This window comes from Methylomonas montana, from assembly GCF_030490285.1.
GTDB lineage: Bacteria > Pseudomonadota > Gammaproteobacteria > Methylococcales > Methylomonadaceae > Methylomonas > Methylomonas montana.
This window is the reverse complement of sequence record NZ_CP129884.1, coordinates 1,491,149-1,606,491: the sequence shown is the minus strand read 5'-3', so window position 1 is coordinate 1,606,491 and position 115,343 is coordinate 1,491,149. Positions and strand designations below refer to the sequence as shown.

Sequence of the window (115,343 nt, the reverse complement as noted above, 5' to 3'; positions counted from 1 at the left end):
ATAACGCGGATTAGGCGGCGCTTCCTGGCCGTCGCTGAAAAACACCAGGGTCTGGTCTTTGTCTCTCAACATTTCCAGCGTGCTCAACAAGCCGCTGGCGATGCGGCTGTCGGCGGCCCAAGCCATGCGCCAATCCAGCGCCGCAAGCGCCGCGTCTATCTCGGCAAAACCCGAGCAGACTTCGATTGGTTCGAACAATAACGTCGAGCGCCGCTCGGTGAACACGCCCAAGCCCACTTGCGAACCGCAAGGCAATTTCAGCAACGCCTGTCGCAACGCCTGTTTCACAAACTGCAAGCGGCCTATAGGCTGCTTATCCAGTTGATAATCCTCGGTATTCATGCTGCGGGTGATGTCGACAATGAACACTAGCCGGTACAGTGACACTTGCGCGCTGGTTTGCGGACGGAAAAATACCACCGACAAGGACAGCAGCGCCGCGGCCAGCAGCCAGAAACGGTAATCCCTGAGGTTGGGGATGATGGTCATTTAGGGAACTCGTAGGTCTGGGAGAATGGCGCTTGTAGGGCCGAATTGACTCGGCCTGTTGGCTGGTTCGAAGCCTGCGGTCGAATCAATTCGACCCTACCCGTTTTAGGGCAAACCACGCGGAAAGCCCGGCAAAGTGGTCCACAGCTGAGTCTTTTGGCTAAGATCGTCTTTATCGTCGCCGCTGCTAATTCTGTCCATCTCCGGCAACAAACGCATCGCCACTTCCAGATTATATTTGGCATCCCAAAAATCGCTATCCAACATCAAGGCTTCGCGATAGGCTTGCTTGGCCAGACCCAGCAAGGGCATCGCTTCGTTGATATTGCCGGCCTGGGCTTTTTCCATGGCTTGCCGCAGATACAAATTGCCCAGGTTATAGCGGGTTTGCGCTTGCGCCTCGGTGCCGGATTGCTGCAATAACAGGTTCAGCGTCGCCAAGGCTTCGTCGTAGCGCTTATGTTGGCTGAGATACACAGACCTGGCCATGCGCACTTCCGGCGCCGAGGTCGCCAATTCATCAGCGCCGACATCCTTATCGGCCAGCAACTGTCCGATCAACCGATTTTGGCCGGCAAGCCCGTATAGTTGCAGAAGTTGCGTCAGCGTCACCAATATGGCTATCGCTAGTGTGGCCCATAGCAGCCAATGTTTTAGTTTGCGGATCACGGTCTGGCCTCGCAGAGTTTCACGACCAGCAATAACAGCAACATGGCCGCAGCCCAGGCATAACAGCGCGTCGATAGATCCTGCTTGGGAATCCGCTCGAAATAACGCAAGGGCCGGTTTTCCAGGCGGTTGATGTCGTTCACCGCCTGTTGCAAGGCGCCGGGCGTTTCGGCTTCGTAAGCCTTGTACGGAATATGCAGACTGTTGAAAAACAGATGCAGATAGCGCTCCGGCATGGCCTGGGCATTGTCGTCGCGCGGATCGTCCGGGATTTCGAACAAGCCGGGGCTGTTGGCGGTGCGCAAAAACACCCAATACAAACTGACTTGCCGCTGTTTGAACAATTCCCGCAAGGCCGCTTCGCTGTCGGGATCGATCAGCGCCGCGCCGTCCGACACCAGCAACACAATCCGCGAGCCGGTGACCGGCTGGCTATCGAAAAACTCCAAAGCCATGCTCAAGCCCTTGCTGACGTTGGTATAGGCCAAGGCCGGCAAGGCGGTGGCGTCTATCGCGGCATGAATGGCGGCTTTATTTTCGGTTAGCGGCAGCACGAATAGCGGCGAGGTACTGTATTCGGCGATGCCGATCAAATCGTGCTCGCGGCGATCCACAAACTCATTCAATAAGTGCCGGGCGGCATTGGCTTTGGATTCCTCGCCCTGGGTTTCCGGCGCCTTGCCGGCGAAGGTGTTGTCCATGCTGTTACTGCGATCCAGCAGCATGACGATATGCGCGCCATGGCCAATACGCTCCAGTTGCTGTTCTTGCAAATACGCACCGGCCAAGCCTAAGGTTAAGCCGGCTATCGCCAGCACACCCAGCAAGCGGATCAAACCGCTGATGGCTAACGATAAAGGGTCTGGCGGCAGGATAGCCAGCCATGGATAAGGATTGGCAACCGCGCCGAGCCTGAATACAGGTAACAGGCATAGCAATAGACCAGCCAAAGCCCACGGATACTCCAAACCCAAATTCATCGGCTACCCCGCTCGATTTCCCGGCAATGCAGGCATAGAGTTTTGATTTTTTCCAGATCGGCTGTTTGCAAGGTAGCCGAAGCCTCGCCGAAGAAGTAACGGTTGGAATAGTCGAAAAACCAGGCCAATTCATCTGCAATGCTGCGATATTCCGGGTGGCTTTGATAAAACTCGGCCAGTTTATGCAAGAACACCGGCTTGCCGTGCAAACCGTTAAACGCCGTATGTACCGCAGCAAGCGCTTCCGGCAATTGTTGTAGGCCAAGATTTTGCAACTTACGCTGCGCACGCTTAAATACACTGCGTTGCGGTAGTCCGGGCAAATACCCGTAGAGCCAAACCAAGCGTAAAGCGATGCTTAGAGCCACCGCCAGCGCCACGCATAAGCGCCGGACAATTGCCGAGTCGTCCAACATCCGCGGCGCTTGGTCCGGGCGCATGTACTCGCCGTGTGGGTCCTGCCTAACCACCAACTCCCTCAATGGCGCCACGGTAAACGCCCAAGCCGCGACCGGCTGCTCCAGAGTTTGCCCATGCTGCTGAAAACGCAACATAAAACCGGGTATGCTCAATTCCTTGACTTCCAGCGGCGCATAAAATTGCTGATACAGCAGATCGATTTGATAGTGATTGCCGTCGCTGCCGCCCTGCTCTGTGACGCTGACGTCGTTCAGTTGTAACCAGCGATTGAGTCGGCCTTGCGCGGGCAGACTACTGCGTTGAAGTTCCATGCCCGAGCGGGTTTCGATCAAGATGCGGTGGCGTATGGTATCGCCGATCACATAACCAAACGGCCGCGGCGTTTGCAGTTGAAAATCGCGTAGCGCATGGTTGGACGTGCCGGAACAAGCAACCAACAGCATCGTTATTATCAACGACGCCAACCTGAAGCGAATCCGCTGCGGCGCCTGCATTACCCTGCCCTCTTTAAAAAATATCGTGCTAGCTGTTCGGAACGGTAGCCGTTTTCGATAAACAGCGGCTCGCAACCAAAGGCTCGAAATTGGTGTTGCAATTGGCCGCAACGCTGCGCAAAAGCCTGTTCTATCGTGCGCTTCAAACCGGGTCGCAACCACAAGGTGCGGCGTTTTCCGGTTTCCATATCCTGGAGTTGAAACAAGCCCCAATCCGGCAACCGGCTGTATTCGGCTTGATCCCACAACACCAGCGGGATCACATCGTGACGACTCAGGCTTTGCAAAATGGCCTGCAACTGCGGCAGCGGAAAATGAAAATCGGACGCTAAAAACACCAAGGCCCGGTGATTGGGTAAATAGCGCTGAGCTTGCAGTAAGCCGGCCGATCCTGGCTGCAATACCAACTTTTGCAGACGTTCGGCCAAGGCTTGAATTCGGCCCATGTGTTTACCAGCGGGCAAATAGCAATCGGTTAAAACCTGCTGGTTACACGCGATAAAGCCGAAACTATCGCCGTACTCCAAGGCCGAAGCGGCAATCGACAGCAGCATGTCGGCCAGCGCACGGCGTTTGTCGTTGCTGCCGGCGAATCCCATGGAAGCCGACAAATCGGCCAGCAAAAACACATCGACTGCGCTGTGTTGCTGTTGCACCCGCACTTGATAATTGCCGAACGGGTCAAGCAGGCTGGCGCGCAAATCGATGCGTCTGGGATCCGGTCGTGCGATCAAGGTGTCATGGCGCTTGAACAACTGGCCGTTGCCGACCATTTGTCCGGGATGCGCGCCGGGAAACACCCCAACTACCGGGCGCGGCAGGCGGTATTGGAAGGGTTGGATATTGGCAGACATCGGCTTAGCGTGCTTTTGTTATTGGCTAACGACCAAATTGGCCAGCACGGCCGTGACGGCAAGGTATCCCGGAATGGAAAACTTCAGCGGCACCTTCATCAGTAACGCTACCACGCCAGAGTAAGTTTGCCCATTGCGGCTATGGATGGCTTCGCCGAACAGCCACAGCAGGGAGTTCAACAGGCATAAAGCCAGGATCGTGAAAAAACCGACATCGCTAAACAAAAACGATTTGTTAGCCAACAGTGAAATGCGCTCGCTGGTATCGATAAAATTGGCGGTCAAAATGCCTATCATCAATCCGCCCTCGTCGAAGGCCACCAGAAAAAAGGTATAGGTAAACCGCCGCAAGCGCCGACTAAACTCCGTCATGGCCGGAAAATGAAGCGATAGATATAACACCGGCAGGCTCAGGCAAAACAGCAAGGTGCCGACCACCGCCAACAAAATCCAGAATTTAAAACCCACCGCATCGTTCAGAGCGCTGGTGTAATACGCGGCGTAGGGCACGTCGGCATGTTTATCCAGACTACTGGCAATAAACGAGCAGATAAAGCCAACGCCGGACCAGGTCAAATAGGTTTCCAATAAATGGCCAAGGCCGGCATGCGGCAGCATAGCGTGCAGAGTCGTTTTAATAGTCATGGGTGTTACGGTGCGGCGATTTGGTTGAGTATGCTGTCGACCAGGGTGGGAATCAGTTCGTCTTTGCGATAGCTGTACATCGGATTCAGAAATATCCGGTGCGACATGGTCACCGCGAACACCGCCTGCAAATCTTCCGGCAACAGGCTGTCACGATTTTCCAGCCAGGCCCGGACTTTGGCAGCGCGAATCAAATAGCTGATGCCGCGCGGACTGGCGCCGGCCTGCAGCAATTGATCCATTTCCACATCGTTTAACTTGATGCCGAAGGCGCGCGGATCGGCGCTGGCTTTCCATAAGTCCAGCGCATATTTGCGTAAGGCCGGTGTCGGCTGGATGCTTTGCTGAATCGCGGCGGCCCAGTCGTTGAGCTGATAATAAGGAATCCGACTGGCGACCATTTCGCCGATTAAGGCATCGACATCGTGGTAACGCGGATTGAACATCAAATCGTCCAGCACTGCGTCGTCGCTGGGCGTGTCGATATTGATTTCCATGAAAAACCGGTCGCGGGCGGCAGCCGGCAGTTCGAAGGTTTCTTCCTTTTCCACCCGATTGCGGTCGGCAAACACCTGGATATGCGGCATCCGATATTCGCGGTTGAACGCGCCTATGCTACGCTCGGCCATCACCCGCAATAACAGCGAATGTACTTGCGGCCGGGCCCGATTGATTTCGTTGAAGAAAAATACCGACAGCTGTTCGCCCTGCTTTAACAAGGGACCGGGATCGACGCAGGGCCGGCCCTCGCTGTTCAGATAGGTATAATAAATCAGATCGGCCGGCATCAGGTCGATGGTACCTTCGATGCGTTGGTATTGGCCGCCCAGCCCTTGGGCGATCGCTCTCAATAAGGTGGTTTTGCCGACTCCGACCTGGCCTTCCAATAACACATGGCCGCGGGCGAATACCGCTATCAAAAGATTGCGCACCGCCGCCTGTTGGCCGACGACGACATGGTTGATTTGTTGTTCCAACTGCAACGCACTGGCGCGCCAGTCGCTGAGAGTTTGCTTACTTGTCATGGCTAGTTAAGCGCCGTTGATTAATTGGAGCATGAGCTTGAATTGTTATCGAAAAGGTTGCCGCCATCCCTGGCGGCGTCCTAAGGGTTCGATTTGCTGGAAAATTGCCAGGGAACGCTACGCGCACCCTGAGCTACCAAAATCGCTATTGGCCTTCTACGTCGTAAACGAACTTGCCGGTTTTCGCCAGCACTTCAGTACGCTTGGCGTTACGCGCTTCCATTTCCTTGATCGACTGCGCCTGTTTGTTCAGCTCGTTCGGATCGTGTTTAGGATCGTATTTGCTGCCGGCCACTTGCGCCGGATAACCCGGTTTCGGCTCCCAGCAGTTGCCTGCTTCCTTACATTTGGTGCCGTCGTAGGCTTTTGCCGCACCGGACAGCCCTAAAGCCAGCAATACTGCGCCTAACATTACTAGTCTGTTCATGTTGATCTCCTGATATATCAGATTTAAATTTGCCCTCGCCCCACCCTCTCCCGGAAAAGGCAATCGTAAAAGGTAAATGTAGGTTGGGCAGAGCAGAGCGAAGCCCAACAAAATCAAAATGTTGGGCTTCATTGTATTCAGCCCAACCTACCTTTTACGACAGTCTCCGCAGGGAGAGGATTTGGGGTGAAGGTTTTATTTCAACCAATCGGCTTTCTTCGGATCGCCTTTGTAGATATGCCGAATAAAAGCCATGATGTGCAGCATGTCGTCAGTGCTGAAGTTGACGTATTGCGGGCCCATCATGCCGTTGGCGCCGCCGAACAACAGCTCGAACAAACCTTGGTCTGTGGAGTTTCTGGGATACGTCCAGTAATCGTCCGCCAAACCGGGCCCGAGCTTACCTTCCGCTTCGTGGCCGTGGCAGCCGGAACAGCCGGTCATATACAGGCTTTCGCCTTTCTTGATGGCTTCTCCGTCACTGTTGTAGGGGTTCTTCCCGGTTTGCATGAATTGCTTAAACTTATCGGTATGCCCGCCTTTCTTGGCAAAACTCAGGTCCAGCACTTCGCCGGTCAACGCATGACGCAAGGTAATATCGGCTTGCGCCGTCGGGATGGCCATCACTGTCAGAGTCAGCGCAGCGCCGCTCAAAAGTGTTTTAAATTTCATTATTGATTGCTTCCTGTTAGTTCATGGACAGAGCGGTATCGGGTTCATCCAGAAGCGGAATGCCATCCGCTTCCAGGAGTTCCGCGATCTCGCTCTGTTGGTCTTTAATGATTTTGTTTAACTGCGCCAGCAAAGCGGTATCGCCGTTACGCACCCCAATCGAAGTGCTGTAATGGAAGCCTACTTTCTCGCCGTCGGCGCGCTGGTTGTTGTCGGGTATCACGGTCATCGTCAACGGCGTAGCGGAGGCCTTGACATAACGCGCCGCCGCCGGTCCCCACAACACGGCTATCTCGGCCTTGCCGGTCGCCACTTCGTTAACCAGCTTGTCGTTCTCGTACTTGATGTACTGATTGCGTCTGGATTTGAAGTCGACCAACTCCTGCTGGTAATTGAACATGTCGTTATAACGGCCTATCGCTCGCAGCATGGTTTCCGCCGGCGTACCGGGTACGAAAGCAATCCGTTGCGCTTTGCGCAGCGCTTCGCTATCCCAGTTTTGCAAATCCAGATTGTCGTCGCTGCGGCTGATAAATACGTAGCCGGAACGATAGTAAGGCGCAGTCGTCGATAGCCGCGGATCGCCCTGATCGACGCCCATCACCACATCGCACAAGCCTTTATCGACATAATCGCGGATGAAATAACGCGGATCGGTCCAGGTCACGGTTTCCAACTTGCGGCCCAGTTGATCAGCCACATATCGCGCCAGCTTGTTTTCGAAACCTTCACCGTTTTTATTGGAATAAGGCATCTCGTTTTCGGCCGTGCAGACTTTAAGAGTCGGTTGCTCGGCTTGCGCCGTGGCGAAACCCAGGCCCAGCGCCAAAGCGGTAAAAATGCGTGTCGTTTCTTTCATAAGAATTCTTCAAATAACTTAGGATATGGTTCCCATGCTCTGCGTGGGAACCGAACCACAGACGCTCCAGCGTCCCGAACCGCAGAGCGGTTCAGGATGCATTCCCACGCTCTAGCGTGGGAATGCTGCGGCGAATTACAGCGAGAACACCATCACGCCGCCGCCCATTTGGGTGTAATGCGCCAGTTCCTTGAAGGCACCCACCGCGCCCAGACCGGCGGTCGGATCGGCCAGGTCGAACACCAGGCCGACACCGGGCCAGCCGCCGACACCGTAATAAATCGCCACATATTGCTTGTTGTCGTGTTTATAGGTAATCGGATGACCGATGACGCCGGAAGGCAGTTTGAACTTCCACAGCTCTTCGCCGGTTTTGGAATGACGAGCTTTGATGTAGCCGTCCAGCGTGCCGTAAAACACCAAGTCGCCGGCGGTGGCCATAGTGCCGCCCCAAACCGCGAATTTCTCCTGAACTTCCCATTCCATTTTGCCGGTGACGGAATTCATCGCTTTGACTTGACCCAAGGTGCCTTTAGGCCCTGGATACATGTTCAAAGTCGCACCCACGAAGAATTGACCCGCGCGGTAAGGCAACATGAAGGGCTCCCAGTCCATGCAGATATGATTGGTGCCCATGAAGAACAATTGCTTGTTGGGGTCGTAAGACTCGATACCCTGGTTGTGGTAACCCATCGCCGACGGACAGATGCCGGTGGCCTGGTGGTCCATGTGTGTGGAATATTCCGGATCGCGGATCGGCAGACCGGTTTTCAGATCGACTTTTTTCACCCAGTTGACGGTGTCGTCGATTTTGAACGCGTTGACCAGGCTACCGTTTTCACGATTCAGCGTGTAGACCAAACCGTTACGATCCGGATGCGTCAGCAGCTTGGTTTTTTTGCCGTCGACCATTTGCTCGGACAGACCCATGTAGTTCACGCCGGCATAGTCCCATTCGTCGTGCGGGGTTTTTTGGTAACCGAACTTGGCTTCGCCGGTGTTGACGTCGCGGCCCCAGATGGTCATGGTCCATTTATTGTCGCCAGGGCGCATGGTTTCGTTCCAGGGCGCCGGGTTGCCGGAACCGTAGTAGAGCATTTCCAGGTCGCTGTCGTAGGCATACCAACCCCAGTTGGTGCCGCCGCCGATTTTCCAGGCATCGCCTTCCCAGGTTTTAAGGCCCAGACCGAACTGGCCGTAATGCGGGTTGGCGCTATTAAAGTCCTTGGACAATTTGATGTCTTCGTCGGGGCCGGTGGCATAAACGCGCCAGGCTTGCTTACCGTCCTTGACGTTATAAGCAGTGGCGTAACCGCGCACCCCCAATTCGGCACCGGAGGTACCGACGATGACTTTATCTTTCACGACGAACGGCGCGACCGTCAGAGTCGAACCCATCGCGATGTCGGAGTTTTCCATTTTCCACAGCAGTTCGCCGGTCTTGGCGTTAATCGCCACTACGTGACCGTCCAGCTGATTCAGAAAAATGGTCGCCGGATAATCCTTGCCGGCCGGCGCGTAGGCCAAGCCACGGTTAACCACGTCGCAACAGGCCACCGCGCGGGCCGCCGGGTTTTGTTTGGGTTTGAATTGCCACAGGATTTTGTCCGGCTCGTCCAGGCTGATCGCGAACACATTGTTCGGATATGGGGTATGCACATACATGATGCCGTCGACCACCAGTGGCCCGCCTTCGTGACCGTTCAATACGCCGGTCGAAAACGACCAGGCCACTTTCAGGTTTTTGACGTTATTCGCATTGATGTCGATCATTTCGCTAAAGTGCGTCGAACCGTAATCCTTGGTCTGCATCACCCAGTTGGTGTTCTGCTTGGATAACTGTTCCAATTCTTTATTCGCTTGTGCCGATGGCGACACCGACAAGGCCGCAGCCGTCACTAATACCGTGGTCGGCATCTGCTTAGCAACCTGCTTGGCAAACCGTGAAATTTGCATGAATCCTCCTATGTTGTTTATTAGGTTGCATGGCCCGGCAAATCGGTTGGTTAGGGGAGCCTTCCGTTAAAAGCGGATACGCCATCGGCATTTCCGGGCAAAATCAATCACAAGTCGCTCTTGATTTTGGCGTTATTCCGTTAACGCGAGATTTTGCTTCGTTGAAGAAATCTCCTTCACTTTTCACATCAGCAATCTCGATCAAGTCGCACACAATATTGACTTAGACCTACCGGGCCATGCTGGCGCAAATGGTAAAGAAGGCGGCCCGTATGGCGTTACGGAATAATCCACCAATACCACGGGAAAACGGCAAAAAAATCAGTGGAAAGTTTCCCGGCCATCGAAAACCAACAGCACCAACATAATAGGAAAAGCTCCCATGGTTTCCCGACATAAAAAGCGGCATCATGCACCGGCAAGAAACGCCGTGCCACGGAACGCAACGGCTTTGCCGAAGGTGTTTCTTGCTCATCAACACAACAGATCGGGACACGTATTTAGTGGCGAGCAAAATCAGCGTTTTATTGGTGGACGATCACGCGGTAGTCAGAGCCGGTTATAAAACCTATCTATCGCTATCGGAACGAATCGGCGAGATATACGAAGCCGATAGAGGCGAAATCGCCTGTCAGGTCTATGACAAGCAAACCCCGGATGTGGTGGTGATGGATTTATCGATGCCCGGTCTGGGCGGCTTGGAGTCGGTCCGCCGGCTACTGGTCCGCTACCCCGGCTGCAAGATATTGGTATTCAGTATTCATAACGAACTGGTTTATGTAACCAGAGCGATCAAGGCCGGCGCGAAAGGTTACATCACCAAGAATAACGAACCCGACACGCTGGTAACGGCAGTCTGCACGCTCGCCGAGGGCGGCACGTATATCGAACCGGCTTTGGCGCAGCAATTGGCAGTAAATATGGCCATCGGCCAGGACGAGACTTATAAGGTTAAATCGCTTTCGCCGCGCGAATTCGACATTTTTTGCTTGCTGGCCAATGGCCTGAGCACCCGCGAGGCGGCGGAGAAATTGTGTTTGAGCTATAAAACCGTCTGCAATCACAGCACCTCGATCAAGGAAAAGCTGAATGTCAAAACCATGTCGGAATTGACCCTACTGGCCGGTCGCCAGGGTATCATCAAAACCGGCAGCGAACTGTATGAGCACGGATAGAGCTGAAAACACCCATCCGTAATTCTGTCAGAAGGCGCTTGCGACCGGCACACACCCAGCTGCATCGCTGCAAATTCTCCTCCCAACGCCAATGCCGTTAAGTTAAGCCGTTCGTGGTGAGCCTGTCGAACCATGATCGGCTTAACTTAACGATATTGTCCCAACCACCGCATATACACGCGTGATTCAAGCCTGCCTAGTCTTAAAGATGCGCCGATCTTAATCATTACTTCATTATATTTTCATCTTCAATTCATCTTGATTGGTTACTCTGAAAACTGAATAACCTTAAAAAAAAAGTGATAAAGCACCACCGAGGAGCGACGCGGTATCGGATGTTGACCGTTTGCTTCCCTTTATATGGGCAATTAATTAACGGTTACCCATCCGATCAAAACGTATTCATGGGAGATAGTATGAATGCACGTCTATTTATATTTCGGTTTTTGCTGATTTTTCTGGGCTTATCCGGGTTTGGCAACGCCCAGGCACTTGAACTCAAACCCGATTCTGTCGAAATCTTAGTCGGTGAAGTGGCCAAGGTTGCTGTAACGAAATCATCCGGAAGCGTAAGCGTAAAATCCAGTAATACTAGCGTGGCGACAGTCAGTTACGCTAGCGGCATCGCCAGTATCAAGGGCGCAAAAGCCGGTTCAGCCACTGTCACGGTGAAGGATCGTCGAAGCTCAAAACGCGTGGAAGTAAAAGTCATCAGCGCCCCATCTTCTGTCTTGACGATTTCGCCCGCCGTAGTAGCGGTTAACGTCGGCGGCAGTGCGACCGTAACGGTAACTAACGCCTCCGGGACAGTAAGCGTCCAATCCTCGGACAACTCGGTCGCCACCGTCGGCTATGCCAATAATCTCGCTACCGTAAAGGGTATTAAAGCCGGCTCGGCAACGGTGACCATCCGCGATAGCAATACTTCCAAAGCGGTAGCGGTGACGGTATTAAATACCACGGCCATCGGCGAATACACCTTGCTGGCCTGGAACGACCTAGGCATGCATTGCATGGATGGTCTGGATTTTTCCGTGTTCGCCATCTTGCCGCCCTACAACACTTTGCATGCGCAATTAAAAGATAAAAACGGCAAGTTAGTTAGTAACAACGTATTACTGACTTATGAAGCGGTCGCCGACAGCAGTGGCTCTATCAATACCAGCAGCGCCAACAAAACCAATTTCTGGTCTTGGGTGGGTGAACTGGTGGGCCTGAATCCGGCGCCGGATGTCGGCTTAAACCTGGACGGGCTTGCCACCGGCACCCCAATGCCCGGCAACAAGACGCCATCCCTAATACCCGCCCCCATGACCTATAACACTGCGTTCGGCTGGTTCGAGGCCGAGGGTATCCCGGTGACGCCCTTCGACGACAAAGGTAACAAGAACTTCTATCCGACCGTTAAGGTCGTCGCCAAGGACGCGCTGAGCGGTAAAGTGCTGGCTAGCGCTACCACCGTGTTGCCGGTCAGCGACGAAATGACTTGTAAAGGCTGCCACGCGTCCAGCGACGCCAATAACAATGCCGCGCAAACTGCCGCTAAACCTGTCGCCGGCTGGGTGTTCGATGCCGACCCTGACAAGGACTGGAAGCGCAACATTCTGCGTCTGCATGATGAAAAACAGGCTGCAAATAAAATATTTACCGATGCGCTCAGCACTCTAAATAGCAAAGGTTATAAGTCAGGCGGTTTACTGGCGACGGCGGATGCTGGGCAGCCGGTTCTATGCGTGGCTTGCCATGCCAGCAACGCCTATTTCGACAAAGACAACAAAACCACGGTGATGGGCGGCATGGCCGGCATTGCGCCGTTTACTCAGTCACTGCATTTAAAACATGCGGAGGTAAAAGATCCCGCCACCCAGTTGACGCTGGATAGTCTGGACAACCGTAGCGCCTGTTACCAATGCCATCCGGGTTCGGTTACGCAATGTCTGCGCGGTGCGATGGCAACAGCTACGGATGCAAGCGGCGACCCGTCGATCAGTTGCCAAAGCTGTCACGGCAATATGAAAGCGGTCGGCAGCCCGACTCGGCAAGGCTGGTTCAACGAGCCAACCTGCGAGTCTTGCCACAACAGCGCCGCGCCCGGCAAACGTGCGATCTCCGGCATCGACGCCAACGGCAAAGCCATTGTTCCAACAGATCATACCTTTGCCACCAACGCCAATACGCCGGTTCCCGGGCTGAACTTGTATCGTTTCAGTAAAGGCCACGGCGGCTTGCAATGCGAGGCTTGCCACGGTTCGACGCACGCGGAATATCCCTCCACACATGCCGACGAAAACCTGCAAAGCATCGCCGTGCAAGGACACGCCGGCACGGTAGCCGAATGTAAGGCTTGCCATGCTACAGTCCCGAACACGGTAAACGGTGGCCCGCACGGCATGCACACCACCGGCGATGCCTGGGTTAAGCAACACGAAGACGCCAATAAAAACGGCACAGCCACCGCGCCAAGCTGTAGTTATTGCCACGGCACAACCAGCGCGGGCACACCATTGAGTGCGGTAAAGGTTGCGAAAACCATTGATGCCGATGAGTTTGGTATTAAGAATTGGCCAGCTGGTTATCAGGTGAGTTGTTTTAGCTGCCACAACGGACCCAATCCGTAAAATCTCGGACAACAGATCGCCCCGAAAGGGGCGATTTTTTTGTTTTTTTGCTGATCGGTTTAAAGCTGCCAGAGACAATATAGCCTTGATTCTACTTTTATTTACCGGTTAACCCGGCCCTCAAATATCGTCGCTCCCACGTAAGTGGGAACCCAGCGGTCATAAAGACTGCCTTTAAATTTATTTCTCCAGCTTCGTTTTCAAACCGTTCAAACCGTTCTTGAAAAACTGAGTCATCGCTTTGACCGCTGCTTCGTCGTTCAAATTGTCCGGCGGAGTATTGCCGGTATCGCCGCGGTAGAAGCGGCTTTTCACGGTCACCTGGCTGCTGCCGGCGGTCTCGCCTGCCGCAACCTTGACATCGACGGTATGGGAACTGGTCGGGAAGGCTTTGCTGTTTTCGGTTTTCAAGCGGTAACTGTATTCGTGTTCCGGCTCGCTGTAATAATCCAGCTCTTCGGCGATGGTTTCATCGTTTTGAAAGGTCAAGGTGCGGACGCCGCCGGACTGATTCTTGCCGTCGCCCGCGCTTTTTTTCAGGTCTGGATGCCAGTTGGCAATATCGTCGAAATTTTTCAGCTCGGCCCAAACCTTGGCGACAGGCGCTTGAATAGTCAGCGATTCCTTGGCTTTTTGCGGCGTTGGACCGTGAGCTTGAACTTGCCAGGATATGAGCAACAGGCCGAATAAAAAAATGATGTGTCGCATGGTCTATACCGAAGGGTGATGAAAAGCTCGGTATTATCCTTGCCTTCCCGCTCCCTCCATTGGGAATAAGCCCCGAATTACGCCGGGTAAACTTCACCAAATCACGCCCTGCCCGACCGGATTATCAACCTGCGCTAAGGTTTAGCCGCCTCACATCCCTGTAAAAACAAGCTCACTGCCTGACGCACCCATTGATCGATCTCGGCTTCGTCCGGTGCCGGCTCCAAACCCAATTGCAATCTTTGTAATCGTTCGCTACGTAATGCGCTGACAAATTGGTCGGCCAGAAAATGCGGATCGATACCAACAATAGCACCTGCCTGCTGTTGGCGACTGAAATACTGCGCCAGATGATCCAAGGTACGTTGCGGGCCTTGTTCGTAAAACTGAGTGGCCAGATCGGGAAAACGCGGCGATTCACCGATCAAGATTGCCCGCATCCGCAACACATCGGGCCGGGTAATCCGGAACAGAAATTGCCGTCCAAAGATCAGCAAAGCCTGTTCCAAAGCACAATCGTCCGCCAGACTGGCGATGAATTGGTCGCTGCAACGTCTCATCAATGCGCCGAACAATCCGGCCTTGCCGCCGAACTGACTATAAATGGTCCGTAGCGATACCCGCGCGTCGCGAGCGATGGTTTCCATGCTGAGGTTGCCGTAGCCATGTTCGAGAAAAAGCTGCAAAGCGGCATCGAGTAAACGATCCCGGCTTTGTTGCTCATCTCCCTTACACGGGCGTCCGCATTTAATCATGATGCTGCACTCACAAAAACAATTGACTTGATTAAAGATGATACCCTAGACTAAACGGTAAGATACATTACCATTTTACTTTTACGACTCTTGAGGCAATACGGAAATGGCAAAAAACACGCGCATGATGATTGCGACTAAGCAGACAAACCCGCTGCCGGGCCAGCACCTGGCAAGCTCTCCTCGCCAATCGGCGGCGATACCGGCCCTGCGGTTTGCGTTTATCGGCACCGCCATGCAACTGGTTTTATTGGGCTGCGGCTCATCCGGGGATTCGGCAAGCGCGCCAGCCGCGCCACCACCGGCCAACGTTAAGATCGCCCAAGCCCTGAGCCGGGAAACCACGGAATGGGACGAATACACCGGCCGGGTCGAAGCCGTCAACGCCGTCGATATTCGCGCCCGGGTGGGCGGTTATCTGGATAAAGTCAATTTCACTGCCGGCGCAAAAATCAAAAAAGGCGATCTGCTGTTTCAGATCGATCCCAAACCGTTAAAAGCCCAGCTTAACTACGCCCTAGCCGAGCTGGAGCGCGCCAAAACCAAACGCGAACTGGCCAAAAACGACCTGAGCCGCGCCGAGAACTTGTTCAAAGCCAAGGCCATTTCCGCCGAAGAATACGACATGCGCAATAAAGGCTTGCGCGAAGCCGCCGCGGCCGTCGAATCTGCGGAAGCCAATGTCTACACCGCCAAGCTCAATCTGGAATACACCGAAATCCGCGCACCTATCAACGGCCGCGTCGGCCGCGAAATGATCACCGCCGGTAACTTGGTCAAGACCGACGACACGCTGCTGACCAATATCGTTTCCACCGATCCGGTTTATGTCTATGTCGATGCGGACGAACAATCGGTACTGCGCTATCGCCGCCACGCCCAGCAACACGGCAAAGGTTCGACCGACCTGAAAGGCACGCCGGTGGAACTGGCCGTCGCCGACGAAAGCGGCTTTCCGCATCGCGGCCAGCTGGATTACATCGCCCCGCGCGAGGATGCCGCCACCGGTACGCTAAGCTTGCGCGGCGTATTCGCCAATCCGGACGAGTTGCTCAGCCCAGGATTCTTCGCACGTTTGCGGGTGCAAGCCTCGGCGTCTTACCCAGCATTATTACTGCCCGACCGCGCCATCGCCACCGATCAGGCGCAGCGCTTTGTTTGGGTAATCAATCAGGACAATCAGGCGGAATATCGGCAAGTCACGCCGGGCTCGCGGATTGGCGATATGCGGGTAATCCGTAACGGCTTGCAAGCCGGCGATTGGGTGGTAGTGGAAGGTTTGCAAAAGCTCAAGCCGGGCGCCAAAGTCAATCCGGAACGCACCTCGCTTTCAACGCCAGGAGCGCAATAAACCATGGATAAATTCAGCCATTTTTTTATCGACCGGCCGATATTCGCGGCGGTATTGTCGATTGTGATCGTGCTGGTCGGCAGTCTGGCGCTGATTGGCCTGCCGATTGCCCAGTACCCGGAAATCGCTCCGCCCACCGTAGTCGTCAGCACCAACTACCCCGGCGCTAACGCCAAGGTGGTTGCAGAAACCGTGGCCACGCCGATCGAACAGGAAGTCAACGGCGTAGAAGACATGCTTTACATGTCCTCGCAGTCCACTAACAGCGGTGCAATGTCTTTGACCGTCACCTTCAAACCCGGTGCTAATCTGGACAAGGCTCAAGTGTTGGTGCAAAACCGGGTGGCGCTGGCAGAACCGAAACTGCCGGAAGAGGTACGCCGCCAAGGCATCAGTGTAAAAAAACGTAGCCCGGATTTAAGCCTGGTCGTTAACCTGGTCTCGCCGGACAAACGCTACGACAGCGTGTATATGAGCAACTACGCTCTGCTGCAAATCCGCGACACCTTGGCGCGTTTGCCCGGCGTCGGCGATATTCTGCTGTTCGGCGCCCGCGATTACAGTATGCGGCTATGGCTAAATCCGGAAGCCATCGCCGCCCGCAATCTGACCGCCGCCGAGGTAGTTAATGCGGTGCGCGAACAAAACGTGCAAGTCGCGGCCGGCGTGGTCGGCCAGCAACCCTCGCCGAATAACGCCGAGTACCAATACACCGTCAGCACGCTGGGCCGACTGACCGAACCCGAACAATTCGGCGAGATCGTCATTAAACAGGGCGAGAACGGTCAGGTCACCCGCCTGAAAGACGTGGCGCGTATCGAACTGGGCGCCAAGGATTACAACTCCGGCTTATATCTGGACGGCGATCAGACTGTCGGTCTGGCGATTTTCCAACTGCCCGGCTCCAATGCCATCGACACCAAAAAAGCCGTGGTCGATGCGATGGAAAAGCTGAAGACCCGCTTCCCGGAAGGTCTGGATTACGTGCTGGTTTACGACACCGTGGTGTTCGTACAACAATCCATCGACGCGGTGGTCAAAACCCTGTTCGAAGCACTGCTGCTGGTGGTGCTGGTGGTGATCATATTCCTGCAAAACTGGCGGGCCGCAGTGATTCCGCTGCTGGCGGTGCCCGTATCTCTGATCGGCACTTTCGCGGTGATGTCTGCACTGGGCATATCATTAAATACACTATCGCTGTTTGGACTGGTATTGGCGATTGGCATCGTGGTCGATGACGCCATCGTGGTAGTGGAAAACGTCGAGCGCCACATTGCTGACGGCATGCACGCCCGCGAAGCCACCCGACTGGCGATGTCCGAGGTGGTCGGGCCGGTGGTCGCCACCGCGCTGGTGTTGGTGGCGGTATTCGTACCAACCGCTTTCATTACCGGCGTGTCAGGCGCGTTTTACAAGCAATTTGCGTTGACCATTGCGGTATCCACCGTCATTTCGGCGTTTAACTCGTTGACGCTGAGTCCGGCTTTGTGCGCGTTACTGCTGGATCGCGCTCACGACAATAAAGACGCTTTCACCAAATTGTTCGACAAACTGTTCGGCTGGTTTTTCGGCGCGTTTAACCGCTTTTTCGAACGTTTCAGCACAGGCTACTCGCGCTTGGTCGGCCGCATGATCCGGATGACCGCGGTCGTACTGGTGCTGTATGTCGGCCTGAACGGCCTGAATTTCCTGGCATTTGAGAAAGTGCCGACCGGTTTCATTCCGCAACAGGATCAAGGCTATCTGGTGCTGTACGCGCAATTGCCCGATGCGGCCTCGCTGGCCCGCACTCAGGACGTGGTGCAGCAAGCCAGCAAGATCGTGCTCGAAACCAAAGGCGTACAACATATTAATGCCTACGCCGGCTGGTCGATTTTGAGCGGTGCCAATCAGTCCAACGTTGCCACCATGTTCGCCCGCTTGGGGGAATTTGAAGATAGAGCCGGCCATCCGGAACTGCACGCCGATCAGGTGATCAAGGACTTGAGCCAGCGCCTGGCGAGTATTCCCAATGCCCGCATCGCGGTATTCCCGCCGCCGCCGATTCGCGGCATGAGCTCGGTCGGCGGTTTTAAATTGCAGATCGAGGACCGAAACAACGCCGGCATCAACGAATTACAACGAGTCACCAACGAGATGCTGGGCAAAGCCAATCAACAGCCAGGCTTGGTGGGTTTATTCACCACCTTCGCTTCCGGCGTGCCGCAATTGTTCGTGGATGTGGATAGAACCCGCGTCAAGGCTATGGACGTACCGTTAAAAGACGTATTCGACACTTTGCAGATTTACCTGGGATCGCTGTACGTCAACGATTTCAACGCCTTCGGCCGTACCTATCAAGTCGTGGCGCAATCCGATGCCCAATTCAGGATGTTGCCGGGCGACATTAGCGAACTGAAAACCAAAAACCGCCAAGGCGGCATGGTGCCGCTGGGTGCAGTCAGCGATGTGAAAGAAATCTCCGGCGCGGATAAGATCACTCGCTACAACATGTACCCGGCCGCAGAAATCAACGGCAGCACCCTGCCCGGTGTCAGCTCCGGCCAAGCCATCGGCACGATGAACAAACTGCTGTCTGCCGAATTGCCGCCGGGTTTTGATTTCGAATGGACCGAACTGAGCTTGCAGCAAGTATTGGCCGGCAACGTGGCGATGCTGGTGTTTCCGCTCAGCGTGATCTTCGTATTCCTGGCCCTGGCCGCTCAATACGAGAGCTGGTCGCTGCCGTTCGCGGTGATCCTGATCGTGCCGATGTGTATCTTGTCGTCGATGACCGGGGTTTGGCTCAGCCATATGGATAACAATATATTCACCCAGATCGGCTTCATAGTTCTGGTAGGACTAGCCAGTAAAAACGCAATCTTGATCGTCGAATTTGCCAAGCAGCGCCAAGAAAGCGGCCTGAACCGCTTCGAAGCCGCCGTGGAAGCAGCGCGGATTCGCTTGCGGCCGATTCTGATGACCTCGTTTGCCTTCATCATGGGCGTATTCCCACTGGTCATCGCAGAAGGTGCCGGCGCCGAATCCAGGCGCCTGCTGGGTACGGCGGTATTCAGCGGCATGATAGGCGTGACGGTGTTCGGCTTGCTATTGACGCCGGTGTTTTATGTCGTAGTGCAAGCCATCGCCCAACGACTGCGGCCGACGCGCAAACCAAGCGACTTAGCCACTCATCAACCTTCAGCGGATGTATCGTCATGATCCAGCCAACACAAACACGCCGGCCTAGGCGCAGCACCACGACATTCTGCTTAAGTTTGCTGAGCGCCGGCCTGTTGGCCGGCTGCGCGGTCGGCCCGGATTATGAATTACCGGTTACCGCCGATTTACCGGCGAGTTTTGCCAACGCTAAACCCGCCGAATTTACCGAGCGCGATGTCGAAACTCATTGGTGGAAGCTTTTCGGCGATCAACAACTCAGCGCGTTGATCGATCAGACCATCGCCCATAATTACGAACTAAAAGCCGCGCGCGCCAATCTGGCCGAAGCCCGCGCTTTGTACTTGGAAACCGGTCTGAATCTATTGCCGACGGTCACTTCGCATGCCAATTACACCGAACAAAAACGCAGTACCGGCTCGTTAAATAACCGCGCCTTCGTGCCACGCGAATTGAAGTTGTACAACACCGGTTTCGACGCCTCCTGGGAAGTCGATTTCTTCGGCCGGGTACGCCGCAACGTCGAAGCCAGCAACGACGAAGTCGAAGCCCAGGAAGCCAGTCTGCGCGACATTGGCGTCAGCCTGATAGCCGAAGCGGCCAGGAATTATTTCGAGTTGCGCGGCCTGCAAAACCAATTGGCGGTCGCGCAAAAAAATGCCGATAACCAGGCGCAAACCCTGGACATGACCCGTGTCAAACTGGAAAACGGTCGGGGCACCGAGCTGGATACTTCCAGGGCGCTGGCGCAACTGGAAAGTACCAAGGCCAGCATCCCGCCCTTGGAAAGCGCAATTGCCCAAACGATACATCGGCTGAGCGTGCTGACGGGACAGATGCCTGATGCGTTGACAACAACCTTGACGCAGTCGGCACCGCTGCCGAAAGCGCCGGACAATATCCAGATCGGCAACCCGGAACAATTGTTACGCCGCCGCCCGGATATCCGCATCGCCGAACGCAGTCTGGCGGCGGCCACCGCGAGGATCGGCGTCGCCACCGCCGACCTGTTTCCCAGAGTCACTTTCGTCGGCAACATTTCCTTGGAAGCCAGCACCCTGTCCAATATGGTTGCGCCAGGTTCCGAGACCTACTCGGTAGGACCACGCATCAGTTGGGCGGCTTTCGATCTAGGCCGGGTATACGCCCGCATCAAGGCCGCCGACGCCCGCGCCGAAGCCAGTCTGGCTGGCTACGAACAAACCGTATTGAATGCCTTGGAAGAAACCGAAAACGCACTAGTCAATTACCGGCAGGAACGCACCCGGCGCGCCTCGCTGACGGCGGCGGCCGAAGCCAGCGAAAAAGCCAGCCAATTAGCGCATCTACGTTACCAAGAAGGAGTCTCCGACTTTCTGACCGTGCTGGACGCCGAACAACGCCTGTTGCAGGATCAAAGCCAACTAGCGCAAAGCCAAACCGCCACCGCCACCGCGTTGACAGCGGTTTACAAGGCTTTGGGCGGTGGCTGGCAAGATGTGCTGACTGAGGAGAAGGCAGCTAACTAGTGGTCAAAGTTAGCAAGCCGGCTGTTGCTGCGGTCGGCTTGCATGAGTTTAATTCGGTATGCATTCTAGCTTGAGGTTCAGCAAGCCATCCATTCTAAGCTGCGGCTTCTGTGGCATAGAATCAAATTTCAGGCTTTTCAAGTGACAGTCGTCTATCAAGCCATCTCCAACCGCCGACCAATGCGGCTATTGACTGGAAAAACCCGCCAATTTATATTTTTCGTAGACTGCTTTGCTAGTTGCCGATATTTTTTATCGTAGTAAATTTGCAATTCAAAAAACAGATTATTATATTTCTCTAAAATCGACCTTATATCTAATTGTCGATCGATCTCTTCAAATTTTTTAAGCATCTCTGTTTTTCTACTATCGGCAATTCTATCTTCCGCCATTGCATGCAATATATTATCTTCCTTAAACATATGCGTCATTGACAGAACGACATACCGCTCAACGGCGGCTATTAATTCTGCAACATTATTTGAATAAAATGCACCCTTAATATCGGCGAGTCGTTCACTTGCATTTGAATGATCCGAAAATACCATAGGCAACGGATTGCGATTAATCAGGACGCCTGGTTCTTCCATATACTTGTAAAATACTGATTCTTTAGCATGATGGTAGGTCACGGCAAATTCGTCAATGAATTGAAAAAACGAAGCCGCACCTGCCATTAACATCGAATCATCGGCTCCAGCACTGCATTTAATGTCGTATTCGGCATACTTTTCCATCAAATTAATATATTTTATAATCAAACGATGATCTGCTTTTAAGGTGTCTGTTATTAACATAGCCAATACCTCTGTAAATTATTATTTTTAGTATCATCTAATCAGCTCAAATAACGATATCTGACTTTGCTTTTTAGCCTGATCGACTTGCTGACAATTATGATCGATAACAGACCGCCCCCCGGCATTTCCCGACTCCAAGCAACTCTTCATAAACTGTTCCAATACGGCAACAGTATATTGCTTTGAATCAAAAGGCCCGAAGGTTCCCTCTCTTGCAAGGAAAAACCAGCTAATATTTCCTGACGACAGATTGGTGTATGAAATAATCCGATTTGAAGTTAACATATGCCATACTCCATAAAATGTGAAACTTTGTGGACTTTTATCATAAACCCATAAAACAAACTGTGATCAAGCACCATTAACAAAATATAATTAACTAAACTGTAATAGTTATCGCAAATATTTCATTGCTCCCGCTGAAATGAGAAAAATCAGTAATAATTCAAAAATTGACCTTTCTCGATGCTTTGAATTCTATGCGCGTCACCATAGCTTACAGAACGTTAATTTGCTCACCGGACCACCGATGGCAGAGATTGGCATCTGGAAGCGCCTGAACTTCCCGATAACTGTTGAAATAACAGCATCGTTGATGATGAGCTGTTGCAATAACAGCAGTCCAGCGTGCGTTCCGCAGCGACTTGTCAAACTCCCCCAATAACCAACAGGGCAAACCCTGCCCGGGAGCCCTTTACTCGCGCTGTCGGCGCGCACCAATCAAGCCAAACGCGATATCAGCATAATTTTGGCTCGCCAATTGCTTGCTAATAGCGCCGTACAGTCATTCCCAATACATCTATAAAAAACGCCGGGCCATCCAGAATAGGCTCTTAATTAAACCGGATCGCCCAAACCCGCCCTCATGTGGATCGTTCAAATTGCTCTGCGCCGCCCTTACACCTTCGTGGTAGCGGCTTTACTGATACTGTTGTCCACCCCTTACGTGCTGAGAAAAATGCCCACCGATATTTTTCCAACCATCGACATTCCGGTAGTGGCCATGTTGTGGGATTACAAAGGCATGACGCCCAGAGAAATCGCCGACCGGCTGACCGGCTCGGTGGAACGCTCGATGTCGTTGATCGACGGCATCGAACATAGCGAATCTTTGTCTTACGCCGGTGCGGCGGTGATCAAGGTATTCTTTCATCCGGGTACCGACATCCGTACCGCGATAGCTCAAGTCATGTCCAGCAGCAACTCGGTATACCGTTCGCTGCCGGCCGGCACCATGCCGCCGCAAGTGATTCAATATTCGGCGGCCGATCTGCCGCTGGTGCAGTTGGGCGTTTCCAGCAGTACGGTGCCGGAAACCGACGTCAACGACTTGGTGAATAACATCGCCAGAACCGCGTTGCAATCCAAACGCGGCGTGGCGATGACTAATCCGTTCGGCGCCAAGAACCGGCAAATCACGCTGGATGTCGATGCCCCTGCCCTATTGGCCCGTGGCCTATCGCCCGCCGATTTAAGCGATACGCTGGCCGCACAGAATTTGATACTGCCGACCGGCACCGTCAAGCTCGGCAGTAACGAATACGACGTCACCCTCAACGGCGCAATCGCTTCGATACCGCGTCTGGCCGATCTACCGGTTCGCACCGTGAACGGCGCCACGACTTTGGTCCGCGATGTCGCCACGGTACGCGACGGCCCCGGCCCCGTCACTACCATCGCCCGCCAGAACGGCGAGCGCGGCATTTTGACTTCGATCTTCAAGGTCGGCCACACTTCGACGCTGGAGGTGGTAGAGCACGTCAAGCAGACCATTCCGAAGATGCTGAACCTAATGCCGGAAGGCATCAATATGCGCTTGATGTTCGATCAATCGCTGTTCGTGAAGGCGGCAATCGGCAACGTGCTGCACGAAGCACTGATCGCCGCCGGCCTGACCGCCGCGATGATCTTGCTGTTTCTGGGCAACTGGCGCACTACCTGTATCATCGCGGTGTCGATTCCGCTGTCCATCATGTGTTCGTTGATAGCTTTATATTTAATCGGCGAGACCATCAATCTGATGACAATGGGCGGCCTGGCGCTGGCGGTGGGGATATTGGTGGACGATGCCACCGTCGAGATTGAAAACATCGAGCGGCAAATGCTGTTGGGCAAGAACCCGCATCAGGCCATCCTGGACGGCGCGGCAGAAATCGCGATGCCGGCCCTGGTCTCGACGCTGTGTATCTGTATCGTGTTCGTGCCAATGTTCTTCCTGGCCGGCGTGGCGCGCAGCCTGTTCGTGCCGATGGCCGAAGCGGTGGTATTCGCGATGCTCGCTTCATACGTGTTGTCGCGTACCTTGGTACCGACACTGGTGATGTATGTGATGTCCGGCCATCACGGCCATACCGATACACTACCGGGGAACGCGTTGTCGCGCGGCTTTCAGCGCCTGCATCGCGCTTTCGAACACGGATTTGAGCAATTCCGCGGTCATTACCTGGTATTGGCCAGCCATTTGCTCAAACATCGTTTGCGTTACAGCTCGGCGATTTTAGGCTTTTGCCTGGCATCGCTGGGCTTGGTGCCGTTATTGGGCCAGGATTTGTTTCCGGCGGTGGATGCCGGCCAAATCCGCTTGCATGTCCGCGCGCCGTCCGGCACCCGCATCGAGGAAATGCCGCAGCAAATCGATGCGGTGGAAAAATTCATTCGCGGCATTATTCCCGCCGAAGAAATCGACGATCTGCTGGACATTATCGGCGGGCCTTACAGTACTCGTAACACCTTGTTCGGCAACTCCGGCACCGTGGAAACCGCCGATACCGAGATCATGATCTCGCTACGTCCTGGCGACCACGCCCCCAGCGCCGATTACATCAAGCGCTTGCGTTCTGAGTTGCCCGGCCGCTTTCCCGGCCTGGAGTTTTTCTTCCAGCCCGCCGACCAGGTCAGCCAGACGTTGAATTTCGGCGTACCGGCGCCTATCGACATCCAGTTCATCGGCGGCAAGCCGGAAGAAGTGATGCCACAGGTCATCGCGTTGGAAAATCGCTTACGGCAAATCCCCGGCATCGTCGATGCTCATATTTATCAGCGCATAAATCGGCCGGCGCTGGATCTGGAAATGAATCGCCAGCAATTACAACAATTGGGTTTGTCGGCCCGCGATCTGGCGCAAAATCTGTTGCTGACCCTCAGCGGCAGCATGCAAACCGCACCGTCATTCTGGCTAAACCCAGCTAACGGCAACTCGGTGAATATCGGCGTGATGGGCAATCCGCTGAATTTGGACAACCTGGATGCCTTGATGCGCACGCCGGTTGGCGGCGGCAACGGTCAACCTCAATTGCTGGGCAATCTGGTCAAATTAAAACGCACGCTAATGCCGGCAGCGGTAACGCATTACAACGCCAATAATGTGTTCGATATTTACGCCAGCGTCGAAGGCCGCGACCTGGGTTCGGTGAGCCGGGAAATCGAAACGCTGATTGCCGATAGCCGTGGTCAATTGCCGCGTGGCGTCGAATTGAACGTGCGCGGCCAAATCGAAACCTTGAACAGTTCATTTACCGGTCTGGCGGCCGGCTTGGCGGTCGCGATTGTGTTGCTGTACCTGCTACTGGTCGTGAATTTTCAATCCTGGCTGGACCCATTGATTATCGTCAGCGCCTTGCCTGCTGCGTTGGCCGGCATTGCCTGGACATTATTTTTGACCGGCACCACGCTGAGCATCCCGGCCTTGACCGGCAGCATCATGGCGATGGGCGTGGTCACCGCCAACAGTATTTTGTTGGTGTCGTTCGCCCGCACCCGGCTGGCCGCCGGCGTACCGCCGGTGACGGCAGCCTTGGAAGCGGCGGCCACCAGGTTAAGACCGGTGCTGATGACCGCCTTTGCGATGATCGTCGGCATGTTGCCGATGGCCATCGGCTGGGGCGAAGGCGCTGAACAAAATGCGCCGCTGGGCCGCGCGGTGATCGGTGGCCTGGCGTTCGCCACGGTATCCACTTTACTGTTTGTGCCGTTGGTGTTTGCCGGCACTCATCGCTGGTTGGCTCGGCGTCATTCGAATCGTTCCACCCTTGTAACTCCCTAATACTCATATGAATAGCATCCCTTCATCTACCTTTGCGTTACCGTCCACCGATAATCCGCACCGTACTCTGCTGGTAGCAAAGCGGCTCGGACTGGGATTATTGCTATTGTTACTGCTGGCCGGCGCGTGGCGCTTGGCGCAGAATCTGCAGCAAACGGAAACTTTGCAGACCCAGACTGCGGCCAGCTTGCAGCGCAGCGTGATTGCATCGCACTCCCGTCCAGGCGAATCGACGCGCAAACTGGTATTGCCTGCCAGTTTGCGCGGCAATACCGAAACTCAAATCTTTGCCCGCAGCAACGGCTATTTAAGCGCCTGGCACAAGACCATCGGCGATCAAGTCAAGAAAGGCGACCTGTTGGCGGTTATCGATGTGCCCGAATTGGAGCAGGAATTGGCGCAAGCGCGCGCTGCACTGGCGCAAGTGAAAGCCCGGCTGGAACTGAGCCGCACCACCCTGCAGCGTTGGACGCAGTTGAACGGTACCGACAGCGGTACTCAACAGGAATTCGACGAAAAAAGCAGCGCTTTCCTGCAAGCCGAAGCCGATTTCGCGGCCGCGCAAGCCAATGTCAAACGTCTGGAAAATATCGAAGGCTATCGGCGTATCGTCGCCCCGTTTTCCGGGGTGATTACTCGCCGGGCGGTCGATGTCGGCAACCTAATCGTCGCCGGCAGTCAGGAATTGTTTGCGTTGACCCAAACCGACCCATTGCGGTTGACGGTTTGGGTGCCGCAAGTCTACGCCGATGACATCAAGGCCGGCCAGGAGGTTTCGGTCCGGGTGCTGGACTCGCAAGCCAAGCCGGTTAACGCGCATATCGACCATGTCGCCGGTGCGCTGGACCCGGTCAACCGTTCCCGGCAGGTGGATATTACACTGCCGAATAAAGACGGCAAGTTACTGCCCGGTTCTTACGTGGAAATATCCATCAACGTCGCCGGTAAATCCAGCCCTTTGGTGGTGCCGGCTAACGTATTGGTGATCGACCAGGCCGGCCCACATGTCGTAGTCGTCGATGCGGAACATCGTGTGGCGTTTCGTCCGGTGAAATTGGGCCGCGATTTCGGCCGCGAACTGGAAATATTGGAAGGCATCGCAGCTAGCGATACCTTGGTCGCCAGCCCTTCCGATTTACTAGTGGAAGGCGAAACGGTGAGCGTGGTGGAAACCCCGCAAAAAACGGCGGAGAAAACCAAGGAAAAAATCGCGGCGAAATCGTGATACATTCCAAATTCACGCGGCCTATTGAGCCTGGGTCGTCGCGAATGCTTTATATCCCGAACTAAAAGGATGGCGAGCAAAACACTGGCTCTAAAACTAAGCCCTGCCGAGCCATAAAACCTCCGCTCAGTGGCTGCCAATTTTTAACCCATCACAAGGAATTTTCATGGAACGTCGCGACTTTATTCGATTGAGTGCCGCCGGTGCAGCGGTAAGCATCATTGCCCCAAGCTTGGCTCAGGCCGAAGCGGGCAAACAACCCACCCCGCCGGGAGATGTGTTTTATACCAAGGACGCGCAAGGCCGCTGGGCCGGCAAATCCGCGACGCATCTGCCGGTGATTGAAGTCGTAAAAGCCGACGGCAAAATAACGGTCAAAATCACTACGCCGCACGAAGTGAAAGGCTACGAACATTACATCGTCAAACATGTGCTGCTGGATAAAGACTACAAATTCCTGAACGAGCGCCTGTTCGACCCCAGCAAAGACCCTGTGGCCATTTCCGAATTCAGTCTGGCGGGATACAGCGGCACGGTTTACGCCTTGAGCCTGTGCAACAAGCACGATCTTTGGCTGAGCAGCGCCGAGATTTAAAACCATCAGATGGGCGATAACAAGGATGTTGTCGCCGTTTGATCACCTATTTGCCGTCAGTACTTACCGGACATCGGTATTCATCCGCCCGATAACGCCAAATCAGGCTTCAAAATTCAAAACTCCTGAAAATCACACTCACGATAGCGGGAGGGAAGCTCAAAAACCATGAAATAACTAAGTGCCTGGTTGACGGTGTTATTTCTGTTTTTGTCGCTATAACGACCCATATGCGTCATTCGCCCCCTTATCCCTTGAATGACCGCGTTACCTCTCATAGCTGCCAATTCGGCGAGCTTTGGAATAAGCTTCTATCCAGAAAACCGGGCTTTCTGTAGAAAAGCATCGCCATGATTCCTAAGTATGAATTATACTGCCTGTACGATAAGGTGCTTTGGCGCGGGTTCTATGCGCTGAAGTTAAACGGGAAGCCCGGTGCGATGGTTGATATCATCAATTCCGGCGCAGCCCCCGCTGCTGTAAGCCTGATGAATAGTCCTGATACCACTGCACTCTTCGTGTGGGAAGGTGGACGAATTCAGATGAAGGCAAGCCAGAAGACCGGCCTGATCGCATGTATGGTTGCCGACTCTCGGAGGGAGAGCGCAGGCCGGAGACCTTGTCCGACATTCGTCTCTGTACGCGTCATTTTCCTGTCCAGTCTGCTCCCGAAATCCGTTTTTACCCGAGAAGACTGTCATGTTTATTCAATCCACCCGTTCGACTTTGGCCGGAATGCTCGACACACATGTTATCGCCGCAGTGTCGATGATGATTTTGGGGGTTATTCTGGTGTTGACGATCGGTTTTGCACCTATCGCCGAAGTGCACAACGCTACCCATGACACCCGCCATTCTACCGGCTTTCCGTGCCATTGATGAGCATGCTTTCCCGCATGCTGATGTCCGCAGGACTTTCTGGAATAGTGGCGGCCCTTTTGCTATCGCTGGTGCAGTTCCAGTGGGTCACGCCATTGATACTCGCGGCCGAAACTTATGAAATCGCCGCAGAATCGACGGAACATGTTCATGCGGCTGAAACAGCTTTCGGGCATGAACACGCAGAAGATGCCTGGCAGCCGGAAGAAGGCTGGCAGCGAACACTGGCGACCATCAGCAGCAATATCTTGATGGCCATCGGTTTTGCATCGATGCTGGTCGGCGCGTATCAGTTGCGGCGACCCTCGCGCTGGACTAGCGGACTAAGCTGGGGCATTGCTGGATTTACGGTATTTTTCGTTATGCCCAGCCTTGGCCTGCCGCCTGAACTGCCTGGTACTGTGGCGGCAGATCTGTTGGCCAGGCAATATTGGTGGTTGGGGACAGTCTGCGCCACGTCGATTGGCCTGGGGTTGCTGTTTCTGCAAGGCCACAAGGTTTTGAAAATCGTGGGCGTCCTACTGTTACTGAGTCCTCACCTGATCGGCGCGCCGCAACCGGCCATGGCTGAAAGTCTGGCGCCGGAGGCATTGCAGGTTCGGTTCATCCAGGCCTCGGTGCTCAGCAATCTGCTGTTCTGGCTGGTATTGGGCGGCTTGTCGGCGGCTCTGGCTATTCGTTTCGACAGGACTGATCTGACACATACTCGTTCCTCGCCGGAGGATAGTCATGGCTAAAGTCTGGTTTGTCGGTGCCGGCCCCGGCGACCCCGAGCTGATTACCGTCAAGGGACAGCGCTTGCTGGCACGGGCCGGCGCGGTGTTGTATGCCGGCTCGCTGGTCAATCAGGCTGCCACCTTATACGCGCCGGCCGATTGCCTGGTCCGCGACTCCAAAGACATGACGCTGGACGAGATTACTGCTTGGCTGATCGACCAGGCCGGCCAACATGAAACCGTGGTGCGCCTGCAAACCGGCGATCCCGGCCTTTACGGCGCCTTGACCGAAATGGTGCGGCCGCTGGATCAGGCCGGCATAGATTGGGCCGTGGTGCCGGGCGTTTCTTCGGCATTCGCTTCCGCGGCGGCGGCTGGCGAAACGCTGACGCTGCCGGAAGTCACCCAAACCGTGATCCTGACCCGTGTCGCGGGCCGCACGCCAATGCCGACCGGGGAAGATCTGGAGGCTCTGGCCTCGCATCACGCCACTTTATGCATTTTCCTGTCGATAACCTTGCTGGGTGATGTGCAAAAAGCCCTGCTCGCTGCCGACTGGCCGGAACATGCGCCGATCCTGGTGGTGCAAAAAGCCAGCTGGTCCGGCGAGGAAAAAATCGTTCGCGGCACGCTGCAGGATATTCGAGAACGCTGCCGTGCCGAGAAAATCAACAGTCAGGCGATGATCATCGCCAGTCCGGCGCTAGGCAGCCGATATTGGCCCGAGATCCAGCATTCCAAACTCTACGATGCCGGGTTTTCGCATCGTTTTCGTAAAGCTACAAAAACATGAATTCAAACCTACAAGCACAAACCATCCTGCTGGTCGGCCACGGCTCGCGCGAGCCTTCCGGCAATCTGGAAATTCAGGCGTTTGCCGATCTGTGGCGCGGCCGCGAACCGCAGCGCCGCATCGAGGTCTGCTTCATCGAATTTGCCGACGTGTTGCTGGACGTGGGGCTGGACAACGCCGCCCAACATGGTGGGCAAGTGGTAGTGGTGCCGTTGATTCTCAACGCCGCCGGCCACGTCAAGATGGAAATCCCCGAGCACATCGAGCACGCGCGCTTGCGGCATCCGCAGATCGAGTTTGTCTATTGCCGTCATCTCGGCAGTTGCGAAGAAATCCTGGTCATATTGAAGCGCAACCTGCGTAAAGCACTGCATGAGCTGGACGTGCCCGACCCGCGCAATACCGGCGTCATCGTGCTGGGGCGAGGCTCTTCCGACCGCGTCGCCAACGGCGAATTGGCCAAAATGGCGCGCTGGCTGTATGAAGAAAGCGATCACGATCTGGTCGACATCGCCTTTACCGGCATTACCCACCCGCGCCTGGAATCGGTGGTGCAGCGCCAGATCAAGCAGGAGATGCGGCAAATCGTCGTGCTGCCGTTTTACCTGTTCACCGGCACCCTGATCGAACGCATCCGCCGCCAGATGTCGCGCCTGCAAAGCCAGTATCCGCAAGTACACTTCGCGCTCGGCAATTATCTGGGCTTCGAGGATGAAATTTATCGTTTGCTGCAGCAACGCATAGTGGAAGCCACCGCCGACCGCCAGCCGCAAATGATGGAATGCGACGGCTGCAAATACCGCGAATTCGCCGCCGACCATGGCCAGGGCCATCATCACCATCCCTAACCGCAACCCATGAACAATATCGTTACCGAACAGCTCACCGATGCCGGCCGCCGCATCGAACACGATTCCTTCGCCATCGTCGATGCCGAAGCCGGCCCGCATGCCTATCAGGCCGATGAATGGCAGGTGGTTCGGCGGATGATACACGCAACGGCGGATTTCGAATTCAACGGCCTGACCCGGTTCTCGCCCGATGCAGTTTCTGCCGGCGTGCAGGCCCTGCAGCGCGGTGCCGCTATCGTCGCCGACGTCGAAATGATCTGCGTCGGCCTGTCAAAACCAAGACTGGATCATTTTGGCGTTTCCACTCATCAATTCATCGCCGATGAAGACGTCATCGCCCAAGCCGAAGCCGAAAACAGCACCCGTGCGGTGCAGGCGATGCGCAAGGCCCAGCAATTGAATCTGCTCGACGGCGGCATCGTCGCCATCGGCAATGCGCCGACCGCGCTGCTGGAAGTGGTGCGCATGGTGCGCGAGGCGCATCTGAAGCCGGCTCTGGTGATCGGCATGCCGGTCGGTTTTGTTTCCGCCGCCGAATCCAAGGCGCTGCTCAGCGAAATGAATACCATCCCCTGGATCGTCATCGATGGCCGCAAGGGCGGTTCGACGCTGGTGGTGGCCGCCATCCATGCCTTGCTGGCCCTGGCCGAGGCTCAACAATCGGATAAGAACTGAGCCGCGGCGTGGAAAGAAAACCCAAAGGCACTCGCAAAGGCTATACCACCGGCGCCTGCTCGGCGGCGGCGGCGCGCGCGGCGGCATTGGGCTTGTTGACCGGCGCGGTGCCGGATGTGGTCGAATGCGAACTGCCGAACGGGCAACAGGTACGGTTCACGGTGACGGATGCGTATTGCGACAAGCTGTCGGCGCACGCGGTAGTGGTCAAGGACGCCGGCGACGACCCGGATGTCACAGACAAGGCGCCGTTGACCGCCGATGTGCGTCTGTTGCCGGATGCGCCCGGCTCGTTGATATTGAAGGGCGGCAATGGTGTCGGCACGGTCACCATGCCGGGCCTGGGATTGGAAGTCGGTGGGGCGGCGATCAATCCAGTGCCGCGCCGCAATATCGAAGCCAACGTTCGCGCCGCCGCCGAGCCGTTGCTGCAACAAAGCGGCCTGGAAGTGACGATTTCGGTGCCTGGCGGCGAAGACCTGGCAAAAAAAACCCTCAACTACCGGCTGGGCATCGTCGGCGGCATATCGATCCTGGGCACAACCGGCATCGTCCATCCTTATTCGACTGCGGCATTCCGTGCCAGCGTGATTCAGGGCATCGAAGTGGCCGCCAATCAGGGCCAGTCTGTCGTGGTGTTGACCACCGGCGGCCGCACCGAAAAATTTACCATGCGTGAATTGCCTGAACTGGCGCCGGCCTGCTTCGTGCAGATGGGCGATTTTCTGAAATATGCGCTGGACACCGTCGTCAAATGCGGCATCCGCCAGGTCGTGATTGGCGGCATGGTCGGCAAGCTGACCAAGATCGCCCAGGGCGAGACCATCACCCATGCCAACCGCAGCGCGGTCGATACCGATCTGCTGGCGGAAATTGCAGCCGAAATCGGCGCGCCGGACGAGGTTTGCAATGACATCCGCGCCTCGGAGATGGCGCGTTATGCCAGCGAACGCATGGAGGAACTGGGCCTGATCGACCCTTTTTATCGGGCCTTGGGCGAGCGCGTCATTCAGACGTTACGCGGCCGCTACGCCGGAAAATTTCATTTGACGGTACTCATGTGCGATTTCGATGGCAACAAGCTGGCCGAAGCGGCCGGAGAGGTATGAAGTGAAGGAACCCTGCCGGATCATCGGCGTACTGGATAGCGGCAGCGGCAGCCTGACGGCCGATGCCTTGGCGCATTTGAACGGCGCGGATGTCGTAATCGGCGGTTCGCGGCTATTGAGCCTGCTGGCCGATGCGATCAAGCCCGGCGCCGAATGTCACGATCTGACCGGCCAGTTGAGCCAGGTGCCAGAGTGGATTGGCGACGCGCAAAACGCCGGTAAAAAAGTCGTGGTGGTGGCGACGGGCGATCCGTTATGTCACGGCATCGGCGGTTTTCTGCTCGGCAAATTCGGTCGCGAACGTATCGAAATCATGCCCAACCTGTCGACGATGCAACTGGCTTGCTCCCGCTTGGGGCTGGTCTGGCAGGACGTGCGCATCGCTTCGGTGCATAGCCGCGATGCCGGCGAATGGACCTGCGGCGCCGATGCCCGGCATGGCTTGTATGCCTTGCTGCAATTGCTGCGGCAATCGCATTTGACGGCTGTATTGACCAGCCCGGACAACACGCCGGACCGCATCGCCCGCATGCTGCAACAGGAAGCGCTGGCCGACCGTTACGAGATCGCGGTGGCCGCCCGGTTGCAGCAAGCCGATGAACAAATCTCCGGCTGGCTGTCGGTCGATGAAGCCGCGGCCCGCCGCTTTGCCGACCCCAATATCGTCTTGATTCGGCAAAAGCCTGTCCTGCAGGAAGCTTTGTTTGGCCTGCCGGACGAGCGCTTTCAACAGCGTAAACCCGACAAAGGCCTGATCACCAAGCGCGAAGTGCGCGCCGTTTCGCTGGCACGCATGGCGCTAAAACCCGACAGCATCGTCTGGGACATCGGCGCCGGTTCCGGCTCGGTCGGCCTGGAAGCGGCGAGACTGTGTCCATTGGGCCACGTTTACGCCATCGAAAAAAATGCCGACGATGCGGCCATCGTGCTGGCAAACCGCGCGAGTTTGCATGTCAGCAATTACAGCCTGCGCCACGGCCGCGCGCCGGATGGCCTGGAAACCTGGGCCGACCCCGATGCGGTATTCATCGGCGGCTCCGGCGGCGAATTGCGAGAGCTGATCGCTCTGTGCCTGCAACGCTTGCGCGACGGCGGCCAGCTGGTCATGAATTTTGCAACCATCGAAAATCTCGCTACGGCGGTGGAGGCTTTAAAAGCGGCCGGCGCGGACTGGGATGTGCTGCAACTGCAAGCCGCGCGCAGCAAACCGATACTGGACATGCACCGAATGCAGGCTGAAAACTCGATCTGGATCGTTTGCGCGAAGCGCGGGGTTAATCAGGAAAATACCGATGAATGACATCAAAGCCGGCCGGCTGTTCGGCGTCTCGCTCGGCCCCGGCGATCCGGGCTTGATCACCCTCCGCGCCTGGGAGTTGCTGCAGCGTGGCAATTGCCACTGGACCTATCCGGTGCGGCGCAAGGACGCCGACAGCCATGCCTTGCAAATCGCCTTGCGCGGCGGTCTGCCGTTACCGGCAAAACACTCGGCGCTGATTTTTCCGATGACCCACGATGCCGAGATTCTGGCCGGCTACTGGCTGCGCGCGGCCGAAACCGTGCTGACGCAGCTGCGTAGCGGCCGGGATGTGCTGTTTCTGGTCGAAGGCGACGCGTCGACCTATTCAACCTTCGGCCATCTGGCGCGGACCGTGCAGGCCTTGGACGTCGGCATCGAAATCGAAACCGTCCCCGGCGTATCGTCGTTCAATGCCGCCGCCGCGCGGGTGGCGATGCCGCTGGCTGATACCGACGAGACTGTCGCGATCATTCCCGCGAGTTACGGCATCGGCATGATCGAGCGCCTGCTGGACGATTTTGACACCCTGGTGTTGCTGAAAGTCAAACCGCTGCTGGACGATATTATCGATCTGTTGCAGCGCCGCGACTTGTTGGAACAGGCCGCCTTTATCGAAAAGGCCGGCGCGCCGGAAGAACGGGTGGAACGCAATGTGGCGAGCTTGCGCGGCGAAAAGGTCAACTATCTTTCCTTGCTATTGATACGCAATCCGCACCGGCAACGCGGCGAAATCATTCGCGGCTGCCGCAAGAAAACCTCAAATCAAGAATAACCATGAATTCGATGCCTGAACCCCGTATCCTGCTGGTCGCGATCACCAAACATGGCCTGGCGCAGGCCTTGCAGTTGGCCGCTCAACTGCCCGATGCGCATCTGGCTGTTTCGGAGAAATTCGCCGCCGGTTTGCCGGCCATTCCCAATCCGGTCGAAGTATTGCCTGGCGCATTGAGCGCCAATATCGGCCGATTGTTCGAAAACTACGATCAGTTGGTAATGTTCATCTCGTTGGGTGCGGTGGTGCGGCTGATTGCGCCGCACCTCAAATCCAAGGACGAAGACCCCGGCGTGTTAGTCATCGACGATGCCGGGCGTTATGTGATTCCTGTGCTGTCCGGCCACGTCGGCGGCGCCAATGCCTTTGCCGAGCGTCTGGCGGCCTTGCTGGAGGCACAAGCGGTACTGACTACGGCATCCGATGTCGGCAAGACCATTCCGGTGGATATTCTGGGGCGGGAACTAGGCTGGCAGGTCGAGGCGCCGAAGATCAACATCACCCGCGTCTCGGCGCATGTGGTCAACGAAGAGCCGGTTGCCTTCGTACAGGAAGCCGGTGCCAAAAACTGGTGGACAAGGCCGACGCCGCTGCCGGCCAATATTCATCTGTACGAACGCTTCGAGGATGTCGATCTGGATCGCTATCGCGCCGTGTTATGGGTCACCCGCCGCGATATTGCTCAGGCCTGTTGGGACGATCTCGCCGAACGCTTGGTGGTATATCGCCCGCCGGCGGGGCAGGATTGATGGCGGTGATGCTGGGCGTGGGCTGCGATCGCGATACTTCGCTGGCCACATTGCAAACTGCAGTGGCGCAAGCTTTGGCGTTGGCCGGTCTTGACATCGCCAGCGTTGCAGGGATGGCGACCATCGACAAGAAAAACGACGAAGTCGCGATACTTCAGCTGGCGGAACGGCACGGCTGGCCCCTGCATTTTTATAGCGCCGCGCAACTCGCGCTAGTGTCAGTGCCGAATCCATCGGAAACGGTGCGCAAATACATGGGCACGCCGGCAGTCGCCGAGGCGGCCGCGCTATTGGCCGCCGATGCCACGATGCAGGCTTTGCTGCTGGAAAAACACAAATACCGTGGCGAGGACGGAAAAAACGCCACGGTTTCGATTGCAAGCATGAGAGACGAATGAAGAAAGGCAAAATTTTACTGGTGGGTTTCGGCCCCGGCGCGCCTGAGCATATGAGCCAGCGCGCCCGAGACGCCATCGCCGAGGCCGATGTGGTGATCGGCTACTCCACGTATATCAAACTGGTGCAGGACCTGCTGGATGGCAAGGAAGTGATCCGCAAGGGCATGACCGAAGAGCTGGATCGCAGCATCGAGGCCTACGAACAGGCGCGGCAAGGCAAAACCGTGGCGCTGGTGTCTTCGGGCGACATTGGCGTGTACGGCATGGCGGGGCCAACCTACGAAGTGCTGTTCCAGAGCGGTTGGACGAGGGACAGTGATATCACAGTCGAAGTGGTTCCCGGCGCCACGGCCTTGAACGCCTGCGCGGCACTGGTTGGCGCGCCGCTGACTCACGATTTTTGTTCGATTTCATTGTCGGACTTGCTGACACCTTGGCCAACCATCGCCCGCCGCTTGGAAGCGGCGGCGCGCGGCGATTTCGTCATTGCGTTATACAACCCCAAGAGCGGCCGCCGCACCGGGCAGATCGTCGAGGCGCAACGCATACTGTTACTGCATCGGAGGCCGGATACGCCGGTGGCGATCGTCAAATCCGGCTACCGCCGGCGCCAGGCCATTCAAATGACGACTCTGGCGCAAATGGCCGATTGCGAGATCGGCATGTTGTGTACGGTCTTGATAGGCAACAGCAGTACCTTCGTCCGCGAAGGCCTGATGGTCACGCCGCGGGGTTATGCCAATAAATACGATACGTTGACCGGCGAGGCCAAACATGGCGAGCAGGCCGGCCGGTCATTGACGATGGGCTTGACCGGCTGGCATGCCTGTGTGCGTCGCCATTTGCGGGAAACCCCCGAGGCCAATCTGCGCGACGCCGCGGCGCATTTCGACGCACCGCTCGGCGAAATACTGGCGGCCGTCGTCGAAGCCCAGCCCGGCGACGAAGCCGGGGCGATGCAGGCCCGGTTGGTAGCAACCGAGCATCTCGATACGCTATTCACGGCCGCCCAGAACTGGGGGCAAATCAGGGCGGTAGTTCGCAGCGAAGCGGCCATCGCCGAAATTCTGCTGCAAGCCAAAGACCTTACCCGCAAAGGCCAGTGGCTGAACCTGGTCAACGAGCATTGTCACCTGCATGTCGATACCGGCCGCATCGCCAGCGCCTGGTTTTTCAGCCATGACGGGCAGCAACACGGCGTGTACCTGATCGATGCAAACGGTGGCTTGATCGCTTCATTGCTGCTGGTCAAGGTGGGTGATCATTTCAATCAGCAAACGCTCGATAGTTTCCGCAAAGCCAGCGAGCAATTAGGCCAGCTGATCGACACTGGCGAAGACATTGAAGCAGAAGAGGAATGCAGTGATGAGTGACAGGCCCTTGCCAGCCAAACCCAAAATGGGCGATTACAAACACCATCTTTTGGTCTGTACCGGCCCGCGCTGCACGCAAAACGGCGAATCGCAAGCCCTGTTCGACAGCCTGGGGGCAAAATTCAAGGCCGCGGGATTGGATCAGGGTGCGTTGCGGGTCAAACGTACCCGCACCACCTGTTTCGCCACCTGCAAGGCAGGGCCCATCGTCTGCGTGCAACCGGACGGCGTCTGGTATTACAACGTGACCGCTGCCAATCTCGATCGGATCATAGAGCAGCATTTGCTTCGCGGCTCGCCGGTCGAGGACCTGATTTTCCATCAAGGCCCCGGTTGCGAACTTGGCTGAGGGCTGGCAAGGGAAGTACCCCGATAAGGACAAGAAATTGATTTTTCCATCAGTTAGTTTTGTAGTCGGTTTGAACTATCCATTGGCACAAGCATATGTTGTCGGTCAAATTAAAATCCGACGAACTTGAAACGGTAAATGTAGAGGCAGATGGATGCGGCAGAACTTGATCGATGTCGCCGAAACCGCGCTCGCAAAGTGTGGTTGACCAATAGCAATTGGTAAGCCCATTCTGACCGCCATTGTCCGGTTATTAACGTGAATCAGACTGTCGAAGCGTCGATTCTGCGGGTGGATGACTGTCTCAGAATGGCCGTTTTTGTCAGTACATATTTCACTAATTATGAGATTTTTATCGAAGCGGAAACACTCATAATCTTTGCAAGTGATTAAATTTTATGGACGCCAATTTTTCATTGATGTTGGGAATCGACATCGACCCTGCGTGCCGAAGCTTTTTGATCGGGGAGTCGCTATTTTTGCGAAAGCTTGTTTTGGGCATCCCAGCCCAATCAAGCGGCAAAAATTACGCGACCGCTTATGCCTCCGGCGGCCCCGATTCGTCCGCGTCACCTCGTTTCGACCCAACAAGGGGTCGAAACATTGGCTCTCGCATGACTTGACGCCGTTTCGCGATGCCTTGCAGGTTTTCTCCGCTTCACTACGAAAACCCGCCCGGCGCTACGGCTATCGCGGACTAAAAATCTTCACTTCGCTATCGCTCCGTTTCCAAGATTTTCAGCGTCGGAGTTGCCGAAAAGAGCTCCCTGCGGAGTATCTAACGGACTGCTCACTCGGTACATCCATGTACCTCGCCCTTCGGGTGCTACACATGCAAATCGGCTATCCTGCCGATTTGTCTGTTCAAAAGCTCCGGTGCGCGGCGGCATAAGGGGATAAAACCAATCCGGTCGGGCGGTCATCCAGAACAGCCGAGCTTTTTTCTCGGCCGTTCTCCAAAATAACTTGGGCATTGTCGATGCGAGCTCGAACGTTGGGGTAATTTTGTTAAATGGCTGAGCTCTGAACGAGAATGGCCGACAAATTTTGTAGAACGATGTGGTTCGCGGGTAAAACGGCTGAGCTTTTTTCTCGACCAGTCTCCAAAATAGCTCGGGCATTCTCACGGCGAGCTCGAGCATTGGCGTAATTTTGTTAAATGGTCGAGCTCCTAACGAGAACGGCCGACAAATTTTGTAGATCGATTTGGTTCGCGGATAAAACGGCCGAGCTTTTTTCTCGATCATTCTCCAAAATAGCTCGGGCATGTTTATGGCAGACTGTATTGTTGAAGTGATTTTGTGCGAATGTCGGTTTTTTATAAAAAATGACTGACAAATTGTGTAGCCCGCTTAGGGCTCAATAGCGTAATGCGTGGGTATTTTCGAACTGCTCACCCAGCTCCGGGCAATCGTCGCAGCCAATATCAATAGCACGACCGCTATGGTGTTCGCTGTAACCGGGCGGAGCCAGGACACGCAGAATCTCGTCGATAGCTTGCCCTTTCTCCAGCTTGCGCCGAATAATGTCGGCTTGATAATCCACGCTGCGCAAGGCTGAGACCATCAGCAACGAAACGTCCTCCACGGCGGCGGCCCGTTTCAATGCTTGCCAAGCGGCAGTTGCAGCCGCTGTGAAATAAAACTCTTTACCCTGCGGCGTGATTTCCGCGGCTACCAATTCGGTGGGCTCGCGGCATAACGCCAGGCTTCTGGTTGCCGGCAGGTCTTCCGGAATCCCCAACTCGAAAAATATCTCGCGAATCCTCGGCAAGTAATCGTCAAGTTGTTCCGCAATCATCGGCGGCATCAGATTTATGTGTATGCAAGCGCTGGTAATCGCCCTGCGTATCGATATCCAGTTCCGCTTCCGGTAACGGCACTTTTACCAGGGTTCCCTCGAATTGCATCAACAAGGGCTTGGCTCCGCGATCGCCAGTTAAACCGGCTAGCTGCGCAAAAAACGCGACCGGAAACACGGCCGGCACGCCGAACGACTCCGCGTACTGGCTCACCACAATGCGCTCCGGCGCCTGCTGCCAGGCCAACAGCAAGCTTTGCAGATGCGCGGCGTTAATCAGGGGTTGATCGCACAGCATCAATAACACCGCGCTGGCCGTTGCCGGCAAGGCCTGGATACCGACTTTAATCGAACCGGCCATGCCGTCCGCCCAGTCCGGATTCAGCGCCACGCTTACGCCGTTCAGATCGATAGCGGTATTTATTGCCTCGGCATTTGCGCCCAAAATCACCACGATCCGCTCCGCTAACACGGCCCGCGCACTGTCAATTGCATGCGTCAGTAATGGCCGGTCTTGCCAGACCAGCAATTGCTTGGGGCTGCCCATCCGGCTGGAGGCACCGGCCGCCAGGATGACGGCATGCACATTATCAATGGCTGCATTCATGCTTGATCGCAACTATTTCATTGCCTAGTTGCAGGCCGCTACGGCCGTTAAGCTGGGCATGAATGCCAGCCACGATAGACAATGCTATCTCTTCCGGGGTTTGCGCGCCAATGTCCAAGCCCACAGGGCCGAACACCCGCTCGTGGATTAGCGCGGCATCTTCGCCCAGGCTTTCCAGTAGCCGCTGCTTACGATGCGCCGGCCCCAGCAAACCGATAAACGGCACTCGGCAATGCACGATGGCTTGCAGGTAGCGTTGGTCGTATTCGACATTGTGGGTCATCAACATCAACGCGTTAAAGCGATTCAAATCCAGCTGCGTCGCTACCTGTTCCGGGATTAGATGCAATAACTGGTCGGCCTGCGGAAAGCGCTCGGGCTTGATGTGCGCGGGCCGGTGATCGACCAAACTCACACGCCAACCCAGGGACTTGGCGCAGTTCAGCAGCGGTACCGCGTCGGCACCGGCGCCGAATATCAGCAACTGCCAGGGCGGTTGCACCGGGTCGTAAAAGGCTTTGATTTCCTGGCGGTCAAGCAGATGGGTTTCGATGCGCGGTTTTTGTTGCAATGCCGTTTGCAGTGCCGCCGTGGCAAACGGAAATGGCGCGCTGGGCAATATCGGTTGCTCACCGACGATGGCTGCCGGCAAAAACTGACTGCGGCCGGTTGGAAAATCCGCGTGCACTGATTCGAACACCGTCACCAACACCCCGTGAGCCTGCGTTTCTGCGGCCCCGACCAACTGACTCAAAGGACTAAAATCCTGCTCGGCTGATAACAATTGCAGCAACACCCTAACCGCGCCGTTACAACCCAGCCCCAAACCCCAGATCGCATCTTCTCCGGAACGCATATCGTAAAACAGTGTTTTGGCATGGCCGGTTTCGAACACCGAACCGGCCTGCTCCAGCAAATCCCGTTCGAAGCAGCCGCCGCCCAGCAAACCGACCAACTCGCCGGTTTGAGTAATCAGCATCCGCGCGCCGGACTTTTGGTAAGTGGAGCCAAAGGTTTCGATAATAGTCGCCAGTACGCTATCCTGCCGGTCGCGTTGCAATTGCCGGTAGGCTTCGAGCAGATGATTGATGTTATTGGCCATGGTTTACTCGCTTGCGGGTATGCCGGCGATTGTACTAGCCATATCAACTCCAGCTCAAATCGGTGCGTAGCAATGGCAATTGCCGGACCCGCACGCCGGTAGCGGCGAATATTGCATTGCACACCGCCGGCGCCAACGGCGGCAGCGCCGGTTCGCCTAGGCCGGTGACCGGATAATCGGTTTTCAGAAAATGCACATCCACGCGGGTGGGCGCATCGGCGATACGGATCATCGGATAATCGCCAAAATTGCTCTGCACGATGCGGCCTTTTTCGATATTCAACTCCTGGAACATCAAGGCCCCCAGGCCATCGATCACCGAACCCTGCACCTGATTTTCCGCGCCGCTGAGATTGACGATTTGCGCGCCGATGTCGGTGGCGACGACGACTCTATCGACCTTGAGCTTGCCGTCCTTGGACACGGTGACTTCCGCCACCTGAGCGATGTATCCCAAATGACTGAAATGAAAGGCGATACCCTGCCCTTGGCCGCGTGGGAAAGTTTTTTTGCCCCATTCGGCTTTTTCCGCGACGTGTTGCAACACATGCTTCATCCGGTTGACGTCGTAGGGAATACCTTGCTGGCCGGTACCGGGAATAAAGCCCTTGTCGCCCAAGATTTCTAATCTAAACGCCAATGGATCGCGGCCGGCTGCATGCGCCAGTTCGTCGATGAAGCTATGAAACACCCACGCAAACACATTGCTGCGCGGCGCGCGCCAAGGCCCCATCGGAATATTGCACTCCAGCGGCGTTTGCTCCAACAGGCAGTTTTCCACCCAACGGCCGGGAAACTCGTCGCCGGACAAATTGGCGCCACTGCCGAGTTCCAGGATGTCCTTGCCATCTTTCACCACTTTATGCGCGAAGGTGACGAAATGGTTATGCCAAGCGATCAACTTACCTTTGTCGTCCAACCCACCTTTTAAGAAGTGAAAGCCGCCGGCGCGAAATTGATCGTGTTGCAAATCGTCTTCGCGGGTCCAGGTCAGTTTGACCGGTACGCCGATTTGCTTGGCAATTGCAGCCGATTCGATGATGTAATCCGGGATCAAGCGCCGGCCAAAGCCACCACCGCTGCGGGTGATATGCAGCGTGATTTTCTCTTTGGGAATACCCAACGTTTCCGTGACGATCTTCTGCCCGGCTTCCGGGTTTTGGGTCGGTGCCCAAATTTCGATGCCGCCGTCCTTGAACCAGGCCGTACAATTTTGCGGCTCGATGCTGGCGTGGGAGATAAACGGATAGCTATAAGCCGCCTTGACGATCTTATCCGCTTCTTCCAGGGCTTTTTTGGCATCGCCGTCGTTACGCAGCACTTCGCTGCCGGCCTGTTCGGATAATTCCTTGGCTTTGGCGCTAAAACCGGCCCAGCTTTGCGCGGCCGCAGGGCCTTCGTCCCAAACCACTTCCAGTTGCTTGCGGGCCGTGAACGCCGCCCAGGTGGAATCGGCGACTATCGCCACACCCGGCAACAAGCCCTTTAAGCTGCTTCCGCCCTCGACGATGAAGGCATGTTTTACACCGGGCAGCGCTTTGATTTTATCCAAATTGGCGCTGACCACTTTGCCGCCGAAAGCCGGACATTTTTGATAGGTCGCATACAACATACCCGGCAGTTGCACGTCGATGCCGAATAAAGGCTTGCCGGTGACGACGCCAGGGTTGTCGACGCCGCCGATCCGCGTACCCAACAACTTATAGTCTTTGGGGTCTTTCAGCTTCACCGATTCCGGTGCGGGCACCAGGATCGTCACCGCCTTTTCCACCAGCTGACCATAGCTCAGTTGTCTGCCGCTGGACAGGTGATGCACGGCGCTATCCTTGGCAACTAGTTCGGCGGCCGGGACTCGCAGGATTTCCGCGGCAGCCAGGATCAGCATGGTTCTGGCCGTCGCGCCGAGCTTATGAAATTCCTGATAATTGGTCGGCGTGGAGCGCGAACCGCCGGCGCTTTGGCTACCGTAAATCGGATCCAGATCGCCCTGCACGATTTGCACATCCAGCCAATTCACCTCCAGCTCCTCGGCGATCACCATCGGCAGCGAGGTCTTGATGCCCTGGCCTATCTCCGGCTGCTTGCTGATCAAGGTCACCTTGCCGGTCGGCGCAATGTGGATAAAGGCATTGGGTTTAAACGCGCTGCTTTCCGAAATAGCGGACGGCTTGGCAACCCGTTTTGCCGCGCTATCGGCCACACTCAGATAAAAACCCAGTACCAGCCCGCCGCCCGCCAGTGTGGACTTGCGCAAAAAATCGCGGCGGCTGGCATTTTCCAACGGATATTCGTTCATATCGACTCCTTGACAGCAAGTTCAGCAGCGCGGTGTATGCCCGCGCGTATCCTTAAATAAGTCCCACACCGGCAAAGATTGCCGGCTAGTTCGGCATCGATCTCGGCGTCTGTCGGGCGGGGATTTTTTTTTAACAGCGCCGCTGCGGTCATGATCTGCCCGGCCTGACAGTAACCGCATTGCGGCACATCCAGCTCCTGCCAGACTTTCTGCAAGGGGTGTTCGCCGCTGGGATGCAGGCCTTCTATCGTGGTGACCCGGCTTTGGCCGACTTTGACAATTGGCGTCAGACAGGACCGGGTAGGCTGACCATCAATATGCACGGTACAGGCGCCGCACTGGCCAATCCCGCAGCCAAATTTGGTGCCTACTAAATTGAAATGATCGCGCAGCACCCACAACAGGGGCGTGTCGGGATTAACATCCACGGTCTTCTGCACACCGTTGATGTTGACTGTGTATTGGCTCATAAGATTCGATTCATTAATGGTTTTGTTATGGGGAAGCCGTTGCTCGTTGCGGCTAGTCATGCGAAATTCGTACCGGGTATGGCTAGGGTTTAATTTATATTTTTATGCGTCGCAAGCAATTGAATATCAATCATTTTATCCGCGCCATAGCCAATCAGACAGAAACAGGTCTCTAAATAAAATTCTGTCTTGCTATCGCCAGTACTCAAGCTGCTGAAAAATCAGCAGCTCATCAGCAATAACTGGTGAAAAATCAACACCGAAATTACCGCTTAGTCTATATTTTTCTTTTCAAACAACGAGTTGAAAACTGGCATATAAATTGAGTACATAATATTTCGATACAGTCGATATTACGGAATATCTTGTATTGTTAAAACCGACTAAAACCTTGATTTATCAAGATTTATAAATATCATAAAACCTATTTAACAAAGGGTTTATATATTAACCGGTTTTAAATGAAGACTTTTTAAACAACTCAATTTTTTCCCGGGGGAATTCTATGAAAAATACTATAGCGATCATAGCTAGCGCGTTATTAATTGCCAGCAGCGGCGCATTTGCCGAAGAACACGCAGCCGAATCGTTAAAACACGCCGAACACGCGGTAACGCATGGCAAAGCCGGCCATGCACCGGAGTTGGTGGAGCATGCGGAAAAATCACTGGCTCACGTCGATAAAGCGGAAAGCGCGGCTAGCGGCGAGGCTAAAACCCACATCGCAGCGGGCAAAAAATCGCTGGAAGAATCGATAGCCCACGGCAAGCAAAATCATGCCGATGTGGCTACCAAGCATGCCGAGGAAGCCGTTGGCCATTTTAAAGCGGCTAATAATTAGAGTCTGCTCAGTAAATCAGCTGTGGCAATGACGAGCAAATCGGGTCGGCCAAGTTAGAATGGGTGCGCAGATTCCAAATCTTTTGTTTCCAGGCGCGCACGATCATTTGCAGTAACCCGACCAGGCGGCATTGACCGAGGGCAAAAAAGATCCCTTGCAGGACCAGCAGGTTCATCACCAAGAAGATGGTGTTGATCCAGGCGAACGAGGTGTTGGCGCGCTTGGCGCGGATGTCGGTGAGACGATAGCCGTTTTTACCTTGGCCGAATTTGCCTTCGATGGGGATGCGCTGCAGGTATTCCTGCCGGCGCTGTTCTTTGTCGTGTTTGAGTTGCTCCCGGTTGGCCTCGGTTTCGCGTTTGGGGCGGCCGAGCGGTTTGCCGGCAAAGCGGATACCGTGTTGCTTCAGGTAGTCGCGGTTGGCGCGCGTGCCGTAGATCGGATCGGCGAGCACCCGTTCCGGATAGTGGCCGTAGCGCGCCAAGTACGCTTCGACTTGCGAGACCAGATCCAGTCCTTCGTGAAAGGCATCCCATCGCAGGTGATCGACATGAGCTAGGCCTTCGCCGCTCAGGCTGACGCTGAGTTTGGCGCCGAATTCGACCGGCTTGTCCAACTTGCCGCGCACCATCGGCCGCACATAGGGTTGACTGATACTGACGATGCGGCGGTCGCAGCGGCGGGTCTGGTTTCGATACATGTCCCATTGTTGCTGGTACAGATGCTGAATCACCCAGTAGCGATGCAGCAGCCAACCCGGCAACGGCAGCGGCGAACCCTGAGGGATGGGCGCCAAGAGTTGTTCGATGTGGCTCAGGTTGCGGCGCAGATATTGCCACTGTTGCTTGATGCCTCGGCGTAGCACTTTCCGGCCGGGGCGCTTTTGTTTGGCGACGGCCAGATACGCACTGCGGGCTTTGTGGCGATAAGTCCTGGGTTTGTCCGTGACCTTCAGGCGCTTGCACAGGGTGTCGATGATCCGTTCCGTTAATTCCCGCGCTTCGTTCAACAGGCTCAAATCGGTGGGAAAGCGGATGGCTTGTTCGACCACGGTGGCATCCAGAATCAATTGGCCGCGCGGGGCGGCCGGTGCTTCCGGCTCCGGTGCCGATGGGACACCGTCTTTATCGGCAAAATCCAAGGCCGCTTCGGCCGCCTCGGGCTGAACCTCAGCTTCAGGCGCGGTCACGCTAGCCGCGGCCTTCGGCTCAGACGCAGCGGGCGTTGCCGCGGCCGGCGGCGTTTCCAGTTTGGTCGGGGTCGGCTTTTGCCCCTCGTGCGCCTCGATGATGGCGCGGTGAAAGCCTTCGAACACGGCTTCGCCCATGCGCTTGCGCACTTCGACCAATAACGACGGCGCAAACGGCGCCGCCGCTTGGTAGCCGGGCAAGCCGACGAAGTATTGCAGGTACGGGTTTTCCTGGATTTGCTGGACGGTTTCCACGTCTGACAAACACAGTTTGTGCTTGATGATCACCGCGCCGATTACGCGCCGCGCGTCTTTCAACGGCCGGCCCCGGTCCGCCCTCATCCCTTGGTAATAGCATTCCGCCAGTTCGTCCCACGGGATGCACTCACTCAGTTTTACCCAGCGATTGTGTTTATCCAGGGCTGTCTCGAACGGCCAGTCGAATTCAGCTATCGTCAGTTGTTTTGAGCTCGTGGTTCGAATCATGGCTGCACGGTTTTTGAGGCTAATGGCATGTTTTTCGTGCAGCAATTATACCAAAATTCCTCAATAACTACGCTTAATCAATGGGTTATATTTTCTGAGCAGACTCTATTTAGGGGCCGGGTTAATAAACCATTTCAATCGTCAAAGGTGCGTTCAAAGAGACGCTGGAAAAAACCCAACGGATTTTGAATCAGCAACCCCAGGATAAAAACAAGCTGTACAGCTTTCATGCCCCGGAAGTGGAATGCATTGCCAAAGGCAAAGTCCACAAAAAATATGAATTCGGCGTCAAAGTGGGCATCACCGTCACCAACAAAAGCAATTTCGTGCTCGGCGCTCGCAGCTTTCCTGGCAATCCTTATGATGGACATACCCTGGAGTCGTGTCTGGAACAGGCAGAGATACTAAGCGGTACCCGCGCCAAAGAAGCCTTTGTGGATTTGGGTTATCGGGGCGTCGAGGTACCAGGAGTCACGATTTATAAAGCCCGACAAAAGCGCGGCGTGGATACTCGACGTCTCAAACGGGCCCTGAAACGTCGCAACGCTATCGAACCGATCATCGGCCACCTGAAGAACGACGGATTATTGGGGCGCAACTACCTGAAAGGCGAAGTGGGCGATGCGTTGCATGCCATCCTCTGTGGTGCCGGCCACAACATCCGTATGATCCTCAGGCGGTTGAGGATTTTTTGCCTCGTTTTTGGGAGCTACTGTCTCGGCTTGGGATGACTTCATCAGTCGAGCAATTCTTTCTGACTGCATAAAACCAAGTATCTATGAAAATTTCGGCTTTTTCAGGGGCGACTAAATATCTCAAAACGAAAGCCCTATCGATAGAGAATGTATTCCCAAATTCCATAGGTTTTGGCTCCTAAAATTCAGTAACTGTTCAAAATCAAATTTATACGATCCCTCTGCTAATTCTCGGATGGTTTTCTCCCGTATGCCGCGCCGAGCACCGGAGCTTTCGACAGGATCAGCCCGAAGGGGCGATGCATGGATGCATCGCGTTGACGAAGGGGCAGGAAGCCCCTTTCGTCAACCCTCGGCGAAAGCTTCGGAGCGCAGGGAACAAGCGGCATCCAGGCCGCCTTTTCTTTGGATACTTTCTTTTGGCGGAGCACAAATTCGCCTGGAGCGAATTTGAACAGCCGATAGGCTGGCCCGCAGGGCGAAAACCATGGATGGTTTTCGTAGCGAAAGTATCTCGGTCGTCGATCCGAGAACCGACATCCAAACACCCGTCGCGCTAGCGACACAAAACAATTCAACGCTACCGAATAAAAACACAATCCCCTATAATCGAACTTACTTAAAAATAACCACCCCAACCATGCCAACCCCCTTCCAACGCATCGGCATCATCGGCAAGTTCGGTGATCCCGGCATTGCCTCGACGCTTAACGAGCTTTATCACTATCTGCAAAATCGCGGCCACGGTCTGGCGGTGGATAGCCAAAGCGCTGGTTTGATTGACGATAGCGAGGTAGTGGGCGTGCATATCGAGCGCCTGCCGGAACACTGCGATTTGATTATCGCCGTAGGCGGCGACGGTACCTTCCTGGCCGCAGCGCGTGCCGCTGCCGATTTCGAGATTCCATTGCTGGGCGTCAACCTCGGCAGGCTGGGTTTTTTGGTGGATATTTCTCCCGAACAGCTATCCAGCCGCCTCGATCAGATTCTCGCCGGCCAGTTCAAGACCGAGCAGCGCCAACGCTTGCGCACTGTCATCATCCGCGACGGCGAAATTATTCATCAGCAAACCGCCGTCAACGAGGTGGTGGTGCATCGCTGGGTGACGCCGAGCATGATAGAGATCGTCACCAGCATCGACGGGGTTTATCTCAATACCCAACGCTCGGACGGTTTGATCGTCGCCACGCCGACCGGCTCCACCGCTTACTCGCTGTCGGCCGGCGGGCCGATTCTGCATCCGGCGCTGAACGCGCTGGTGCTAGTGCCGCTGAACCCGCATACCTTGTCGAACCGGCCTATCGTGATCGACGATAACGTCGAAATCGAAATTCGTTTCAGCCAGATCAGACAGATCAATGCGCTGGTCACTTGCGACCATTTGGAGATTCCGGACGTGCGGATCAACGACAAAATCGTCATCAAAAAATCCGACAAACCGATTAAAATTTTGCATCCTGCGGATCACGATTTTTTCCATACTTTAAGAAGCAAACTCAACTGGAGCGGCTACCCCGCCTAAGGCCATGCTGTTAAACCTGAATATCATCGATTTGGCGGTCGTCGACGCGCTGGATTTGGACCTGGAACCCGGCATGTCGGTACTGACCGGCGAAACCGGCGCCGGCAAATCGATTTTGCTGACCGCACTGGGACTGGCCCTGGGCGACCGCGCCGACTCCGGCTATGTCCGGCCGGGCAGCAAGCGCGCCGAAGTGAATATCGAATTCGACCTATCGAAAGCGCCGCTGGTCAAACAATGGCTAGAGGCCAACGAGCTGGACGACGATGGCCAATGCATGATCCGCCGCACCATCAGCGACGACGGCCGCTCCAAGGCTTATATCAATAACCACCCGGTCAATCTGCAAACCCTGCAAGGCTTGAGCCGGCAACTGGTGGAAATTCACGGCCAGCACGCACATCTAACGCTGCTGGACAGCGAGGAACAGCGCCGGCTACTGGACGGTTTCGCCGGCAACCAGACCTTGCTGGACAATCTGAATAGCTGTTACCAAAACTGGAAACAAGCGCATAAGGAACTGCATCAACTATTAAAAGCCGGTAGCGATCAGGCCGAACGCGAGGAATTGCTGCGTTATCAACTGGACGAGTTGCAGCAACTGGATTTGGAAAATTTCGATTACCAGGCGCTGGCCGACGAACATAACAAACTGGCCAACCTTGGCAAAATCCTCGGCGTCGGCCAACAACAGCTGGATATTTTGTACGACAACGACCAGCAATCGGTGGCCGACATGCTGGGCCATGTGATTCACGCGATCAACGAGTTAGCGCAATATGCCGGCGAGTTGAACGCTGTTTCCGAATTATTGAGCGATGCCGAAATCCAGATCGGCGAGGCCACCCAGCAATTGCGCCGCTTCCTGGAAAATCAGGAAGCCGATCCGCAACAACTGACTTGGCTGGAAAGCCAGATCGGTGTGATTCAACGCTTAAGCCGCAAGCATAAAATTCAGCCGGAAGAATTACCGGAGCTGGCTACGCGCTTCGCCAGCGAATTGGATAACCTCAGCCACAGCAGCGAGCGCATCGAAAGCCTGAATGCCGATTGCGAACGACTGCTAAGCCATTACCGCAAACTGGCCGGCGAGCTGTCCGCCAGCCGCCGCCAAGCCGGCACGGAGTTGCAGCAACGCATTTCCGACACGATCAAGGAACTGGGCATGCCGCACGGCGAGTTCATCGTCAATCTCCGCACTCAAGAAAACGCCGAACCGCAGCGCAACGGTGTGGACAGCCTCGAATTTCTGGTCAGCACCAACCCCGGTCTACCGGCCAAACCGCTGGCGAAGGTCGCCTCCGGCGGCGAGTTGTCGAGAATCAGCTTGGCGATACAAGTCACTACCAGCACCGACAAGACCACGCCAACCATGATTTTCGACGAGGTCGATTCAGGGATCGGCGGCGGCATAGCCGAGATCGTCGGTCAGAAATTAAGGCGTTTGAGCAAGAACCGCCAGGTATTGTGCGTCACTCACTTACCGCAAGTGGCTTCGCAAGCGCATCAGCACTTGTTCGTCGCCAAAAACCAAAATGCGGCCGTGACGTCGTCCACTGTCAGACGACTGAGCGACGAAGAACGCGTCAACGAAGTGGCTAGAATGCTGGGCGGCGTCACCATCACCGAAAACACCCTTGCGCATGCGCGGGAGATGTTGGTGTCGGGCGGTTTGGCGCCCTCTCCCTAACCCTCTCCCGGAGGGAGAGGGAACGATAGCGTAGCCTCGATTGAGCAAAGCGAAATAGAGGGCGTCATTTCAACGACAGACTCAACACCCCCGCCATCACCAGCGCCGCGCCGCCAATTTGCGCAACTGTCAACTCCTCACCGAGAAAAAAGCTGGCCATGAACAAAGTCGCCACCGGCCCTAGCGAGCCGATCAGCGAAGTGTGACTTGAACCGATCATCCGGATCGCTGCCGACAGCATGAACACCGGCAACACCGTCGAGAATATCGCCATCACCAAGCTCAATTGATAAATCCGCATCGGCAGCAGTAAAGCCTGCGGCGGATGGGTGAATAAAAATTGCATCAGCGTCGCCGCACAAGCCACCAGCATCGCATAAGCGGTAAAGCGCGAGGCGCCGATGCGAGCCACCGTTTCACCGGTGCCGATCAGATACGCGGCGTAGGTCAAGGTACTGGCAAACACGCAGCCGGCACCCAACAGCAGATGTTCGGATTGAATATTCAACTCATCAAAAAACACCACGCCGATACCGGCATAGCTGAGCAATAACGCGACGATTTCCTTGCGGCCGAAGGCTTTGCCCAATAATACTGCTGACAACACGACCACCATGGTCGGATACAAAAACAGGATCAGCCGTTCGAGGCCGGCGGAAATGTATTGCAAGCCGATAAAGTCGAATAAACTGGATAAGTAATAACCCAGCAAACCCAACAGCAATAATGCTAGATAATCGCGGCCGTTGAGCGGCGTCAGATGCTTCTGACCGGCATGGCGCCAGGCGACAACCAGAAAAAATGGAGCTGAGAACAGCATGCGCAAGGCCAACAGCGTCACCGCATCAACCGGTTGGTAATATGCCAGTTTCACTAAAATCGCCTTGCCGGAAAACCCAATGGCCGCCAAGGTCGCCAGGCCAAAGCCCAAGAAACGGTTGCGATTGGATAGAGAGATTGATGTCGTTGTTGCCATTGGGCCTCCTGGGTGGGTGCGGGCCTTAGGCGAGTGGCATAGCGACTGCGGCAAGACCCGCAGTTGCTTGAATTTTTTTTAAAAAAACGCAAACACCGCGGCGGTAGGCAAGGCCCATAGCCAACGGTGCTTTTTTGAAATAGAAAGATAATCGTTCATGGCGACGGACTATATCGTTAGGCCAATATCACTGTCAATCGCTACCCAACAACCTAACGCTTGAATTGCCCGACCAGTTCGTTCAATTGCGCGGCCAGTTTCACCAACTCATTACTGGCGGCGTTGGTTTGGCCGGCGTCCTGGGCGGTACGCTCGGTCAATTGGCCAATATTGGCGATGCTTTGACCGACATGTTGCGCCACCCGGCTTTGATTATCGGCGGCTTGCGACATTCGTGAGTTCAACTGGCGAATCTGCGTCACCCGTTCGGCAATCGCGCTCAAACCCTGATCGGCGCTTTGCACCTGCTCGCGGCGCAGCTCCGCGCTGTTTTTGGCATTACCCATCACCGTCACCGCATCCTTGGCTTCGCGTTGCAATTGTTCGATGATATTTTCGATTTCCTCGGTCGCCTGGTGCGATCGCGTCGCCAGCGTACGCACTTCATCGGCCACCACGGCAAAGCCACGGCCTTGCTCACCGGCCCTGGCCGCTTCAATCGCAGCATTCAGTGCCAAAAGGTTGGTCTGATCGGCCAGACCTTTAATCACGTCCAGCACCGCGCCGACACCGTTGCTTTTTTGATCCAAGCGTTTGATCACTTCCGCGGCACGGTCGATTTCGTTAACCAATTCGTTGATACCGTTAATCGCGTTTTTAGTGGTCGCCGCCCCCTGCGCGGCCTGTTGATCGGCTTCCACCGAGGCTTCCGCCGCGCCGCTGGCGCCGCTACGCACGTCCTGTACCGATCTTTCCAACTCATGAATGGCCTGAATCACCGTTTCGGTTTCGCTACGTTGCTGACTGGCGGCTTGCGAAGTTTGCCGCGCCACATTGGAAATCTGACTGGTCGCGGAAGCCAATTGCTGACTGACCGAAGACACCTGCCCCAAACTACCGGCAAAGTTGGTCAACATGGTATTAAACGACTCGCTGACTTGGCCTATTTCGTCGCCGGATTCGATTTGCAAACGCTGGCGCAAGTCGGATTGTCCGGCAATGGCGTTAACCGTATCGCGCATGGTTACCAGCGGGTTGACCACGATCCTCCGCATCAGCATATTGACCAGCAACAAACCGCCGGCAAACATCACCAGCGAGATGCCGGAGGCGATCACTAAATCGCGATTGATCTGCGCATCCAGATTGGCCAGCGAATAAGACACCCGCACCGCGCCCAACACTGTGCCTTCGGGAACGGCATGGCAAGTCAGGCAATTGGTACCGCGAAAATCGACTCTCGCCTGGATCGGCTCCAGCACGGTCACCAAACGGCCATTGCTATCGTCACCATGCTTAGTGACACGCTCTCCGCTCAGCGCTCTTTCGTCCAGATTGTCCAGCGATCTTTGCTCCGCTTTACCGGGGCCGTAAAAATCCAAAATTCCCTTGCCGCGAATCAAGCGTACTTCGGTCACATTGGCATGCGAGCGCGCTTTGTCCCTCAATACTTCTCCCTGCGCCATCGCACCAGTCAACATCAGGGTATTGATGCCGTCGAAATAACTGTTGGCAATGTCCCTAGCCTTATCGGTCGCCAGGCTTTGCACCATGTCTTTCTGCCGATCGGCCATAAACAGTGTGCTGACGAACATGAGCAACAAAAAAACACTAGCAATGCTCAATAGAATTTTGGATTGGATAGTCGAGTTATTAGTCATGTAATCAGCAAGTCGCGATGAAATAATGGAACACTCACAGGTAATAATCGGCAGCTTTTCAAAATCCTGAATGCCGAACGCTGCTTAGCCGTCCGTCTAAGGATAAATCAAAACGAGGGGCCGCGCGCCATTAATAGCAATCTGCCAGACATCCGGCTATGCTGATTGGAAAAACTATTACCTGCCGTTTGTCCAGCCCAGGAGAGTAGCCGTGGACGAATTTTTTGGATTTATTGCCTTTGTACTGATCTTGGTGCCCATCGCGATGGCCGTGATGTTGTTTGTGCTATTGAAACGCCAAAAACGCAACCAGGATGAAATTAATCAGACCTTGCGCAGCCTGGAAACCGCCATGCGCGAAGATCGCAAGCTATTGCAGGAACTGGCGCAAGGCCAGTTAGAACCCGTCGCGGAACCGCCGCCGCAACCGGCACTGTTCGAACTGCAAACACCGGCAGAACAAACCTTATTCGACAGCGGTGCAGAAGAAATCATAACGACACCCACGCCGTCACCAATCGAAACCGTTTCCGAAAACACTGAAGCCGCCGCCGATAACCCCTGGAATCAAAGCACCTGGCAACCCGCCGAGCCCAGCCGCTTCGAGTTGGCCGCCCAAAAAATCCTGAAGGAAATCTGGAACTGGATCATCGTCGGCGAAGGCCACCGGCCGGAAGGCGTGACGATGGAATATGCGGTGGCCAGCAACTGGCTGCTGCGCATCGGCGTGTTGATTTTGGTTACCGGCATCGGCTTTTTCCTGAAATACTCCATCGACAACGGCCTGCTCGGCGAGCAAGCGCGGGTGGCGCTGACGGTGCTGACCGGCGTCGGCATGATCATCGGCGGCGTGCGTCTGGTAGGTGGCACCTATCATCTGTTCAGCCAAGGTTTGCTGGGCGGCGGTATCGCGGTGCTGTATTTCAGCGTGTTTGCCGCGCACAGTTTTTATCATCTGCTGGACGTCTATCCGACTTTTTCGTTGATGATTTTAGTCACCGCTTGCGCCGCGTTTTTGGCAATCAAACTGGATTCGATGCTGGTGGCGATATTCGCGATCATCGGCGGTTATTGCACGCCGATGCTGCTGTCCACCGGTCAAGTCAACTTCCCCGGTTTGTTCAGTTACATGTTGCTGCTCGGTGTCGGCATCCTGGCGATCAATTGGTATAAGCAATGGCATTTATTAAATTTCCTGAGCTTTTTCTTCAATTACCTGCTGTTTTTCGGGGCGATGCAACGCTACGAAGTCGGATATTTCTGGCAGGTATTGCCATTCTTGACCGGCTTTTTTGTGTTGTATTCGACCACGGTGTTTATGTTTTGCCTGGTCAACCGGGTTAAATCGACGCTATTGGATTTGTTGGCTCTGATCGCCAACGCCGCGATCTTCTTCGGCACCGCTTATGACTTGATAGACGAAGCCTACGGCCAAATCTGGACCGCCTTGCTGACCGTGGCGCTGGCGGCGTTTTATGTCGGTCATGTTTATTATTGCCTGGCCCGACGCGTGGCGGATCGGGAGTTGCTGGTCAGCTTCATCGGCCTGGCGGCGTTTTTCGTCACCATCACGCTGCCGTTGCTGCTGTCCAATCAATGGATTACCGTCAGTTGGTCTTTGCAAGCCCTGGTGATGCTATGGATGGCCGGCAAACTGCGCAGCGCATTCTTGCAGCAGGTCGCCTATCTACTGTATCTGATCGTGCTGATACGTTTCTGTTTTGTCGATCTGCCCGACCAATACGGCATCGCAATGGATAGCCAACAATCGTTCGGCGCGTTTTTGCTGGGCTTGCTGGAACGGGTCATCAGCTTCGGCACTCCGATCCTGTCCCTGGCGCTGGCCTACAAGCTGATCGAAAAACCCGAGCCAGCCTTGCCGCTAGCTTGCGACCCCGGCAACGACGTGCCCTTATGGCTGAAGGATAACTGGCTGCTGCAAACGGCATTGATTGTCGTGGCCGGCATGCTGTTCGTCGTGCTGCAACTGGAGCTATACCGCAGCTTTGCGTATCTGTATCCGCCGCTGCAATTACCGGTATTGACACTGGTTTGGCTAGTCATGTGCTGGTTGCTGCTGATGCGTTATCTGGCCGGCGCCGGCGGCTGGCTGCTGCAAGCGCTCAGACTATTCCTGATCGGCGTTGCGCTAAAATTGCTGCTCTTCGATCTGCCATCCTGGGACATTAGCCTGGGCCATATCGCTGTCGGCGATAGCCTATTGAGTTTGCGTTACGGCGGCGGCTATTCGTTTCAGCTGGCCTTGATGCGCTTGCTGGATTTTGCCGCGATCATCGGTTTTTTGATTTTCGCTTTCCGTCGGTTTAACGAGGCCGATACGGATAGCGGCAACCTCCGCGACTGGTTGGGTGGCGCGGCTTTAGTCTTGCTGTTTACCTTTCTGAGCCTGGAAATCAACTCACTGTTGTATCAATATGTGCCGGGTTTACGGTCCGGCGGTGTATCGATCTTGTGGTCGATATTCGCACTGACGCTGGTATTCAACGGCATCAAACGCCGAATCTCCAGTTTGCGCTTGGCCGGCTTGGCACTGTTTGCCTTGGTCGCCTGGAAAGTATTTTTCATCGATTTGGCCAGACTGGAACAAATCTACCGGATCGTCGCCTTCATCGTGCTGGGCATGCTGGCACTGGGCGGCGCGTTTTTTTATATGCGTTATCAACAAACCTTTACCGGCAACACCGACGAGACACCATCATGATCACCCGATTCATCTGCTTATTTTGCCTATTGGTTGCCCAGGTTCAGGCCGCCGAAGCGCCGGCTTACCGATTCAGCCGGCCCGTGACCTATCAGGATAGCGGCCAGCAATCGCTGTTGGCTGTGACCTTGGACAGCGCGGTTTATGCCAACAGTGCCGCCGATTTTCGCGATCTGCGCCTGACCGATCAGAACGGCGTCGAGACGCCGTATCTATTGCAAAAAATCGCCAGCCAGAAAACCGTGACCCGCCGCCTGTCCAGCCGTAGCGAAACGGTAGACCTGCAAAAATTCGGCGACGAAGGCTTCGTCGTCACCGTCAAGCTGGACAAAGATGCCGCGAATGCCGATGGCCTGACTTTGGTCACCCCGCAAGTCGACTTCGAATACGCCTTGCAAATCCACGGCTCCAACGACGGTGAAAATTGGCAGCTATTGGTCGACAACGCGTTGATTTACGATTACTCGCGTTATATGAGCGTCGGCAACCGCGATGTCGCCATCCCCGCCAACAGCTTTAGGCAATTTAAAATCGTCGTCGCCAAAGCGACACAAACCCGGGTGGCCGAGTTGCTGGAGTTGACCCGAACCCTACGGGGCAGCGAGGAATTGCAACGCAGCGAAACCAGCCAACACCAGACCGAACCGCTGCATATCGAGCGTATCGAACTTTGGCATAGCCACAGCGAGACATTGCCGGCAGAAGATAGCCAGTTCGATTACGCTATGCCCGGCTTCAAGATCACTCAGGATGCCGAATATAAAACCAGTTCGATCGACATCGATACTTTGCACCAACCCTTGACCGGCTTTACGCTGCAAATCAACACCCCCAATTTCAGCCGCTCTGCGGAAGTACAAATCCCGCTGCAACAAGGCATCGAAACCCGCATGCAGACCATCGCCAATGGCACGCTGGAAGCTTTACATTTTCAAAACATCAACCGCGACCAAACCAGCATCGGTTTTCCGGAGCAACGTCAGCCGCGTTACCGTATCGTGATTCAAAACCAGGACAATCCGCCGCTACACGTCAACACCATTACCGGCACCGGCCACGGCTATCAATTATTGTTCCTGCCGCAAGCCGGACTAAGCTATCGCTTGCAATATGGCTCGACCCAGGCCGAGCCGCCGCGCTACGACACCGCGCCTATCCAAGAGCTGCTGCGTCGTGGTTATCAAAGCAGCACCGCCGATCTCGGCCCGGAAACTGCCGCGGCAGCCGCCGAAGCTAAATTCGATGTTGGCGAACTATTGAACAGCCGCTGGTTTCTGGGCTTGGCGATAGGCCTGATGGTGATCGTGCTGAGCTGGAGTTTGTTTAGAGTCAGCAAGCGGCTTGGCGATCAAACCGATGATTAATGGTGCGTATTGTTAGCCTGGCGGGGCTCGGACTCCCGACTGGGCTGAGCCTCGGCAAGCAACGCCAGCATAGCGGTCTTTCGCTGGCCTTCAAGATTTTCTTCGGCGAGCATTCCGGCGGTTTTCCCCGCGGTATCCGGCGTTTTTGTATTAGCCCCGTGTGCCGACAGGATAGCGACGATATCGTCTCTGCCCTTGATAACGGCCAGCATCAATGCGGATCTGCCCACGTTATTTCTGGCATCGATTCGGGCGCCATGCGCCAACAGAATATCAATATAATTCGGATCGTTGTAGGCAGACCACGCCGCCCACATTAAAGGCGTCCAGCCATTTTCATTACTTGCGTTCACATCCGCACCTTGATCGAGTAAACGTAGCGCCACTTCTTTCATACCGGACTCGCGCATCGCAAACATCAATGGTGTGGTACCCGCAACGCGGATTTGATCCAAACTGGCCAGAATTCGGGCGTTTACATCCGCGCCTTTATCGATCAACTTCATAGCCTTCCGTTCATCGCCAGCTTCTATTGTCTGTATCAAAACGCTTTGCCCGCTGTTATTGGCAGCATTAACGTCCGCGCCCCGGTCGATAAGCAAATCAAACACTTGTTTAAAGCTTTCGTCTTCGCGTCTGGAAGAATCGAGGACAAGGGCCAAAGCTGTCCATCCCCCACCCAGAAAACCGGAACATTCGCACTTTTGGTTGATATCCGCGCCCGCTGCCAACAAAGTTTGTATGACTAATGGCATTCCGTTATGAGCGGCGATATGTAGCGCGCCCCAGCCTTCTCGCCGAGTATTGATATCAGCACCATGTTGCAACAGAAAATCAATCACCGCCGCCTTGCCTTGATCGATTTCTTGACTGACCGGTTTTGAATCCACGCAACCGGTCGCTACCGAAAACGCATTGGAGACCGCTTGGGTCGGCGTCTTGAGAAGAGGCCAAAAATATTGCACGCGCTTGAGGTCGCCCAAACACGCGGCGCTGGAAAAAGCGCCGCTAATGGTATCGGCATCGGCGCCGTGAGCAAGCAGAAGCTTGACTATTTTTTCGTCGTCGGCCGCTAACGACAATGCGGTCTCGGTGCCTTGGTATATCGTATTGACATCGGCGTGAGCGTCCAACAATACTTCGACGACAGGCAAGCGGTTTCGAAGAGATGCCGCCATCAGCGCGGTTAATTGTTCGTATTCGCCGTTTTCGGCGGCCGCATTGACGTCCATTCCCGCCGCGAAAAATAGTTTTACCGTGGCTAAATCGCCCTTTGCCGCCGCTTCCACAAACGCGGTGCTATCGAACGGAACAGCCATTTTCACAAGCCTCCCCCGAGCTTGTTCGGGAGAGACCGCCTCGGTAAGCTCGGTGAGTTTCTTGATCGAATCGGTAAAAGTTGCCAACGCAATCACCACGGTACCGATAAACACCATCAATGCAAAGACAGGATGTTTCCTGATTCTGTCGAGCCCAGCATATAACTGTCCGGTTTTTCCATTCATCGTATCACCTTGTAATTGCGTTATCGTTTGACGAAGCCACAGTTGAGCACGGCTGAATAAGGAGCACGTACGCGCCGCTACACAGAGGATCAAAAGGCATGGATAGACTTTATAACGCCTAACATAATCTGCTACAAAGCAAAAATGTCGGCTCTCGGGGAGTCGCTATTTTTGCGAAAGCTTGTTTTGGGCATCCCAGCCCAATCAAGCGGCAAAAATTACGCGACCGCTTATGCCTCCGGCGGCCCCGATTCGTCCGCGTCACCTCGTTTCGACCCAACAAGGGGTCGAAACATTGGCTCTCGCATGACTTGACGCCGTTTCGCGATGCCTTGCAGGTTTTCTCCGCTTCACTACGAAAACCCGCCCGGCGCTACGGCTATCGCGGACTAAAAATCTTCACTTCGCTATCGCTCCGTTTCCAAGATTTTCAGCGTCAGAATTTATGAAATCTGGAACGGCACGGTTCGGCCATCAACTGCCGTTCGCGATTGACGGCATTGTGGCGACGAATATGGCGAAATGAAGGTGGGCTATGTGCTATGTGCTATGTGCTATTAATTCAGATGGTGTTGTCGTATTGTCCACTGTTTTGGCGCTTTGACACCCTTGAAAGCCCCTAAAATAAAGGGACACTGTTTTGAACACTATAGGGCACCTCGAAAAACCGGCACCCATGAGAAAATAGTCGCATCATCCAACGGATTCTAAAGCCCATGATCAAAGAAAGCCTGTTTGCTGCCGAAGAACGAGAAACCAAGCTGAACAAGTTAGGTGATGTTCTTCAAATCCTGGAAGAGCATGTCGATTTCGCCGCCTTAGCAGCTGCGATTGATGCAGCGGCACCCCGACCCAGTCGGGAGCGCGGCGGTCGTCCGCCGTTTCCGACCGAAATCATGGTTCGTACGTTGTTATTGCAGCAGCTGTATAACCTCAGCGACGAACAACTGGAATTTCAATTGCTGGATCGTTTGAGTTTCCAACGGTTTGCCGGGCTAAGGCACAGCAGCCAGATCCCCGATCGCACCACGTTCTGGACATTCCGTGAGCGACTGATGGCGGCGGGAGCCAGTGAAACGATCTTTGAAGCCGCGAATCGGGAATTAGATAAGCACGGCTATCTGGCGCGTGGTGGCCAAATGATTGATGCCAGCATCGTGCCCGCGCCCAAGCAGCATCGGCCTAAAGGCGAGAAAGCCCTGATCGAAGAGCAGGCCATGCCTATCGACTGGTCACCTGCCAAGCGTCGGCAAAAAGACATCGATGCGATGTGGACAAAAAAGCATGGCAAATCGTACTTCGGATACAAGTTGTCAGCCAACGTGGATAAGCGATACAAACTGGTTCGTAAAGTTAAAGTCAGCACGGCCAGCGAGCACGATACCTTGCATCTGGATGAGGTGCTGGACACTTTTAATACCGGCCGCGAACTGTATGCTGACAAAGGCTATGTGGACAAAGAACGTGAAGCGCGAATCAAAGCGTCAGGTCTTCGGGTGCATATCCAACGCAAGGCGGCCAAAGGCAAACCGCTATCCGACTGCCAAAAGCGGCGCAATACGCGGATTGCCAAGACCCGTGCCCGAGTTGAGCATGTGTTTGCCAGTTTGGAACAGATGGGCGGCAAAGGCTTGCGAAGTGTTGGGCTAGCTCGCGCCACGTTACAACTGAACTTCAAGGTGGCCACTTATAATTTGCGTCGCCTCTGCAGTTTAAAGACCTGCGGTATTAAGCCTGCTTTTGCCTTCTGACAGGCATCGTCCGCCTGAAATCATCAAAAATGGCGATTTCAGGATAAAAACCGCCCCAAACAGGGCGAAAATAAGGCGCCAAATCTGTTTTCTGCTTTGAGCATAAACTGAATACCCAGAACCTGCGGCAATTTTGCCGGTATTTCGAGGCTCCCTATATATTTTGGCTCATTTTATCTAGTCATCTCGCATCTTTCAAATTACAGCACAATACCAATTGTTTGGTGCGACAATTAATCATTGTTGCCACTGATGCAGTCAATAATTAATTTATAAAAAATAGGGTAGTGCTTATGAAATATACATATGAACAAATGGCAACTCTTGTAAGAGATAACAACAAATCACTCTGCTTTTCTGACGAATTCATAATTTGTTTAATCTGGAAAGAGTCAGGTTTCGATTCTGATGCTACTAACAGCATGTCAACAGCAACTGGCCTTATGCAGATTACAAAGAGTGCCGTAGAAATGGTAAATAGCAATACACCTAATGGTACGCATTATAAGCACTCAGATATGACTGATGCGGTGAAAAATATCCAATGTGGATCATATTACTTAGATATAGCTAAAAACAAACTTAATGGTATAGATACTGGCTATGGAACTGGTGAAGGATATTCTAAATCAATTATGGCCTGTGAGATTTCATTAAAATCAGATAAAGATCATTATATGGTGGCTTTACATAAAATACATAAATGAGGACGAAAATAATGAAAGCGATATTTTTTATTTTTTTTATATTTATCTATAGTTTTCAAGCACGTGCAGATGAGCCAAATGCTTGGGCTGGAGTGGGATTTGAAAGCTGGATAGGAAAGCTACCAACTCAAATTGTTGATGGAAAAGCCCTAAAACTGATAGAAACTGATGGGGTAAAAAAAATCACCCAGAAAATTGTTCCTGCTTATGAAATGGATGCCATTAATAAATATTATGTTGAATCATTAGTTAGTAAGATTGATAACTTTATCATCATAAATAAATGCATGCCTCATAATTGCCCATCTGAGCTGGCAATGATTGTAATTGATATGAACTCACCAAGAATATGGGTGGGATTATTTTTAAGAGATGATACACATTCATCTACGCGATGGTATAGTAATGGCGATGATTATTCAGTTTTACCTAACACCATTAAACAAAGCTTTTTGGAGCGTCATGGTGACTAGTACGCAAACCATGAAATCATTCAGATAACTATTTAACGAAAGCTCAGAATTTGGGAGCGTTGACGAACACAATAGTTATCGGGTTTGTTTCCAAAGTTATGTACTAGATAAGCTCTTTTCCGTGTTATTTTAATCTATTCAAAACACTAGACAAAAGGATACGGACTGTCTAATGTTTTGGCTGCCTGTTTATTGCCGTTTGCTAAACTTCGCGAATGGCAGGATTGTGGAAACTTAAATCCATACTCGATTGACGGCAGTGGATCGATTTCAGTCTATTAATACCTGCCGGCACGCTCGACCGAGCAGGAAATTAGGGGATCCGACAAGAAAAAATGCTTGTTTGACTATAAATCAGCCTTCTCGCCATTCTAGTACCGAGCCCAACGGCTTAATCCCCCAACATCTGCCTGGCCAACTGATTGCCCGCTTCCACCAATGGGTGGATCACGAAATCGGCACCCTGCTGTTTTAATTCGCGTTCTTCGCTATGGTGATAACAAATCGTCCCGATCTGTCCCCGAAAGCCGCGTTTGCGTAACTGACCGATGGCAAGCGTTCTAACCTCGAAAGCCGGCACGGTGATGACGATACCCTTGACTCTTTCCAGGCGTAGACCGGTCCATAACTCGTTGTCCTCGGCATCGCCGTAGACCACACGCCGTCCGGCGGATAACAGGTTTTCCAGCACGGTAGGGTCGGCATCCAATCCCACGACGCGTTGATCCTGATTGGACAAGGCCTGGTAAGCCGACAAGCCGGTACGGCCCATGCCGATGACCAACCACTCGGCGACGCCGAAGGACTCCGGCAAACGGTCCGGATTGCCGGATTTTTTTTCGAATCGTACCAACACCGGTTCGGCCCAGGAGAACAAACGATGCGAATAGCGGTTCAGCGGCGCCGCTACCGCCAGTGAACCGGCCACCGCCAGACTGATGATGGCATTCCATTCCAAAGGCAATAATTCCGCTTTGACCACCGCGCCGGTAGTAATCAACGCAAATTCGCTGTATGTCATCAAGGCCAGGGAGGACACGAACGCGGTGCGCGCCCGCAAGCCGGACAACAGAAACAATCCAAAAAACAATGCGCCCTGTACCGGCAATAAGGCCAGCAATGCCGCGGCGTGAACCATCTGATCGCGGTTCGGCAGATCGCTCAAACCAATCTGCAGAAAAAACGCCACCAGAAACAATTCCTTTAAACCCCACAGGCGGTTGGTCAACTCATCGATTTGTGGGTGATTGGCCAGCATGATACCGGTCAGCAAGGCACCGATGTCGGCGGCAATCCCGACGCTTTCCGCCGCCACGCCGCCGGCCAGCGCCAAGGTTACCCCCAGCAACATTTTCAGCTCCGAGGAATGGCTGACTGAGAGCATCCGGTGCGCCACGGGCCGCAATAACGGCAGCAAGAACAAAGCCAAAGCCCACGGCGTCGGTTGTTTGCCCTCCGCCAAGGCCAGCAGGCCAATCGCGACGATGTCCTGCAAAATCAAAATACTCATCACATCGCGGCCATGCAAGGAGGACAGTTCGCCATTGTCTTCCAACACCTTGATCGCCAGCACCGTGCTGGAAAACGCCAAACTCAGACCCAACACCAAGCCGCCGGTTACTTGCTTGTCCAGCCCCAGAAATACCAGCGCAAAGATGACCGCCATCAACAATAAGTGCAAACCGCCGACGCTAAGCACCTCGCGACGGATCAGCGAACTGGGCTTGAGTTTCAAGCCAACCGAGAACAACAGCAATTCGATACCGACATCGGCCAAGTGACTGAGATCCGGCAATGCCGCAATGCCCAAAGCATGCAATACATAACCGGCCACCAAGTAGCCTACCAGCGGCGGAAACGTCAGGCGGCTGGCCACCAAGCCAATCAAATAAGCCGCACTGATCCAGATTAATTCCATCATATCCATCAACCGAAACAAAACCCCGTTTAATATGGGGATCGTAACCTGTTTTAATACCTTTCCGGCTATTTTTTGCTGATCGGGTCGATATCGGGCGATGTCAAGTGCCCGTCTGCCAGCCTGATTGGTAAGATTCTTTAGCTAAACGATGACAGGCAAGCCAGATGACAAGGGAATGATTCGAATGGCTGATGGGCCTTATCAAGGCCCTGCCCATGATTTGAAGAGTATGTACGGCGATGACGACTGATTCGGCATACGTCTGGTCAACGGCGGCAGCCAAGCTGCCGCCGAGGAAACGATCATCCGAAAGGAAAGGCTCAATCGCCTGCCGTTTCGGTCGCCAACTTGCCCACGGTCGGCGCGACGGCGACCGGACGTCTTTTCTTACTCGGCGTAAAGGTTTTCTTCAGACGCCGCCAGCCCACCACCAGAGAACTGGCGCCCAATACCAAACCAAAGGCTACCCAAGTCAACATCCAGGCATCCCAGATTGGCCGTTGATACAGCCAGCCGAAGTCCCAGTGATGTAATCCGGAATACAGCCAGCGGTATACCCGGCGGCTACGATCCAGCCTGGCCAATAAACGGCCGTCTTGCGGATCCAGATAAAAACGGGTGCCCGCTTCGTCAGCCAATTGCACCGCCACGACCGGCAAGGGTTTCTCGACCAGGCTTTGATGGTGACGCGGATAGTAATAGCTGTCGTAATCGTCCAGCAATTCCTGGCTGGCTATTTCGGTATCGCCGGCTATGCGTTGAACGGCATCCGACAAGGAGGTTTTGCTGAATTGTGGCACCGCCTGGGCGACAGTTTGCGGCAAACGCTGCCCGTCGCGGCCATAAGCCAACAACACGGCCTCTCCTCCCAAACGGCGCCAGCCCAGTTCGACTATATCCGCCGCTCCCGCCTCGCCAAGTGGTTCAGGCTGCCAGTTGCGCATCGCTTCCGGCAAATCTTTGCCCAAATAGTGACTCAATTCCTCACGGCTGGTATTGCCTTCGGAAAACAATTTGCCAGGATTGGTATCGATAAAACCGCTCAGCGCCCAAGATAAAGCCACCGTGCCGCCGATTAAACCGCTCCAGAAATGCCATTTAAACCAAAATTCGCGGTAAGGCTGGGTACGGCCTTGCGAATAGGTGGGTTTGCCGTTAAAACCCGGCCGCCAGCGCAGCCAGCCGATGATCAGGCCGGTAATACAGGCGATAGTGGCGCCCAATCCCGACCACAGTTGTACATCGTGACGATACTGTCCCAAGCCAATCGCTTCCAAGGGTTTGAATAAGTGCAGCCAGTTGCCGGCATAGTAAAATGCTCTATCCACTCGCGTCGACGCGTGCAACACTTCGCCGGTGCGAGCCGAAATCAATAACTCGTCGCCGTCGTCGCTAGCCACTCGATGAAACGGCTTCAGCGCATCCTGGTTGCGCAGGATGATAGGTGCGTCCACGGTTTCCAGGACTTTTAAATTCTGGTTAATACCGTCGCGTTTGAACCAGTCGTCGGCAATACGTAGCGCCTGCTCCACCGAGGTTTCCCGCAAGCTGCCGTCGATAGCCGACAAGGCGAAACGCAAGCCCTTGGTGTCTTCCACCAACCATAAGGGTTCGCCGATACGGCGCACCAAGCGCGCGTCGGCAATGCCGACCGGATTTTCACCGCCATTGGCAGCACCGGCCTTGGCGCCATGTTCGCCCATATTCGCCGGTTTGGTTTTGCGCTGCGCGGCAAACGCCTGCCGTTGATCGGCGCTGCGATCCCAGGCCTCGCCCAGACTCAGCCAGCCGGCTTCGGGCGCCAGACTTTCCGCATGCGCCAGTTGCTGACTACGGCTTTGGGTGGTCGGCGTCGCGTAGATGATAGCGATACCGGTGAAAAACCAGAAAAACATGAATAAAGCCAACACCACGCCCAACCAGCGGTGGGTTTCATATAACAACCAATTCAAAGACTTCATTGTCGCCCTCTTACGCTCAATATTGATGACACTAACCGTTGAAAATACACCGCGCTCAGCCCCCTAAACGCATCCCTAAAAACACTACCGGCCATGCTATTCCGCCTTACCCAAACCCTGGACGATCTGTAAAGCCTTCTCGACGTTCTCGGCCGGCTGCAAATCGCCGACTCGAGCCACGATCTTGCCTTCGGCCGACACCACGAAGGTGGTCCTGGCGATGGAACCGTGATTGACCTGCACGCCGCGACTATCCAAGCGCCCGGTTTTCGATTCGTCCACGCTCAAGCCAAACGCATTGGCGATCTTGCCGTCCGGGTCGGATGCCACCGGAAATTTGCTGGCGCAATAGTCCGGATCGGCCGAAAATTCGTTGAGCCGCTCGATACTGTCCAACGACACGCCGACGATGGTCGCGCCGGCGGCGGCGAATTTTTCATGATTGACCGCAAAAGTTCGCGCTTGAATATTGCAGCCGCGCCCATAAGCGGTCGGATAAAAATAAACCACCACCGGCCCCTTGCCGCGCGCCTCCTGCAAGGAATAGGCGAACGGTTTGCCGGCGAACGAGGCCTGGGTATTGAAATCCGGCGCCGGATCGCCTTCCTGCAAGCCGGCTAACGCCGAAAACGCCGCCGCCAGCAACAAGGAACAACCCAGAAAAAAACGTTTCATATCGACTCCGTAAAAAGGATGGGAATAGGCTTCGGCAGGCACACGCATTGTCGTTACAATCCCGAAATATAATCGACCAAGGCTTCGATCTCGTCCTCTCGCAACGCCTTAGTCGCTTTGTTCATCACTGCGTCGGGACTATTTTTCCGCTCGGCCAACTTCCAATTGACCAACTGCCGACGCAAATACAGTTTGCTCTGGCCACCGATCACCGGATAGAACACATTGTCGGCAAATTTTCCCTTACCATTTTCGCCGTGGCAGCTGACACAGGCGGGAATCTCTCGGGCCGGATCGCCATTGGCGAATAAATTTTTCGCCAATGGCGTATTCCCGGAACCATCGCCCTGCATGGTATTTTGGCTAGCAAAATAAGCGGCAATATCCTCGATGTCGGCCGGACTCAAATCCGCCGCCATTTTCACCATGATCTCGTGCCGGCGTTCGCCGGATTGAAAATCGCGCAACTGCTTGATCAGATAGGCCGCATATTGGCCGGCGTGCTTAGGCACCCGAGCGTCCTCGGCATTACCGGTCTCGCCATGGCATTCCTGGCAACGTTCGGATTCCGACTTGTGCTTGCCCGCCACCGGATTGCCGCTACCTATCCGCAACAACAGCGCGTCGTTACTCTGCTCGGCAAGCACGGTTTTAGCCGACGCCAATAACGCAAACGTACCGAGCGCTAACCAAGAGCGTTTCTTCCAGTTGCGACGCGACCGATATCGGCAGGTACCGTCGCCACTACCAAAACGCAATACCGATACCGGCGTTTGATTCAGGTTCGATACCCAGCGCGATAACCCCATCAGTTGGCCTTCGATCGGCCGGCGGCGATTTTTTGCACGGTTTCCAGGGCTTTAGCGACGTTTTCTTCCGGCTTCAAGCCACCCAGCGTAGCGGCGATCTTGCCGTCCGGCGTAACGATAAAGGTGGTACGCTCGGCAAAGCCGTGATCGATTGCCACTCCCCGGCTATCGGTTTTACCCGGCGCGGCGGCTTTTACCGCAATATCGTAATTGCCGGAAATCTTGCCGTCGGCGTCGGATGCCACCGGAAATTTGCTGGCGCAATAATTAGGATCGGCGGAAAAGTCGTTCAAGCGTTCGATGCTATCCAGCGACACGCCAACGATACTGGCACCGGCGGCGGCAAATTTTTCGTGATTGACGGCGAAAGCGTGCGCTTGCACATTGCAACCGCCGGTATAGGCGGACGGGTAGAAATACACTACCACCGGACCTTTTTTCAGGGCATCTTGCAGCGAGAAATTGAAAGCCTTACCGGCCAGCGAAGCCTGGGTCTGAAAATCCGGCGCCGGATGGCCTTCCGGCAAGGCGGCATTGGCCGAAAATGCAATCAGACCGGGTACCAGGCATTTCAATAAAATTCGTTTCATATTCATTCAATTAAAGGGGTTTGTATTTGTCGTGGCAGGCGCCGCGGCATTGTTTGGAAAAATCGTTGGCGGCAGCCGCAGCGCTATCGAAATCGCCGGCTGTCAGCGCGGTTTGTATATTCTGTGCCTTATTCTGGTATTCCTTGGAATTATGCACGGCATCGTCGGCATCGCCTCGTTTCACGAAAAAGCCTTCGACCAGCTTGAACTGATCCTGTAGTTCCTTGGCTTGGGTCGTGGCAGTGGCAGCATCCTTGGCGGCAATATTGTTTTGCACGTTCTGGATTTTGGTTTCCACATCGTTCATTAACTCTTCAAAATCGAAGTCGCTTTCGGCGCACACCGCGCCGGTCAATGCTGCGAATAAAATCGCGGAGAAAATCAATTTGTTAAACATATAAAAAAACCTTTAGCGAAAATCCTTGCCGCGCAGCCAACCGTCGATTTAGCCCCGACGGACTAAACCGATCTTGGGCGGTTGGAGGCGCACGCGTTACGTCGGCAACATCCCTAGGTGATCAAATCCTTGATGACCTTGCCGTAAACCACGGTCGGTCGCTCGGACCGGCCCTGATATTTGTAGATCAGTTTCAGGTGATCCAATCCCAACTGGTTCAGCACCGTGGCATGCAAATCATAGGTATCGACTTCCTTACCTTTCTCCGCCTGCAAACCGATTTCGTCAGTGGAACCATAGGTAGTGCCGGCGTTGATGCCGCCGCCAGCAATCCATTGCGTGTAGCCCCAAGGATTGTGATCGCGGCCGTCGCCGGATTCGCTCCACGAGGTACGACCAAATTCCGAAGTCCAAACCACCAGGGTAGATTCCAGCAAGCCTTTGGCCTTCAAATCCTTCAACAAACCGGCGATCGGTTTGTCAACGATGCGAGCGTGGGTACTGTGGTTTTCCTCGATGTTTTGATGCGCGTCCCAATCCCGGCTGTCGCCTTTGATGTCGGCCGGACCGGACACTACTTGGATGAAACGCACGCCACGCTCCGTCAAGCGCCGGGCGCGCAGCAACAGTTCGCCATAAGCCTTGGTCGCTTCATTATTCAGACCGTACAATTCCTTGGTTGCATCGGATTCCTTACTAAAGTCGACCGCTTCCGGCGCGGTTTCCTGCATCCGATAGGCCAGCTCATAGGATTCGGTGCGGGCCTGCAGCTCGGTGTCGTCCGGATAACGGCCGTCGTGTTTTTCATTGAGCCGTTTCAACAAATCCAGCGCTTGGCGTTTTTCGGCAACCGCCAGATACTCCGGATTGTTCAGGTGCAGAATCGGCGAGTTGCCGGGCCGGAACGGCGTGCCTTGATAAACGGCCGGCAAAAAGCCCGACGACCAGTTGGTGACACCGCCGCGAGGCTCGCGTTTGTCGTTGTATAGCACCACATAAGCCGGCAGATTCGGATTAGCCGAACCCAGCGCATATTGCACCCAGGCGCCCAGCGTCGGCCGGCCCGGATTCAAACCGCCCGAATTCAACTTCATGATGGAAATATCATGGGTAGCACCAATCGTGACGCTAGATTTGATAAAGGCCATGTCGTCGGCATGCTCGGCCAGATTCGGCAACAAATCCGAAAACCAGGCGCCGCTCTGCCCGTGTTGTTTCCAGTTACGTTTAGTGGCGATCAGTTTGGTGATGCCGCCTTGCGTACTGGTCTTGATGCCTTTCAAAAACGAGGCCGGCACGCCGGTACCGGCCAGTTTGATCAAATCCGGCTTGTAATCGTACAAATCCAGGGTGCTGGGCGCGCCGGCCATGTGCAGCCAAATCACGGTCTTGGCCTTGGCACCAAAATGCGGCAGCTTGGTAGCCAAGGGATTACCGCCAGCCAAAGCCTCCAAACCGGCGTCGTCAGCCAGCGCGCTGGTCATTACGCCGCCGCCCGGCATAAAACCGCTGACCGCCAGCCCGCCCAGGCCATAGCCTGTTTTCAGCAAAAAGTCTCTTCGCGACTTGTTATGCATAATCTTTACCTCTTTGTAGGAATAATCGTTAAAACCGGTAGATAAACTCGTTGGAGTTCGCCACGACATGTACCAGGTCGACAAAAGCCGCTGCTCTGACCGGATCTATCTGTATGTTTTCTTTCAAACCGTTCGGTACGTTGACCTCGAACTTGCCGGTGGCCACTTTTTTGCGTATCACGTTTTCCTGATCGTCTAGGAAGGCTTGCAGGCTGTCTTTCTCGTCATCGTTGGCATTGCGTCCAAACAGAATTTGATAGAGTTTGTCCAATCTGTCCGATTCGTCGAGACCGGCTTCGTTGATCACCCTACCCGCCAACGATTTCGACCAATCGAAGATCAGCTCGCTGTTGAACAAAGTCAGCGCTTGCAACGGTGTAGTGGTTACTTCACGCTTGCTGTGGGCTTCCTGCGGAGACGCCATGTTGAACGAATCCAGAATCGGGTAAGGCAAGCTGCGCCGGGTAAAGATGTACAGACTGCGGCGGTTATGATCCTTGTCGTCCTTGGAGGTTTTCCAGGCCGGATCACCGTTGACATTGGCGCTGTTGGTGGCATTGATGTTTTTCGGCAGCGGCGGATACACCGATGGACCGCCCACTTTCTCTTCCAGCTTACCGGCGGCCGCTAGCAAGGAATCCCTGACCTGCTCCGCTTCCAGACGTTGCCGCGGAAATACTGCCAGCAATTTGTTTTCGGCATCGGCCTGATGCAGGTCTTCGCGGTAATCCGAAGATTGCCGGTAAACGCTGGATAACAGAATCTCCCTATGCAGGCTTTTGATACTCCAATCGTCCTTGACGAACTTGGCCGCCAGATAATCCAGCAACTCGGGGTTGGTCGGCTTCTGGCCGGCCTTACCGAAATCGCTAACCGTCTCGACGATACCGTGACCGAAATATTGGTCCCAAACCCGGTTGACATAGACGCGAGCCGTCAGTGGATTGGTCGGGCTGGCAATCCACTTCGCCAACGCGGTACGGCGGCCCGATGAAAACGGTAATGGTTTGATGTCGGGTTTTTCGTCGGTAATCGCCGGCGGGAAAGCCGGTTGCACCTCTTCCAACGGCTTCTCATGATCGCCTTGCGCGAACACGAAACTCGGCGGCGTGTCGGCGTGACCCAGTTCGGTCATCGCGGAAATGGTGTTGGAGGTGGTTTTCGGCTTCAAGTCGTTAAACTTTCTAAGCTCTTTATTCAACTTATCCAGTTCCGCCCATTGCGCGGCGATTTCCTTGTTCTGGAACTTGGGATCGCTACTCTCGCCTTTTTCACGAAAATAGGCTTGCAGACTGGCTTCGTCGGTGACATTGGTCAAACGATGATTCACCCAGCGATCCTGCGCTGTCCATTGCTCCTTGGGTTTGAAAATGGCGGCCCTGGAATCGGTCAAGTAACGTTCCTTGTGATATTTAAGCGCATCCTCGCGGCGGGTATCGATAATGGCTTTTTGCTTGGCGCGGATATCCTTGGTCGCCTCTTCCCACTTAGCCCATTGCTGGTCGTAAGCCACTTCGATAGCGCCTTTTTTGGCGGGAATGTTATCCACCGGCGCGACGTTGGCAAAAAACGACTGTAAGGAGAAATAGTCTTTCTGGCTAATCTTGTCGAATTTGTGATTGTGGCAGCGCGCGCACTCCAAGGTTTGACCCAACACCACTTTACCGACCGTATCGGTAATGTCAGTGGTAATCTGATATTTGCGTTGCACCAGATCCCGCGAGTTGGCGTTATCGGGGAATTGCGCCATGAAGCCGGTCGCAATCAAGGCTTCTTCCCGATCCGGCCATAATTCGTCGCCAGCCAATTGCTCCTGCAAGAAGCGGCTATAAGGTTTATCTTGATTGAAGGAATTGATCACGTAATCGCGATAACGCCACATGTTCAAGCGGTCGTTATCGTTCTGAAAGCCGGTACTATCGGCGTAACGCGCCAAATCCAGCCACTTGCGTCCTTGACGCTCGCCGTATTTGGGCGATGCCAACAAACGTTCGACCAGCTTCTCGTATGCCTTATCAGAATCGTCGTTGACAAAGGCTTCGACTTCTTGCGGCGTCGGAATCACCCCCCACACATCCAGTGTTGCCCGGCGAATAAAAGCCGCCCTATCGGCATCCGCCGATGGTGCCAGACCTTTTTCTTCCTGCTTCGCCAAAATAAAGGCATCGATCGGCGTTCTCACCCAATCCTGTTGCTTCACGGCCGGGACGGCCGGCGTCTTGACCGGTTGATACGACCACAATTTAGATTTGGATTGCGGGGCTTCCTCGGCCACCGCTGGCTTTTCGTCGGCAGCTTTAGCATCGCCGCTTATCGCCACCGCCAGCCCCCAGACCACGGCGGAATATAAATTTTTTCTCATTGACGCACTCCAAAATAAACAAAAAACGGCACCAAGGGTGCGATGCGTTTTGTACAACTGATTTTGCAACTTGCGTGCCAGGAAAAAACACAGTTAGGAAAAAAAGCTGACAAGCTTCAAGCAACTGTTTTAACGAGATATTTAGTCAATAAAATAGGCAGATACGCCAAGGATGCTGATAGAGACACGTCCAGCCCGCCGATCGACTGGTGAATCCGCAACAGCTGTTCAACATTGGCTGTTGCTGGACTAGCAAATGCCTGGCAACTTGCCACGGCGAAGGCCCATCGAGGCAAACGGGCAAAAAATACGGGCGCAGAACGTATCTTTGCCCGTATGAATATCCCACCATGAGTTAGCGATGGCGCTCAGCGGTTATGCTGAGCACCTAAAATCGGTAATGGCCGGTTCCCGCACCGGCCGAGCGTATTACTTTTCTAACCATTCCTGGGCCGTTGTTCCGTCAACGACCTGACTTAGATCGGAGGCAAGCAAGGAGACATGCGGCTCCGACCTATTTGCCTGGCATCCCTGCCGGTTCAAGAAAAGCTTTTGTCCCGCCGACTTACTTGGCGCGACTACTAATGCCGCGTGACAGCAACAGAATCTTGTACGCTGAACCGCGTCCGACCACATACAGCACGTTTTTGCTCGCCCCGGCAAATGCTAGGTTTTGCGGCTTTTTCGGAATCTCAATCACCCCTAGCGCATCGCCTTTGGCGCTGAATATTTCCACGCCCGCATTCGAGGCCACATACAAGCGGCCTTCATCGTCCAGCGCCAGACCATCGGCCCCACCCGACCATTTACCATCCTCGCCTTTTTGCCAGCCGGCCAGTTTGGCAAAATTACGCCGATTTTGAATCGAGCCGTCGGCAGCGATGTCGTAGGCCAGCACGTGTTCGCCTGGAGTATTGGCGACATACAGGGTTTTCTCGTCCTTACTCAATTGAATACCGTTGGGACGCTCGATGTCGATCGCCAGCTGCTTCAAATCGCCAGTTGGACTAATGTAATAAACGCCCGGATGCGACGGCGGCGGATTGGGGTTTTCCTTGCTTGGCCGCGTGCCGCTGTCGGTAAAATAAATCCCGCCATTGCTGGCCCGCACCAAATCGTTGGGACGCTGAAATGCCGTGCCCTGATAATTTTCGGCCAAAGCGTGTTTCTTGTCGGCCGGATAGACGACACCCACCTGGGTTTTCTGAGTTTGTACCGCGACAATTTCCCCAGCCGGCGTCAAGGCCAGACCGTTGGCGCCGTTGGATTTTTCCAAAAAGGTGGAGACGCTGTCGTCCGGCGCGATGCGGACTATCTTATTGGCATTGGTTTCGGTAAACAGCAGACTGCCGTCCGTGTAACCAATCGGGCCTTCCGTGCCGTTGAAGCCATCCTTGATCAGATCGACCAATACGCCACCGGCAGCTACGCCGGGAATCGGCGGGGTCACGAGGTCGTCAGCCAGTGCATCACCCGTATACAGCAAGGCGCTTATACTGAATGCCAACAAATTTTTGAATACCATCTATATCTCCTCCAGATCGAAAATGGTTGGCTAAAAATTGATTTAACTAGTGAAAGATGACTTCAAACTCCCCGGCTGCGCCGGGAAGTTTGAAGCCGGATCAAGCCGCGACTAAGCGATCAACTCCTTGATCACCTTACCGTACACCACGGTCGGACGCTCTGAACGGCCGTTGTGGAAATAGGTGGTTTTCAAGTGATCAAGACCCATCAAATGCAACACGGTCGCGTGCAAGTCGTAGGTATCGACCGCTTTGCTCTTGTCCGCAACCTGTAAACCGATTTCATCGGTCTCGCCGTGGGTGTAACCGGCATTGACGCCGCCGCCCGCCAACCATTGGGTGTAACCCCAAGGATTATGGTCGCGGCCGTTACCGCTTTGGCCGTAAGAGGTGCGGCCGAACTCGGAAGTCCAAACCACCAAAGTGGTATCCAGCAAACCCTTGGCTTTCAGGTCGGTCAGCAAACCGGCGATGGGTTTATCCACCGCATAGGAATGTTTCTTGTGGTTTTCTTCCAGGTTGGTATGACCGTCCCAGTTGCGCTGGTCGCCAGCGACTTCCTGGGGACCGGAAATGACCTGTACGAAACGCACACCGCGCTCGACCAAACGCCGCGCCCGCAACAACACTTCGCCGTAGCTTTTGCTACCTTCGTCGTTGATGCCGTACAGCGCTTTGGTTGCTTCGGATTCTTTCTTCAGATCCACCGCTTCCGGCGCGGTACGTTGCATCCGGTCTGCCAGCTCATAGGCTTGCAGACGCGCTTCCAGCTCGGAATCGCCCGGATATTTAGCATCTTCCAATTGATTCAAGCGTTTCAGCAGATCCAGCGTGCTGCGCTGTTCGGACGCCGAAGTCAACTCCGGACGTTCCAGGTACAGGATTGGCGATTCGCCTTGACGGAATGCGGTACCTTGATAAACCGCCGGCAGGAAGCCGGAACTCCAGTTGATCGAGCCGCCGGTCGGTTCTTTCTTGTCGTTATACAACACCACATAAGCCGGTAAATCCGGGTTGGCGGTACCCAATGCATATTTGATCCAGGCGCCGAGTGATGGACGGCCTGGGTTCAGGTCGCCGGTATTCAGTTTCAGGATGGAAATGTTATGGGTGGCACCGATGGTGACGCTGGATTTAATAAAAGCCAGCTCGTCGGCGTGTTGCGCCAGGTTAGGCAGATAGTCGGAAAACCAGGCACCGCTCTGGCCGTGCTGTTTCCAGGTCCGGTTAGTGGCGTACAGTTTACCGGTACCACCGCGCACACCTTCCTTGATGCCAGCCATGAACGATTTCGGAATGTCCTGACCGTGCATTTTCACCAATTGCGGTTTGTAGTCGTACAAATCGATGGTGGAAGGCGCGCCGTCCATATGCAACCAGATCACCGATTTTACTTTGGGGTTGAAATGCGGAGCCTTCGACGCCAACGGATCGACGATGCCGGCGCCGGCCGCCAATTCGGAAGCCATGGCGCTGGAAAATCCGTTCAATCCTGGCAGCATGCCGCCCAAGGCCAGACCACCGAGGCCGTAGCCACTTTTGATCAAGAAGTCTCTGCGAGATTTGTTATTCATAATATATTTCCTAATTCAATTAAGTATTCGATGGCCGTTAGAAGCGATAGACGAATTCGTTGGAATTGGCCACCGCATGCACCAAGTCAACAAAGGCAGACGAACGCACTGGGTCCAGTTTGTCGGTTTCCTTCACCCCCACCGGTACGCTGGCGGTAAATTTGCCTTCTGCGACTTTCTTCTTAATGACGTTTTCCTGTTCGTCCAAGAAGCCAGCCAGCGTGTCTTTTTCCTCGTCGGTCGGGCTACGGGCAAACAGAATTTTATACAGCCTTTCCAACTGATCGGACTCATCGTGGCCGGCTTCGTTGATCACGCGTCCAGCCAGAGCTTGCGACCAACCAAACACTGTATCGCTGTTGAACAGAGCCAGAGATTGCAATGGCGTGGTGGTGACGTCGCGTTTGCTATGCACCTGTTGCGCGGACGCCATATCGAAGGTATCCAACATGGGGTAAGGCACGCTGCGCTTGGTAAACACATACAAGCTCCTGCGGTTGGTATCTTTCGGCGCTTTATCGACCGGCCATTTGTCGCCGGCATTCAAACCGGTCGGCACTTCCGGATACACCGCCGGACCGCCTAAGCTGTCTTCCAACTTCGCCGCAGCAACCAACAGAGAATCGCGAATTTGCTCGGCTTCCAAACGTTGTCTAGGGAATACCGCCAGCAGCTTGTTATCCGGATCGGCTTTAGCGACGTCTTCGCGCGGCTTGGAGTCTTGACGATAGACGCTGGACAATAAAATCTCGCGGTGGAGTTTTTTGACGCTCCATCCTTGCTTGACGAAGCTATCCGCCAAATAATCCAGCAGCTCAGGGTTGGTCGGTTTGGTACCGGCCTTACCGAAGTCACTAACCGTTTCGACGATGCCGCGACCGAAATATTGCGCCCATACCCGGTTAGCAAATACTCTGGCCGTCAAAGGATTGGTCGGACTGGCGATCCATTTAGCCAGGGCGGCGCGACGGCCGGATGAAATGGCAGTCGGTTTGATCTCAGGTTTCTCTTCGGAAATAGCGACAGGGAAACCCGGTTGCACTTCTTCCTGCAACTTGTCGTACTCGCCGGCGAAATGCACATGAGTTGGCGGTGGGTTCGGATTACCCAGCTCGGAAACGGCGGAAATGTAAGAGGAACCTTTAACCGGCTTCAATTTGTCCCATTTTTTCAACTCTTTATTGAGAGCTTTAAACTGCTCGGCTTTTTCCGCATAACTAGGGTCATAACTGTAGGCACCCTTAGCAGAGTTGTCTTGGTAGAACGCCAGCGCCGCCCCAGCTTCGTTTTCGTTGTTGTCGTAACGGTGATTGATCCAGCGATCCGCCGTCGTCCATTGGGCTTCGGGCTTATTCAGGGCCGCTTGAGTATCCAAGGAAAACCGTTCGTAGTTATATTTTCTGGCTTGCACTTTCACCGGCTCGATCAGTGCTTTTTGTTTTGCCTTAATGTCCTTAATCGCCTCTTCCCATTTGGCATTGGCTTTTTCCCACTCGGCCTCTACCTCGCCCTTGACAGGCACCGGCACGTTATCCACGGCATTGACGTTGGCGAAGAAAGATTGCAGCTGGTAATACTCTTTCATGGAAATTTTGTCGAACTTATGGTTGTGGCATCTGGCGCAACCGACGGTCTGCGCTAAAAATACCTCGCCCACGGTATCGGTGACGTCGGTGGTGTTTTGAAACTTCTTCTGCACCAGATTACGAGAGTTGCTGTCGTCCGGATAGCTTCTGATAAAGCCGGTGGCGATCAGGGATTCGGGATTGCCCGGATTGATTTCGTCGCCAGCCAATTGCTCCTGGATAAATTGCGAATACGGCTTATCTTCGTTAAATGCCTTCACTACGTAATCGCGATAGCGATACATATTGTTGCGGTTTTCATCGTTGGTGAAGCCCGAGCTGTCGGCATAGCGGGCCAAATCCAGCCAACGACGAGCCTGGCGCTCACCGTATTTAGGGGACGCCAGCAAGCGGTCCGCCAATTTCTCGTAAGCATTATTAGAATCGTCGTTAACGAACGCATCGACTTCTTCCGGTGTCGGGATCACGCCCCAGGCATCCAATGTCGCCCGACGAATGAAGGCCGCGCGATCGACTTCCGGCGACGGCGTTAATTCTTTAGCTTCCAAGGGTGCCAGCACGAAAGCATCGATCGGCGTTCTCACCCAATCTTTATTCTTGACGCTAGGCGCGGCCGGTGCTTTTACAGGCTGATAAGACCAGTGCTTGGATTTCGATTGCCCCGCTTCCGGCGCGCTGGCTTCGGCTTTCGCTGGCGCGGGCTTGTCGTCAGCCGCCCCAGTGTCGCCGCTGATCGCCACCGCAACCCCCCAGATAAAGGCGGAATATAGTTTCTTACTCATGGACTTCCTCCAAAAATGACAAATTTCGAGTCGTGATTTTTTATTTTTTCGGCTCTGGCGGCGCGATTTTGGTCAACTTGCCGCCTTCTTCTTCGTAGTTTTGCGCACCCACCGCGCCAACGACTTTAAAGCCTTTTGATGCCAGCAAATCGGCTGCTGCGCCGGCACGGCCCGCGTGATTCGATACCGTCACGATGCCTCTTTCTTTAGGAATAAAGGCCAGACTTTTCTCGATCTCGGTCGATTGAATACTCAGATACACTGGGAACCCGCCTTTGCCGGTCAATTCGTCAGGACGACGCACATCGATAACCGTCAACTGGTCGGGCTTAGCCAACAGCTCGTCGAACTGGGCGCGATTCAGCTTGGGCGTTTTATATTTGTACTCGGCGGCGGGCTTTTTCTCTTGATGATCGTGAGACGCCGCAAATGCGACCGGGGTTACGAGCAGCATTGCCAAAAACGTCAGCTTGATTGTTTTATTCATGTTATCTCTCTTCCTTTTAGTTAGTAGTCACGCGCCGAGGCACGCATATGCACAGGTTTACTTTCTGGATAGAGCAACTAGCGTGCCACCGGAAAGCCAATAGATACAGCAACTACAAAAAGTCATTAGCCATTGATTTATATTGGCTTTTTTTATGCTGATTGAATAAAAGTCGAGCAATCGACGGTCCCGACAGCCGATTCGGCAATCGAGCTGATGAAAATTCAGCAGCCACACAGCAAACGCTGTTGTTGGGATAACAGCCGCCGCTAAAAAATTGTGGAATTTGCCGACCGAATTAAGGATGAATGCAAAAATTGATGGTCCACGACGCGGTGATTCGGCGCGGTAAGGGGGAATTTCCGCGCGCCTTCGGCGGCTTTTGCTGCCAGCACGATTAGCACTGCTACTGATGGCATGGCTGCCAAACCGTTGGGCAAAAAAAACGGGCCAGGGATATCCCTGGCCCGCGGAGGCACCACGAGAGTCGAATGTTAAAACTTGCCGTTAACCGTCAAACCAAACCATTGCGGAATACCTGGGCTATAGCTGTTCCAGGTTCTGGCGTTAGGCGTTTGATTGTTGAAGATGTTTTTCGCCACCAAGGACACGTCGAAAGCCCGGTCGCGCCGACCGATACCGATAGACAAGTCGGTGGTGGTATTGGCCGGTATCACGCTGTAAGACGAAAGTGAAGTATCGGATTTATAACTGCTGGTGAACGCAGTGGTGAAACTGGTGTGGAACTCGTTTTTACCGCCCAATATCTCGACCGGATATCTGAACTCCGGACTGATGCTGAAGGTAAACTTGGCCGCACCCGGCAAGGTCTGACCGGTCAAATCGAAGGTCGGCGACGCGAGATTATTCCACTCTGCCGCCTTACCGGCGTTTTTAAAGTCGGTGTAAAAGGCTTCGTTATACGAACCGGAGAAGTTGACCGAGGTGAATGGAATAGTCTCGACCAAGGAGCCGTCGATTTCCACGCCATAGGCTCTCACACCGGCTGCGTTACCGGTAATCGAGGTGTAGGTGTCCTGGCCAAGCGCGGCGGTTTGGAACTCGTCGATGACTTGCACCCCTTGCTGATAGTTGGTGATTTCGGTCCAGAAAAAGTCGGTGTTCAACGTCAACGCTCTATCGAATAAGGTCGATTTCAAGCCGATCTCGAAGGAGTTAGTTTTTTCCGGTTCGGCTAGATAGGCAACACTATTAACCGTCTGCGATAAACCGGCTTTTTCGTTGTAACCCCAGGACACATAACCGGTATAGTCTTCATTGAACTTATAACTGGGCCTGACTTGATAACCAGGCTGAGTCGATCTGAACGGTTTGCCGGGTTCTTTGTCCCACAGCAACCCCATTTGACCGGCTCGCAGACCTTTGGCATCGCCGACTTGACGGCGCTGAGCGGCACTAAGCTCGTCATAGGTCGCCTTTCCAAAATATTTCAGAGCCACCGCATTGGCACGCGCCACCTGTACCGGATCGGCCGCGGCACCGGCAGTCAGCGCACCCGTTGCGGTAATCGTATCGAAACCGCCGGTTTGTATGCCGTTAACAGCATAAGGACTAAGCAGTGTCCCAAAACCGGCATTGGTAATAAATTTTTCGGTAGACTGGCGACGATTTTCGATATTGAACCTCAAACCCGTTTCTAATGTTAACGGCTCGGTGATATGCCATTTGGCATTTAAAAACGCGGATGCCGATTTATTATGAATGTAATAGGGGTTATCGGTGTGCAGCTCATTCAGCGAATCCTTCATCAACTCTCTACCGACAGAGTTGACATCCAGCCTACTGTAAGCGCCGGCACCCGCTAACCAAGCACCCGCATCGGCACCAAAACCAACCCGATTGCCCTTGATCATTTTCCGGTCGTTTAAATAAATACCAGTGGTGTAATCGACCAGATCGCCCACTTTAGAAGTGAATTTAAGCTCCTGACTCAGTTGCCTGAAATCCGGCACTGCACCACCGCCATTTTTATTGGTGGTGAACGGAGTGGAGTCGCCGTCGTTCCTGGCCTGAAACTCAAAATCCCGCACCGCGGTAATTGAGGTCAGTTTTCCGTAGCCGGTATCCCAGTTCATTTCAACCGAACCACCCTTGCTGGCGGTAATCAGCGCATACTGACCATCTTGATTGAAGGCGTTTTGACCTCCGCCATAGAGGTAATTTTTTTCGTAGGTATAGTCCGGGTTGCCCTCCCTAAACCATCGCCGCGCCAATCGGGTTCTGGCGTCGTTATTCAGGTTAGTCGGCAGTCCGTTGGCTGATATGGCCGGCGTTGGCGTAAAAAAGTTATTGCCGTTGTTAAACTCTTCGCCACGCGGACTGGCGTCGAAACGGATCAGGGCAGTGAAATCTTCAGTCGGCGTCAGCAAAAATTGTAGCCGACCCGAGACCCGATCTCGGTTGTACCAGGTTTGATCGGTGTTATAGAGGTTTTTAGTGGCACCTTCGGCTTTATTGACGTGAAACGCGCCGCGCCAAGCCAGGAAGTTGTCGATCACCGCGCCGCCCAAGGCCGCATCGCCGATATAGGTGTTGAATTGACCATAAGTGGCCGAGTAAGTCGCTTCGCGATTGAAGGTAGGACGTTTGGTATTGATGTTGATCCGCCCCAAGCTGACGTTCTTGCCGCCATCGGTACCTTGCGGACCGCGCTCCACTTGTATCGAATCAATGTCATAGTGATCGAAGCTGGATAAGGGGTTATAGGCATAAGGCACACCATCCACAATGGTACCGACACTGGGGTCCATCGCATCGGTCTGCGACTGTTGACCGACACCGCGCATCGACAAACTGCTGGTACGAGCGTTGCCGTAGTTCCATTTGACGTTACCGGCCCGTTTCAGGATGTCGCCTAAATCCATCGCCAATTCTTTATGCAATTCCTCGCCGGTCCGTACCGAAGTCGAGTTAGGTATATCTTTAAGTTTTTGCAGCCTTGGCCGAGCTTTCACCACCACTTCGCCCAGGTCGGCTTTTTGGTCGTCCTCGTTCTGAGCCAGTTCCTCGGCCGGCGCCTGACCATCGGCTGCGGCTGTCGCCGAAGCAGCCTCAGCAGTAGCCGCGCCCGCCGGCGCCGCAGCTACACCTTTTTTAATCAAATCCAGCTCGCGTTGTTTGGCGGCTTGCAATTCCTGACGCAGGCGCTGATTTTCCAGTTCCAATTCGCTGACCACCTTGGTGTTGCTCACTTTTTTGGCATTTTTCTTAGGCGCCGCAGCTTGTACGTTTAATGCGGCAGCCATCGAAACACCGGCGATGGTCAAGGCCACGCAAGTCGACAACTTACGGCGCCGGCTAATGGTTTCAGGTACCCGATCCTGTCGCTGGGCATCGGCCGAATTAGCTCCTGCTAAATAATCTTTCACTCTCTCACCTAATCGAATGTTAAAAATGCAAAATCAAGCCGGCATGTTGAGTCCACATGACAGGCCTGCTTAACAACCAGTTTTGCAATGCGCATGCCAACGGCGGATACACGGGTTTTCGAGAAGGCATAAAACTTTAAAACCGACAGTAAAATACTGAATTTAAGTGATTATTTTTTTAATGACTTTAGCGCGTTGCGCTCAATTCAATAGACCACGCGATTTTTTCGGCTTGACTGGCTGTTGAGCTGCGGGCAGAGATTGTTGATGGACTGCGCCCTACTCAACAGTCCAGCTCTGCCGCTTGGCATCCGGGCTCAGGGCCTTCAATCCAAAACAAATGTCTAAAGACCCACTGCGCGATAAATGACCTGACCGACCTTCCGATCGCCAAATAGATCGCCGCTTTCGCTATTTGAAATCAATTAATTACAACTACTGGGCCTGCCCGGCGTGGCGCCAAAAAGCAATGGGCACCTAGGCAGAATGGCCTCAGCTTGTAGCCCGAGGCTTGCCCAAAACATCGAATAAGTTAGCCCCTAACATCCCGCTAATTAGCCAAGAAAACCGACTTAGAACCGGAAAATATTATCTTGGCTTATAAATTGCTTTAGCTATACCAGGACTATTGGTTACATCAAACACTCAAGGGATCATTCGATGACACTACCCACACTTATTAATATGCCTATTAATAAACCGCACGGAAGCAGCCAACACAGAACGGCCGGTTCTTGTTTGGCCCTGCAACAAGCCGTTCTGATTACGCTGGGCGTGATACTCAGCCTCTCGGCATTCGCCGGACCCAGCGTCTATCCGACCGGCACCACGCATTACGATCCGGCCAAGGCTTATAACTCCTTTGTGCTGTTCAGCGGCGGCGACAATATCGCCCGTCTGATCGACTTAAACGGCAACGCGGTGCACGAATGGAAGGATGCCGCCAGCCACAGTACCTTGATCGATCCGGCCGTCAACGGCGGCAAGCTCGGCCACGTATTGGTAACCCTAGACACTACCGAAGGCAAGGGTACCGATTTGGTGCCGGGGCAGATTAATCGGCGAATTTCGAAAACGGTCGGCGAACTGGATTGGGACGGTAAAACCGTGTGGAGTTTCGGCGAGAAAGCCCCAGGCGGAGCCGCGCAGCAGCACCACGACTGGGCCAGATTACCGAACGGCAATACTGTCGTCCTGGCAAATCTGGTTCATCCGGTAAAAGGCTTCAAACAGCCGGAGGTGCTCGACGATGTGATTTATGAAGTCAATCCGGCCGGCGAAGTGGTCTGGAAATGGATAGCCACCGAACATCTCAACGAATTCGGTTTTACCCCGGCGGAACTGAAACTGGTACGCAATGCGCCGATTGCCGACGTATTTCATACCAATAATTTGAAAGTAATTGGCCCCAACCACTGGTTTGCCGCCGGCGACAAACGCTTTGATCCGGAAAATCTGCTGTTCGACGCCCGCAATGGCAATTTCATTGCGATCATCGATAAGCATACCGGCAAGATCGTCTGGCGCCTCGGTCCTCATTATTCCCTTGCCCGCGAAGACCAAGCCCTGCCCCGCAACGTGCCTAGACCGGTCGATCAAATCAGCGGCCAGCACGACGCCCATATCATCCCGGAAGGCCTGCCGGGCGCCGGCAATCTGTTGGTATTCGACAATCAAGGCGTGGCAGGCTATCCCAGCGCGACGGTCCCCAGAACCGGCGGCTCGCGGATTTTGGAAATCGATCCGATCAAAAACGAAATCGTCTGGCAATACAGCGGCGAGGATTCCGGCGGCCCCGGTTGGTCGTTTCGCAGCACCAATATCAGCGCCGCCCGCCGCTTGCCCAACGGCAATACCTTTATAGACGAAGGCCAGAGCGGCCGCTTGTTTCAGGTGACCCGCGACGGCGAGATCGTTTGGGAATATATCAACCCCTACTTCCGCGCTGGCAAGGATGCGGTGACCGGCCGCGCCACCGCCAACAATTCGGTGTATCGGGGCCAACCGGTGCCCTACGAATGGGTGCCGGCCGGCACGCCGCACAGCGAAAAGCCGGTCAGCCCGCCGGATTTGAATAAATTCCGGATACCGGCGGCTCCGGCTTTATAGGGAAAGTTTTTGTAACGATCCAGCGCGTAGCACAACCGCCCCTCTCCAGTGAAAGAGGCCAGGGACGGGGCGCAGGCTTTCAGCGAATTGCCGGGTTTTGTGATTCGCCGAGAAATGACTCCCTCTTCTGATGGAGGCTGTCGTAAAAGTCAAATGTAGCTTGGGCAAAGCAAAATCCAACAAAATCAGAATGTTGGGCTTCATTGTATTCAGCCCGACCTACCTTTTACGACAACCTCCGCAGGAGAGGGCTTGCTGTGTTTTGCGCTGAATGATTGCAGATTTTCAAGCAAACAACGGTGGGCTTCGGGGTATCTGGTTAGTGGTTTTTGGCGGCCGGGTTACCGTCATTAAGCCGAAAGGATTCGGCACCCGCTGACCAGATACCCCGAAGCCCACGTGCCAAGCAGCACTTATTTTTGGAGAACTCGATGTTTCAGCCATTTACCCGGCACCAGTCGCCTAAACTCGGACTGGCACTTGCCTTATGCTTAGGCTTTAGCTCGGCAACGGCCAGCGAACTGGACCCCAAGGCGATTTCGATCAAATTGCCCGAGCAGATCAACTGGGTGGCCAACCCCAGCGGTTCGGAAAGCGCGGTACTGGTCGGCGATCCGGCCAAGCCCGGTCTATATGTGGTGTTGAACAAATGGAAGGCCCATCACAATAGCAAGCCGCATTCGCATCCTAACGACCGTTTTATCACGGTGATTTCCGGCACCTGGTGGGTCGGCACTGGCACCGACTATGATCCGGAGCACTTGAAACCGGTACCGGCAGGCAGTTTCGTCACTCACTACGGCAACGAAATTCACTACGACGGCGCCAAGGACGAAGACACGATCTTGCAGATTGTCGGCATAGGTCCGGCGACCTCGACGCCGGCAAAATAAGCGCTAGGATGCCTACCCACTGGCATCCTCTCAATTAGCTTGAGCCAAAGACCACTTCGGCATTTTGTATATTCGATCGGCACGATTTATGTTGTCCAATGTCTTCATCCGCATGCATGACAGTCAATCTAAGCACTGATCTTTTCCATCACGGGGTATTTCCATGATCTTGGTCGACATTCCCGGCTTTCAAAATCTTGAACTCGCCCATCTAGTCTGCGATTACAACGGCACCTTGGCGCTGGACGGTGAACTGCTGCCTGGCGTGGCGGACCTACTCGCCAGCCTTGCGCCCACGATAAAAATTCATATCATTACTGCCGACACCTTCGGACTGGCCCACGTTCAGCTAGCCGATTTACCGATAGAGCTGATCATCACCCCAACCGAATCCCAAGCTAAAACCAAGTTGCAATTCGTGACCGATCTGGGGGCCGAAACTGTCGTCGCCATCGGCAACGGCCGCAACGACAGGAAGATGTTGAAGGCCGCCGCGATAGGCATCGCCTTGATACAACGCGAGGGCGGATCGGCGCAATCCATCGCCAACGCCGATCTGGTCTGCACCAACATTGTCGACGCACTCGATCTGCTGCGAAATCCCAAGCGTTTGATTGCTACCTTGCGTTCCTGACCTGCTTGGCAATCGCATCGAACTCGTTTTGGTTTCGTCCGGCGATTAACTCAATCCATGCAGACACCCGAAATAACCGTCAGGCACGCGTTGCCAAGCGATGCCGAATCCACCGAGGCATTGTAAAGCGGCTTGTCAGCAATCCGGCCGCAACAGTATTGTAATGACCAAACAATAGCGTACTATGCGCATCCATCCGGGCTACACCGCTAAGCAATATGAGGTAAAACCATGGAAGCAGCAGAAACGTATCGACAGCAAGGATTTCTAGTCGTCAAATCGCTGTTCAGCAACCAGGAAATTGAGGCATTGACGAAAATCGTCGACCGGATTCATCGGCAATGGCTTAATGAAAACCATGCCATTTATATCGCACAGCGGCTGGTCAATATGCATTCTTTGACCAATTCTCACTATTTCGCGCATCATCCGTCTGAAAGGCTAAGGTTCTTTCAAGCCCTTGCCTCGGATCGTCTCACGAAGCTGTTGGCTAAGCTGTTTGGCGATGACATTTATTTTCATAACACACAGCTTTTCTTCAACCCCTACCAAAACAGTCGCCTGCCCTATTGGCACCGGGATTTGCAATACAGCCCGCTTAGCGACGCCGAGTTACAAGCCGAGCAGCCCAATATGCTGTCTCTGCATATTCGGATTCCGCTGCTGCCGGAAACAGGCGTCGAACTGATACCAGGCACGCACCAACGCTGGGATACCGATCTGGAACGAGACGTGCGGCTGGAATTGAACGGCCACAAAAACAGCGAGGCGCTAGCGGACGCTTTGTTAATCGGTCTGGAACCGGGCGATATTTTGATTTTCGACGCGCAAATGCTGCACCGGGGCAATTACCAGCTAAATCCCGCCAGAAAAGCCCTGGATCTTTGTGTCGGCAAACCGCACCGCTATACATTGCCGTTTCTGGATGCCGGCAATCTGCCGACCTCCGCCGAACTGAACGCCATAGACAACCAGCAATGGTACAAACGAGCCCGCGCTATGCTGATAGAACCCCGATGAAACCAGACTGCATTGATTATCCGATATGAGTCAGCCAGCGGCCCATCACGACTTTGATACTCGGGTCAGTTTGATATTCCAAGAACTGGGTATTCCGGAAGACTTGCCCGCGGCCAGAAACTTGATCCCGTGGCCTGAGCCTCTGACATTAATCTCCGCGGAAATATCGGATAAGGGCAGAGCCTTTCAGTTAACGCCCAAAGCCACCGTGGCTTGGCAGACTCTCAAAACCGCAGCGGCGGCCGATAGTGTCGGGTTGTTGATGGTTTCGGCATTTCGTAGCGTGGAATATCAAGCGACCATCATTCGGCGCAAACTCGAAAAAGGGCTGAGTATCGAGCAGATTCTCACCATCAATGCCCCACCCGGCTACAGCGAGCATCACAGCGGCTGCGCGATCGACATCGGCAGCCCGGATTGTCCGGATCTCGGCGAGAAATTTGAAAACACCGATGCCTATCGCTGGCTGTCGGCCAATGCCGAACGCTTCGGCCTGTTCTTGTCGTTCCCGAGAGATAACGGTTACGGATACGTTTACGAACCCTGGCATTGGCGTTATCACGGCGATGGCCACCCATAAAACGGATCGGCCGGGAAACGACCGATAAATTATACTGAACGCATTTCAATTTTGGGCGGCGCTGCCGGTAAAACCATGAGACATCCGGAATTTCCTTTAATCGACGACTTGATCTACCTCAACCACGCCGCCGTGGCGCCCTGGCCGAAACGCACCAGCGCGGCGGTCATCCAATTTGCCGAGCAAAACTGCCGTTACGGCTCGCATTACTATCTGGATTGGCTAAAAAAGGAAACCGAGATTCGCGGCCAATTGCAAGCCCTGATCAATGCGCCCTCGGCCGACGATATTGCGCTGGTCAAAAACACTTCGGAAGCTCTGTCTTTTGTCGCTTACGGCTTACCGTGGCAAGCCGGCGACAATATCGTCTCCAGCAACGAAGAATTTCCATCCAACCGCCTGCCCTGGCAATCGTTAGCCGAGCGCGGCGTGGAGTTTCGGCAAGCCGATCTGTCCAGCGCCGCCACACCTGAGGATGCCTTATTTGCGTTAGTGGACAGCCACACCCGCTTATTGACCATCAGCTCTATCCAGTTTGCGTCCGGTTTACGGATGGACCTGGAGCGAATCGGCGAGTTTTGCCAGCAACGCGGCATCCTGTTTTGTATCGACGCGATCCAGAGCCTGGGCGCGGTGCAATTCGACGTGCAGGCTTACCATGCCGATTTCGTGATGGCCGACGGCCACAAATGGATGTTCGGCCCGGAGGGTCTGGGGGTGTTTTACACCACGCCGGCGGCGCGCGATCAATTGAAACTGACGCAATACGGCTGGCACATGATGAAAGACACTCATAATTACGAAAACCGGCCCTGGGAGATCCACCCCGGCGCCCGCCGTTTCGAATGCGGCAGCCCGAATATGCTGGGCATCCATGCCTTGTCGGCCAGCCTGTCCTTGCTGCTGGAAACCGGCATGGCTACCGTTGAAAAGCTGGTGCTGGAGCGTAGCGACTATTTGAAAAACGCTATTGCCGAGCATGAACAACTGGTTTTGCTGTCTGGGCCCAGCCCTTTGAAATCCGGCATCGTCACCTTCAAGCATAAATCGCTCAGCAACGACGCGCTATACAGACACTTGCAACAACACCGCGTGGTCTGCGCGCCGCGCGGCGGCGGCATCCGTTTCTCGCCGCATTTTTACAACACTTTCGAGGAAATCGACCGGGCGCTAGCATTGGCTGCGGCGTTGTCTATCTAAAAACCGATTGCGACGCATCCATTCGGCAATGTCCAACCAGGATGCGTTTCGGATTTTGCTTGGCCTGGAATCAGCTTATCGAGCAGAATACAGCGGCTTCCAATATTAGGAAGCGGGCGCGATTTTTAGTGTAGAAGCTAACCGCTGCCAATTAGGCATCTGAAACTTCGATGCCTTCGTCCAATCGCCACAGTATTAGTCAGTTCATCAAAACACGGGCTATCATGGCTGATCAATGAGCTGAAAACCCACTCAGGAAAACCCTATGGCTAGACTGTTCCTTCTGACATTGGCCTACTTCATCACCGGCTGGCTTGGGTTGAAATTGCCTTTTGTCGGTACGCATATCACCCTGATCTGGCTACCGACAGGCATAGCGGTTGCCGGCTTGTTTCGCTGGGGCTGGCGTGCCTGGCCGAGCATCTATTGCGGCGCGTTTCTGGTCAATCTGTCCATTGGCTCCTCTTGGCCCCTGGCCGCCGCCATCGCAGTGGGAAACACCCTGGGGCCGCTTTTGTCCGTAGCCTGGCTCAAACGCGTTAGCTTCCATCCAAGCTTCGATCGCCAAAAAGATGTTGGCTCGCTAGTCGTGGCGGCCGGTGCCGGCATGACGCTTTCTGCTTTAGGCGGGGTGGCGAGTATTCATCTCAGCGGCGTACTGCCTTGGGAAGCCATGGGCTCCGCCATGCTTTCTTGGTGGTTGGGCGACACCATCGGCGTGCTACTGGCCGCACCGTTTTTACTCACCATCACTTGGGAAAACCTGGGACAGCTAAACCGCGTCCGCAAAGAATTATTATTCTGGCTACTGGCAGCGGGTATCGTCGCCTGGTTTTCGCTGATGCACGTTTATGAAGGGATAGGCCGTTCGTTGCCGCTGGCGTTTCTAACCATACCCTTGCTCACTTGGGCGGGGCTGCGTTTTGGCAATACCGGCGCAACCCTGGCCGGATTGGGTTTTTCGATATTCGCCGCTTGGACGGCCGCGATCGGAAAAGGTGTTTTCATGGTTTCCGATGTCCATATCAGTCTGTTACTGCTATGGATTTATATGGCAACCACCGTCCTGACCGGCTTGCTGATCACCGCGTTACAGGCTGAAAGACTCAAGATTGAAAGGGAGCTGCGCGTCAGCACCGAAAACTTGAATGAGGCGCAGCGTATCGCCCATATCGGTAGCTGGAAACTCGATCTGTCGAACAACGCACTGAGCTGGAGCGATGAGATTTTTCGTTTGTTTGAGATCGATCCCAATCGCTTTGCCGCCACTTACGACGGCTTCCTGAATGCCGTTCATCCTGACGACCGGGACGCGGTAAACCGGGCTTACGCAGACTCGCTCAAAAACCATACATCCTACGAGATCACCCACCGGCTGCTGATGAGCGACGGCCGCATCAAGTGGGTGCATGAACGTTGCCAAACAGACTTCGATACCCAAGGTAAACCGCTACGATCCCTGGGAACGGCGCAAGACATCACCAGCCTTAAGCTTGCGGAGGAATCGTTAAGAAAGCTTTCTCTGGCCGTCGAGCAAAGTCCCAATTCAATCTTAATTACCGATCTTCACGCCAATATCGAATTTGCCAATGAAGCATTTTTTAAAACAACCGGCTATGACCATACCGAAGCAATTGGGCAAAATCCGAGGATTTTGAAATCCGATAAGACCCCCAAGCAAACCTTTACGGATATGTGGGCGGCATTGAGTCAAGGAAAATCCTGGAAAGGCGAGTTTATCAATCGGCGCAAAAACGGCAGTGAATATATCCAATCAGCGTTGATCTCTCCATTACATCAGTCGGATGGACGCATCACGCATTATCTTGCCACACAAGAAGATATTACCGACCGTAAGCGCGCTGAGAATGCGTTGCATGAATCGCACCAGCAAATGTATTCGCTGCTCAATTCGATGGCGGAAGGCGCTTATGGGGTCGATACCGCGGGAAATTGTAAATTTGTGAATCAGTCATTTTTGCGAATTCTGGGCTACGATCATGCCGACGAAGTCATAGGCAAATCGATTCATGCGCTGATTCATCATTCGCATCCCGACGGCAGTCATTATCCCGCCGCCGAATGTCGGATGTCTGCCGCCTATCTGCACAATGAAAAAGTCCACGTTACCGATGAAGTATTCTGGCGCAAGGACGGCGTTGCAGTAGCGGTGGAATACTGGTCGCAACCTATCATTATCGACGAAGCGCTCATCGGTGCCATAGCCACTTTCATTGACATTAGAGAGCGCAAGCAAGCGGAAGAATCGCTGCGGCATTACCAAGATCACCTCGAAGATCTGGTACAACAGCGGACCACCGAACTGATATTGGCGCGTGACGCGGCAGATGAGGCAAACAAAGCCAAGAGCGTGTTTCTGGCCAATATGAGCCACGAATTGCGCACGCCGATGAACGCAATTCTCGGCTTCGCACAGCTGCTTGAGCGAGACGGGCGCATCCCGGACGACCTGCGGTGTAACATCCGCACTATCAATAAAAGCGGTCAGCACCTGTTAGCCCTGATCAATGACGTGCTGGAAATTTCCCGTATCGAGGCAGGCCATAGCCAGTTGACCCTGGCGCCTTTTGATTTGTCGGCCACCCTGATCACGATCAAGGAGATGATCCAAGTCCGTACCGAAACCAAGAGTTTGGCCTTTATCATGCAGTGCCCTACTGACCTGCCGGCTTATGTGCAAGGAGACGCTCATCGCCTGCGTCAGGTGTTGCTGAATTTATTAGGCAACGCGGTTAAATACACCGAGCAAGGCGAAGTGCGTCTTAGCGTTGCCGTCCAGCCCAATCAGAACATTCGTTTCGAGGTGAGCGACACCGGCCACGGTATCGCGATGGCCGAACAAGAGCGTATTTTTCAGGCCTTTTACCAGACCGATGCCAACCTTACCAAGGGTGAAGGCACCGGCTTGGGACTGGCCATCAGCCGGGAATTCGTGCGCATGATGGGCGGAGACATGACGGTGCAGAGCGCGCCGGGCCATGGCAGTCGCTTTAGCTTCACGCTGCCGCTGCCCGCTACCGAGGTCAAACCCGTCGAAATCGGCGCTACCCGGATTCTTGGGCTGGCAACCGGGCAGCCCGCCCCTCGCATACTCGTCGCCGAGGACCATCCCGACAATCAGCAAGTCATAGAGCAATTGTTGCAACAGATCGGTGCCGAGCTATGTATCGCCGCCAACGGCCGGGAGGCCGTCGAACGGTTTCAAAGCTGGCACCCGCAATTAATCCTGATGGATATGCGTATGCCGGAAATGGACGGTTATCAAGCGACCCGGAAGATTCGGGCGTTGCCAGGCGGCGACAAACTCCCTATCCTCGCGCTGACGGCTTCCGCTTTCGAGGAAGACCGGGGCCAAGTGTTAGCAGCCGGTTGCGACGACATGCTGCGCAAGCCGGTCGACGCTGAATGCCTGTTTGAACTGATCGGCCGAATCCTGGACCTGAAATTTGAATATGCCACCGAAAAAACCGAAACGCCGCCGGCGAGTGCCACCCTAACGCTTGCGGCCCTGCCAACCGAATTGCGCCAGGAACTACTGGAAGCCGTCATGACCCTGGATATCGAAGCGAGCCAAGCCGTTGTCGAACGCTTACGTGCCGAATATCCGGCCGAGGCCGATCTGGTCAGTCGGCTCATCGAAGGCTACCGCTTCGACAGCCTGATATCGCTCTGTGAATGAAAATTTGGCTTGCGGTGCTGGAGAAATACGATGAGTACTCGAATTACTTCAGTACGGTAGCGGTCACGCTATTGCCTTTACCCCAATACTCAAGGCGGTCGAAACTGAAACTCTTCGACATCGCAATCCCACGGCCGTGTAGGTCAAATGCCCGTTCCGGCTCGAATTCCAGATAGCGCCGCCAATCGAAACCCGGCCCCTGATCGGTGATGGTAACCGTAAACGCTTGATCGCTGTTTTCCAGCGCAACTTCCACGCGACGCGCCGCATATTGCGGCGATGCCAGGCGACTTTCAATTTCCTCAAGCCAGCACCCGGCGGCAAGCAAGCGACTTTTTTCGCCATAACCGATCTCCAGATTACCGTGCTCGACCGCATTGATCAGCAATTCGGAATAACCGGTTATGGTACGGGATGCGTTTTGACTGGCGCTAGCCAACAACAGCGCCAATCCCTTGGCTTCCGCCAAGCTGCGGTAGACGAATTCGCCGCGCCGAATCAAACCGTGGCTGCTTTCCTGGCGGCTAACGATTTCGCGCAATTCCTCCTTGCGGCGACGATCTTCCAAGGCATTGGTGATCACCGCATCCAATATCTGCGGAGCGGCCGGTTTAATCAGATAATAAAAGGCGCCTGCCGCCAAGCCTTCCGCCACCTCTTCGGGATGATGGTCGCCCGTCAGCATCACCACCGGCAATTTTGCTAAGCCCGGATCGCTTTTGAGTTGTTTCAACAATGTAATGCCATCCATTCTTGGCATGTTCTTGTCCAACAAGACCAAATCGTAACGATTGGGCGCGCTTTGCAGTTTATTCCAGGCCAGCCAGCCATCGTTGGCGATATCGACCTGATAACCAAGTTGGAGCAGTCCGGATTCCATCACCGAACAGATAAAATCGTCATCGTCGACGAGTAATAGTCTAGTCATCTGCCTGCCGCTCCCTTGGCGTCCGCTGATGCCATTGCGACACCCATTTGATCAGATCGGCCGCGGGCATGGGCCGGGCAATATAATAACCTTGGGCAAGGTCGCAACCGAGTCGAGCGGCCGTTTGCCAGTCTTGCCAGGTTTCCACGCCTTCGGCGACGATACGCATACCCAGCCGTCGGCCCAAAGTCGCGCTGCATTCCAGAATCGCATAGTTGGTGGGATCTTGCTCGGCGTTATGCACAAACGCCCGATCGATCTTTAGCTCGCTGAAGGGCATGCTGTTCAACTTTTCCATATTGGAATAAGCGGTACCGAAGTCGTCGATAGAAAGCTCGATACGCTTTAAACATAGCCGCGAAAGCACATCCAGCGAGGTTATGGCATCGCCCATCACACAACTTTCCGTGATCTCCAGCAATAACCGATCCAAAGGCATGTCCATCTCGGCAGCGGCATTCGTGACCCAGTCAGGAAAGTCCAACCTCGACAGGCAATTCATGGAGACATTCACGCAAACCCGCAAGTCCAGCCCGGCATCGCGTAAACGACGCCACTCCAGAATGGATTGCGTAATCATGAAATTGGTCAAAGGCGTGATCAGGTCGTAGGCTTCGGCAACCGGAATGAAAGCGTCGGGTCCTATCAAACCATGCTGCGGATGTCGCCATCTCGCCAACGCCTCGATGCCGGTAACCTGTCTGGAGCCTAGTGCGACCTGTGGCTGAAACACCGGAAAAAAGGCATTGCTCTGTAAACCCGCCAACACCTCGCCCGCCGTCAGGGGAAACAGAGGGCGATTCAGAATGATCCCTTCTGGCGCCATTTGCAGCAGCAGATTGGCCAGATCCTGCTTGGCAACGGGTTTACGCAACGCCCCCAGAACACGCAATTGATGGGCATGTCCCAATTTTTCCACCATTTGCAGCACACGCTCGTCCTCGCCGCTGAAAAAAACCACGCCGCCGACATAATGATGGGACGCCAGCTGCCGGATGAATTCGACCCCATCCATACCGGGCATATTGAGATCGCAGATGACCACCAGCTGCGGATCATCCATGTCCAGATCCCGCAATGCCACCTCGGCCTCAGTAAAAGTGCGCACACGCTGTATGCCCATATTGAAGAGCATGCCGCGCAGCACCTCCAGCATGAAATCATCGTCGTCTAAGACAAGTGCGTGAATATGATGCACGGTCAAATCACCCGAATTCGGTTACTGTCAGTCTGGCGCAGCACCATGGCGTTGGAGATGTTCTTTAAAGGCAGCATAAGCCGCACTGATCTGGTTTGCATAATTGCATAGTAGTGTAACTTGATTTTGACGTCCAGCCTGCTCGATCTGCTGACAGAGCTCGCCTAGCGCCATGGCGCCTACGCTTCTGGCCGCCGATTTCAGCTTATGCGCCAGATCCGCGATAAGTCCCGCTTCACCCTCATCGGCTAAAATTAACAGCGTGGATATTTGCTTGTCGGCATTGATTTGGAATTTATCCAGTAAGCGCCGATGCAATTGCGGCTGCTCTCCGACGAGTTGCGCCAACATCTTTGCATCCCAAATCGGCAGCGCGTTACTATCGGGATTCTCGACTGCGGCCGATGCTGGCGCCTGCTTATCATTTCCCTGCGGCAAATAACGTACCATCATGGCGCCCAGTTCATTCAGCCGTAGCGGCTTGGTCAGGTATCCGTCGATACCGTACGCCAAACAACGTTCCTCCTCGCCTTTCATCGCATTGGCGGTCACCACCACAATGGGAAAATGCGCGCCGTCAGGCTCCGCCGAGCGGATCGCGGCCGTCAATTGAAAGCCGTCCATTTTCGGCATATGGCAATCAGTCAACAACATGGCATAGCGGCCACTGCGCCAATGTTTCAGCGCCGTCTCCCCATCGGCAACAGCGACCGAGGCGTAACCCAATAAGCGTAATTGCTGCTGTATCACATCACGATTGATCTCGTTGTCTTCGGCGAGAAGCACCAATTTACCGGTCGCCGTGGCTTCATCCACGGTCGGCACCTGAATGCGCGGGCGATGCCGACGTTCGCTTTGATCTACCGCACTTTTGATGGAAAGTTTGCCGGCGGCTATGGCCACACTTTGTATCAAATCGTGATAGAGAAGAGGATAAGCGCGAACCAAAGGACTGCTGATATCGCTACCATCCATACCGGTCCATCGACCTAGCTGCACCCAAGGCAAGTCAAGAAATTCAGCGTTTTTCGCCGCCCGAGACATCAGACTAAAATCCAATAGCAATACCGACCAGCCGCCACTCTGTAGTACATACCGATGCGCCTGCTCCAGATCGTCTACCACCATCACTTCGGCCCCAGCGCTAACCAAGTAACTTTGCAGGACTTCGGCACACATCACATCGTTGACGACAGCCAACACCCGAACACCGGACAAATTGATGACGTCCGGCAAAGCATGGCCGGGGGAAGCCATTTTGAGCGGCAATATGACGCTGAACTCGGTCGCCACATTCGGGGTACTTTCCACACCGATAGTGCCATGCATCATTTCCACTAGCCGTTTGGTGATGCTAAGCCCAAGGCCGGTGCCACCAAAACGACGAGTGGTGGTGTTGTCGGCTTGGGTAAAGGGAACGAAGAGATGCTCCATCGCTTTGCTTCTGATGCCAATACCATTGTCGGCCACCACGATTTTAAAGGCCGCTGTCCCCTCTTGCGTCTGGGCGGGTGCTATTCGCAACACGACTCGCCCGCGGCGCTCGGGCACATTAGCCGTAAATTTTATGGCATTGCCCAGTAAATTAAACATGATCTGCCGCAAGCGCAAAGGATCGGACACGATCCATAACGGCAACTCGGGCGCCACAAACAGGTGAAAGTCGATCTCCTTGGCGCTGGCAGGCGGAATCAGCAAGCGAACTACGCTTTCCGCCACTTCATAGACGCAGGTGGGTACCGATTCCAAGATCAGTTTTCCGGCCTCAATTTTAGAAAAATCCAGTATCTCGTCCAGAATGCCCAGCAAGGCCAGCGACGAATCGCGTATGGTCCTGACCATGCGCCGCTGCTCTTGTGTCAACGAGGTTTCCTGCAATATATCCGTCATGCCCACCACGCCGTTCATCGGCGTGCGCAATTCATGACTCATGTTGGCAAGAAATTTCGACTTGGCGACATTAGCCGCCACGGCTTGTTCAGCTTGTTTGACATGCGTTAGATCGGAAAAGACACCGACAAAATGGGTGATTTCTCCCTCATCATCGGTCACGGCGCTAATGTTGAGCCACTTGGGATAGACATAGCCATCCTTATGTCTGTCGCGGAGTTCGCCGGCCCAATGCTTATCGCGCAGCAAAATCCGCCACATATCCCGATAAAATTCCGCCTCCTCCAGACCCGATTTCAAAAACCTCGGATCCTTGCCTATCACCTCTGCTTCACTGTACCCGGTGATTTTGCTGAAAGCCTGATTCACCCGTAAGATGCGATTATGCCTATCCGTGACCAACACGCCCTCTTGCACTTCGAAAACGGTAGCCGCAATACGTAAATCACGTTCGGATTGAGTCCGTTCGGTCACGTCATTGACGTTAGCCTGAACATACGTCCTGTCTTCGTCTTGAAAGGGATTTAACGACAACTCGATCGGAAAATGGCTACCATCCTTGCGTCGTCCCTGTAAAAGCCCCCGCGACCATAAAAAACGCGGTGTGGGATGATCCATATACTCCTCACGCAGTTTGGCGTGTACGCCACATGTATCACCGCCCACTAATATCTCGACCTTCTGGCCGAGCAGTTCGCCTTGCAGATAGCCGAACATGCGATCGAGCGCAGGATTGGTCATAAAAATCACCCCATCCGCATCGGCCAGCAAAATACCGTGACTGATATTTTCCACCAAGTGGCGCTGCCGCCGCTGTTCAAGCCGCAGCTCTCTGCGAGAAATGACTTCGCGTAATGCGCGATGCAGGGAAGGCACCAGTCGCCCTAAATCGTCTTTCAAAACAAAATCGGCCACCCCGGTCTTCAGCATATCGACAGCCTTGGCCTCGCCAATCGTGCCGGAGACCATGATGATGGGCAGATCCGGAAACCGTGCAATCACATCGATTAGTACTGCTTCGATATCCATGCCGGGCACGTTGTAGTCCGACAGCAAGATGTCCCAAACACCATTTGCCAGCACCTGCTCAAGCGCTGGCTGGCTATCGACGCAGCTACAGTCTGCTTCCACGCCTTGCTGACGCAAGTGGCGTTTCAAAAGCAAAAAGTCCGCCGGCGTATCTTCGATCATCAGCACCCGCAATCGCCGGTTCATAAACCATTCTCCTCGTCTAAATCCATCGTCGCGGCTTGGGCCGCTAACCAATGCTGCCCCATTCGGGCGATCATTTCTGCAAAGGCGTGGAAGTCGAGCGGTTTACAGACATAACTATTGGCGCCATTCGCGTATGCTTTTTGCCGGTCGCGCTCTTCGTCAGACGATGTCAGCACGCATACCGGTAACAAATGAGTAAGCGGATTAGCTCGCAGCCGCGCCAGAACCTCAAGTCCGCCAACCCGCGGCAGGCTGAGATCGAGAAAAACCACGCTTGGCAAGGTCTGTGCGCGACCGCCGAACTCGCCTTCGCATAGCAAGTAATCGAGCGCCTGCTGACCGTCGCGCACCACATCCAGCGTGCAATCGAGGTCCGTGCGCTTTAGGGCGCGCAGAATCAACATCTCATCCTGCCGGTTATCCTCCACGATCAATATCGATTTGGCCATCAGGCTACCTCCTCCTGGGGAGCCTCGGGCGCCCGTGGTAATGAGAAGGCGAAGGTGGCGCCTTTGCCCGGTTCGGCAGTCGCGCGCAATTTACCGTGATGACGATTAATGATACGCAGCACGGTGGCCAGCCCGATACCCAGACCGGCAAACTCGTCCTGCCGATGCAGACGTTGAAAGGGTTGATACAGCTTATCGGCGTGGCGCATATCGAAACCGGCGCCGTTGTCGCTGACGCAAATCCAGCACTGGCCGTCCGCCTTCTCGGCATGGACGCGAATCGCCGCATCGACCCTGCCAGCCGTATATTTCCAGGCATTACCCATTAGATTGCGCAGCACATTCTCGATCAGGCGCGGATCGCCCCACGTTTCCAAATCTGGCGCGATCTCCCAGGCCACGTTACGTTCCGGTTCGGCGCGAACGATGTCATGACTGATGCGGAGGGCCATCGCCGACAAATCGATCGCTTCGTTTCTCAGCTCGCCACGCGTACTACGCGACAGCGTCAAAATACCATCGATCAGGTCGCCCATGCGCCGGCTGGCGATATCGATTTCGCTCAGATAGGCGCGTCCCTCGTCGTCCAGGTGCTCGCCGCAATCCTCCAGCAAGGCATGACTGAAGCCGATCATCGCCCGTAACGGCGCCCGTAAGTCATGGCTAACGGCATAAGCAAAACTATCCAGTTCCTCATTGGCAGCGGCAAGCTCCTTGACCCGCTGTTGCAAGGACGCATTCAGGCGATGAATCTGGGCTTCCGCTTGTTTGATTTCACTGATGTCTCGGGCAATCTTGGAGGCACCTATTACCCGTCCCAAGGCGTCTCGCAACGGGCAAATGGTATTGGAGATCACCACCTGACGACCGTCCTTGCATTGTCGGATCGTATCGTAATGGGCGATGGTTTCGCCACGGGCGATCCGGGCCAACAGTGCGCGTTCTTCCTGTTCCTGGCCGGGCGGTACCAATAGCTCGATGGAACGGCCGATAACTTCCTCGGCGCGGTAACCGAACAGCTTTTCCGCCCCCGGATTCCAACTGGTAATGATGCCATCGAGGGTCTTGCTGATGATGGCATCTTCGGTCGAGGTGATAATGGACGCCAGGCGCTTGCTGGCCGCCACCAACTGATTGCGTTCGGTAATATCGACTACCGTCGCCAGCACAAAGGTTTGGCCTTTGCTGACATAGGTACTCAAGCCGACTTCGACCGGAAACTGGCTGCCGTCTCGGCGCTGGCCCAATAACTCACGGCCCGCGCCCATCGCCCGTTTATCGGGGTGACGCATATACTCGACCCGATGCTGGGTATGGCGCTGACGCGCGGCTTCCGGCAATAGAATGTCTATGGATTGATTCATTAACTCTGCGGGCGCATAGTCAAACATATCGGCCAAGGCCGGATTCACCAACACGATATGGCCTTCGCCGTCCGTCACCAGAATGCCGTCGATGCTGGCCTCCACCACATGGCGAAAGCGTTTCTGAGCGTCTATTTGCTGGCTGAGCACCCCGGCCTTGGCCAACGCGGCAGCAGTGGCGATATCGGCCTGTCTTTGCCGGTCCCTTACCTGTATCAGACGACCGATGAGCATGCCGGACACCAGCAATATCAATACCGCTAAGCCGCCAATCGGTGTCCAACTGCGCAGATAAATCGGTGCCAGCATTTGCGCTGGCAAATGTGAAACCACCAGCAGGCGTCGGGACTGCTGAGTTGAAATCACATCTTCCGGCTCGACGGTTTGCCAAGTCCATAAGCCATCGGTCAACTCCACTTGGCCGGATTTCGCATTTGTCATTTGTGCCCATGCCTGTGGAAAACGGCTAGCCAATGTCTCCATGCGCTTAAACATGAAGCCCCATTCATCGGCGGCATTTGGACTCTTCAACCAAAAACCATCCTGATTGAGCAGCATTAAATGGGGATATTTGGCATCGTCTTCGGCCGCAAAGCTCTGCAAAAATGTTTGGGCGGCGACATTGATAATCAGAATGCCGCGCGGCCGATCTTGTTTGTCGTAGACAGGCGTTGCCACGCGCTGCATGGGTTTGTAGGGCAATTCGATCTGACCATTTTCCACATTGAGATCCAGCTGAGAAAAGTAAATATTCCCCTTGCCGATCCGCATAGCTTCTTGGAAATAATAGCGGTCACTCTTATTCTGAAGATCTTGCTCAAGCGCCACGGCCGGATGTCCGGATACATTATTGACCCTCACCCGCTCCATGCCGGTTTCGTCCAGCCAGCGCACTTCATCATAGTCGGTATTGCGGGAAAGCAAGGTCATGAAAGCAGTTGCCATTAAAGCGGCCGCACCCGGTTCACCGCTTTCGATGGCTAGCCGAATGGGTGCTTCCTCGGCAACGGCAAGTAAATGACGCACTGGCCCTTGCAACTGACTATGGAGTCGGCCCGCGCTGATGCCGGTGACCAATTTTTCATTGGCACGAATCAGGCTGAATTCGGCATCAATACGTGCTTGCCCCACAAACCAGGCCGCCGCCGTCGTTAACAGGACCGCAGGAATAAATAGCTGCAGAAATTGGCGCGAAACGAGGGAGCCATATTTAGACACGATTGCGAGCACCTGACACTGTTAAAATCCGGAGTCGTTTCATCGAATGACATCGTTGATCAAACATTTGGCGCCTGTGTTTTTTCGACAGACAAATCGCCAATTTTTCTATTTTTTGAATCCAAAACGCCCTCAACCGACCAAAATCCAATAAATATTGATTCGAAATCATTCTGCGTAGATTGTTGCGGTAGAGTCAAGGGATTTAACCGGATTCTGAGGTGTGCAGGCTTTTTATTGACAGAAAAGTCAAAACAACACAGCGGCCAGCGCATGGAGAACGTTCAATCTCGCTATAAACCACTAAACCGGATATAACGCCGCAATGGCGAGCCGGCCGCCCAGACGAAGGCTTCGGTGTAATAGTGCATCAAGGCCAGATAACCCAATAGGCCCAGCGTCACGGCTTTGTAGATTTGCGTGGAAAATAGCGTTTGCAGAATCAGGTTGACCAGATCGTCGCCGTAAGCCTGTAATAGATAAGTCAATAGAAAGGACAGCAAAGGCAACACCAGCCAGACAGGTAATCGAACAGCGGCGGCGGCCCTGAACAATCCATTCTGCGCTTGTTCGCCGTGACGGTTGACATCATGACTGACGTAGAAACTATAAGCGGTAATGTCGTGCACCAGGCGCGGCATCAGAATCGCCAGAAAATAATACTGCTGACTGTAAACATACCAACTGCTGACGACCAGCAAGGTATTCGCCCACAGAAAATATTGCCCAAAGCGGCTGGGCACGTATTTTTGACAAACCCAAGTGCTCGCCACCAGCGCCACGGTCAGCGCGCTAGCCACTTGCAAGACCAGCTCGGCTTGTGCCGGCTCCAAGCTGTTCTTTAGAAAAACCCCCATGTAGATAAAAATCCCGGCGCTGACGCTAAGCCATAATTGCCAATAAAACGCCCGATTCGGCAAGCGGCAAACCGCCTTGGCGATGCCGTGTTGTTGTTTCAAGACGTGATAAACCGTCCAGCAAGCGGTGATGATGTAAAGCGCGCGGTAGGGAATAAACAGGCTGCCGACGCCGAAAAAAACGATGATGAACAAGGTCATCGCAATCAATTTGGTTTTATAGGCTTGCAAATACTCTTCGTGACTCGCCAACAATAGATTGCTGGCGACAATATGCGGGGTGCCGAACAGAATCTGAAATAACAAAAAGTGGCTAGGACTGCTGGGCAGCATGTCCCTGAGCGCATGATTAAAACTCAAACTATCCAGCCACAGCACCAGCAGACACAGCGGGATAATGGCGTATAAACTCAATAAAAAGCGGAACGACACCGCCAGTTTATTGCTAATTTTGGGTTCGGGAAATGAAATGATCTGCGCAACCACGATGCCACCTTTATTTATTATTTTCGGCTGCGGCTATTATCACCATTTTGGGTTTTGACTCAATATCTACATGATTTTTAACCGGTAAGCAGGCGTTTTTGTCCGTCCCGACATTCCTTAGGTAACGTGCGGAGACCCAGCGGCGGAGCGAGCTATTGGCGCTTGCCTTGCAAACCGCCGGTATGTACCGCTACTAGCCGCTGCCCGGCGGAGAAATAACCTTGTCGGGCCAGATCGTAGATCGCAAACAGTAATTTGCCGGTATATACCGGCTCCAGTTCTATGCCATGCCGCTGCTGAAAATTCTGGATAAAGCCCAGCAATGCCGGCGTCGCTTTGGCGAATCCGCCGAAATGGTACTCCAACAGAATCCGCCAGTCCGCGTTAGGGGCCATTCCCTGCGTATCCAGCAAGCGTTTAACATCGTCGCTCAGAAAGTCGCCGCCTTTCAGCGCTGCCACTCCGAGCACTCGGCGAGTAATCGGTACGGCGGCGATCAATCCGGCCAAGGTAGTACCGGTACCGCAAGCCACGGCCAATGTATCGAAATCCAATTCGATTTCATGCACCAGTTCGGCGACGCCTTGCAAGGCCAGATCGATGGCGCCGCCCTCCGGCAACCAATATTGGCCCGGTTGCAGCTCCGGCAAGCTATCGGGAGATTTGTAGCTGCGCAATTGACGATAGTCGCTACGCGACACAAAACGTAGCGCCATGCCCCAACTCAGCAAATCGTTCAGCGTGGGATTGAGCTGCGCGGGGCGCTCGCCGCGAATGTAGCCGACGGTTTTGAGCCCCAACGCTCTGCCTACAAAAGCCAGCGCATGTAAATGGTTGGAATAGGCGCCGCCCATGCTGACGATGGTGTCGGCGCCTCTGCATAAGACATCATTGAGAATGTATTTGAGCTTGCGCCATTTATTGCCGGATATGATCGGATGCAGTAAATCGTCGCGCTTGATCCATAGTTCCAGCCCTTGGGCGGTCAACGCCGAATCCTCGATCCGGGTCAGTGGCGAATCCGCCAATTGCGTCTGCAAGGCTTGTAGGCGCGGATGCAAATCCTTCACTGCGCTTGCTTGATGGCCCAAGCCACATCGGCCGCCTGGCGGTTGGCCTGGACGTCGTGTACTCGAAACATTTGTACGCCCGCCATCACGCCAAGTGCGGTGGTTACGGCCGTCGCAGTGACCAGTTCGTCGGGTTGGTTGACATTGCAGATACTGCCCATGAATCGCTTACGGCTGGTACCCAGCAATACCGGATAACCCAGTTCGACGAACCGATTCAAATGCGCCAACAGATCGATATTGTCTTGGGTGCGCTTGCCAAAGCCGATGCCAGGATCGATAGCAATATTTTCCGGCAAGACGCCGGCCGCCAATGCTTCGCCGATACGCTGCTGTAAAGCCGCCATCACCTCGGTCAACACATCGTCGTAACGCGGCTGGTTTTGCATGGTTTTGGGGGTGCCCTGCATATGCATCAGGATGATGGGGGCTTGCGCCTTGGCCGCGAATGCCAACATAGAGGAATCGCCCTGACCGGCCGAGACATCGTTGATAATGCACGCTCCGGCATCCAAGGCTGCAGCGGCAACCTGGCTCAAGGTGGTATCGATGCTGATTTTTACGTTGGGATTGATAGACTTAATCGCGGCAATTGCCGGTACGACTCGACGAATTTGCTCGTCGGCTGGCACCGGTTCGGAACCAGGGCGAGTGGATTCGCCGCCGATGTCGATGATATCGGCACCCTCGGCTATCATTTTTTCGGCTTGCCTGATCGCCGCCGCCACACCGGTAAATTTGCCACCGTCGGAAAAACTATCCGGCGTTACATTGAGTATCCCCATCAACTGGGGTTTGTCGATCGGCTGGAACATGCTGAAAAACTCCTCGATTAGGCAAACGCGTAGTTTACCGTTGTCGAGTGGTTTTTAAAATTTACCGGCTCTCTTCAGATAACACCGGCCACTGCTCGCCATCCCACCAGACGGGGGATGGCGATTTCAGTCTTTAAACTCTCAAGAGAGCTTTAGCAAGTTTTTCTGACAGCTGTTCTTCAATAAATTGCGGTTCGTTGGGTGGATACAGCTCGACTTCGTCGATTTCAAATCCGTATTCATTACCCAAAGCAAGCAATTCCTTGATTTTGAGGCAGGCTTTCAGTTTTTCTTTCAGCCCCTCATCGCTTTTGGCTTTTTCAGAAAATTCTTTGATGACCTTGATTGACATTGATAACTCCGTGATAACTCTGAAAGATGGATAAAATCCAAACTCTCTCATGCAAAAAATCGGCCATATCTAATAGGCCTTTATTTTTCATGTAGTTCATGGCGTTGCAAATCAGCAAACCTAACAATAATGGCGTCTATTCACACACAATTCATGTGAAATTTGTCGTATATACGACAATTGTCAGCCATATCGACGCGACCATTCGCAGCAAGACTAATTTGGCTTAATCTTGCGCCGCAACCGCGCGATAAGCGGAATGATAATAAAGCAAAGGATCGCCTTCCCGGCAAACCACATCCTCGACTTCGCCGATAATCACCCAATGGCTACCGGCCTGGATTTGTTGCACGACCCGACATTCCAACGCAGCCAGAGCGTCAGTCAAAATCGGCGCGCCGTTTTCACCTGCTTGCCAAGCGATACTGGCAAAACGCTGCTCCTGTGTGGTGCTGCCGGCAAATTGATTGGAGACGTCTTCTTGTGCATTGGTCAAAATATTCACCGCAAAACGGCGGCTTTCCAGCAAGGCCGCACCGGTATCGGTCGATTGATTCAGACACACCAAAATTTGCGGCGGCTCCAGCGACACACTGCTAAACGCCGTTGCGGTCATGCCCCTAGGCTGATTGTCGCGACCTTGAGTGGTCACCACCGTCACGCCGCTGGCCCATAATTTAAGGGCATTTTTAAATTGTTTGGCTTCAACACTCATAATTTTCTCTTAGATCCAATAACGATTACGACTTAAAAAATTTTTAAAATCATAATGATAAATAAAGCCCGACAGTACAAACACCAGATTAATTTTTTGGGCGCATATGCGGAAACAGCAACACGTCGCGAATGCTGGGCGAATTGGTGAACAGCATCACCAAGCGGTCGATACCGATACCCTCGCCAGCGGTCGGCGGCATGCCGTGTTCCAGCGCCGTGATGTAATCGGCATCGAAATGCATCGCTTCGTTGTCGCCGGCTTCTTTTTCTTCCACTTGTTTTTGAAAGCGTTCGGCCTGATCTTCGGCATCGTTCAACTCGGTAAAGCCGTTGGCGATCTCACGGCCACCGACGAAAAACTCGAAACGATCGGTGACATGCGGATCGTTGTCGTTACGGCGCGCCAGTGGCGACACTTCCACCGGATAGGCAGTGATGAAGGTCGGGTTCATCAAACGATGTTCGACGGTTTTTTCGAAAATCTCGATCTGCACCTTGCCCAAACCGTAGCCGTCCTTGACAGGAATTTTCAGATTTTCGGCGACTTTGACGGCCGCTTCGCGCGTGCTCAGGTCGGCCAGCGTCAGTTCGGGATTGAAATGCAGAATGGATTCCAGCACCGTCATCCGCGCGAACGGCTTGCCGAAATCGTATTGGTCGCCCTGGTATTCGATGATGCTATTACCGACGACATCTTCTGCTATACCTTTCAGCAAAGCTTCGGTCAAATCCATCAAGTCGCCATATTCGGCATAGGCTTGATAGAATTCCATCATCGTAAATTCGGGGTTATGACGGGTCGATAGGCCTTCGTTGCGGAAGTTACGGTTGATCTCGAACACCCGCTCGAAACCGCCGACCACCAAGCGTTTCAGATACAGTTCCGGCGCGATGCGCAGATACAATTCCATATCCAGCGCATTGTGGAAGGTGGTAAACGGCCGGGCGGTGGCGCCGCCGGGGATAACCTGCATCATCGGCGTTTCCACTTCCAGGAAATCGCGAGCGATCAGAAATTCACGGATGTAGTTGACGATCTTGGAACGCATCAGGAAGGTCTTGCGCGTCTCGTCGCTCATGATCAAATCCAGATAGCGCTGGCGGTATTTGATCTCCTGATCGGCGATACCATGGAATTTTTCCGGCAAAGGCCTGAGCGCCTTGGTCAGCAAGCGTATGTCATCGACTTTGACGCTCAGTTCGCCGGTCTTGGTCTTGAACAAAACGCCTTCGGCTCCCAGGATGTCGCCGATGTCCCACTTCTTGAACTGATCGTTGTAAACGCCTTCCGGCAGATTGTCGCGAGCCACGTAAACCTGAATCTGCCCCGACATGTCCTGCAAATGGCAAAAACTGGCTTTGCCCATGATGCGGCGGGTCATCATCCTCCCGGCGATCTTCACCCGAATCGGCTCGGCAACCAATTCCTCTTCAGGCTTTTCGCCGTATTCAGCCAGCAATTCACCAGCTACCACATTGCGACGAAAATCGGTCGGGAAAGCGGTGCCCTCTTCGCGCAAGGCGTTAAGTTTTTCGCGGCGTTGTTTGATCTGTTCTTGTTCGTCGTGTTCGAGTTCTGACATGTATTGAATTAACTTAAAGGGAATACTGAATAGATTAAAATCGTTTAAACTTATTATGAAAAGCGCATTCAATCTTTACTTGGACTTAAATTGCACGTAAATATTCTGATGACCACTTTCCATTGTTCTTGGCTCAACCTTTTACATAATCTAGCGAGGTTATTAACTTTCCTAGTTTACTGAATCCGTAATTTCTCGGATCAAATGAACTATCAACTCTCGGAATATAGCTACCAACACCACCCAAATTTGCCCATCCATCTTCCTCAGAGGCTGATTCAATAGCATCTTTAATTAGCTTTTTCAGAGCATCATGATCAGAAGTTGATGAATTCGAAACGCTATATGATTCCGCTTTTCCGGCTAGTTTCGATTCTTCAGCTAATTTATTAATAGTGCTTTGATTCAATATTTTATCAGTAGCCAAAGAAACTTCGGGTAAAGAAGGTTCATCTTCCATAATGGTTTCGGTAAAAATAAATTTGTTACACGCGGCTCGAAATGGTTCTGGGGTACTTCTACGACCAATTCCTATGACCTCAAGTCCTGATTCTCTAATGCGTGTAGCTAATTTAGTGAAGTCGCTATCACTTGATACCAGAAAAAATCCGTTAAATTTCCCGGTATACAACAAATCCATCGCATCAATAATCAAAGCAGAATCTGTGGCATTCTTGCCAACGGTATAGGCGAATTGCTGGATCGGCTGAATGGCGTGCTTGTTTAATGCCTCTTTCCAAGACTTCAGTTGTGTATTGGTCCAGTCGCCGTAACATCGTCTTGAAGTCGTATCACCATACCGAGCAGCTTCCGTTAGCACGGCATCTATTGCTTTGGCTTGTGCATTATCGGCATCGATCAACAGAGCGAAGCGTTTGGTGTCAGAAAATTTCATTCATTTTTTCCTTTTGAAACAACCTGGCGTAGACTTTGATTAATCTTCAAATTCGATAGATGGTTTTCCTGCAATCAGCCCAAACACAGAAATATCCTCATCAATTTGCGGCCAGTGTATACCCTCACCATCGCCCAATATTTCAAAATCCGCTCTTTGCTTAGCATCGGCTTTGGCTAAACGGGGAAACCAGACGATGGGAACCGAAAGATTTCTGCCATCGGCGAGAAAAACGATTAACTCTTGATCGGTACAATTGACCGAACAAGCTCTAGGAATTTCAACGGCTAAAGAACTCATTCCAGGCCTCCAATAATGTTTGCTGATTTTCAGACACCAGTTTACTTAGCGTAGTCAATTCATGTGCGGAAAACCCGCTACTCCGCGCGTAGACAACCGGTTTAAGCCAAAAATTTCGCCACTGCTTTTTCATACTGAATATGTATATGTGCAGGCTCACCATTTTCATTACTGTAAAAGAAAAAACGGTAGCCACCAATTCTTAATACTGTGGGCATCCAGCACCTGATATCTGCATAACCGGTTACAACCCGCTCTTCAAACTAGCCTCAATAAACTGATCCAGCGCCCCATCCAACACCGCCTGGGTGTTGCCGGTTTCGACGTTGGTGCGCAGGTCCTTGATGCGGGATTGATCCAGCACATAGGAACGAATCTGGCTGCCCCAGCCGATGTCGGATTTGGAGTCTTCAATCGCCTGCAAACCTTCGTTGCGTTTCAGCATTTCCATCTCGTAGAGCTTGGCTTTCAGCTGCTTCATCGCGGTGTCTTTGTTCTTGTGTTGCGAGCGGTCGCTTTGGCATTGGGTGACGATGCCGCTGGGGTTATGGGTAATCCGCACCGCCGATTCGGTTCTATTGACGTGCTGACCACCGGCACCACTGGCGCGGTAAACGTCTATCCGCAAATCGGCCGGGTTGATGTCGACTTCGATGTCGTCGTCGATTTCCGGCGAGACGAACACCGAGGCAAACGAGGTGTGGCGGCGGTTGCCGGAATCGAATGGCGATTTACGCACTAAGCGATGCACGCCGGTTTCGGTACGCAGCCAGCCGAAGGCATACGGCCCTTCGAATTTGATGGTGGCGCTCTTGATGCCGGCCACGTCGCCCGGCGACTCTTCGATTAACTCGGTCTTGAAGCCCTTGGCCTCGCCCCAGCGCAAATACATCCGTTCGATCATTGATGCCCAGTCTTGCGCTTCCGTACCGCCGGAACCGGACTGAATATCCAAAAATGCGTTGTTGGCATCCATTTCGCCGGCAAACATGCGTTGAAACTCCAAGCCGGCCACTTGTTTTTCGTATTGTTCCAGATCGGCGGCAACGGTATCGACGGTTTCTTCGTCGTCTTCTTCCACCGCCATCAGCAGCAACTCTTCTGCGTCGGACAGGCCTTGTTCCAATTCCAGGATGGTGTTGACGATGCCTTCCAGCATCGCCCGCTCCTTGCCCATGGCCTGCGCTTGTTCCGGCTTATTCCAGATCGCCGGATCTTCCAACTCGCGCAGTACTTCCACCAAGCGCTCGCTTTTCGTGTCGAAATCCAGATAGCTTTTAAGCCCGGCGCTACGTTCGCGCAGGTCGGCTATCTTGTATTTAATCGGATTAATTTCTTGCATGAACCTCAAAACCCAAACCAATACCCGCATGGGGCACGTGACGCCGGGGCCGCCCCAGCGACTTGAAAAAAGCGTGCAATTATAAACGATTACGCAACCGACTTGCTCGGGTGGTTTTTCAATGACCAGACGATGCAACCAATACCCGCCAGCACGAACGGCACGCTGAGTAACTGACCGGTGGTAAACATCACGCCGGTGTCATACATGGCTTGCTCGGTTTTGAAGTATTCCAGGAAAAAACGCACGCTGAACAGCATGCTGATGAAGCAGCCGAACACGAAACCCGGTTTATCGGCATGTTTTTTATAAATTCCCAACGAAACCAGGTAAATCAACAAATAAAAAGCCGCTTCGTAAAGCTGCACCGGATGGCGTGGCAGCGGGTCGATCCTGGAAAACACCACAGCCCAGGGCTGCTCGGAGGGTATCCCTAAAATCTCGGAATTGAAAAAATTGCCGATCCGTATCAGCGCACCGGCCAACGCGGTCGGAATACTGACTCGATCCAACAACCAGAAATAGCTATCACCGTATTTGCGTCGGTATAAATACAAAGCCAGAATGATACCCAGCGTTGCGCCGTGACTGGCCAGGCCGCCTTCCCATATCGCCAAAATCTTCAAAGGATGCGACAAATAATATGCGGGATCGTAGAGCAAGGTATGGCCGAGACGGGCGCCGACGATGGTCGCTATTACCATATACCAAAGCAAGGTATCCAGTTCTTCGATGTTCTTGCCTTCGCGCTGGTAAATCCATTGCATCGTTAAAAAACTGCCGACAAAACCCGACGCAAACATCAAGCCATACCAGCGGATTTTCAACGCGCCGAAATCGACAAGAATGGGGTCTATATTCCAGATGAAGTGTTCCATGATGATTCAGGATTAGTTAACAAGGTTATATCGCGAAAGCTGAAGATTTTAGCGCCGACAGGTTTTTTTCGCCTTTTATCTTTCGCCTGTTTCATCGTTGATCGGATACTTGAATCCTGCCTTCGACTATCCGTACCGGAAACGTGGCGACATCTTCATAGGCTGGTGCGCATTTGACTGCGCCGGTCTTGACGCAAAACCTGGCGCCGTGACGCGGACAGACGATTTCATCGCCGTCGAGTTCACCACTGGCGATTTCGGCACCGTCGTGAGAACAAACATCCTCAATCGCGTAACACTGACCATCGATTTTAAAAATAGCGACATCGGTGCCATCGACATCGACGACCACGTGCTCGCCGTTTGCCAACGCCGCTTCCGCAACCGCATCAATCCAATCCGTCATGCTTCCCTCGTTTTGATTTAACTTTCGTCTTACAAAAATCTGACAAATTCATTTCAGATAAACGTCGTATCTGAGCAATTTGCCATGATAGCTTTCGCTGGGCTTGCCGCCCATCGGTTCGGCGTAATCCGGGCTTTTCAGCACCACTCGCTTACCGGCCGCCTGCCATGCTGCTGCAAATAAGTCAGCCCGATCCAAGTCGTCCCCCAAAATATCGCGCAATATCGCCATCGATTTACGCGTCGCCGCCGTTTGTTTGCGTTTGGGAGGAAACATCGGGTCCAGATAAATGCATTCCGGCACTTCCGACAAACCGGCCAGCAATTCGATGGCGTTACCGACCAACAATGTCGGAGGTTGTAACTGTCGGTTTACCACCCAGTCTTTCTCCGCCAGACGCTGAAAACCATTTTGAATCAGTTCGGCCATCACCGGCGAGCGCTCGATACACTGCACGTCATACCCCATCCGAAACAGAGCCAGACTATCCTGCGCCCAGCCCGTCGTGGCATCGATCACAGTTTTGGTTTTCTTGCCAATCGCCTGCGCTAACAAATCTTTTTTGGGGGCTGGATAGGAATGCTGCTCGCCGGGACGCGGTTCGACATCCACCGCCAAACCGCCTTTTTTCAAGGTTTGTCTATCCAACAACTTGAGACAACCCTCCCGGTAACAGAGGAAGAACGCTTGTGGCAATTCTGAGGGTAAGCTCTGCAAGTCCAATAGCGGCCACCGTAACCGCTCGGCAAGCGCTTGACTGGCGGATAGCGCCGAGTCATCCGCATAAACTACGGCGCCATGTTCGAACAAAGTTGGCACGCGCAATAATTACTCGGTAGAAATCGACTGGGCTTCGTTTTTTAAGGCTGCATCCAGCGTGTGCCAAGCTAGCGTCGCGCATTTCACCCGCGCTGGATATTCACGGACGCCGGCCAATACCGCCAGTTTACCGACCGCTTCCAAGTTGATTTCCTCGGATTGACCTGTGGTCATTTCGTGGAATTGCTTGAACAAAGCATCGGCCTCGGCTTCGGTCTTGCCTTTGACGATTTCGGTCATCAGAGACACCGACGCGGTGGAAATCGCGCAGCCGGAACCTTGGAAACTGGCATCGTTGATCACGTGATCGTCGATTTTCAAATACAGCGTCAGCCGATCACCGCATAGCGGGTTAAAGCCTTCCACCTGCCGATTGGCATTTTCCATTACCCGAAAATTACGGGGATTGCGGTTGTGATCGAATATCACTTCCTGATACAGATCGCGTAAATCTTCAAACATTAGCCAAACACCTCTATTAAGGATTTGATGCCTTGCATCAATACATCGATTTCTTGACGGGTATTGTACATGGCAAACGAGGCACGCGCCGTCGCCGGCACGCCGTAAAAGTCCATCACCGGCATCGCGCAATGATGACCGGCGCGAATAGCAATACCCAAACTGTCCAGCATGGTACCGATATCATGTGGATGAATATGATCCAACGTGAACGACAAGATGCCGCCCTTGTGCGCGGCTTGACCGACGATATTTAAGCCTTTGATCTGCTGCGCTTGCTCTGTCGCGTATTCCAGCAATTCGGCTTCGTAAGCAGCAATATTGTCCATACCGATGGCTGTGACGTAATCGATCGCCGCGCCCAAACCGATAATCTCGGCTATCGCCGGCGTACCGGCCTCAAATTTTTGCGGCAGGCCGGCGTATTCGGTCTTGGCGAAGGTCACCTGGCGTATCATATCGCCGCCGCCCTGATATGGCGGCATCGCTTCCAGCAAGGCCTGCTTGCCGTACAACACACCAGTGCCGGACGGTCCGTAGAGCTTGTGCCCGGAAAACACGTAAAAATCGCAATCCAAAGCCCGCACATCGACTGCCATATGCGGCGTTGCTTGGGCGCCGTCCAGCATCACGGGAATATTTTTGGCATGGGCCGCGGCAATAATGTTTTCCACCGGATTAATAGTACCCAGCGCATTGGACATATGAGTGATTGCCACCAGTTTGGTGTTACTGTTCAGCAGTTGTTCAAACTCATCGAAAAGCAGTTCGCCTGCTTGATTCATCGGCGCCACTTTCAACACCGTACCGATCTGCTGGCAAAGCATCTGCCAGGGCACGATATTGGCGTGATGCTCCATCGCGCTGATCACGATTTCATCGCCGGCCCTTAATTGCGATTTACCATAGCTTTGTGCGACCAGATTGATCGCTTCGGTCGCCCCGCGCACGAAGATGATCTCCTTAGTGCTGGCGGCATTAATGAACGCCCTGACCTTTTCCCGCGCGCCTTCAAACCTGTCGGTGGCCTTGACACTTAGCGTATGCACGCCGCGATGGATGTTGGCGTATTCATGACTATAGGTATGCACGATGCTGTCGATCACCGCTTGCGGCTTCTGGCAACTGGCGGCGTTATCCAAATAAACCAAAGGCTTGTTACGGATTTTCTCGCCAAGGATCGGGAAATCGGCGCGGATTTGTTCTATTGGAAATTTGCTCATCGCTAACTATTTGGTTTTATTGATTTCGTCTTTACTAAACACTAGAATCGATCAAGTCGATTCGTTAATGGGATAAAACTATGGTCGCCGTCTTTCCGCAAAAACACCTCACCGACATCGCCGAATGGCATCGCATGGGCGAGGCCGGCATTTTTCCGCCCGAAGCCAGATTGGAACTCATCGAAGGAGAAATATTCACCATGGCACCAATAGGTTTCAATCATGCTGGACACATTCATCGTTTAAATCGTATTTTTGCCCGTTTATGGAATGAAGGTGTAGACGTCCGCATACAAAGCCCACTCCAACTGAGCGACCTATCGGAACCAGAGCCGGATCTGACTTTAGTCAAACCTGATACCAATGATTACACGACCCGCCATCCTAATACCTCCGACGTATTGTTGTTGGTGGAAGTATCCGAAAGTACCTTACGCTTCGACCGCACTCAAAAACTCCGTCTCTACGCAACCCACAACATCCCAGAATACTGGATCGTCAACCTGATTGACGATTGCCTGGAAGTGTATCGGCAACCGCAAGACGGCGATTATCTGGACAAATCCACACTGACAAAAGCTGATAGCATCAATCTACTGGCCTTGCCGGAGATTCAGGTCTCAGTCGCTTCGATCTTATAAACTGATTGCCGGAAACCGTTCTAATAACTCTTTCAGCAGCAACGCTTTTAATTCGGCGTTATCAACCTTATCCACCATCTCATTGGCAAACGCAAAGGTCAGAATGTTTCTCGCCGTGGCTTCATCGACGCCGCGTGATTGCAGATAAAACACCGACTTTTCTTCCAGTTGCCCGACCGTGACACCGTGCGAACATTTCACATCGTCGGCATAAATCTCCAGTTGCGGCTTGGTATCCACTTCGGCATCCGCCGATAACAGCAAGTTGCGGTTGTTCATTTCCGAGTCGGTGCGCTGCGCGTCCTCTGCCACGATCACCCGTCCCTGAAATACCCCGCGCGCCTTGTTATCCAACACGCCTTTATAAAACTCGCGGCTAATGCCGTGCGGTTTTAGGTGACTAATGCGCGTGTGATTGTCGATATGCTGGCGCTTGCCGGCCACGAACAGACCATTCAAGGAACATTCGGCCGCCGTATCCAGATCGCTATGAATATCGCTACGCGCCAAACCACTGCCCAACGCAAAGTTATGATGCACAAAACGGCTGTCTCGCGCCTGTTTCACGTAAGTGCCGCCAAAATGCTGGGCTTTTTCCGCCTCAAGTTGCACTTTATACAGCGTCAAACCGGCGTTATTACCCAACAGACATTCGTTGACCGACGCGGTGAAATAGCTATCGACACTACCGATATAGGTTTCGACGATTTCCGCTTCGGCCTGCTCGTTGAGGACTAGTAAATTACGGGTTGCCGCCAGCGCATCGGCTTGGGTAACCACGTGCAAAATCTGCAAGGGCTTATCCAATTGCTGTTTGGCCACCACTTCGATCACCACACCATCGGCAAACCAAGCATTATTGAAAGCCACCAAATTATGTTCGGCGCTGGTCACAGCTTGTCCCAAACGACTTTCCAGCCACGCGGGCTTATCTTGCAAAGCTTGTTTCAAACTGGAAACAGACACCTGGCCCGACAAGTCTTGCAGCCGCGACAAAGATTCGGAAAACTGGCCATTGACCAACACGATACTGGCAGCATCGTCCAAGCGGTATTGACTCAACCAGTCTTCATCGACAATCTGGCCAGCACTTGGCGCAAACAGCGTTTTATTCAGCGCCGACAAATTCGTATAACGCCACTCTTCCTCACGGTTACCTGGAAAGCCACTGGCTCCGAAGACCTGTAAGGCTTGGTTTCTGAATCCTTGCAGCCAAGGCAACTCCAAGCCCGGCAAGCTGGCTGCCAACGCCGGATAGGCTGTCAAATAGGTTTCGCCGCTCATGCCGCTTGCCCTTCCAGCCAGCTATAACCCCTTTCTTCCAGCTCCAACGCCAGCTCCGGCCCGCCAGATTTGACTATCTTGCCGTCGGCCAGCACATGCACCACGTCAGGCTTAATGTAGTCCAGCAAGCGTTGGTAATGGGTGATCATCAAGAACGAGCGCTCCGCGTTACGCAAGGAATTGACGCCTTCGGCGACGATACGCAACGCGTCGATGTCTAAGCCCGAGTCAGTCTCGTCGAGGATACACAACTTTGGCTCCAATATCGCGGCTTGCAAAATCTCGTTACGCTTCTTCTCGCCGCCGGAAAAACCCTCGTTAACCGCGCGGTACAAGAATTTTTCGTCCATCTGCAGCAGTTTGACCTTGCTTTTTACGATGGTCAGAAAATCCATCGCATCCACTTCCGGCAGGCCGTGATGCTTGCGCATTGCATTCAACGCGGCCTTCAGCAAATAAATATTGCTGACACCAGGAATTTCCACCGGATATTGAAACGCCAAAAACACCCCTTCGCGGGCGCGGATTTCCGGCGCCAGTTCCAGCAAGTCTTTGCCGTTGTAGGTCACGCTGCCTTCGGTGACGGTGTAGCCGGCTTTACCGGACAACACGTGCGACAAGGTACTCTTGCCGGCACCATTGGGGCCCATGATGGCGTGGACTTCGCCTGGGTTTATATCCAGGGTTAGGCCTTTTAGTATGGGTTTGTCGTTGATGGTTACGTGGAGATTTTTTATGCTGAGCATACGTTTGGTCACCTAAGTTTTTTTAAATAATTCCGAACCTAATCGTTCCCACGCTCCGGCGTGGGAACGCAGCTTTTGACGCTCCAGCGTCACCATTAGCCTGGCTAGGTTGAATAAGCCAGCATTTAAATTATGTGTCGCTTACGCGACGGTTTTTTTAATGTCGGGTCTCGGCCCGACAGCCGAGATACTTTTCTTTGCTTGTCCAAAGAAAAGCATCCAAAAGAAAAGACACCCGGATGCCGCTTTGACCCTGCGCTCCTCGCTTTTGAACGGGGTTGCCGAAAGGGGCTTCCTGCCCCTTCGGCAACGCGCCGCATCCATGCGTCGCCCCTACGGGCTATTCCGTTCAAAAGCTCCGGTGCTCGGCGCGGCATACGGGAAGAAAAACCATCCCGTGTAGGGTGGGCAATTTTGCCCACCATTGGCTTTCACCCCGCGTGGGCACTAAATCGTGTCCACCCTACCCAGCTACCGACTAATTACAATATTTATTTACTTTATCCTTTAATTGTTGATTGTCGAGTTGATATTCAGAGATCGATCTTTTTATCTCGATAATCCGGTGATATATTAATACAAACTCGTCACCCATCTCGTCACCAACACCCTTGAGTAAAGAATCATACTCACAATTCCGAAAATCAGCTTCGTACAATTTCTGCTCAAACTCTGGGTCATCTGGCAACAATCCGCCTAACCCTGAACATTCATTAAGAAAGAAAAGTCTCTGGGAAAGCTTTTTATCAGTGGCTGACGCATTAAACTCTTTCAATAACATATCGTATTCCGCTTGCAGAAAACTTATATGCATTAAATTTACATTAATTAATGAAGTTAATGCAGACAACCTAGTTTGATTTCTTTGCTCTTCGTAAGACTTAGTAATTAAGTAAAATGTAACGCCCGCAACAACCGGACTAAGAATCCCGCCAAAGTAACTACCAAAATCCCCCCAAACATCTGGTTTTTCAGATACACGATCATTAAAATAAAACAAATAACACCCAAAAACCACTATAGCTAT

Annotated in this window: 96 protein-coding genes, 1 pseudogene and 1 riboswitch (2 of these 98 running past the window's edge); of the genes and pseudogenes, 37 read left to right on the top strand and 60 right to left on the bottom strand. The window is 53.9% G+C overall.

The features are described 5' to 3' along the window. From QZJ86_RS07545 to QZJ86_RS07495, 11 genes are all read right to left on the bottom strand, one after another. Nucleotides 1–489, bottom strand: the 5' portion of a protein-coding gene (locus QZJ86_RS07545; RefSeq protein ID WP_301937799.1) for a vWA domain-containing protein. It extends 441 nt beyond the left edge of the window; 489 of the gene's 930 nt are visible here — the first part of the coding sequence; it begins with the start codon at nucleotides 487–489; its stop codon lies off the left edge, out of view. A 105-nt stretch (nucleotides 490–594) separates the two neighbouring features. Continuing rightward, complete coding sequence (locus QZJ86_RS07540; RefSeq protein WP_301937798.1) at nucleotides 595–1,158, bottom strand: MxaK protein; 564 nt, start codon at nucleotides 1,156–1,158, stop codon at nucleotides 595–597. Next, nucleotides 1,155–2,138 carry a vWA domain-containing protein gene (locus QZJ86_RS07535; RefSeq protein WP_301937796.1) on the bottom strand — a complete coding sequence of 328 codons (984 nt, stop codon included), beginning with the start codon at nucleotides 2,136–2,138 and terminating at the stop codon, nucleotides 1,155–1,157. Before QZJ86_RS07535 ends, QZJ86_RS07540 begins: the two co-directional genes overlap by 4 nt. Continuing rightward, nucleotides 2,135–3,052, bottom strand: a complete 918-nt coding sequence (locus QZJ86_RS07530; RefSeq protein WP_301937794.1) for a nonribosomal peptide synthetase MxaA — start codon at nucleotides 3,050–3,052, stop codon at nucleotides 2,135–2,137. Before QZJ86_RS07530 ends, QZJ86_RS07535 begins: the two co-directional genes overlap by 4 nt. Next, on the bottom strand, nucleotides 3,052–3,906 hold the full coding sequence (locus QZJ86_RS07525) for a DUF58 domain-containing protein (protein WP_301937792.1): 855 nt from the start codon (nucleotides 3,904–3,906) through the stop codon (nucleotides 3,052–3,054). The genes QZJ86_RS07530 and QZJ86_RS07525 overlap by 1 nt, the downstream gene beginning before the upstream one ends. A gap of 18 nt (nucleotides 3,907–3,924) precedes the next feature. Next, the gene (locus QZJ86_RS07520; protein WP_301937790.1) at nucleotides 3,925–4,551 is read right to left on the bottom strand and encodes an MxaP protein; all 627 of its coding nucleotides are present in this window, start codon (nucleotides 4,549–4,551) and stop codon (nucleotides 3,925–3,927) included. A 5-nt stretch (nucleotides 4,552–4,556) separates the two neighbouring features. Further along, nucleotides 4,557–5,576 (bottom strand): AAA family ATPase, encoded by a 1,020-nt coding sequence (locus tag QZJ86_RS07515; protein ID WP_301937788.1) that lies wholly within the window; start codon nucleotides 5,574–5,576, stop codon nucleotides 4,557–4,559. Between the two features lie 145 nt (nucleotides 5,577–5,721). Beyond that, a complete protein-coding gene (locus QZJ86_RS07510) occupies nucleotides 5,722–6,003 on the bottom strand; it encodes a methanol dehydrogenase (RefSeq protein ID WP_301937786.1) in 282 nt (93 codons plus the stop codon). Between the two features lie 195 nt (nucleotides 6,004–6,198). Continuing rightward, complete coding sequence (gene moxG / locus QZJ86_RS07505; RefSeq protein WP_301937785.1) at nucleotides 6,199–6,675, bottom strand: cytochrome c(L), periplasmic; 477 nt, start codon at nucleotides 6,673–6,675, stop codon at nucleotides 6,199–6,201. Between the two features lie 16 nt (nucleotides 6,676–6,691). Next, nucleotides 6,692–7,534: a methanol oxidation system protein MoxJ gene (gene moxJ / locus QZJ86_RS07500; protein WP_301937784.1), complete on the bottom strand. Its 843-nt coding sequence runs from the start codon at nucleotides 7,532–7,534 to the stop codon at nucleotides 6,692–6,694. 135 nt (nucleotides 7,535–7,669) lie between these two features. Then, the gene (locus QZJ86_RS07495) at nucleotides 7,670–9,490 is read right to left on the bottom strand and encodes a methanol/ethanol family PQQ-dependent dehydrogenase (RefSeq protein WP_407081642.1); all 1,821 of its coding nucleotides are present in this window, start codon (nucleotides 9,488–9,490) and stop codon (nucleotides 7,670–7,672) included. Nucleotides 9,491–9,993: 503 nt separating this feature from the next. On the opposite strand from QZJ86_RS07495, the gene QZJ86_RS07490 reads away from it, so the two are divergent. Together QZJ86_RS07490 and QZJ86_RS07485 are read left to right on the top strand one after the other, a co-directional pair. Continuing rightward, nucleotides 9,994–10,665, top strand: coding sequence for a response regulator (locus tag QZJ86_RS07490; protein ID WP_301937783.1), 672 nt, complete (start codon nucleotides 9,994–9,996; stop codon nucleotides 10,663–10,665). A 416-nt stretch (nucleotides 10,666–11,081) separates the two neighbouring features. Then, a complete protein-coding gene (locus QZJ86_RS07485; protein ID WP_301937781.1) occupies nucleotides 11,082–13,283 on the top strand; it encodes a hypothetical protein in 2,202 nt (733 codons plus the stop codon). 180 nt (nucleotides 13,284–13,463) lie between these two features. Here the strand turns inward: QZJ86_RS07485 and QZJ86_RS07480 are convergent, their stop codons facing one another. Both QZJ86_RS07480 and QZJ86_RS07475 read right to left on the bottom strand, forming a co-directional pair. Beyond that, nucleotides 13,464–13,991: an SRPBCC family protein gene (locus tag QZJ86_RS07480; protein ID WP_301937780.1), complete on the bottom strand. Its 528-nt coding sequence runs from the start codon at nucleotides 13,989–13,991 to the stop codon at nucleotides 13,464–13,466. Between the two features lie 134 nt (nucleotides 13,992–14,125). Further along, the gene (locus QZJ86_RS07475; RefSeq protein WP_301937778.1) at nucleotides 14,126–14,746 is read right to left on the bottom strand and encodes a TetR/AcrR family transcriptional regulator; all 621 of its coding nucleotides are present in this window, start codon (nucleotides 14,744–14,746) and stop codon (nucleotides 14,126–14,128) included. Nucleotides 14,747–14,852: 106 nt separating this feature from the next. Here QZJ86_RS07475 and QZJ86_RS07470 point away from each other — a divergent pair, with 106 nt between their 5' ends. The 3 genes from QZJ86_RS07470 to QZJ86_RS07460 are packed head-to-tail and all read left to right on the top strand — an operon-like array spanning nucleotide 14,853 to nucleotide 20,764. Continuing rightward, the gene (locus QZJ86_RS07470) at nucleotides 14,853–16,097 is read left to right on the top strand and encodes an efflux RND transporter periplasmic adaptor subunit (RefSeq protein ID WP_301937776.1); all 1,245 of its coding nucleotides are present in this window, start codon (nucleotides 14,853–14,855) and stop codon (nucleotides 16,095–16,097) included. 3 nt (nucleotides 16,098–16,100) lie between these two features. Continuing rightward, entirely contained in the window at nucleotides 16,101–19,298 is a 3,198-nt protein-coding gene (locus QZJ86_RS07465) for an efflux RND transporter permease subunit (protein WP_301937775.1), read from the top strand. Beyond that, entirely contained in the window at nucleotides 19,295–20,764 is a 1,470-nt protein-coding gene (locus QZJ86_RS07460; protein WP_301937773.1) for an efflux transporter outer membrane subunit, read from the top strand. The genes QZJ86_RS07465 and QZJ86_RS07460 overlap by 4 nt, the downstream gene beginning before the upstream one ends. A 155-nt stretch (nucleotides 20,765–20,919) precedes the next feature. Here the strand turns inward: QZJ86_RS07460 and QZJ86_RS07455 are convergent, their stop codons facing one another. Together QZJ86_RS07455 and QZJ86_RS07450 are read right to left on the bottom strand one after the other, a co-directional pair. Then, nucleotides 20,920–21,561 carry a hemerythrin domain-containing protein gene (locus QZJ86_RS07455; protein WP_301937772.1) on the bottom strand — a complete coding sequence of 214 codons (642 nt, stop codon included), beginning with the start codon at nucleotides 21,559–21,561 and terminating at the stop codon, nucleotides 20,920–20,922. 33 nt (nucleotides 21,562–21,594) lie between these two features. After that, the gene (locus QZJ86_RS07450) at nucleotides 21,595–21,849 is read right to left on the bottom strand and encodes a hypothetical protein (RefSeq protein WP_301937770.1); all 255 of its coding nucleotides are present in this window, start codon (nucleotides 21,847–21,849) and stop codon (nucleotides 21,595–21,597) included. Nucleotides 21,850–22,429: 580 nt separating this feature from the next. Here QZJ86_RS07450 and QZJ86_RS07445 point away from each other — a divergent pair. The 15 genes from QZJ86_RS07445 to QZJ86_RS07375 all read left to right on the top strand — a co-directional run bounded on the left by QZJ86_RS07445 (nucleotide 22,430) and on the right by QZJ86_RS07375 (nucleotide 37,390). Further along, nucleotides 22,430–25,606 (top strand): efflux RND transporter permease subunit, encoded by a 3,177-nt coding sequence (locus QZJ86_RS07445; RefSeq protein WP_301937768.1) that lies wholly within the window; start codon nucleotides 22,430–22,432, stop codon nucleotides 25,604–25,606. 7 nt (nucleotides 25,607–25,613) lie between these two features. Continuing rightward, nucleotides 25,614–26,831, top strand: coding sequence for an efflux RND transporter periplasmic adaptor subunit (locus QZJ86_RS07440; RefSeq protein ID WP_301937766.1), 1,218 nt, complete (start codon nucleotides 25,614–25,616; stop codon nucleotides 26,829–26,831). A gap of 166 nt (nucleotides 26,832–26,997) precedes the next feature. Beyond that, nucleotides 26,998–27,426 (top strand): desulfoferrodoxin family protein, encoded by a 429-nt coding sequence (locus QZJ86_RS07435; RefSeq protein WP_301937764.1) that lies wholly within the window; start codon nucleotides 26,998–27,000, stop codon nucleotides 27,424–27,426. Between the two features lie 370 nt (nucleotides 27,427–27,796). Continuing rightward, a riboswitch (cobalamin riboswitch) is annotated at nucleotides 27,797–28,010 on the top strand. Nucleotides 28,011–28,125: 115 nt separating this feature from the next. Next, entirely contained in the window at nucleotides 28,126–28,305 is a 180-nt protein-coding gene (locus QZJ86_RS07430) for a CbtB domain-containing protein (RefSeq protein ID WP_301937762.1), read from the top strand. After that, the gene (locus QZJ86_RS07425; protein WP_301937760.1) at nucleotides 28,305–29,042 is read left to right on the top strand and encodes a CbtA family protein; all 738 of its coding nucleotides are present in this window, start codon (nucleotides 28,305–28,307) and stop codon (nucleotides 29,040–29,042) included. The genes QZJ86_RS07430 and QZJ86_RS07425 overlap by 1 nt, the downstream gene beginning before the upstream one ends. Beyond that, nucleotides 29,035–29,814, top strand: a complete 780-nt coding sequence (cobM, locus tag QZJ86_RS07420) for a precorrin-4 C(11)-methyltransferase (RefSeq protein WP_301937758.1) — start codon at nucleotides 29,035–29,037, stop codon at nucleotides 29,812–29,814. Before QZJ86_RS07425 ends, cobM begins: the two co-directional genes overlap by 8 nt. After that, on the top strand, nucleotides 29,811–30,662 hold the full coding sequence (locus QZJ86_RS07415; protein WP_301937756.1) for a sirohydrochlorin chelatase: 852 nt from the start codon (nucleotides 29,811–29,813) through the stop codon (nucleotides 30,660–30,662). The genes cobM and QZJ86_RS07415 overlap by 4 nt, the downstream gene beginning before the upstream one ends. Before the next feature lie 9 nt (nucleotides 30,663–30,671). After that, on the top strand, nucleotides 30,672–31,340 hold the full coding sequence (locus QZJ86_RS07410; RefSeq protein ID WP_301937755.1) for a precorrin-8X methylmutase: 669 nt from the start codon (nucleotides 30,672–30,674) through the stop codon (nucleotides 31,338–31,340). Between the two features lie 8 nt (nucleotides 31,341–31,348). Continuing rightward, complete coding sequence (locus QZJ86_RS07405) at nucleotides 31,349–32,449, top strand: cobalt-precorrin-5B (C(1))-methyltransferase (protein WP_301937753.1); 1,101 nt, start codon at nucleotides 31,349–31,351, stop codon at nucleotides 32,447–32,449. A 1-nt stretch (nucleotide 32,450) separates the two neighbouring features. Continuing rightward, entirely contained in the window at nucleotides 32,451–33,749 is a 1,299-nt protein-coding gene (gene cbiE / locus QZJ86_RS07400; RefSeq protein ID WP_301937751.1) for a precorrin-6y C5,15-methyltransferase (decarboxylating) subunit CbiE, read from the top strand. Next, on the top strand, nucleotides 33,742–34,521 hold the full coding sequence (gene cobI, locus QZJ86_RS07395) for a precorrin-2 C(20)-methyltransferase (RefSeq protein WP_301937750.1): 780 nt from the start codon (nucleotides 33,742–33,744) through the stop codon (nucleotides 34,519–34,521). The genes cbiE and cobI overlap by 8 nt, the downstream gene beginning before the upstream one ends. 2 nt (nucleotides 34,522–34,523) lie before the next feature. Continuing rightward, nucleotides 34,524–35,270 (top strand): cobalamin biosynthesis central domain-containing protein, encoded by a 747-nt coding sequence (locus tag QZJ86_RS07390; RefSeq protein ID WP_301937748.1) that lies wholly within the window; start codon nucleotides 34,524–34,526, stop codon nucleotides 35,268–35,270. Then, entirely contained in the window at nucleotides 35,270–35,668 is a 399-nt protein-coding gene (locus QZJ86_RS07385) for a cobalamin biosynthesis protein (protein WP_301937746.1), read from the top strand. Before QZJ86_RS07390 ends, QZJ86_RS07385 begins: the two co-directional genes overlap by 1 nt. Beyond that, on the top strand, nucleotides 35,665–37,041 hold the full coding sequence (gene cobJ / locus QZJ86_RS07380; protein WP_301937745.1) for a precorrin-3B C(17)-methyltransferase: 1,377 nt from the start codon (nucleotides 35,665–35,667) through the stop codon (nucleotides 37,039–37,041). The genes QZJ86_RS07385 and cobJ overlap by 4 nt, the downstream gene beginning before the upstream one ends. Beyond that, nucleotides 37,034–37,390 carry a (2Fe-2S) ferredoxin domain-containing protein gene (locus QZJ86_RS07375; RefSeq protein WP_301937743.1) on the top strand — a complete coding sequence of 119 codons (357 nt, stop codon included), beginning with the start codon at nucleotides 37,034–37,036 and terminating at the stop codon, nucleotides 37,388–37,390. The genes cobJ and QZJ86_RS07375 overlap by 8 nt, the downstream gene beginning before the upstream one ends. A gap of 1,359 nt (nucleotides 37,391–38,749) precedes the next feature. On the opposite strand, the gene QZJ86_RS07370 is transcribed toward QZJ86_RS07375, so the two are convergent. From QZJ86_RS07370 to QZJ86_RS07350, 5 genes are read right to left on the bottom strand one after another with little or no spacing between them, the layout of a single operon-like run. Beyond that, the gene (locus tag QZJ86_RS07370; protein ID WP_301937740.1) at nucleotides 38,750–39,190 is read right to left on the bottom strand and encodes a D-alanyl-D-alanine carboxypeptidase family protein; all 441 of its coding nucleotides are present in this window, start codon (nucleotides 39,188–39,190) and stop codon (nucleotides 38,750–38,752) included. Beyond that, nucleotides 39,171–39,797: a nucleotidyltransferase family protein gene (locus tag QZJ86_RS07365; protein WP_301937739.1), complete on the bottom strand. Its 627-nt coding sequence runs from the start codon at nucleotides 39,795–39,797 to the stop codon at nucleotides 39,171–39,173. The genes QZJ86_RS07370 and QZJ86_RS07365 overlap by 20 nt, the downstream gene beginning before the upstream one ends. Then, nucleotides 39,781–40,899: an XdhC family protein gene (locus QZJ86_RS07360; protein ID WP_301937737.1), complete on the bottom strand. Its 1,119-nt coding sequence runs from the start codon at nucleotides 40,897–40,899 to the stop codon at nucleotides 39,781–39,783. Before QZJ86_RS07360 ends, QZJ86_RS07365 begins: the two co-directional genes overlap by 17 nt. A gap of 43 nt (nucleotides 40,900–40,942) precedes the next feature. Continuing rightward, on the bottom strand, nucleotides 40,943–43,195 hold the full coding sequence (locus QZJ86_RS07355; RefSeq protein WP_301937735.1) for a xanthine dehydrogenase family protein molybdopterin-binding subunit: 2,253 nt from the start codon (nucleotides 43,193–43,195) through the stop codon (nucleotides 40,943–40,945). Further along, nucleotides 43,192–43,665, bottom strand: coding sequence for a (2Fe-2S)-binding protein (locus QZJ86_RS07350; RefSeq protein WP_301937733.1), 474 nt, complete (start codon nucleotides 43,663–43,665; stop codon nucleotides 43,192–43,194). The genes QZJ86_RS07355 and QZJ86_RS07350 overlap by 4 nt, the downstream gene beginning before the upstream one ends. A 505-nt stretch (nucleotides 43,666–44,170) precedes the next feature. On the opposite strand from QZJ86_RS07350, the gene smbP reads away from it, so the two are divergent. Beyond that, a complete protein-coding gene (gene smbP, locus QZJ86_RS07345; RefSeq protein WP_301937731.1) occupies nucleotides 44,171–44,506 on the top strand; it encodes a small metal-binding protein SmbP in 336 nt (111 codons plus the stop codon). 7 nt (nucleotides 44,507–44,513) lie between these two features. On the opposite strand, the gene QZJ86_RS07340 is transcribed toward smbP, so the two are convergent. Continuing rightward, nucleotides 44,514–46,181: an IS5 family transposase gene (locus QZJ86_RS07340; protein WP_301670507.1), complete on the bottom strand. Its 1,668-nt coding sequence runs from the start codon at nucleotides 46,179–46,181 to the stop codon at nucleotides 44,514–44,516. 140 nt (nucleotides 46,182–46,321) lie between these two features. Here QZJ86_RS07340 and QZJ86_RS07335 point away from each other — a divergent pair. The 3 genes and pseudogenes from QZJ86_RS07335 to recN form a co-directional block, all read left to right on the top strand. Next, nucleotides 46,322–46,912, top strand: a pseudogene (locus QZJ86_RS07335) (transposase); the annotation flags it as partial. Between the two features lie 604 nt (nucleotides 46,913–47,516). Further along, nucleotides 47,517–48,398: an NAD(+) kinase gene (locus tag QZJ86_RS07330; protein ID WP_301937729.1), complete on the top strand. Its 882-nt coding sequence runs from the start codon at nucleotides 47,517–47,519 to the stop codon at nucleotides 48,396–48,398. Nucleotides 48,399–48,402: 4 nt separating this feature from the next. Beyond that, the gene (gene recN, locus QZJ86_RS07325; RefSeq protein ID WP_301937727.1) at nucleotides 48,403–50,088 is read left to right on the top strand and encodes a DNA repair protein RecN; all 1,686 of its coding nucleotides are present in this window, start codon (nucleotides 48,403–48,405) and stop codon (nucleotides 50,086–50,088) included. 64 nt (nucleotides 50,089–50,152) lie between these two features. Here the strand turns inward: recN and QZJ86_RS07320 are convergent, their stop codons facing one another. Both QZJ86_RS07320 and QZJ86_RS07315 read right to left on the bottom strand, forming a co-directional pair. Beyond that, complete coding sequence (locus tag QZJ86_RS07320) at nucleotides 50,153–51,064, bottom strand: DMT family transporter (RefSeq protein WP_301937725.1); 912 nt, start codon at nucleotides 51,062–51,064, stop codon at nucleotides 50,153–50,155. Between the two features lie 212 nt (nucleotides 51,065–51,276). Beyond that, a complete protein-coding gene (locus tag QZJ86_RS07315; protein WP_301937723.1) occupies nucleotides 51,277–52,884 on the bottom strand; it encodes a methyl-accepting chemotaxis protein in 1,608 nt (535 codons plus the stop codon). A gap of 211 nt (nucleotides 52,885–53,095) precedes the next feature. On the opposite strand from QZJ86_RS07315, the gene QZJ86_RS07310 reads away from it, so the two are divergent. Continuing rightward, nucleotides 53,096–55,606 carry a DUF2339 domain-containing protein gene (locus QZJ86_RS07310; RefSeq protein ID WP_301937720.1) on the top strand — a complete coding sequence of 837 codons (2,511 nt, stop codon included), beginning with the start codon at nucleotides 53,096–53,098 and terminating at the stop codon, nucleotides 55,604–55,606. Continuing rightward, complete coding sequence (locus QZJ86_RS07305; protein WP_301937718.1) at nucleotides 55,603–56,970, top strand: DUF3999 family protein; 1,368 nt, start codon at nucleotides 55,603–55,605, stop codon at nucleotides 56,968–56,970. The genes QZJ86_RS07310 and QZJ86_RS07305 overlap by 4 nt, the downstream gene beginning before the upstream one ends. Here QZJ86_RS07305 and QZJ86_RS07300 read toward each other — a convergent pair. Then, complete coding sequence (locus QZJ86_RS07300; RefSeq protein ID WP_301937716.1) at nucleotides 56,967–58,475, bottom strand: ankyrin repeat domain-containing protein; 1,509 nt, start codon at nucleotides 58,473–58,475, stop codon at nucleotides 56,967–56,969. The genes QZJ86_RS07305 and QZJ86_RS07300 overlap by 4 nt on opposite strands. 716 nt (nucleotides 58,476–59,191) lie before the next feature. Here QZJ86_RS07300 and QZJ86_RS07295 point away from each other — a divergent pair. From QZJ86_RS07295 to QZJ86_RS07285, 3 genes are all read left to right on the top strand, one after another. Then, the gene (locus tag QZJ86_RS07295) at nucleotides 59,192–60,226 is read left to right on the top strand and encodes an IS5 family transposase (RefSeq protein ID WP_301937714.1); all 1,035 of its coding nucleotides are present in this window, start codon (nucleotides 59,192–59,194) and stop codon (nucleotides 60,224–60,226) included. Between the two features lie 293 nt (nucleotides 60,227–60,519). Further along, a complete protein-coding gene (locus tag QZJ86_RS07290) occupies nucleotides 60,520–60,933 on the top strand; it encodes a transglycosylase SLT domain-containing protein (protein WP_301937712.1) in 414 nt (137 codons plus the stop codon). A gap of 11 nt (nucleotides 60,934–60,944) precedes the next feature. Then, nucleotides 60,945–61,406 carry a hypothetical protein gene (locus QZJ86_RS07285; protein ID WP_301937710.1) on the top strand — a complete coding sequence of 154 codons (462 nt, stop codon included), beginning with the start codon at nucleotides 60,945–60,947 and terminating at the stop codon, nucleotides 61,404–61,406. 391 nt (nucleotides 61,407–61,797) lie between these two features. Here QZJ86_RS07285 and QZJ86_RS07280 read toward each other — a convergent pair whose 3' ends face one another. The 13 genes from QZJ86_RS07280 to QZJ86_RS07220 form a co-directional block, all read right to left on the bottom strand. Beyond that, nucleotides 61,798–63,327 (bottom strand): cation:proton antiporter family protein, encoded by a 1,530-nt coding sequence (locus tag QZJ86_RS07280; RefSeq protein WP_301937708.1) that lies wholly within the window; start codon nucleotides 63,325–63,327, stop codon nucleotides 61,798–61,800. Between the two features lie 320 nt (nucleotides 63,328–63,647). Next, entirely contained in the window at nucleotides 63,648–65,288 is a 1,641-nt protein-coding gene (locus QZJ86_RS07275; RefSeq protein WP_301937706.1) for a PepSY domain-containing protein, read from the bottom strand. A 96-nt stretch (nucleotides 65,289–65,384) separates the two neighbouring features. Continuing rightward, the gene (locus QZJ86_RS07270; protein WP_301937704.1) at nucleotides 65,385–65,963 is read right to left on the bottom strand and encodes a peroxiredoxin; all 579 of its coding nucleotides are present in this window, start codon (nucleotides 65,961–65,963) and stop codon (nucleotides 65,385–65,387) included. A 53-nt stretch (nucleotides 65,964–66,016) separates the two neighbouring features. After that, nucleotides 66,017–66,772 carry a c-type cytochrome gene (locus tag QZJ86_RS07265; protein WP_301937701.1) on the bottom strand — a complete coding sequence of 252 codons (756 nt, stop codon included), beginning with the start codon at nucleotides 66,770–66,772 and terminating at the stop codon, nucleotides 66,017–66,019. Beyond that, nucleotides 66,772–67,362, bottom strand: a complete 591-nt coding sequence (locus QZJ86_RS07260; protein ID WP_301937700.1) for a peroxiredoxin — start codon at nucleotides 67,360–67,362, stop codon at nucleotides 66,772–66,774. The genes QZJ86_RS07265 and QZJ86_RS07260 overlap by 1 nt, the downstream gene beginning before the upstream one ends. Nucleotides 67,363–67,372: 10 nt before the next feature. Continuing rightward, entirely contained in the window at nucleotides 67,373–67,759 is a 387-nt protein-coding gene (locus QZJ86_RS07255) for a hypothetical protein (RefSeq protein ID WP_301937698.1), read from the bottom strand. A gap of 113 nt (nucleotides 67,760–67,872) precedes the next feature. Further along, nucleotides 67,873–69,336 (bottom strand): DUF1501 domain-containing protein, encoded by a 1,464-nt coding sequence (locus QZJ86_RS07250; RefSeq protein ID WP_301937696.1) that lies wholly within the window; start codon nucleotides 69,334–69,336, stop codon nucleotides 67,873–67,875. Nucleotides 69,337–69,364: 28 nt separating this feature from the next. Next, nucleotides 69,365–71,698, bottom strand: coding sequence for a DUF1549 and DUF1553 domain-containing protein (locus tag QZJ86_RS07245; RefSeq protein WP_301937693.1), 2,334 nt, complete (start codon nucleotides 71,696–71,698; stop codon nucleotides 69,365–69,367). A gap of 565 nt (nucleotides 71,699–72,263) precedes the next feature. After that, nucleotides 72,264–73,223, bottom strand: a complete 960-nt coding sequence (locus tag QZJ86_RS07240) for an SMP-30/gluconolactonase/LRE family protein (protein WP_301937691.1) — start codon at nucleotides 73,221–73,223, stop codon at nucleotides 72,264–72,266. Nucleotides 73,224–73,334: 111 nt separating this feature from the next. Next, the gene (locus tag QZJ86_RS07235) at nucleotides 73,335–74,798 is read right to left on the bottom strand and encodes a DUF1501 domain-containing protein (protein ID WP_301937689.1); all 1,464 of its coding nucleotides are present in this window, start codon (nucleotides 74,796–74,798) and stop codon (nucleotides 73,335–73,337) included. Nucleotides 74,799–74,835: 37 nt separating this feature from the next. Continuing rightward, nucleotides 74,836–77,166, bottom strand: a complete 2,331-nt coding sequence (locus tag QZJ86_RS07230; RefSeq protein ID WP_301937687.1) for a DUF1549 and DUF1553 domain-containing protein — start codon at nucleotides 77,164–77,166, stop codon at nucleotides 74,836–74,838. Nucleotides 77,167–77,206: 40 nt separating this feature from the next. After that, nucleotides 77,207–77,653, bottom strand: a complete 447-nt coding sequence (locus QZJ86_RS07225; protein WP_301937685.1) for a rhodanese-like domain-containing protein — start codon at nucleotides 77,651–77,653, stop codon at nucleotides 77,207–77,209. Between the two features lie 494 nt (nucleotides 77,654–78,147). Further along, nucleotides 78,148–81,042, bottom strand: a complete 2,895-nt coding sequence (locus QZJ86_RS07220) for a TonB-dependent receptor (RefSeq protein WP_301937683.1) — start codon at nucleotides 81,040–81,042, stop codon at nucleotides 78,148–78,150. Nucleotides 81,043–81,702: 660 nt separating this feature from the next. On the opposite strand from QZJ86_RS07220, the gene QZJ86_RS07215 reads away from it, so the two are divergent. The 7 genes from QZJ86_RS07215 (at nucleotide 81,703) to QZJ86_RS07185 (ending at nucleotide 91,178) form a co-directional block, all read left to right on the top strand. Beyond that, the gene (locus QZJ86_RS07215) at nucleotides 81,703–83,151 is read left to right on the top strand and encodes an aryl-sulfate sulfotransferase (protein ID WP_301937681.1); all 1,449 of its coding nucleotides are present in this window, start codon (nucleotides 81,703–81,705) and stop codon (nucleotides 83,149–83,151) included. 431 nt (nucleotides 83,152–83,582) lie between these two features. Beyond that, on the top strand, nucleotides 83,583–84,044 hold the full coding sequence (locus tag QZJ86_RS07210) for a cupin domain-containing protein (protein ID WP_301937679.1): 462 nt from the start codon (nucleotides 83,583–83,585) through the stop codon (nucleotides 84,042–84,044). A 163-nt stretch (nucleotides 84,045–84,207) separates the two neighbouring features. Continuing rightward, complete coding sequence (locus tag QZJ86_RS07205) at nucleotides 84,208–84,678, top strand: HAD family hydrolase (RefSeq protein ID WP_301937677.1); 471 nt, start codon at nucleotides 84,208–84,210, stop codon at nucleotides 84,676–84,678. A gap of 231 nt (nucleotides 84,679–84,909) precedes the next feature. Next, the gene (locus QZJ86_RS07200) at nucleotides 84,910–85,698 is read left to right on the top strand and encodes a phytanoyl-CoA dioxygenase family protein (protein ID WP_301937675.1); all 789 of its coding nucleotides are present in this window, start codon (nucleotides 84,910–84,912) and stop codon (nucleotides 85,696–85,698) included. A 25-nt stretch (nucleotides 85,699–85,723) separates the two neighbouring features. Further along, entirely contained in the window at nucleotides 85,724–86,278 is a 555-nt protein-coding gene (locus QZJ86_RS07195) for a M15 family metallopeptidase (RefSeq protein ID WP_301937673.1), read from the top strand. Nucleotides 86,279–86,353: 75 nt separating this feature from the next. Then, nucleotides 86,354–87,478: an aminotransferase class V-fold PLP-dependent enzyme gene (locus QZJ86_RS07190; RefSeq protein ID WP_301937671.1), complete on the top strand. Its 1,125-nt coding sequence runs from the start codon at nucleotides 86,354–86,356 to the stop codon at nucleotides 87,476–87,478. Between the two features lie 265 nt (nucleotides 87,479–87,743). After that, entirely contained in the window at nucleotides 87,744–91,178 is a 3,435-nt protein-coding gene (locus QZJ86_RS07185; protein WP_301937669.1) for a PAS domain S-box protein, read from the top strand. Between the two features lie 43 nt (nucleotides 91,179–91,221). On the opposite strand, the gene QZJ86_RS07180 is transcribed toward QZJ86_RS07185, so the two are convergent. The 20 genes from QZJ86_RS07180 to QZJ86_RS07090 form a co-directional block, all read right to left on the bottom strand. Next, nucleotides 91,222–92,106 (bottom strand): ATP-binding response regulator, encoded by an 885-nt coding sequence (locus QZJ86_RS07180; RefSeq protein ID WP_301937667.1) that lies wholly within the window; start codon nucleotides 92,104–92,106, stop codon nucleotides 91,222–91,224. Further along, nucleotides 92,099–93,304 carry an EAL domain-containing response regulator gene (locus QZJ86_RS07175; protein ID WP_301937665.1) on the bottom strand — a complete coding sequence of 402 codons (1,206 nt, stop codon included), beginning with the start codon at nucleotides 93,302–93,304 and terminating at the stop codon, nucleotides 92,099–92,101. The genes QZJ86_RS07180 and QZJ86_RS07175 overlap by 8 nt, the downstream gene beginning before the upstream one ends. A 27-nt stretch (nucleotides 93,305–93,331) precedes the next feature. Further along, nucleotides 93,332–96,409 carry a PAS domain S-box protein gene (locus QZJ86_RS07170; protein WP_301937663.1) on the bottom strand — a complete coding sequence of 1,026 codons (3,078 nt, stop codon included), beginning with the start codon at nucleotides 96,407–96,409 and terminating at the stop codon, nucleotides 93,332–93,334. Continuing rightward, complete coding sequence (locus QZJ86_RS07165) at nucleotides 96,406–96,858, bottom strand: response regulator (RefSeq protein WP_301937661.1); 453 nt, start codon at nucleotides 96,856–96,858, stop codon at nucleotides 96,406–96,408. Before QZJ86_RS07165 ends, QZJ86_RS07170 begins: the two co-directional genes overlap by 4 nt. Beyond that, on the bottom strand, nucleotides 96,858–99,440 hold the full coding sequence (locus tag QZJ86_RS07160) for a sensor histidine kinase (RefSeq protein WP_301937659.1): 2,583 nt from the start codon (nucleotides 99,438–99,440) through the stop codon (nucleotides 96,858–96,860). Before QZJ86_RS07160 ends, QZJ86_RS07165 begins: the two co-directional genes overlap by 1 nt. A 293-nt stretch (nucleotides 99,441–99,733) precedes the next feature. Then, a complete protein-coding gene (locus QZJ86_RS07155; protein ID WP_301937657.1) occupies nucleotides 99,734–100,783 on the bottom strand; it encodes a hypothetical protein in 1,050 nt (349 codons plus the stop codon). 152 nt (nucleotides 100,784–100,935) lie between these two features. Beyond that, nucleotides 100,936–101,853 (bottom strand): 1-aminocyclopropane-1-carboxylate deaminase/D-cysteine desulfhydrase, encoded by a 918-nt coding sequence (locus QZJ86_RS07150; protein WP_320415843.1) that lies wholly within the window; start codon nucleotides 101,851–101,853, stop codon nucleotides 100,936–100,938. Then, nucleotides 101,850–102,668, bottom strand: coding sequence for a dihydropteroate synthase (gene folP, locus QZJ86_RS07145; protein ID WP_301937656.1), 819 nt, complete (start codon nucleotides 102,666–102,668; stop codon nucleotides 101,850–101,852). The genes QZJ86_RS07150 and folP overlap by 4 nt, the downstream gene beginning before the upstream one ends. A 133-nt stretch (nucleotides 102,669–102,801) precedes the next feature. Next, nucleotides 102,802–103,020, bottom strand: coding sequence for a Nif11-like leader peptide family natural product precursor (locus QZJ86_RS07140; RefSeq protein ID WP_301937654.1), 219 nt, complete (start codon nucleotides 103,018–103,020; stop codon nucleotides 102,802–102,804). Nucleotides 103,021–103,246: 226 nt separating this feature from the next. Next, nucleotides 103,247–103,735: a flavin reductase family protein gene (locus QZJ86_RS07135; protein WP_301937652.1), complete on the bottom strand. Its 489-nt coding sequence runs from the start codon at nucleotides 103,733–103,735 to the stop codon at nucleotides 103,247–103,249. An 88-nt stretch (nucleotides 103,736–103,823) separates the two neighbouring features. Further along, nucleotides 103,824–105,320: a lysine--tRNA ligase gene (gene lysS, locus QZJ86_RS07130; protein ID WP_301937650.1), complete on the bottom strand. Its 1,497-nt coding sequence runs from the start codon at nucleotides 105,318–105,320 to the stop codon at nucleotides 103,824–103,826. 133 nt (nucleotides 105,321–105,453) lie between these two features. Further along, entirely contained in the window at nucleotides 105,454–106,215 is a 762-nt protein-coding gene (locus tag QZJ86_RS07125) for an NYN domain-containing protein (RefSeq protein WP_301937649.1), read from the bottom strand. Between the two features lie 39 nt (nucleotides 106,216–106,254). Further along, nucleotides 106,255–106,515, bottom strand: coding sequence for a DUF2442 domain-containing protein (locus tag QZJ86_RS07120; protein WP_301937647.1), 261 nt, complete (start codon nucleotides 106,513–106,515; stop codon nucleotides 106,255–106,257). Then, entirely contained in the window at nucleotides 106,496–106,678 is a 183-nt protein-coding gene (locus tag QZJ86_RS21585) for a DUF4160 domain-containing protein (protein ID WP_407081656.1), read from the bottom strand. The genes QZJ86_RS07120 and QZJ86_RS21585 overlap by 20 nt, the downstream gene beginning before the upstream one ends. Before the next feature lie 81 nt (nucleotides 106,679–106,759). Further along, the gene (prfB, locus tag QZJ86_RS07115) at nucleotides 106,760–107,857 is read right to left on the bottom strand and encodes a peptide chain release factor 2 (protein ID WP_301937646.1); all 1,098 of its coding nucleotides are present in this window, start codon (nucleotides 107,855–107,857) and stop codon (nucleotides 106,760–106,762) included. A gap of 89 nt (nucleotides 107,858–107,946) precedes the next feature. Continuing rightward, nucleotides 107,947–108,735 (bottom strand): prolipoprotein diacylglyceryl transferase, encoded by a 789-nt coding sequence (lgt, locus tag QZJ86_RS07110; RefSeq protein ID WP_301937645.1) that lies wholly within the window; start codon nucleotides 108,733–108,735, stop codon nucleotides 107,947–107,949. 91 nt (nucleotides 108,736–108,826) lie between these two features. Further along, nucleotides 108,827–109,141 (bottom strand): non-heme iron oxygenase ferredoxin subunit, encoded by a 315-nt coding sequence (locus QZJ86_RS07105; RefSeq protein ID WP_301937643.1) that lies wholly within the window; start codon nucleotides 109,139–109,141, stop codon nucleotides 108,827–108,829. Between the two features lie 48 nt (nucleotides 109,142–109,189). After that, nucleotides 109,190–109,960: a class I SAM-dependent methyltransferase gene (locus tag QZJ86_RS07100; protein WP_407081655.1), complete on the bottom strand. Its 771-nt coding sequence runs from the start codon at nucleotides 109,958–109,960 to the stop codon at nucleotides 109,190–109,192. Nucleotides 109,961–109,969: 9 nt separating this feature from the next. Next, nucleotides 109,970–110,422 carry a Fe-S cluster assembly sulfur transfer protein SufU gene (gene sufU / locus QZJ86_RS07095; protein ID WP_301937640.1) on the bottom strand — a complete coding sequence of 151 codons (453 nt, stop codon included), beginning with the start codon at nucleotides 110,420–110,422 and terminating at the stop codon, nucleotides 109,970–109,972. Continuing rightward, on the bottom strand, nucleotides 110,422–111,645 hold the full coding sequence (locus QZJ86_RS07090) for a cysteine desulfurase (RefSeq protein ID WP_301937636.1): 1,224 nt from the start codon (nucleotides 111,643–111,645) through the stop codon (nucleotides 110,422–110,424). Before QZJ86_RS07090 ends, sufU begins: the two co-directional genes overlap by 1 nt. Nucleotides 111,646–111,725: 80 nt before the next feature. Here QZJ86_RS07090 and QZJ86_RS07085 point away from each other — a divergent pair, with 80 nt between their 5' ends. Further along, on the top strand, nucleotides 111,726–112,286 hold the full coding sequence (locus QZJ86_RS07085; RefSeq protein WP_301937633.1) for a Uma2 family endonuclease: 561 nt from the start codon (nucleotides 111,726–111,728) through the stop codon (nucleotides 112,284–112,286). Here the strand turns inward: QZJ86_RS07085 and sufD are convergent. The 3 genes from sufD to QZJ86_RS07070 form a co-directional block, all read right to left on the bottom strand. Then, complete coding sequence (sufD, locus tag QZJ86_RS07080) at nucleotides 112,281–113,570, bottom strand: Fe-S cluster assembly protein SufD (protein WP_301937632.1); 1,290 nt, start codon at nucleotides 113,568–113,570, stop codon at nucleotides 112,281–112,283. The two genes, QZJ86_RS07085 and sufD, sit on opposite strands and share 6 nt — an antisense overlap. Then, nucleotides 113,567–114,316, bottom strand: coding sequence for a Fe-S cluster assembly ATPase SufC (sufC, locus tag QZJ86_RS07075; protein ID WP_301937631.1), 750 nt, complete (start codon nucleotides 114,314–114,316; stop codon nucleotides 113,567–113,569). Before sufC ends, sufD begins: the two co-directional genes overlap by 4 nt. Nucleotides 114,317–114,794: 478 nt before the next feature. Then, on the bottom strand, nucleotides 114,795–115,343 hold the 3' portion of the coding sequence (locus QZJ86_RS07070; protein WP_301937630.1) for a hypothetical protein. It continues 57 nt past the right edge of the window; only the last 549 of its 606 coding nucleotides appear in the window; its start codon lies beyond the right edge, outside the window; its stop codon occupies nucleotides 114,795–114,797.

Coding starts and splice junctions, on each gene's coding strand:
- QZJ86_RS07535 (WP_301937796.1), bottom strand. CDS start 2,138: ATGAATTTGGGTTTGGAGTATCCGTGGGCTTTGGCTGGTCTATTGCTA.
- QZJ86_RS07530 (WP_301937794.1), bottom strand. CDS start 3,052: ATGCAGGCGCCGCAGCGGATTCGCTTCAGGTTGGCGTCGTTGATAATA.
- QZJ86_RS07525 (WP_301937792.1), bottom strand. CDS start 3,906: ATGTCTGCCAATATCCAACCCTTCCAATACCGCCTGCCGCGCCCGGTA.
- QZJ86_RS07520 (WP_301937790.1), bottom strand. CDS start 4,551: ATGACTATTAAAACGACTCTGCACGCTATGCTGCCGCATGCCGGCCTT.
- QZJ86_RS07515 (WP_301937788.1), bottom strand. CDS start 5,576: ATGACAAGTAAGCAAACTCTCAGCGACTGGCGCGCCAGTGCGTTGCAG.
- QZJ86_RS07510 (WP_301937786.1), bottom strand. CDS start 6,003: ATGAACAGACTAGTAATGTTAGGCGCAGTATTGCTGGCTTTAGGGCTG.
- moxG (WP_301937785.1), bottom strand. CDS start 6,675: ATGAAATTTAAAACACTTTTGAGCGGCGCTGCGCTGACTCTGACAGTG.
- moxJ (WP_301937784.1), bottom strand. CDS start 7,534: ATGAAAGAAACGACACGCATTTTTACCGCTTTGGCGCTGGGCCTGGGT.
- QZJ86_RS07495 (WP_407081642.1), bottom strand. CDS start 9,490: ATGCAAATTTCACGGTTTGCCAAGCAGGTTGCTAAGCAGATGCCGACC.
- QZJ86_RS07485 (WP_301937781.1), top strand. CDS start 11,082: ATGAATGCACGTCTATTTATATTTCGGTTTTTGCTGATTTTTCTGGGC.
- QZJ86_RS07480 (WP_301937780.1), bottom strand. CDS start 13,991: ATGCGACACATCATTTTTTTATTCGGCCTGTTGCTCATATCCTGGCAA.
- QZJ86_RS07475 (WP_301937778.1), bottom strand. CDS start 14,746: ATGATTAAATGCGGACGCCCGTGTAAGGGAGATGAGCAACAAAGCCGG.
- QZJ86_RS07470 (WP_301937776.1), top strand. CDS start 14,853: ATGGCAAAAAACACGCGCATGATGATTGCGACTAAGCAGACAAACCCG.
- QZJ86_RS07465 (WP_301937775.1), top strand. CDS start 16,101: ATGGATAAATTCAGCCATTTTTTTATCGACCGGCCGATATTCGCGGCG.
- QZJ86_RS07460 (WP_301937773.1), top strand. CDS start 19,295: ATGATCCAGCCAACACAAACACGCCGGCCTAGGCGCAGCACCACGACA.
- QZJ86_RS07455 (WP_301937772.1), bottom strand. CDS start 21,561: ATGTTAATAACAGACACCTTAAAAGCAGATCATCGTTTGATTATAAAA.
- QZJ86_RS07450 (WP_301937770.1), bottom strand. CDS start 21,849: ATGTTAACTTCAAATCGGATTATTTCATACACCAATCTGTCGTCAGGA.
- QZJ86_RS07445 (WP_301937768.1), top strand. CDS start 22,430: ATGTGGATCGTTCAAATTGCTCTGCGCCGCCCTTACACCTTCGTGGTA.
- QZJ86_RS07440 (WP_301937766.1), top strand. CDS start 25,614: ATGAATAGCATCCCTTCATCTACCTTTGCGTTACCGTCCACCGATAAT.
- QZJ86_RS07435 (WP_301937764.1), top strand. CDS start 26,998: ATGGAACGTCGCGACTTTATTCGATTGAGTGCCGCCGGTGCAGCGGTA.
- QZJ86_RS07430 (WP_301937762.1), top strand. CDS start 28,126: ATGTTTATTCAATCCACCCGTTCGACTTTGGCCGGAATGCTCGACACA.
- QZJ86_RS07425 (WP_301937760.1), top strand. CDS start 28,305: ATGAGCATGCTTTCCCGCATGCTGATGTCCGCAGGACTTTCTGGAATA.
- cobM (WP_301937758.1), top strand. CDS start 29,035: ATGGCTAAAGTCTGGTTTGTCGGTGCCGGCCCCGGCGACCCCGAGCTG.
- QZJ86_RS07415 (WP_301937756.1), top strand. CDS start 29,811: ATGAATTCAAACCTACAAGCACAAACCATCCTGCTGGTCGGCCACGGC.
- QZJ86_RS07410 (WP_301937755.1), top strand. CDS start 30,672: ATGAACAATATCGTTACCGAACAGCTCACCGATGCCGGCCGCCGCATC.
- cobI (WP_301937750.1), top strand. CDS start 33,742: ATGAATGACATCAAAGCCGGCCGGCTGTTCGGCGTCTCGCTCGGCCCC.
- QZJ86_RS07390 (WP_301937748.1), top strand. CDS start 34,524: ATGAATTCGATGCCTGAACCCCGTATCCTGCTGGTCGCGATCACCAAA.
- QZJ86_RS07385 (WP_301937746.1), top strand. CDS start 35,270: ATGGCGGTGATGCTGGGCGTGGGCTGCGATCGCGATACTTCGCTGGCC.
- cobJ (WP_301937745.1), top strand. CDS start 35,665: ATGAAGAAAGGCAAAATTTTACTGGTGGGTTTCGGCCCCGGCGCGCCT.
- QZJ86_RS07375 (WP_301937743.1), top strand. CDS start 37,034: ATGAGTGACAGGCCCTTGCCAGCCAAACCCAAAATGGGCGATTACAAA.
- QZJ86_RS07370 (WP_301937740.1), bottom strand. CDS start 39,190: ATGATTGCGGAACAACTTGACGATTACTTGCCGAGGATTCGCGAGATA.
- QZJ86_RS07365 (WP_301937739.1), bottom strand. CDS start 39,797: ATGAATGCAGCCATTGATAATGTGCATGCCGTCATCCTGGCGGCCGGT.
- QZJ86_RS07360 (WP_301937737.1), bottom strand. CDS start 40,899: ATGGCCAATAACATCAATCATCTGCTCGAAGCCTACCGGCAATTGCAA.
- QZJ86_RS07355 (WP_301937735.1), bottom strand. CDS start 43,195: ATGAACGAATATCCGTTGGAAAATGCCAGCCGCCGCGATTTTTTGCGC.
- QZJ86_RS07350 (WP_301937733.1), bottom strand. CDS start 43,665: ATGAGCCAATACACAGTCAACATCAACGGTGTGCAGAAGACCGTGGAT.
- smbP (WP_301937731.1), top strand. CDS start 44,171: ATGAAAAATACTATAGCGATCATAGCTAGCGCGTTATTAATTGCCAGC.
- QZJ86_RS07340 (WP_301670507.1), bottom strand. CDS start 46,181: ATGATTCGAACCACGAGCTCAAAACAACTGACGATAGCTGAATTCGAC.
- QZJ86_RS07330 (WP_301937729.1), top strand. CDS start 47,517: ATGCCAACCCCCTTCCAACGCATCGGCATCATCGGCAAGTTCGGTGAT.
- recN (WP_301937727.1), top strand. CDS start 48,403: ATGCTGTTAAACCTGAATATCATCGATTTGGCGGTCGTCGACGCGCTG.
- QZJ86_RS07320 (WP_301937725.1), bottom strand. CDS start 51,064: ATGGCAACAACGACATCAATCTCTCTATCCAATCGCAACCGTTTCTTG.
- QZJ86_RS07315 (WP_301937723.1), bottom strand. CDS start 52,884: ATGACTAATAACTCGACTATCCAATCCAAAATTCTATTGAGCATTGCT.
- QZJ86_RS07305 (WP_301937718.1), top strand. CDS start 55,603: ATGATCACCCGATTCATCTGCTTATTTTGCCTATTGGTTGCCCAGGTT.
- QZJ86_RS07300 (WP_301937716.1), bottom strand. CDS start 58,475: ATGAATGGAAAAACCGGACAGTTATATGCTGGGCTCGACAGAATCAGG.
- QZJ86_RS07295 (WP_301937714.1), top strand. CDS start 59,192: ATGATCAAAGAAAGCCTGTTTGCTGCCGAAGAACGAGAAACCAAGCTG.
- QZJ86_RS07290 (WP_301937712.1), top strand. CDS start 60,520: ATGAAATATACATATGAACAAATGGCAACTCTTGTAAGAGATAACAAC.
- QZJ86_RS07285 (WP_301937710.1), top strand. CDS start 60,945: ATGAAAGCGATATTTTTTATTTTTTTTATATTTATCTATAGTTTTCAA.
- QZJ86_RS07280 (WP_301937708.1), bottom strand. CDS start 63,327: ATGATGGAATTAATCTGGATCAGTGCGGCTTATTTGATTGGCTTGGTG.
- QZJ86_RS07275 (WP_301937706.1), bottom strand. CDS start 65,288: ATGAAGTCTTTGAATTGGTTGTTATATGAAACCCACCGCTGGTTGGGC.
- QZJ86_RS07270 (WP_301937704.1), bottom strand. CDS start 65,963: ATGAAACGTTTTTTTCTGGGTTGTTCCTTGTTGCTGGCGGCGGCGTTT.
- QZJ86_RS07265 (WP_301937701.1), bottom strand. CDS start 66,772: ATGGGGTTATCGCGCTGGGTATCGAACCTGAATCAAACGCCGGTATCG.
- QZJ86_RS07260 (WP_301937700.1), bottom strand. CDS start 67,362: ATGAAACGAATTTTATTGAAATGCCTGGTACCCGGTCTGATTGCATTT.
- QZJ86_RS07255 (WP_301937698.1), bottom strand. CDS start 67,759: ATGTTTAACAAATTGATTTTCTCCGCGATTTTATTCGCAGCATTGACC.
- QZJ86_RS07250 (WP_301937696.1), bottom strand. CDS start 69,336: ATGCATAACAAGTCGCGAAGAGACTTTTTGCTGAAAACAGGCTATGGC.
- QZJ86_RS07245 (WP_301937693.1), bottom strand. CDS start 71,698: ATGAGAAAAAATTTATATTCCGCCGTGGTCTGGGGGCTGGCGGTGGCG.
- QZJ86_RS07240 (WP_301937691.1), bottom strand. CDS start 73,223: ATGGTATTCAAAAATTTGTTGGCATTCAGTATAAGCGCCTTGCTGTAT.
- QZJ86_RS07235 (WP_301937689.1), bottom strand. CDS start 74,798: ATGAATAACAAATCTCGCAGAGACTTCTTGATCAAAAGTGGCTACGGC.
- QZJ86_RS07230 (WP_301937687.1), bottom strand. CDS start 77,166: ATGAGTAAGAAACTATATTCCGCCTTTATCTGGGGGGTTGCGGTGGCG.
- QZJ86_RS07225 (WP_301937685.1), bottom strand. CDS start 77,653: ATGAATAAAACAATCAAGCTGACGTTTTTGGCAATGCTGCTCGTAACC.
- QZJ86_RS07215 (WP_301937681.1), top strand. CDS start 81,703: ATGACACTACCCACACTTATTAATATGCCTATTAATAAACCGCACGGA.
- QZJ86_RS07210 (WP_301937679.1), top strand. CDS start 83,583: ATGTTTCAGCCATTTACCCGGCACCAGTCGCCTAAACTCGGACTGGCA.
- QZJ86_RS07205 (WP_301937677.1), top strand. CDS start 84,208: ATGATCTTGGTCGACATTCCCGGCTTTCAAAATCTTGAACTCGCCCAT.
- QZJ86_RS07200 (WP_301937675.1), top strand. CDS start 84,910: ATGGAAGCAGCAGAAACGTATCGACAGCAAGGATTTCTAGTCGTCAAA.
- QZJ86_RS07195 (WP_301937673.1), top strand. CDS start 85,724: ATGAGTCAGCCAGCGGCCCATCACGACTTTGATACTCGGGTCAGTTTG.
- QZJ86_RS07190 (WP_301937671.1), top strand. CDS start 86,354: ATGAGACATCCGGAATTTCCTTTAATCGACGACTTGATCTACCTCAAC.
- QZJ86_RS07185 (WP_301937669.1), top strand. CDS start 87,744: ATGGCTAGACTGTTCCTTCTGACATTGGCCTACTTCATCACCGGCTGG.
- QZJ86_RS07180 (WP_301937667.1), bottom strand. CDS start 92,106: ATGACTAGACTATTACTCGTCGACGATGACGATTTTATCTGTTCGGTG.
- QZJ86_RS07170 (WP_301937663.1), bottom strand. CDS start 96,409: ATGAACCGGCGATTGCGGGTGCTGATGATCGAAGATACGCCGGCGGAC.
- QZJ86_RS07165 (WP_301937661.1), bottom strand. CDS start 96,858: ATGGCCAAATCGATATTGATCGTGGAGGATAACCGGCAGGATGAGATG.
- folP (WP_301937656.1), bottom strand. CDS start 102,668: ATGTTCCAGCCGATCGACAAACCCCAGTTGATGGGGATACTCAATGTA.
- QZJ86_RS07140 (WP_301937654.1), bottom strand. CDS start 103,020: ATGTCAATCAAGGTCATCAAAGAATTTTCTGAAAAAGCCAAAAGCGAT.
- QZJ86_RS07135 (WP_301937652.1), bottom strand. CDS start 103,735: ATGAGTGTTGAAGCCAAACAATTTAAAAATGCCCTTAAATTATGGGCC.
- lysS (WP_301937650.1), bottom strand. CDS start 105,320: ATGTCAGAACTCGAACACGACGAACAAGAACAGATCAAACAACGCCGC.
- QZJ86_RS07125 (WP_301937649.1), bottom strand. CDS start 106,215: ATGAAATTTTCTGACACCAAACGCTTCGCTCTGTTGATCGATGCCGAT.
- QZJ86_RS07120 (WP_301937647.1), bottom strand. CDS start 106,515: ATGAGTTCTTTAGCCGTTGAAATTCCTAGAGCTTGTTCGGTCAATTGT.
- QZJ86_RS21585 (WP_407081656.1), bottom strand. CDS start 106,678: ATGGTGAGCCTGCACATATACATATTCAGTATGAAAAAGCAGTGGCGA.
- prfB (WP_301937646.1), bottom strand. CDS start 107,857: ATGCAAGAAATTAATCCGATTAAATACAAGATAGCCGACCTGCGCGAA.
- lgt (WP_301937645.1), bottom strand. CDS start 108,735: ATGGAACACTTCATCTGGAATATAGACCCCATTCTTGTCGATTTCGGC.
- QZJ86_RS07105 (WP_301937643.1), bottom strand. CDS start 109,141: ATGACGGATTGGATTGATGCGGTTGCGGAAGCGGCGTTGGCAAACGGC.
- sufU (WP_301937640.1), bottom strand. CDS start 110,422: ATGTTTGAAGATTTACGCGATCTGTATCAGGAAGTGATATTCGATCAC.
- QZJ86_RS07090 (WP_301937636.1), bottom strand. CDS start 111,645: ATGAGCAAATTTCCAATAGAACAAATCCGCGCCGATTTCCCGATCCTT.
- QZJ86_RS07085 (WP_301937633.1), top strand. CDS start 111,726: ATGGTCGCCGTCTTTCCGCAAAAACACCTCACCGACATCGCCGAATGG.
- sufD (WP_301937632.1), bottom strand. CDS start 113,570: ATGAGCGGCGAAACCTATTTGACAGCCTATCCGGCGTTGGCAGCCAGC.
- sufC (WP_301937631.1), bottom strand. CDS start 114,316: ATGCTCAGCATAAAAAATCTCCACGTAACCATCAACGACAAACCCATA.